The sequence below is a fragment of the Herpetosiphon sp. genome, from assembly GCF_003512625.1.
Taxonomy (GTDB): Bacteria; Chloroflexota; Chloroflexia; order Chloroflexales; family Herpetosiphonaceae; genus Herpetosiphon; species Herpetosiphon aurantiacus.
In genome coordinates, this window is record NZ_DOPT01000100.1 from 1 (window position 1) to 115,343 (window position 115,343).

The following is a 115,343-nucleotide window of genomic DNA, read 5'->3' on the forward strand; positions in this document are numbered from 1 at the left end:
CAGGGGGATTAAAGCCCCCTGCACCCCCTCAAGGGCAATTGTTGGTAGTCATAGATCTACCGATGAACCAGCCTATCCGTGGTTCGCAGCAGAAACCTACCCTTGTAAGCGAAGGGTGAGGGAACTAAACAAAAATCTAAAACAAAAAACCCCGAACCCATGTCAGGGACGGAGCAAAACCCCGTGGTACCACCCTGCTTATGAGCCGAAGCACATCACTCGTAGGCGCAATAACGGGCGCACCCGCCACCAACTACTAGGCCGAAGCTGTTCCCTGATGGGGCATAAACGGGCGAGTTGGGCACTGGGTGTAGCTTTGCACCAGCCAGCTACTCTCTGTAAAAACGCGCTTAATACTCCCGCGAACCAGATTCTGATTTAGGGCGATTATACCACGGCTTGATTTGTAGACATCAATCCAAAGATTGAGTTAGTTGCAAAAAATAAAATTTTTAGTAAAATGAGACCGATCCCAATAATCAATCACGATTATTGCTCAGCCCCACGATGAAGTGCCTCATACTTCGCGTCATCTAGGCTCGCTGTTGCTCCTACACCACGCACCGTCCGAGGAAGGCTGCTCGCTTAATTCGTCCATTGGCGGACATAGTACCAAGCATTCTTAAACGCAATACCTTTGGATCGCAGTCTCTGGAACCGGTCTCTTTAGCGAACACGTTCGAGTACGAATGCTGGTTTGGCTACATTCCCTGCAATGCTGCAACAACTGAATAATCGAGGCTTGACTACAACTACAACCTTCCTAGGTTGGCTTTGCTGTGCTCAAGTCAAGGGGGCAGTCGGTTCAATCACGCTGGTCTGGTCGATTGAATCGGCTGTGGTTGGCACTTGTTGCCGTGATCTCGCTGTGTGGAGGAAATAGCATGGCTCGATTTTCTTTGGTGCGCCAACTGGTTTTGGCGTTGATGCTGGTGGGTTTGGCATTGCCAGCTGGGCAACCAAGCGCCGCCCAAACTTCGGCAAACCCGCAAACATTCAGCAAACTGTTGATCGATACTGGTAGCTCAGCGAGCCGTTTCGCCCAAACTCATGGCAAATTGCTGGTTGATTATGGGGCATTTGGTTTGTGGCAAATTGCCGATAATCAACTGAACCAGGTTAAGCAATTGGCTGGTGCGACAACCAACGATCTAGATACGCTTAACTTTCGTGGGATTCGCTTCAATCCACTGAAAGCCCAACCAAGCCTCAGATTAACCCAAAGCCCAACCGCTGAGCATCAATTGTGGTTGGTACAATTTATCGGGCCAATCAAAGATACTTGGTTGGAGCAACTCACCAAGGCTGGAGCCGAATTGGTGATTTATGTGCCGAGCAATAGCTATTTGGTGTGGGCTGATGGCGCGAGCCTCAACAAGCTCAATCAATTACAACAAACCAGCCACGCTATTCAATGGATGGGTGTCTATCAGCCTGAATATCGTTTGGCTCCAGAACTACGCACTAAGGCAAGTAGCCCCAAGCGGACTGAATTGGTTGATGTCAGCGTGCAAATCTACAATGCTGGCGATATACAAGCCTCGGTTGATGCAGTCATTGCGGCGAGTAGCAAACTGCATGCCCGACCATGGCAGGTGCTCAATTTCACCACACTTTCGGTCCAACTGCCTGAAACTGAATTGGCAGCGTTGGCACAACGAGCGAATATCTACAATATTGAGCCTTGGAGTGAGCCAGAGCTGTTTGATGAACGCCAAGGCCAGATTATCGCGGGCAATGTGACGACGCTGAATGGCAAAACTGTGCCAAGTGGGCCTGGCTATTTAAGCTGGTTGCAAAGCCAAGGCTTGCCCAACAACCCTGCCGAGTATCCAATTGTTGACGTGGTCGATGATGGCTTCGATGATGGCACGATCAATCCATTGCATCCTGATTTTTATCTAAACGGCGTGCGACCTGGAACTTCGCGCATCACCGCCACATCCAACTGTACTCTTGACCCGCGCGGCAATAGTTTGGCGGGTCACGGCCAAATCAACGCGGGAATTATCGGCGGCTACAACAATCTCACAGGCTTTCCCTATATCGATGAAGCTAGCTCTGGGATTGCTGGCGGCTATAATATTGGGCTTGGAATTGCGCCCTATACCCGTATGTCCAGCACCAAAATCTTTCGTAATAGTGGCTCGTTTAGCATTAGCAATTGTGATGGTGGCGATAGCTACGCCGATATTGTGACTGCTGGTTATGAGCATCAAGCGGCGATTACCTCGAATAGTTGGGGCCAGCCAGGCTCAATGGGCGCGTACAACATTTATTCACAGCTTTACGACCAACTAACCCGTGACGCGAGCAGCGACGATGCGGGCAACCAAGCCATGTTGCATATTTTTGCCGCAGGCAATATGGGTGAATTTGGGGCAAATACGGTTAGCGCACCGAGCACTGCCAAAAACGTGATTTCGGTCGGTGCAACCGAAAATGTGCGCGATGAAGGCGTTTTGGATGGCAACGGTTGTGAGATTTCGCAAGCCGATAATGCTGATGATTTGGCGGTTTTTTCGGGCAAAGGCCCAACCGATGATAGCCGAATCAAGCCCGACATTATGGCTCCTGGCACACACGTAATTGGCCCAGCCCCCCAAGAATCGGGCTTTCTGGGCGCTGGGGTTTGTGGTGGCCTAACTAATCCATATTATCCTGATAATCAAACCCTTTACACCTGGTCAAGCGGTACCAGCCACTCAGCTCCCGCTGTGTCAGGCGCAGCTTCATTGCTCTACACCAAATATCGTACAAGCTTTGGCAATGGAGCAACCCCAAGCCCAGCTATGCTTAAGGCCTATTTGTTGGCTTCGAGCCGCTATTTGGATGGGGTGAATACTGGCGGCAATTTGCCAACCAATCAGCAAGGTTGGGGCGATGTCTACCTGAAAACTGCACTCGATAGCACCCCTAGAATTGTGGTTGATCAAAGCCATGTGTTTGGGGCGAGCGGCGAAAGTTTCAGCCAAGTTGGCCAAATTGCCGATAGCAACAAAGCGTTGCGGGTCGCCCTCACATGGACAGATGCAGCGGGCGGTACTACTGGCGATGCCTTTGTCAATGACCTTGATCTGGAAGTGACGGTTGGCGGCCAAGTTTATAAAGGAAATGTGTTTAATGAAACACTCTCAACGACTGGCGGCGTGGCCGATGCCAAAAACAATGTCGAATCGGTTTATCTGCCAGCAGGGGCAAGTGGCGCGATTCAGGTGCGGGTGATTGCCCGCAATATTGCTGGCGATGCCATTCCTGGTAATGCTGATACTACCGACCAAGATTTTGCCCTGTATGTCTACAATGCTAGCCAAGGCGCGATTGGCACAGTTACGGGGCGGGTGAGCAACGCCAGCAATGCTCCCGTTGCTAATGTGCGAATTGCCACCAGCAATAATTTAAGCACCGTGAGCGATGCCAATGGGAACTATCGTTTGGTTCTACCTGTTGGCACCTATGCTCTGACCGCAAGCATAAATGGCGTATTTCAAAGTGTGCCAGCGCTCACCATTGGCCAAAATGCCCAAATTAGCCAAAACTTTACCTTGGTGTATGGCAGCATTAGCGGGGTGGTGCGCGATAGCTTCACGCCCAGTTTGCCAATTGGTGGAGCCTTGGTTTCGACCGCTGGCTTCAGTACCTTTACTGATAGTTCAGGTGCCTATCAAATTCCGGTGGCCGCGCCGGGCACGGTGGCGCTGAATGTTCAGGCCGATCGTTACACGCCGCAGCAGCAAAATCTGAATGTAGTTGCCAATACCACCACCACAGGCAATTTCAATTTGGCAGCGGGTGCGGTTGAAGGGATGATTAGCGATGCCAGCAGCGGCCTAGGAGTCAAGGATGCTGTGGTCACGCTTGACAGTTACACGGTCAAAACCAATGCGGCGGGTTACTACAGTTTACGTTTGCCCTTGGGCAGCTACAGCGTTGGGGCTAGCAAAGTTGGCCTAATCGCCGAAACGCAGAATTTGACCCTTAGCAATGGCCTGACCAGCACATTAAACCTCAGTTTGATTCCATTGCTCAGCTATACACCGAGCAGCCTTAGCCAAAGCTTTGAGTTTGGGGCGGCTCCGATTAGCGATAGTTTGAGCTTGGAATTAACCAACAATACGACTCAGCCAATTAGCTATAGCCTGCGCGAATTGAGCGATGCTGGCTTTACACCTGCGCGTAACCAACAACGGATTTTGGTGGTGCTGCGCACGGGTAGTGATGATGCTAACGCCGTAACCATCCCGCTGAGCCAACTAGGCTATGCATACGACCAGATTGAATTTGGCGAATTTGCCACAATGAGTTTGGCCGATATTCAAGCCTACGATGCAGTGATGTATCTTGGGACAACCGATACTGCTGCCAACAACCCGCAAGAAGCCAAATTGGCCGAATATCTCGATGCTGGCGGGCGGTTGTTGATTGCTGATAACGATTTGGGTTTCTTCACGCGCACAGGCAGTTTTTATCAGCAATATCTTGATGCGAGCTTTGGCAGCGACGATCCTAACACTGCCAATTACAACTTGATTGGGCTAGATTTCATGGCCGGAATCAATCCCATGGTGGTTGATTTCTCCCCTGATTATTTCGCGCCTGGCAGTTCATCACGCGCGATCTTCCGTTATAGCGATGGCTCGGTTGGTGGCTCGTATATTGAGCGTAACGGCTATAAAGCAATTTATTTGGCAGTTGATTTCCGTAACTTTGGCACAGGTGCCTTTGGTGAGCGCATTGAACGCGATATTGTTGAAGTCAGTCTTGCTCAATTGCTGGGAACCACCGATCAAATTAATTGGGTGGAGCTTGCGCCATTGCGCGGCGAAGTGGCAGCAGGACAAAACAGTTCGGTGGCAGTTAGCTGGTTCCCTGATCGATTAACTCAACCTGGAACTTACACTGGCACGGTGGTTTTGGCCCAAACAGCGGTCTACACCCAAACTGCCGAAATTCCAATCAGCATTACGATCACGCCCAACACCAGCCAGGCCCGACTGAGCGGCGTTGTGACTGGCTCGGGCGTTTGTAGCAATACCCCAGCGCCATTAGCTAATGTATTGGTGACGATCAATGATCAACAAGGCTTGGTTACCAGCGTGCGCACCAATAGCGCAGGCGAGTATGTGGTGTTTGTGCCAACAGGCGACGAGTATAGCCTTGAATTTAGCGCAACCGACCACGTTGCCAGCAGCCAAAGTATTACGGTTGCTGATGGTGAGCCAAGTGTCAATAATGTGCAATTGCGGCTAGATAAAGGTTGTCTGATTGTTGGGCCACATGCGATCAATACCAATGTGGTGTTTGGCGAAAGCAAAACCGAGCAACTATTTGTGATCAGCACCGGAGCGCAAGCGCTGGATGTAGCAATTAGTGAGACCCGTGCTAAAACCGTCAACAGCGGCGATCTAACGCTGACCGAAGTTGATTACAACTGGATCGAAGCCAGCGATGGCACGAATTTGAATATGGGTGCTTACGATTTGGTCAATATCGTCACGCCATTTCCGATTAATTTGTATGGCGTGAGCACCACCGATTTGCGCATCTCGAATAACGGCGTGATGATTCTCAACAATCTGACTGGCTTGATCGAAATCTTCAATCCCAGCCTAGAGAACGCCATCCATAACTACGTAATTGCACCTTACTGGGACGATTTGGATGATGAAACAGGCGGCGTGTATTGGAAAGTCGTCGGCGAAGCGCCCAATCGCGCGGTGGTGGTGCAATGGGAAAATCGCCCGCACTACAACTTTTGGGATAACACCACTTTCCAAGCGGTGCTCTCAGAACAAGGCGATATTTTGTTCCAATACAAGGATGTTGATTTCAACGAACCATTCTTGGATTTTGGGGCTAGTGCTACGATTGGGGTACGCGGCACACGCAGCGAGATTGCCCAATATAGCGTTGATCAGCCAGTGCTGCGTGATCGCATGGCCTTGTGTATCTCACAAACCTGCGATAGTTTGAATTGGCTGAGCGTTAGCCCGAATAAACTTAGCAACTTGACTGGCACACCATCGAGTTTCCAAACGGTTGATCTCGCGATTGATACCAGCAACTTTGAGACGGTTGGCGTGTACACCACCAATTTGGTGCTAAACCACACCACGCCACAGCCGCCAGTAGTTGTTCCTGTAACCGTCAATGTAACCTTGCCCGAAGGCTATGGCGTGCTGAATGGTTTGGTTGAAACAACCTTGGTTTGTGATGTTAATCCAATGCCTTTGGCCAACGTCAAAATTACGATTGACACTGAGCCGCCAACGGTTTTATATACCAATAATGTGGGCAACTACAGCCGCCCAATTCCGGCAGGCAGCTACAACGTATTGGTTGAAGGCTACCCGGGGGCATTTACCAGTGTCAGCTATCAACTAACAGTTGAGGCAGGCCAGACCTATCAGCAAGATTCGCTGTTACGTTTGAAAGCGCCATGTTTGGATACCAGCAGTACGCCAGCGATTACCACCACAACCGAATTGAATATGCCAATCACCGCTAGCTTTAGCTTGAGCAATATCGGCGCAGGTGTGCTCGATTGGCAAATTGAAGAACGTTTGCCACAACAAAAAGCCTTGGCAGCCAATGCCCAACGAGTAACGACCAGCCAAACAGAGGCTCAACCGCAACTGGTTCCAGCCAGCGAACGTTTGCTTGATGGCGGCTTCGAGGCCACTACGATTAGCGATAATGTGGCGACCAACCCCTATTGGAGCCAAGATTCGCGCAACTTTGCCAGCTTGCTCTGCACTGTGGAGTGTGATGATATTATGCCGCATACTGGTGATTGGTTTATCTGGATGGGTGGGATTGGGTCAAACTTTGGCACTGAAACCAGCTATTTCAGCCAAGACTTCAGCCAAACCAGCTTTAGCGCAGGTACATTGAGTTTCTGGTTATCGGTTACTGCGCCGATGGATCGGCCTGATGATTACATGCGAGTGCTGATCAACAACAATGAAGTATTTCGGGTGACCAATGCCGATCGGGCCAATTACGGCAGCTACACCCTTGTAACTGTGCCGATTAATGAGCAAGTGCTCGGTGGCCGCGAGTTGCATAGCATTCGCTTTGAAGCCCAAATTGTCCAAGGCGGCAACACCAACTTCTTTATTGACGATCTGAGCCTTGATTTAATCCAAAGCTGTGCTGGCGATGCAGTGGATTGGTTGCACGTTGAGCCGACTCGGGGCAGTATAGCCGCCGATAGCGAGCAAACAATTGATGTTGCGTTTGACCCAACGGGCTTGGCAGTAGGCACGCATACTGCAAGTTTATGCTTGATTACTAACAACCCCAATCGCCAAAATGTACGAATTCCCGTTAGCTTGACCGTTGAGCCAGCGGCGATCCCGAACTATCCACTCTATCTACCTATGATTATGCGCAACTAAGTACATAGCCTGATTTTAAAACTCATCAAGCAAAACCCCCTGTGATCCTCTAATCACAGGGGGTTTTCGTTAAGCAAATATTAGATTTTGCTGATTAGAATGGGCAATTAGGTTAAATTTGCATAAAAAAATGCTTGCTAGTACAATAGTCCCATCCCCAACGGGATAATGGATATAAGAGATTGTTGCCCCATAGCGCCTCAAACTGAAGCGTTAGAATACGCCCATAGCCAGTGAACGGGCTTTTTTAAGCTATTACTCTCACCAACCTGCGACAATCCCCTTTTGTAGAAAGGAGGGATACAGCTTAATATTTTTATTTTGATATTTTAGCCACATGCTCACGATTGTACCTCTTGGAATTGACTGGTATTACATACACACTTGTGTGTGGAGGATGGCATGGCCAAATTCCCCTTCATTCGGCAAGCAGCCCTCATTGCAATGACGCTCTCATTGGGACTTCAGGGTGCGGCGCAACCAGCCCGTGCCGAAGTAATGCGTGCTCCGACTGCGACGACCAAGTTCCTCGTTGAACCAAACAGCCCAGCCAACAAATTTGTCCGCACGAATGGCACATTGATTGCCGATTATGGTTCTTTTTCAGTCTGGCAAGTTGCCAATAACAACACCAGCAGTCTTAGTCAATTGGCTGGTGCACAAGCCGCCGATTTGGATACGATTGGCTTACGGGGAATCAGCTTCAATCCTTTAAAGAGCGTTCCCACGCCGCAACCAAGCCTGAGCCAAAGCCCAACTGCCGACCAACAATTGTGGTTGGTGCAATTTGCGGGGCCGCTCAAGGATGCTTGGTTGGATGAACTAACCAAAGCTGGCGCGGAACGCGTCATATATATGCCCAACAACGCTTACCTCGTTTGGGCAAATGGCCAAACTGTGGCCAAACTTGATGCACTCAGCAAGAGCAATGGGGCGATTCAATGGGCTGGTGCCTACCACCCCGAATATCGCTTAGCTCCTGAGTTCCGCCAAAAAGCCAGCAACCCTGATGCGAAGGGGCTGGTCGATGTTACGATTCAGTTCTACAACAGTGCTACGGTTGAACGTGATGTGCGCGAAGTGCTTGATGCCAGCGCCCAAGTGTACGCGACCCCATGGCAGGTGCTCAATTTCACTACAATTTCGGTGCAAGTCAGCGAAGCCGCTTTGGCTCCAATTGCTCGCCGCGCCAATGTCTACAACATTGAAGCGTGGGAAGCTCCTCAAAAAATGGATGAGCGCCAAGGCCAAATTATTGCTGGTAACGTAACCACCGCTGGTGGCAAAGTGGTGCCGAACGGCCCAGGCTACTTAAGCTGGTTGCAAAGCCAAGGCGTGCCAACCGACCCCAACCAATATCCAATTGTCGATGTTGTCGATGATGGTCTGGATAATGGGACAACCTCACCATTGCATCCTGACTTCTATGTCAATGGGGTTCGGCCTGGTACTTCACGGATTACAGCTGTTGGTAACTGTACTGCCGATGCCACTGGTAATGGTCAGGCAGGCCACGGTAACCTGAATATTGGGATCGTTGGTAGCTACAACAACCTGACTGGCTCGCCCCACGTTGACGGTGCTAGCTCAGGGATTGCTGGCGGCTATCGCGTTGGCTTAGGCATTTCGCCATTCAGCCGAATTGCCAGCACCAAGATCTTCAACAATGCTGGGAGCTTTGATCTGACCAATTGTGGTGGCGGTAGCAACTACATTGGAATTATTGCAATGGCCTACAGCCATGGCGCTGCCATCTCGTCCAACAGTTGGGGTTCAAACAGTGGTGGTGCCTATACCGCTTCATCACAAGCCTTCGACCAAGGAACCCGCGATGCAAGCAGCACCACTGCTGGCAACCAAGAAATGACTCACATCATTGCCGCTGGTAACGCTGGTTCAGGTACGAACACAGTTGGCTCACCTGGTACAGCCAAAAACGTTATTACCGTAGGTGCAACCGAAAACGTGCGCGACGAAGGCGTGCTCGACGGCTGTAACGAAGGCAATGCTGATAGTGCTGATGATATTGCCAGTTTCTCCAGCCGTGGTCCAACCGATGATGCACGGGTAAAACCTGACATCATGGCTCCCGGGACGCACGTGATGGGGCCAGCTTCACAAATCGCCACCTTTGATGGGACTGGCCTTTGTGGGCCAAGCAGTGGCACTCACTACCCCAATGGTCAAACCCTCTATAGCTGGTCGAGTGGTACGAGCCACTCAACCCCAGCAGTTGCAGGCTCGGCTTCATTGCTCTACACCAAATATCGCACCAGCTTCGGCGGTGGGGTTGCTCCAAGCCCAGCAATGTTGAAAGCCTATATGTTGGCCTCAACACGCTACCTCAACGGGAATGGGACTGGCGGCACCTTGCCATCAAATAACCAAGGCTGGGGCGATGTAAACTTGGCTCCGGCCTTGGACAGCACCCCACGGATCGTGGTTGACCAAACCCGCACCTTCGGCGCAACGGGTGAAGAATTTACCCAAGTTGGTCAGATTGCCGATTCAGCCAAACCAATTCGGATTACCTTGGCTTGGACTGACGCAGTTGGCAGCACCACTGGCAACAGCTATGTCAACGACCTTGATCTCGAAGTGACGGTTGGTGGCCAAACCTACAAAGGTAACGTCTTCAACGGCGCACTTTCAACCACTGGCGGCACTGCTGATAACAAGAACAACATTGAAGGTGTGTACTTGCCAGCAGGCACAAGTGGCTCGATCCAAGTCAAAGTCATTGCCCGCAACATCGCTGGCGATGCCATCCCAGGCAATGCTGATACCACCGACCAAGACTTTGCCTTGTATGTCTACAACGGCTCGGTTGGCCCAACCGGTACCTTGACTGGCCGCGTTGCCCAAAGCAACAACAACCCAGTTGTTGGCGCAACGGTTCGCACCAGCGGTGGCTCAAGCGCTTTGACCAACGCCAGTGGTAACTACAGCATGATCGTACCAGTTGGTACCTATGCGGTAACCGCTAGCTTGCAAGGTGCTTTCCAAACTGTTCCAAGCGTATCGATTACCGAAAATGTCACCACGACCCAAAACTTTGTATTGAGCTACGGCTCAATTACAGGGACGGTACGTGATGCCTTTACCCCCAGCCGCCCAATTGTGGGAGCAAATGTTTCGGTCATTGGCTATAGCACCACAACCAATGCTGCTGGTCAATACACCATTCCAGTAGCCAATGTTGGCTCAACCTTGGTAACGGTCAGTGCACCAAAATACGCCACCCAATCACAATCGGTAACGGTGGTTGATGCAGGCACGGCGACCCAAGACTTTACCTTGGCTGCTGGCGCGGTCGCAGGGATTGTGACCAACAGCGCTAACGGTGCACCAGTTGGCGATGCAACGGTCGCCATCAGCAACCAATACGTCAAGACCAAAGCTGACGGTAGCTTTGCCATTCGCTTGGAGCCAGGCAGTCATACCCTGACCGCTTCAAAGATTGGTTTCGCTGCTGATAGCGCCAGCTTGACGATTAGCAATGGGGTTACGACAACCCAAGATCTGGAAATTACACCAGCTTTTGGTTATACCCCAGCCAGCTTGACCCGCACCTTTACCTTTGGTGATGCGCCATTCACCGATACGGTTGGCTTAGAATTAACCAATAATGGCACTCAGCCATTCACCTACACCATTCGCGAAAATGGTGCGACTGGCTTTACCCCAGCGGTCAACCGCGCTGGTGGCAACGTCTTGGTGGTTCAACGCAACTCAGCAACCTCGGCAACAGCTGCAACTACGGCTTTGACCGCGCTTGGCTATACCTTTGAATCAATCGATAACATTGCATTCGAAGCCCGTAGCTTGGCCAATTTGCAAACTTTTGATGCAGTACTCTTCCTTGGTTCAACTAACGCAACCGCCAATAATGCCAGCGAAACCAAACTTACTGAATACCTCAACGCAGGTGGTAAGCTGTTTATCGCTGACAACGACCTTGGTTTCTTCACCAATGCAGGCACGTTCTACCGAACCATGCTTGACTCAACCTATGGTGGTGATGATCCAGGTGCTGCGAATCGGGCCTTGACTGGCTTCGATTTCATGGCTGGCGTAAATGCTGCCTCAGTGGATGCATACCCTGACTTCTATACTCCAGGTAGCTCATCGACGGTAATCTTCCGCTATGGCAATAACGCAGTTGGCGGTAGTTTCATCCAACGTAATGGCTACAAAGCTGTCTACCTCGCAACCGACTTCATTAACTTGGGCACTGGTGCCAGTGGCGAAGCGATCGAGCGCACCGTGCTTGAGCGTGTGTTGCAAGCAATTGTTGGTAGTGGCGATAGCATTGCCTGGTTGCAGGAAGCTCCTGCGACTGGCGTAATTGCTGGTGGTGATAGCACCAACGTAGCAATTGGCTGGAATCCCGGTGTGATTACCCAACCTGGCACCTACACTGGCAGCCTGAACCTTGGCTACTCCTCAGTGATTAGCCAAACCTTCAATATTCCAGTGACGATGGTGGTCAACCCAGCCGCAACTCAAGCACGAATTAGTGGTACGGTTACCTCATCAGGGGTCTGTGACACTGTTCCAGCTCCAGCTGCTGGCGCTACAATTTTGATCACCTATACCAGCGGGATGACTGCAACAGTTACCACCAATGCCAATGGTGAATATGCCTTCTTCGTGCCTCAAGGTGGCACCTATACTGTTGCCGCTAGCGCCGTTGACCACCTTGGTCAATCGCAAAGCGTCACAGTTGCTGATGGTGCTGAAGTTACCCAAAACTTCACCTTACGCTTGAATAAGCCTTGTGTCACGGTTAGCCCAGGCTCATTGAGCGCTTCGCTCCAATTGGGCGCTGCTCCGGTTAACCAAACCTTGGTTGTCACCAGCAAGGGTGCTGCCCCGCTCAATGCAACCATTAGTGAGCAAAGCCGCAGCGCAATCAGCCAAGCTGGCTATACCATCTCGGAAGTTCCCTATAGCTGGCTCGAAGCCAACGATGGGACGAACTTGAACTTAACCGATGATGCTGAAGCCAACATTACTAGCCCATTCACTGTAACCATCTTCAACACCAGCAGCCGTAACTTGCGGGTTGCTAACAATGGGGTTGTCTTGGTCGGTGCAACCACTGGTGATGTAGCCGCAACTAACGAATCCTTGCTAACTGGCGCAACCAACAATGTTATCTCGCCATTCTGGGATGATGTTGATGATGAATCAGGGGCAACCTACTGGAAAGTTGTTGGTACTGCGCCAAACCGCTCATTGATCGTTCAGTGGGAAAATCGCCCGCACTATAACGGTATTGGTAATGCAACCTTCCAAGTTGTAATCAACGAACAAGGTGGCATGATCTACCAATATAAAGATCTCGATTACGGCGATCCGTTGTACAACAATGGTTTGAGTGCAACCGTTGGTGTGCGTGGAGCAAGCACGGCTCAAGCTGCTCAATTCAGCTTCAACCAAGCTCGCTTGCGCAGCGAAATGGCCTTGTGTGTTGGCGCTACCTGTGATGCCATTTCATGGTTGACTGAAACGCCAAACACGATTACTGGTTTGGCTGGTACGCCAGTCAGCACCCAAGTCGTCAATGTGAGCTTCTCGACCAACGGTCTGACCCAAGCTGGGGTTTATACCGGTAACTTGGTCTTGAACCACAACGCTCCTCAACCAGTGGTAACTATCCCTGTTACTTTGACGGTTACTGCTCCACCGAACTTCGGTACGATCAGTGGTACGATTCAAGGCTTAGCTGCATGTGATGTCTCACCTGCTCCATTAAGTGGCGCAACCGTGACGATCAACACCACGCCAGCAACTGTCTTGACCACCAGTGGTTCGGGGACATATAGCTATAGTTTGGCTGCTGGTAGCTACACGGTTACCGTTGCCAAGGCTGGCTATGTCACCCAAATCTACAACGTGACGGTTCCTACCGCTGGCACAGTGACCCAAAATGGTCAACTGCGCTTGAATGCGCCATGTTTGGATGTTGATACCACTCCAATTAGCGAAACGGTTGCCATCAACAGCATTACCACCCAAACCCTCACCTTGGATAACAACGGTGCAGCGGCCTTGACGTGGACAATCGCTGAATTGGCTGCAAGTGGTCGCCAAGCCCCAAGTGGCGAAGCAGCACCAACCCGCAAGCCAGTTCCAGCCAACTTACGCTCTGCTGGTAGCAAGCAAACTGTTCCAGCCGATGAAGTTGTTCAAGATGGCAGCTTCGAGGAAACCAATGCTGGCGATAGTTCGAATCCAAACTGGAGCCAAACCTCAACCAACTTCGGGGTTGTGCTCTGTACCACCGGATGTTCAACTGGCACCGCCGACGTTCCACACACTGGAACTTGGTACGCTTGGTTTGGTGGTCTGACCCCATCACAAAGCCCACCAGATGAGTTGGGCACGATCTCGCAAACCTTTACCGCTGCTGGCAATGCCTCAGGTACCTTATCGTTCTGGTTGTTTATGAACGAACAAAGCGGTGTTGATAGCGACTATCTCAAGGTTAAGATCGACGGTACTACGGTCTTCACGGTTACCAACGCAGAAGTTGCCGACTTCCCAACCTACACGTTGGTCGAAGTTCCAATCAGCGCAGCCGTTTTGGCCGATACCACCAACCATACCTTGTTGTTTGAATCGTTTGTTGATGGCAGTGGTAACACCAACTTCTTCCTCGACGATGTTTCACTCGATATTGGTGGCGGTGCATCATGTGTTGCTGATGCTGCTCCATGGGTTCGCGCAGTACCAAATAGCGGTACGATTGCAGCCGATGGCTCAGCCAATGTGGCACTTGAATTCAACACCAATGGCTTGGCCGCTGGTCTCCACACAGTCAACCTGTGTATCCAAACCAACGACACAACCCGACCAAATGTTCAAATTCCAGTCACTATCAACGTGACTGAGAATGTTGACCCAACCCGTAAGCTCTACTTACCAATGGTCAGCAAGAACTAAAACAAGTTGGCAGTTACTGAGATTTTTCAGTAACTGCCATTTAATTGGTTAAAGCAAAGGCCGCCTTGGAGCATTTCCAAGGCGGCCTTTGCTTGTAGTAGTTAAACTTCCATCACCACCGGAATAACCATTGGGCGGCGGCGGGTACGTTCGTAGAGGAAACGCCCAACCACTTCTTTGATTTTACGAGCTGCTGGCGAGGAAACTGCTGGCGAGTTGCCTTCGGCGGTTTCTTCACCATCGCTAAATGCCCGTGCTGGCACCACATAGCTTTCGCTGAACGAGGCTCGCACCGCTTCTTTGGCTCCCTCGATCAAATCGGTTGAATCGCGGGTCGAAACAAAGCCGCGGCTCACAATATCTGGCCCAGCCACCAAGTTGCCAGTTTGAAGATCGACCGAAACGACAACCATCAGGATGCCATCTTTGGAAAGCATTTGGCGGTCGCGCACCACAGCCCCACCAATATCGCCCACCGAAACGCCATCAACAAAGACATGGCCGACGGGAGCGCGGCTAACCAGTTTGCCGTAATTTTGGCTGAATTCCATAATCGAGCCGCCCTCGGCAATTAGCACGTTATCGCCGTTAAAGCCCATTCCCTCGGCCAATTGCTTATAGCGGGCCAAGTGACGATAATCGCCGTGGAAGGGAATAACATACTGTGGTTGCACCAAGTTGAGCAACATTTTCAGCTCTTCTTGAGCGGCGTGCCCAGAAACATGCACTGGCAAATCTGAACCATAGATCACATTTGCCCCAAGTTTGTACAAATTATCGATCACTTTATAGACCGATACTTCGTTGCCTGGAATTGGCGAGGCTGAGATAACCACGGTATCGCCGCGTTGAATTGAAATTTGGCGATGGTCGCGATTGGCCATGCGTGAGAGCGCCGCCATTGGCTCGCCTTGGCTGCCCGTACAGACAATCGCAATTTGATCATCAGGCAAGTTCTTCATATCGCCTGCTCGAATCAACGTACCATCAGGCACTTCAAGGTAGCCCAATTCACGGGCGATCGAGGTGTTGTTTTCCATCGAGCGACCAACTGGCACAACTTTGCGACCATAATCAATCGCTGCATTAATTGCCATTTGCACCCGTGAGATATTTGAGGCAAAGGTGGCCATAATGACTCGCCCAGGAGCTGTGGCAAAAATTTGATCAAAGGCATCACCCACCACTCGCTCCGATGGGGTATAGCCTTTCGATTCAACCCGCACGCAGTCGGTAACCAACACGATTGGGTTGCGGCGGCCAAAATCAACCAACCGATCAATTTCGGTTGGCCAATTGTCAACGGGGGTATGGTCAAGCTTCCAGTCGGTGATGTACAAGGCCAAACCAGCAGGCGAGGTCAAGCCAAAGCCGACTGAATCAGGGATGGAGTGGGCAATGTGAAATGGCTCAATCGTGAAGCACCCAAGCTGGAATTTATCGCCTGGCGCAATGACTTTGGTTGCAACTTTATCTGTTAGCCGATGTTCTTTGAGTTTATTCGAGAGCAAGCCAAGGGTTAATGTTGTGCCATACACTGTTGGAAAGCCTAGATCGCCAATCAACCAAGGCACGGCTCCGATGTGGTCTTCGTGGCCGTGGGTCAGCAAAATACCGCGAATATTCGCAACTTTATCGCGCAAATAGGTGATGTCGGGCAACACCAAATCAACGCCCATCATCTCGCTTTCGGGAAACATCACGCCCATGTCGCAGATGACAATATCTTCTTCATACTCAAAAACCCACATGTTGCGGCCAACTTCCGATGCGCCCCCAAGTGGGATAACCCGTAATTTGTTTTTAGTCATACGAATACAAACCACAGTGCAAGTAGGCCTGCACTGTCGTCATGGCTCCTTTCTGAATAATCCCAACCCCGTTTGGCTGAGATAGTTGTTAAATAGAATTTTCTTGTACCACTCCACATAACGATGAGTAGCAGTTCTTCAGATCAAGCCTTTGCGCAATTGCCCAAAAGCCCATGTTAGCCACAATGCCGTTTAATTTGGCTTAGCAAGCTCACGAGTTGCCCCGATGTGGCATATAACGGCACTTTGTTGTAGTAATGGCGATAAAACCAGCGCCGATACCAACGAGTTTGGCTAAATTCTGGCGCAATCAGCACATCAATTCGCTGCACATAATCGTCATAGCTATAATTTGGCCGTAATTGGGCCAACGCCTGCCATGGATAATATTGCAGCAAGCCCAGCGTGCGAATTGTCAGCCCATCAGCCTCAACTTGATAGCTGGTGTTCCACTCCAAGAGTAATTGCCAGAGCATGCGTGGCAGGGTTAAACCCAAACTTAGCAAGAAAAACGCCGTAACTTTTTGGCCATCAGTCCAGCTTGGGGCTTGTTGCCGCCATGAGCTAGGCAATGCCGTTAGTTCTAAACCCAAAAGCCGCCATAAAAGCCACCATGTTGTGAGTAATAAGCCGATGTTCAGCAAGCTCAGCACAATTAATGATCTACGTTGCCGAAAAAAGCTCATTCAGCATCCTTCTAGGTCTAGCAATCAATCGGATGTTCTGGGGTTTCGGCGGTGAGACCTTAAAACATTGACATTTGTTGTGGTGGCGTTGTTGGCTCGTCGGTTTCGGGCAAATTTGGCTCAGTTGTTTCGTTAGTTTCTTCTTGCAAACGCTGGTTGAGCCGCGCAATCAGCCGTGGTATCAACTTGATATCGGCAATTGCATCGGGCATGGCGTTCATGTTACGCAGCACATAGGCTGGGTGAAATAAGGGCAGAAATACCGTTTGGCCTTGGCGTTTAACCCCACGAATGCCATGAATTTTGGTAATTTTGCCACCAGGAAAAAATTTGTTCATCGAATGCCGCCCAAGCGTCGCTATCAACTTGGGAGCCAAAGCCGCAATCTGGCGATCCAAAAAATGGGCACAAGCAGCGATTTCGCTTGGCTCAGGGTCGCGGTTGCCAGGTGGCCGACATTTCACCACATTGGCGATAAAGACTTGTTCGCGGGTTAGGCCAATTTCGGCCAACCATTGTTCCAACAAATCGCCCGAAGGCCCGACGAAAGGCCGACCAAGTGCATCTTCACGTTGGCCTGGCCCTTCTCCAATTAATAAAATCTCGGCATTGGCTGGGCCTTCGCCTGGCACTGCATTGGTTCGGGTGCGACAGAGCGGGCAGGCAGTGCATTGGGCGACTTCTTCAGCAATGGCCGCAAGTGTTGCTGCTGCATGCGTCATAAGCGCAAATTAAACTCAGGATTCAACAACCTAAGAATCATGTGTTGATATTGTACACGAATTTAGGCTTGTCTGATTCTCGATAGGCTAGCTATTCGACGCTGACCCGCTGACCAAACTTGCTCTCGGTACCATTGCGCAACCGCGTAATGTTATCACGATGCGAAACCACCACGGCTAAGGCGATCAAGGCACAGTAGGTCACAATCGCAATATGGCTTTGATCAAGCATAAAAAACACGCCAGCGGTAATCGCGGCGGCAATGCTGGCCAAAATTGAGGCCAACGAAACGTAGCGAGTCAACAACACAACCGCCCACCAAACCAAGGCCGCTGCCAAAAAACCCCACGGAAAGAGGCCTAAAACACCGCCCAAGCCAGTTGCCACCCCACGGCCACCATGAAAACCAGCAAAAATCGGGTAAATATGGCCAACCACGGCAATTGTGGCAGCCATAACCATAGCCCAAGCATTATCAGGCATAAGCCAACGCGCGGCCCAAATTGCCGCAATGCCTTTAAGCGCATCGAGCACAAACACCAAGCCGCCATAGCGTGGCCCAAGTGTGCGCAACACATTGGTTGCCCCAGTGCGCTTCGAGCCATACGAACGCACATCAATTCCGCCAACCATGCGCCCAATCAACAACCCAAAAGGAATCGACCCAAGCAAATAACTGATCACTGCAATCAGCAAATAGTTCACAGAGCCTCCTTAGTCTTGTTTTTGGCGTGGTGGTTGGCGGAAAATAGCCCGAGCACCCCAGATGTATTCGACTCCCGACATAATCGTGAGCAATACTGCAAGCCACAGCACAATCGATGATAAATGGCTCAGCCAGGTTAAACCGCCAGCAAAATCGATCAACTTAAACCAGCCGTCACGGTCGAGGTTGGCGCGAACCATAATCCAGCCGAGTGCTACGATTGTGATGATCATTTTTAGCTTGCCCCAACGCCCCGATGGAATAACCACGCCTTCGGAAGCGGCGAGTGATCGCAAGCCAGTCACCACAAATTCACGCACCAAAATAATAATCGCCGCCCATGGGTCAAGCAGGTTGGTGGCAACCAAACAGACCAAAATGCCAGCAGTGTAAATTTTATCGGCAGTCAGGTCGAGGAAGATGCCCAAATTGCTGACCCAGCCATATTTTCGGGCCAATTGGCCATCGAGCATATCGGTGAGCGCGACCACCACATAAAACCAAAATGCCCAGAAATAACTGATGGCAGTGTCGTTAAGCAACAACATCAACAACGGAATCGTTGCGATGATGCGGATCGAACTTAAAATGTTGGCCAAATTCCATGGGTTCACCCAAGGCTTACGACCCGCCCGCTCCTTCCGACGAAGCAGCGGGGGGCGTTTACTGCGTTGAAAACGCGGTGCAGGTGATTGCCCTGATGAAGGTGCATTACTCATTGATTACTCAGCAAACACGGTTGCGGCATCGGGCACTTGTTGCCAATCGACTAAGAAGGTTTCGATGCCTTTGTCAGTTAACGGGTGCTTGACCAGTTGTTGTAGCACTTTGAATGGCATGGTAGCAACATGCGAGCCAGCCAATGCCGATTGCAAAACGTGAACTGGGTGGCGAATTGAGGCCGCCAAGACTTCGGTTTGGATATTGTAGTTTTTGAAAATCTGGACAATATCGCGAATCAAGATCATGCCATCTTGGCCGATATCATCGAGCCGCCCCAAGAACGGACTAACGAAGGTGGCCCCAGCTTTGGCGGCCAACAAGGCTTGGGAAGCTGAGAAAATCAAGGTTACATTAGTTTTGATGCCTTCGCTGGTCAATTGCTTAACAGCTTTCAAGCCTTCAGCCATCAACGGCACTTTGACCACAATGTTTGGTGCCCATTTGGCCAAAATTCGGCCTTCGCGGACTATTTCATCGGCTTGCAATGCCACGGTTTCGGCACTGACTGGGCCGGGACAAATTTCAACAATCTCTAAAACCACATCACGGAAGTTGCGGCCTGCTTTTGCTGCTAATGAAGGGTTGGTGGTCACACCATCAACCACACCCATCGCCACCCCTTGGCGAATCTCTTCGACATCAGCAGTATCCAAAAAGATTTTCATCCAGTTGCTCCTTTGATTGCCCTGGTTAGAACCTATGCCTCTCAGACTTCCAGCATGCATTATAGCAGCATAATGCGCTGCATCATAACAATGCTGATCGTTGTGACTGGCTCGGGATCAAGGAGTAGAGATTAGACTCAATACAGCGTTGTGGGCTAAAAAGAGCAACTGCGCCATGGGTTTGTCGCCATAGCGCAGTTTGCAAGCATTGGGGCAATTTAGCGATAAGTAATGCTTGAATCGATCATCACGACTTGGATTATGTCACCTGTGATACGGCTGCCAAGTTGCCAGCGAATGTTGATTGTATTGATGACTTTACCATCTTGCTCTGTTTTAATGTAGCGATGATGCTGATCACTCATCACAATTTTCTGCCAGCCTTGGCCGAGTAAGATTGGGTCGTAGAAATTGGGTGCAAGCGTTAAGTCACTTGAATCGATGACCAAGGCTTGTACGCCATCAATATAGGTGATTTCCTTGCAATCGTTACTGGAGCGTTGGTAATTCAAACTTCTAAGCCAGCCGTAAGCATAGCCATTAAAGCGTTCGTGAGAGACAGAGTTAAACACCATCGCATCGGGTAGTAATGGCAAGCTATGGGTAATTGGCTCAACGAGCCATGCTACTCCGATATAAGAAGGATATTCTTGCCCTCGAAAGCTAATCTGTGGAACACTATTTGGGGTCGATTCGCTGATAATCCCAATACTGCCGCTTAACTGAAGGTTGTAGCGACTTCGTTCAATCAAACTAAGCGTACCACCATGATAGCCTTGCTCAGTTCTGACTCCATAAAATGCAAAGGTTGTATCGTCTTCGAGGTTATTCCAGTTGTTTGGTTCAGTTAATGTTTGTTTATATGTTGCTGATATTTGGCTTGGGTTGCTGTCGCTGCTGAAAACACTATAGCGAATGTTGCTGTTTGGGTTGGTTGTGCTTGGGCTACATGCGGATTCAGGTGGATAGTTGGTGTTGATGTAGGCCTGAAGCTTGGTTTTGGTGATCTGATTATGCTGCCAGCCATAGAGCAAGCTATCAACTAATCGATCTGTACCAAGCTGATAATCCTGCTGATCTGGTTGGGTTGGGATTTCTAATGCTTCAATTGGGCTGAAAAAGCTGGGGTCTAACGTGAAATTTGGCTGCTCGGAGGATCGCAGAGTTAACAGATGCATCCCCAACAGCCAATCGTTTGGGCTTGATTGGGCCAGATATTCGTGCTCGCTGAGCTGGTTCATTAGCAGCACTTGAATTGTATTATCAACAAAACGCAACAATGGAGGGCCGATATAACTATCACTTCCCAATAACGTATTGCTTGCTTGCCAGCCACCAAGTTCAGATATAGCTTTAGCTAAATCGTAGGTAATCTGCTGAGAACCGAAAGTCTCAGCTACGAGGCTCGCTTCGAGCGTGATCTCGCCCGGCCAAAAGCTTTGTAGTTGGCGAATTGGCATCAGCAGATCGCGTTTAAGCAATTCGCCCCTGGCTGGGTCATTCAACAGTTCATTATTGATGGTGGTATCTGATGGGAAGCGCACATCGTGCGTTGTAAAGATATCTGAAGTATTTACTAACGGCAGTTCGAGGTTTGGCCGTGAATGATTCGTTTGCAGCAATTTAATCGAAACAAACAATTGATCAGTATTCATCGGCGTAAAGATAAAAATGTAAAGCTGGGTTTGCTCATGCTCAAATATCAAGGTTGTATCTTGGGGATTTATGTGCTGAATCGGCTGAGCAATCCAATTTGTGGCGGCCAAGCTGGTTCGATAATGCTCAATCAGCTTATCGATTGGCGTATCAGTGAAATAATCGTCAATTGCTTTAATTGGTAAATCGTTGGGATTACTGTTTGAATCGAGATCAAGTGTCATAAGCTGATCGAGCATAACCTTCGGCATAAGTATCCTCAACCAATCATTAATGTTAGCACTCATTGGGTTTGGTGCAAACTCGTAGGGTTGGCTTTGGGCTGGTCGTTGCAATTGCTCGATTATGGCAAGATCGCTACTCTGACCACCGTTGATCGGCGTGCTGGTTGGGTTGGCTTGGTCGGCCATTGTTACTGTTGGACTTGTTGAAAGCAAGCTATCTGGTTGACCACAAGCAGCTAAAACGAAGCTTATGAGCAAAAACCAATAGTTCGATCGACGTTGCATACATCATTCTCCAGTTCAAAATCCACCAACTTAAATCGCTGATCTCACTGCTTACTCTAGCTGGATAATTGGGCCAAACAATTGGTTTTTACTGCCAATAGTTGGGCTAAACAGTAATTGGCAGTAAACTTCTGCGCTCAATTTCGGTATCAAGGCTGAGTTTTGATATCGACTGCTTTGTTATAGTTCCTAAAAGCGTTAAATGTAGGAGGTGGGTGATGAGCCGTTTTGGTGCAGAACCGCTAGAATTTTTTCAAAATGTCTATAACGATGTGCCGCCGTGGGATGTTGCCGCACCCCAACCAGCCTTGATTGAGTTAATCAACGCCTTTCCACCGCAAAATCCTATTCTTGATGTTGGTTGTGGTTCGGGCGATTTGGCAATTGGCCTCGCGCAACTTGGTTATACGGCGGTTGGAGTCGATTTTGTGCCAACTGCGATTGAACAAGCCCAAGCCAAAGCGGCAGCCTTGCCCAGCGAGGTTGCCCAACGCCTGCGTTTTCTAGTTGGTGATGGCCTTAAGCCCTCCTTGCTTGAAACCAAATTTGGGGCAATCGTCGATACTGGCTTTTATCATTTGTTTAATCAAGCTGATACCGAAGGCTTTATTGACGAATTGGCTCAAGCCTTACAACCTCAAGGCCGCTATTATTTGTTGGCGTTTGGCATCGAGTTTGCCAGCGTTAATGTGCCTCGTGCCATTACCGAGGAGGAAATTCGCGGTCGATTTACTGCTGAGCGTGGTTGGCGTGTGCTCGATCTGCAACCAGCCCAATTTCTCAATCGAGTTGGGCCGCCAGTCGCCGCACTTGCCGCTTGTATCGAGCGAATCTAGCCCTCAGCAGGTTCGGTTATTCGTCAGAAAACGTTCAGAGGCGGCCCTGAAATGCTAAATCCAACTTGCACAATCACCTAAAATCAGCTATACTCAACAACGTTGCATGCGCAACAATCCCTTAGCCGATGTGGCGGAATTGGCAGACGCGCTACGTTCAGGGCGTAGTTCTCGCAAGGGAGTGTGGGTTCGACTCCCACCATCGGCACCACTCAACAATCGCGAATATTCGCGGTTGTTTTGTTTTAAACCTGCTACCTCAGCCATAAACGGCTGTGATAAGATTATGGCTAGTGTTGTTTAATATCGAGGTATAAGGATGAAACCGCTTAACCTCATTCTTTTTGGCCCCCCAGGTGCGGGGAAATCGACCCAAGCTGCCTATTTGGATAAATTGGCAGCGATTGATTCAATCTCCACCGGCCAACGCCTACGCCAAACTGTCGAAACTGGCTCTGAATTGGGTCAAGAGGTCGCTCAGGTCATGGCTGAAGGTCGTTTGGTTGACGATACATTAATGAACAAATTACTGAACGAATGGTTGCTAGGCATTCCTAGCGAGGTTGGGGTGCTGCTCGATGGTTATCCACGCACGCTGAGCCAAGCCCAAAGCCTTGATCAATTGATGCAGACCATTAGCCGTCCGCTTGATGTGGTGATTGCCCTAACCCTCTCTGATGAAGAGGCCATTCGGCGCTTAAGTGGCCGCCGCATCTGCCGAATCAAAGGCCAGCCCGACCAAATTTTGCATATTAATGATCAAGCAGCTTTAGATGCTTGTCGAGCTAATGGCGGCATGTTAATCGAGCGTGATGACGATAAGCCGGAGACGATCAAACGCCGTTTAGCTGAATACAATGCCAAAACTGAGCCACTGCTACAATTCTATGGCGAACGCGATTTGCTGATTTTGATCGATGCTGATGGTACACCTGATCAAGTTTCTAAGGCGATTGAACAAGCTTTGCAACAACGTTTTAATGGCGCTTAGGAGCAGCAAAAGATTAATATAACGCTTATTAGCTTTTGCCAAAAACGTGCTACACTACATGCAGGTGCAGCAATGCACAAGCTATCAAGGAGGACTTTCAATGGCCAAGCCATTAGCAGTTAGCGATGCCGAATTCGAATCAGCAGTGATTAATTCCGATATTCCCGTTTTGGTTGATTTTTGGGCACCATGGTGTGGGCCTTGCCGCTCAATCGCCCCTGTGCTCGAAGAGTTGGCTGACGAATACCAAGGCAAATTGTTGATTGCCAAGGTTAACACCGATGAAGATAGTGGCAACGCTATGAAGTTTGGGGTCCAAGGTATCCCAACCTTGATCTTCTTCCAAGGCGGTCAAGAAGTTGATCGGATTGTCGGCGCTGGCCCTAAGAAGATCTATCAAGAACGAATCGAAGCGATTCTTAACCCAGTTACCGAAGCATAATCGACTTTAATCGTAAGTAACCACAGCACCGATCGTTATGATTGGTGCTGTTTTTTATTGCCCAACATTCCTTAGCATGCTAAACTGCTTGAAGCAGGTTTGATCATGGAGTTTTTGGCCATGCGGCGAACATTCAATCAACTTGGGGCGTGGTTGTATCGCGCAATGCCTGGGCTTGGCCAACGTTGGGCCAAACGCTTTCAGGTGCAGGCGGTTGCAGCCCAAATTCCATGGACTCCGCTGCATGGCACGTTAGCTCAACAGCGAATCAGTTTAATTACCACTGGCGGCGTGCATCTACGCACCGATCCAGTGTTTGATATGCACGACCCGCACGGCGACCCCAATTTTCGTTTGATTCCCGCCACCGCTAGCCCCAACGATTTGATGATTACCCACGATTATTATGATCATCGTGACGCTGATCGTGATATTAATATTGTCTTGCCGATCAGCCATTTTCAGCAACTCGCCGCCCGTGGCACAATTCAAAGCCTTGGGCCATGCTATAGTTTCATGGGCCATATCACCGATGAACATATTGAGACATTAATCAAGCAAACTGCCCCAACCATTGCCCGCAATTTGCGCGAAGCTGGCGTGACAGCAGCAGTGCTTACTCCGGCCTGAGGCATCTGTAATCAGTCCGTGGGACTGATCGCACGAGTTTTAGAAGCGGCTGGGATTAGCACCGTCAGCTTTTTTCTGCTGGCTGAAATTGCCCAACAGCTGGGTATTCCACGAGGGCTAAGCGTGAAGTTTCCGTTCGGCCATGTATTGGGCGAGCCAGATAATCTTGCACAACAGCAACTATTAATTAACCATGGATTGAATCTATTGATCAACGCAGCGCAAGCAGGCACATTCATTCAATTGCCCTATCGCTGGAAGCGTGAGGATTGGCCGCGTTTACTTGAGGCTCAGCAGGCCGATTTAGCGCAATCTGATGCACAATAATTGCAAAAACATGGTATGATTTTGAGCCATAATCAATCAATTGTTCAGCAAGCATATTAATTCAACTGAATGGTGGCCCCACCATGGAAGAACACGATCAAATCGATGCCAGCCTTCAGGAAAATCTCTTATCGTTTCGGATCGACACCCTCACGATTTTAGTGTATTTGTGCTTGGGGTTTGGCGTGCTTTGGTTCGCTATGCTGCTAACCCAAGTTACCAGCAATGCAGGCGATTATACCCGTAGCGGCCCGCCGTGGGTGCTCTTTGCTGTTGGCACAGGCATGGCTTTTATGGGCCTGCGCTACAACAAAATTCGCTTGGCACGAAGTGCTTTCTTCTTTTCAATTGTCGGCACACCAACGATTAGCCTCTTTTTGCTGCCTGGCACAACTCAATTTATGAGCTACTCGCTAGTGTTGGCGGTGATTATCGCGGGGATTTTGTATTCGCCTCGCGCCCCATTCACCGTTGTTGCACTTGTAGTGGTTATCTTCTTAATGGTTGGAATGGCCTCGGCAACCAATTTTACCAATCACTATGGCTCAATTACTCAATTTATCACTACCTTTACGCCGCCTTCAGTCACGTTGCTGTTGGCAGCGCTTACCAGTTGGCTAGCAACCCGCGACTTGGTAGCAACCGTCGAATGGGCCATGGAAAGCCATCGTTTAGCCGAACGCCGCGCCGAACGCCTGCGGGTCAGTGAAGCACGGGTTGCCCGTACCTTGCTTGAGCTTGAGGGCGCTTATGAAATGCAATCGCGCTTGAATAGCCAGTTACAAGTTCTTAACAAAGAGCTAGAGGTAGCACGGACTGCCGCCGATGAGGCTAATACATTAAAAACTCGCTTCTTAGCCAATATGTCGCACGAGCTGCGCACGCCACTCAATGCGATCATCAACTTTACCCAGTTTTTGGGCAAACCCCGCTATGGCGATTTGACTGCCCGCCAAATTGAGCTGCAAGAACGGGTCTTAGTCAATAGCGAGCATCTGCTTGGCCTAATCAACGATATCTTAGATCTCTCGAAGATCGAAGCCGGACGCATGGAATTGCACCTTGAGCTGCTTGATTTGCAGCCAATTTTCAATGGGGTTATGGCAACAGCGGTTGGCTTGACCAAGAGCAAAGGCTTAAACCTCGAATCAGATGTTGAGGAAGAAATTCCGCCTGTACGTGGCGATAAAGTGCGGGTACGCCAGATTTTGCTCAATTTGCTTTCCAACGCTGCCAAATTTACCGACAGCGGCGGCATTACGCTCCGCGCCTTCGAGAGCGATGGGATGGTACAAATTTCAGTCATCGATACTGGCGCAGGTATTCCGGCTCACGAATTGCCCTTGGTTTTTGAAGAATTTCACCAAGTTGAGCAAGCCGCCTCAGCCCAACGCCAACAAGGCACCGGCTTGGGCTTGCCAATTAGCCGCCACTTGGTAGAATTACAGGGCGGCACCATGTGGGCCGAAAGTCAATTTGGCAGTGGCTCAAGTTTTAGTTTCACCCTGCCAATTGCTGAAAATCTTACGCCCGAAGTCGTTATTTTCGACCCACAAACGAAACAGACAGCGCTATGATTGACCCAAACTTTGCCCATGTGCTGGTTGTTGAAGACCGTGATGATACCTTTTTCGTGGTGCAAGATCTGCTGATCACTGAAATTGGGGTTCGCTCGTGCGTGCGCTGCCGCGATGGACGTTCGTTAATCACCATGCTCGATGCACCAACATCAGGGCTATTTGACTTAATTTTGTATGATATTAAGCGACCCTTGCGTGATGCCTTTGCCCAATTACCAATGTTGCGCGTGCATCCAAAATTGATTGGCACACGCATTATAGCCTTAACCGCCAATATCATGCCCGATGACGTAGAACGAACGCGGAATGCTGGCTTCGATGGCTTTATTGGCATTCCAGTCAAACAAGATCGTTTTCCCAACCAAATTTGGCGCATTCTACATGATGAATGGGTTTGGGAACCACGTTAGCCAACCCAAAGGTCGAGAGGCGCTTTTTATGCAAACAATGTGGATGCTCGCAGCAGGCGATTTGCTGACATTTTCCTTGACTACCGCTGCTCTGTGGTGGCTTACCAGTATGATTGGCTTGATGGATGCCGAAAGTGGCTACTTGGCTGGCCTCGGCGCATTAATGATCAGTTTCGGTGGTGCGTTATCATCACTCAATCGGTTTAGTCGTTTGGCCATGGGGCAAAGTTTGTTTGGTTGGTCGATCGATCTGTTTCAATTTTTAACCCCAGGCTTTGTCTGTTTGGCCTATGGCCTGTGGTATGGCCAACAAGCCCTGCGCCTACGCCGCACAACCCAGATTTGGCTGGCCCCAATGCTCACAATTTTCGCGATTCAGAGCTTTGCTGCCTTGATGATTGGTCGCCAAAATGGCCCAAGTCAGTTTATTGTGCTGTTAAGTTTTACCAGCATCGCCAGTTTTACCATGATTGGTCTGTGTATTCGCCAAGCCCGTTGGCAAGGCTTGCGCACGGTAATCATCTTTTCGGCAGCCTATCTCACGATGATCAGCAGCATGAATATCATTGCTCATAGTTTTAACGAACAAAACGACTTAATGATTTCGATGGTGTTGACGACCAATATGTTGGCGGCGCTCTGTTTTGCTGGGGCGGGCTGGATTTTGTATCAGAGCACCAAGCGACGGCAGCAGATTCAACGAATTATGGCGATGCTTGATGATAGTTTGGCCCAACCCAAACTAAATGGGCGGGCTGGGCCAATTCATTAATTACAATACGCTACGTTCAATAAATTCGCCCATTACGCGATTAAATTCTTGCGGTTTTTCCAAGCTGACCATATGTGCCACATCGGGGAAGGCCACATATTGGGTGTTGACAACATGCTCAGCTAAATATTTGGCTGCTTCAACACAATCAGATTCATCAAGCAAGCCAATCAAAATCAACATTGGCACTTTAATTTCGGCTAAACGACCAACCGCTGGTGGCTCCAAGGGTTGGGCTTGGGCTTCGACAGGCTGATTAATAAAATTCTCGTAGGTCATCGAGCGCACAGCTTCGTAGACTGCTGAATCAGCTCGCCCTGCTGGTTGATTGGGGCCATCAGTCCAAAAACGCGCCTCTAGTTCGGCCAATAAAGCCCAATCTTTGGCTTCTTGCGCTGCTTGCATCTTGCCGATTGGCTCAACTAATTCGGGGGGAATTTCTTCCGAGCCAAAGCCACCCAAGCCTGAGCCAAGCACCACCAAGCCGTTAACCCGTTCGGGAAAACTTAAGGCTGAATCAATTGCAATGCTGCCGCCACGCGAGTTGCCAATCAACACCGCCTGATCCACCTTGCAATGATCAAGCACAGCCAAAAGATCTTGGCGATTGGAGAAACTCACCGCTTCGGTCTTGGAGCGCCCAAAGCCGCGGGTATCATAGCGAATGACGCGATAGTTGGGCGAAAAATGGGCAACTTGGGCATCCCACATGCGCAAATCGGCCACCCCAGCGTGAATAAACACCAACGGCAAGCCACTGCCCACCGCTTCATAATACAATTCACCACCATCAACAGCGACGTAGCCTGTTTCAAGCGCTTGACTCATTCAGCATTCTCCTGATGAACATTTGTTGTTGTTAGTATAAACGCACAGTTGTGCGTGATCGAGCGACTAAAGACCGAGATTTGAGCCATGCCCGTTAGTTTATGGTACGATCAAGCTAGAACGTTTTAGAACAGAAAGCATTATGAGCGAATTAAGTACCTTACAAATCGATCTGCTAGCGTGGTTTCAAGCCAATGGCCGCGATTTACCATGGCGACGCACCCGTAATCCTTACTATATTTTGGTGTCGGAAACCATGCTGCAACAAACCCAAGTTGATCGGGTGATTCCCAAATATGAGGCATTTTTGGCCCTATTTCCGACGGTCGAGGCCTTGGCTAGTGCTTCAACCGCCGATGTCATTCGTTCGTGGCAAGGCTTGGGCTACAATCGTCGCGCGGTCAATCTGCAACGGGCGGCCCAAGCAATTGTCGCAGCAGGCTATCCCGCCGATCCTGCTGGTTTCCCCGCTACACCCGAGGGTTTGCGCAATTTGCCAGGGATTGGAGCTTACACCTCGGGGGCGGTCGCATGTTTTGCCTTCGAGCGTGATGTGGCCTTTCTTGATACTAATATTCGGCGTGTGGTACGACGTTTGTTGGTCGGCCCCGAAGATGCTCCGCCTGAAACCAATGAACAAACGTTGATCGATTATGCCCAACAATTAATTCCCCAAGGCCAAGGCTGGGCATGGAACCAAGCAATTATGGAATTGGGAGCGTTAATTTGTAGTGCCGCCAAACCTCAATGCTGGCGTTGCCCAGTCAATCAACATTGCCGAGCCTACGCGATTTGGCGCGAAGCCAACACGCAGCTTGATATGTGGCAACCACCAGTGATCAAACCACGCAAAAAGGCTGCCGAACAACCATTTCATACATCAAACCGCTATTTTCGTGGGCGCATTATCGATGCCCTGCGAGCACTCGAAACCCAGCAAAGCCTTGATCTGGCTAGTTTGGGGCCACAAGTCAAGCCAGATTGGGTCGGCAATGAGCATGATCTCACATGGCTAGCCAAGTTGGTCAATGGTTTGGCCCAAGATGGCTTGCTGATTTGGCAGCAGCAACCAGAGCAGCAATTAGCCGAGTGGAGTGTGCGACTACCAGCTTAACCAAGGTGAAGGACTCGCTACGAGACGTTGCGAAACTATTTCGTTGCTGCTGGGTAAATACCTGTATTCTAAACCCATAAACAAACGAGGCCAAGTGAACCATCATCACTGCTGGACACAATCGTTTGAGGAATTCTTCTCAACGAACGATGATGAATTCGCCAACTAGCTTCAGCAAATTCCTTCATTACGAAGGCAAGCACATTAAAAGCATCGCATCTGAGTTTATTCAGCAAAGTAGTCAATGCTAGGCCGTTGCTGCCCTGAATAACCAGAAAAGCTCGAACAGCGTACCGTCGCAATGCCTGAACAAGAGTATTCGCCATGTCTTCAACTGGTTCGCAAACCTGAAGTTGGTTCATTACTCATTCGGTTCGCTCTGAGGCTTGATGCTTTGATCGCGATTGATACCAATTTTGGTAGTTTACGAAGCTAGCCTGTTATAACCACCGGTACGAGGCCAATGCCCTCCTTTTCACGATTGCTATCGTGTTGATATTGGCTGAAACGTCGCCGGATGCGCTGGCCTTGCTCGTTGGCTGTTGCCGCGCCTTGGCACCCCATGGACGGGCGCAACAAATCCACCGCGCCTCCTGCTAAGCCAGCAACGGCGTAGACACCTCCTTCCGCCGCACCTTTGCCCAGCGTCCCCCTCGCTGGGCAAAGGATTTTTAGTGCCCCAAAAGATCAAGTTGCTCTTGCTCAAGTTTGATATTCTGTTCCAGCATTGCCCCGATCAAGGCTTGGCAATCATAAAGCAATGGGTGTTGTTGGAGTTCAGTGAGGCTTTGGCGTTCTTTAGAATTCAAGCTTTGGGTAGCTTTGCCAGCCCGCTGAAAAATCGCTGGATCAGGCTGCCACAGGCGAATCTTGGCAACATGCTGGCGTAGATGCGCCAAAATTCGCAAACCACCTACATCGTAATCGCCCCAGTGATACCACGTTAAATTGGGCAAAGCCATGGCTAGTTTGCTCAAAAATTGGCAGAGGCTGGGGCTAGCAAAGCCACCGGTATAGATCAACAACGCCTGTGGTTGGCGGGCAAGCATACTGTGGAAGCTGGTCAAGTTTTCAATCGTAATAATTTCAGTACAGGCTGAATCCAGCACCTGAGCTTGACGCAACATCGAGCTAGGCAAGCCCAAACTTGGCCGAAACGCGCCTAATTCCAGCCGATTCCCATGCAATTCCAGTTGTAAATCGCCAGCAAGTAGCACATATTCTGGCACTTTTTCGAGATTAAAGGCTTGCAGCAAAGCCCGATCATTGTCGCCAAATTGCTTGGCTTGCGGGGCAAATTGGCGCAAAACCCGCAAAACTGCGCCTTCTAGCTCGCTAAATCGTTTGCTCTGACCCAGCCAACCTACGCTAAATAAACGCTCTAAAATTGGCGTTTCTAGCTGAGTCAGGCCATAAATCGCCCGTAGTACATCGCGATTCCAAGCAGGGTCGGTTAAATCAAGCGGTTGGATCGAGCGCTGTTGGATTAATTGCTGTTCGAGCCACGCCAGCCAATCAGCCAGCCAGCCTTGAACTGGCACATATTCAGCCAATAATGTACGCAAGGCCTGCTGTTGCTCGGCCAAGGGTTGGCGTTTCAGCAAACGATATAGCGCCGCCGCATCAAGCAAATCAACCGCTTCAAGCCAATTGCCTTCTTCCCATTTACGCCAATACAACTTGATTATCTGATTTTTTGCTAGCTCAACCAAGTAGTTATTGGTTTGTTGGCGTTCGTCAATCTGTTTATCATCAAAATAACGCGAAAATTTGGCCGCTTTAATCTGCACCCGATTGACTCGCTGACGCTCTGGCTGCTCGTGTTGATCAAGTAATTGCTGCAAAATTGCATTGCTAGTTTTGTTCAGATTCAGCATTCAGCGCCTCTAGACGAGCTGCATAATTACGATATGGCTCGACCAAAACCCGCTGCTGGCGATCTTTCAAGCCAGTCAAAACCAAGGTTGTACACATTTTGGGCACTAAATATTCGCAACGCTCAATCGGCGTGGCCGTGATAATTTGTAAACCAAAATGGTGAAATAGATCAAGCGTCGAGCCAATCCGATCTTGATCCATTTTGGAAAAGGCTTCATCGAAGGCCACAATCCGAATGGTTGAGCGTTTGCTACGTTCATTAATTTTATAAAGCTGCACAAACGAGGCCGCAATCGTCACATAAAACGGAGTTTGAGTTTCGCCGCCAGATGTTTGACCCATAATTTTGCTCAAGCGTGAACGAGTACCATCACGCTCAATCACATCAATATCATAGCTCAAGTAGCGCCGATAATCGGTAATTTGAGCCTGCTCAAGCTTTTCTTGGTCGGTTAGGCCAGGCTGAATTAACAATTGGAAGAAACGATCAAACGTGGCTTTGTGCTGCTGATAAAATTCACTATCCTGAATCATCTCGCTAGTAACATTGGCTGATTGCTCAATCAATTGATAAAAATCACGCAATGAATCGGCAATTTCATAGCGAAAATGATAACGCTGGCCATTGAAATCTAAGCCTTGCAAAGCATCATTAATCCGATCAAGCTCTGCTTTGGCGCGACCAATATTTTCACGCAATTTATGCAGAACATGTTCGCGTAGCTCGGTTTCAGTTTCATGTTTGGCTTCAGCAATTTTCTGTACAAAATGCGGTAAATCAGTAGCCTCAAGCTCAGCGCGTTTCTCTTGGAAGCTCGTTTGCTCGATATTGGCTAGTTCACGCGCTCGAAAATCGCGATTATAGAGTATAACTTGTTCGCGTAATTGTTCTTGGGTATTGTTAAAACGGGTATTATAGCCACGACCTTGTTGCTCGGCGGTTTCTTGCAAACGGCTAAATTGCGCTTGCTCATTGTTCTCGCGCTGAAAATCGTTGAGTGCATCGTCAATTTGGTCGGGATAGCGTTGCTGCGTATGCTCAAACAGGCTTTGAGCATTCAACAATTGATGTTGGTTTTCTTGAAGTTGTTGTTCAATCTGAGTAATTTGATTATTCAGTGTGCCAATAATCCGCTCTAAACGGCGAATATTCAAGGCATATTCTTCATGAATTATGTGTAAACGTTTAACTTCGGCCTCAAGTGCCGCCACGCCGCTAGTATCAATGCTATCGTGTTCGCGTTGCAATTCAGCAAGTGTCGTTTGTAATTCGCTTGAATCAAGTTCTTCCTCGAAATACGAATCTAAGCCTAATAAAAGTTGTTGTAATTTTTCCAATTGATCATAATATTGGCGCTGGCGTTGTTGTTCTGGGCGTAATATCGCCAATTCGGCTTGGATTTCGGTTAATTGCTGGCGGCGGCTTTCAATTTGCGAGCGTTGGGCGCGTTCACCGATAAACCAAGGCTGAAATTTCCGTGGATCAATCGAACGCGCTGTCCATTCTTGATAAACCATCACTTCAGCGGTAATCGCACGGCGATGTTGACGCAAATCTTGCACATGCTGACAAGTAATAATATCACCTAAAATTGCCGCAATATATTTATCAATCAAGCCAGTTTTGGCTTTGACTTTGGTCGCCAATGATAATGGTCGTGCTGGGCGAGCTTCTGCACTAGCTTGTTGTAAATCAACCAAACCAACATCATAGATCCGCTCTTTTTCGCGTAACTGATCAAGCAAATCAAGGGCTTGGCTATAATATTTAGGTTCGACAATAATATTGAAACGGCGTTGACCAAGCATTGCCTCAACCGCATTTTGCCAATGTTCATCAGGAATTTCTAACAGCTCACAAAGCAAAAAGAGTTCAATATTTAATGCTGATTTTAAGTACTTACGCACATTTTCCACATTTTGGGGATAATGATTTTGGCGATTCGATTGCTCAAGCTGGGTAATTTCTTGTTTTAGGCGGCTTTCTTGTTCAAATAAGCGCGAGATTTTATCGTCGGTTCTGGTCATCGCCTGGAGTTGCAATTTCAAAGCAGAGCCAGCCGCCGTGCTCTGTTGTTGTAATAAAGGCACAATTTGCTGTGATTGGGGAATGTGCTCAGGCTGCTGCAATAAATTAACCAAATCTTGCTCAGCAATTGGCTGTAATTTATTCAATAATGCCGCAATTTGGATTAATTTGGCTTGTAGTTGTCGCCAACGTTGGTTAATTTTTTGAATGTGTTGCTGCAATTGCTGAATTTCAGCGGCAAGTTGGTTTTTACGCCGCACAACATCAGATTGGCTTAATTGAACTTGGGCTTCAACTAAGGCAGCTTGGGCATTTTGCTGTAAGCCAAGTTGTTGTTCCAAATCAGTCTGATTCAATTCGTAATCGCGGCGAGTATCGATTAATCGTTGTTGCTGTTGATTAATTTGTTGCTGAATTGCCGCCACGCTATAGTGAGCCGCCAGAATCTCAAATTTCCCATGCAGGCCACGCAAGCGCTTGGCTTCTTCTTGGGTTTTGATAATAGCACCGAGGCTTTTTAATTGTTCTTCAACATCTTTAGCTTTTCGCTCCAAATCGCGTAAGCGTTCAACCACATTTTGCAAGGTGTGAACATCCAACGAATTTGGCTCCAGCAGCCATTGCTCAACAAACTCACGAATATTACGAATTGGCTGGAAGGTCAAGGCACGCAGAAATAAATCGAAAAAGCGTTGATTCAAGCCGCCCAACCGATTGAGCAACGCCGCTTGATATTCGCCAGTTTGATCGAAACTTTCGGCAGTTGAGCGATTACGCGCCATCGCTTTGATTTCGCGGCGGGTGCGTGGTTTGCCTTGCTCAATAAATACATCAGGATTTAAGTGGCCATCAAAGATAAAAAAGGTTTTTTCAACGCTTTGGGTCGCGGCACGAGCTTCCAAGCAAACCCCGCTAACAAAGGCTTGATGCTTCAGATCTTCAGTCCACTCCAGCACCACATAACCAATCGTGTCGCCAGGCCGCAGCCAATGTTGCTCGCCAATTTTGCCGCGCACATAGCTATCCAACGAGCGTTGCGAGCGATCTTGGGCCGCGCTGTTGAAACGCACGCGACCCAAATCGGCCACCAGCACCAATTGCAAGGCATCAAGAATCGACGATTTGCCTGAACCGTTGTGGCCCGCCAAATACAAACTATCCTGCACATCCAACACATGCCAATCGAAGCGATGCCAATGATACAGAAAAATGCGACTAAGCTTGATCATTCTTGCTCCTCGTCAGCACTGTTGGGGCGTTGATATTCGGCTAGGCGTTCGGCCAAGGCGGCGATGCCACTAGCTGGCACTATTACCTCAAGCGCTGGCAATAATTCGATCACCGCATCGGGGTCGTTGGCACGCAGTGCTTTGCTATTGGGAGCGCGCACGAGTTTTAGCCCATTGAATAGGCGTAAAGCCTCATCGAACGCGCCTTTTTTGCGAATCGTTTGGCCAGGAAAAAACTCTCCATAACGGCTATAGACATCGCTCACGGTGGTGGTTGGATAGCGCGTCAAGCTTGGATTGAGCGACTCATATTGTTCAGCGTAGATTAAACGCAGCAATAACAGCCATAAGGTGGTTTCACGGTTGAAGCGGCGGCGATGGCTGCCATCACGATGAAATACATGGAAAATATGTAAATTTTCGGCGTAATGCAATTCCCAGCCAGCGACCGCCAAATAATCGCGTACCAAATCGATCCGTCGCACTAACCAAGCAAAAATCCGCCGATCCTGCTCATCTTCGCGCCAAATCAGGCCATCGCTGAGCAAACGCCGCACACTATCGGCAAATAATTGCTGCTCGGTTGATGAAAGTTGGCTATATTCTTCAGCAAAATTGACTAAGCTCATGCTGGTTGCTCCGTTGAAACCCGCCGCACCAAGAAATCGCGAAAGCCCACACCATCGCGCTCGACCCAAACGCCATCGTCGATTGACTCAACCGTGTAGCCCAACGATCCATCGCCATACGAACGCAAATAGATAATTAATGATAAATCGTCAACACCTTCAAGTTCAATCTCCGAGCCACGGCGTTGTTCGGCATCGCCCAACAATTGCAAAGCATAACGCCGCACGCGATCACGGCTGATTGAGCGGCGCAATTGGCGCAAGGTGTCGGCCTGTGCTTGGGCAATTTCGGCCTCGCTGAGCGGAGCATAGCTCTCAGCTTGAATTTCAAATGGCACGGCAGCGCGAGTTGGAGCACTCAGTGATTGCTGATCGGTCAATTGAAATTCGTAGATGCTGAGCATTTCGCTAATTTCAGGGCTGGCTTGCTCGAAGGCTTGTTGATTGGGCAAAATTTGGCTCAAAATGCGGTGGAGTTGGCCGCTGGTGCTGGTGCTCGCACTCAAAAATAATTCAATATTGCGCACCGCCGAATCGACAAATTGGCTATGGCGCAAATCGATCACGCCAATTAATTGATCAAGTTGGTCGAAATGGCTGCGAATTGTATCAATTTGGTCAGTTAATCGGTTATACGCCACTTCAAAACTAGCAGCCTCGCCGCGACTAACCAAATGTTGTGCCGATAACTCCAACAAATTGGTGCGCTCTATTTTCTGCAAAAACTGCAAAATCGCAGGCCGATAGCGCGAAAGATGGTCGGATGTACGCAGTTGATGATAGGCTTGATCGACAATATCTTTGCGATAGGTACCAAACACATGCTCCAACACATCTTTGGTTTTGAGGGTTTGCAGCACTTTTTGAATATGCAAGCCAATGTTGTGTTGCAATTCTTTCAACGCCTGCGTTAGAAAAAGTGTTTGTTCATAGGCATTCGAGAGCCGATCGTGGGGTGCATCGCCAGTACAGGCTTTTTCGAGCACATCGTGAATGCCACAAATCATGCCGCGCAAATGTTGGCGCTGTTTGGTTGCAAGGTCTTCAAAGAGTTGCAACAGCCGAAACGCATAATCGGGCAAAATGATCGCCGAGGAATAATCGCTTTGTTGCTCGAAGCGCAGCCAGCCCCAAGCCCGCAGCGAACGCAAAATCGCCGAAGCATGGTTATTTTGCTCAAGCTCTGATTCTTCCTCGTGAGCATCGCTGGTAAGAGCCTCGGCATTGGGTAACTCTAATTGTTGCTCGACGAGGCTTAATGCCCGTTCGCGGCTGAGTGGTTGCGATTGTTGCTTGGTGGCAGCAAACAGCGCTAGCAAAACCTGGGTGTAAATTGCAGCGCCAGGGCTAGCTAATGGGCGAAAAAGGGTGGTAGGAACGGTCTCGAACAAACTCATGGTAGCACGCATTTCTCCGGCGGATGCCATGACCAAGTGAGGATTGCCTAATCATACCAAGCTTTCCCCACTCTCACAAGCAGCGACTTCGTAGCAAAAATCGCAATCTTGACAAAGCATAACGCAGTGCGTATAGTTAGTTTGTGTACGGACTATTTGTATACGAGAGACTGAAGATCATAGAGCAAAGAACATAGAACATAGGAATTTGGGGATCGGTTGTTGGGGGTCGGGGATTGGAGTGTAGAAACCAAAAGAAGATTCGGTTTTAACGCAGAGGCGCAGAGCAGGTGAGGCTATTGGATCGTTTGAAATTCTAGAAAATATTCCGATAGCCTCATAGCCTAGAGCCATACTCCCTTCGTGCTCTTCGTGCCCTTCGTGGTTAAATTAATCGATTCGCTGTTCTTCATCAAGCTTACAAGGACGTAGCATTGTGGAAGCGCACTATCATTTGTGTTTTCAAGTTGGGCGGGTAGCCCGCCAATTGATCAGCCACTACAATCGAGTGCTGGCTCCATTGGGGCTGACCACCGCTCAATACTTCGTCCTCGTTGCGATCAAGCCCGATGAAGCCCCAACCATGGGCGAACTTTCCAACCGCACCTATCTCGATAATTCAACTCTAACGCCAATCGTCGATCGCCTTGAGCGTGATGGCTGGCTCGAACGAATGTCCGACCCCACTGATCGGCGCACAACCCGCATCCAATTAACTAGCAGTGGTCTCGAACGCTTGCCCGATGCTCGCCAACGTGGCGATGCGGTCGAAAACGCTATGCGTGAGCAATTGGGCGATCCATTGGTCGATTTATTGACCGATGGTTTACGCAAAGTCGCCCGCATCGAACTCTAAATCTGTTTCCTAACCTGTAATCAGCCACTAATCGCTGCAAAACCCTCGCTGATTACAACCGATTGTTGATAAAAATCGCTTCCAACCAGAAAGAAAGGTGGTTCAATGACGTACCGCATTCAACGTGCAGTGGTAATTGGCTCAGGCACAATGGGTGGTGGCATCGCCGCTCATCTAGCCAATGCTGGCGTGCGCACCGTGTTGTTGGATATTGTGCCAAGCACGCTCACGCCTGAGGAAGAGGCCAAAGGGCTTTCGTTGCAAAGCAAAGCCGTGCGCAATCGAATTGTGCAAACTGGCTGGGATCGCGTGGTCAAGAGCAGCCCCGCCGCGCTCATGAACAAAAAAGCTGGCGAATTGGTGCAGCTTGGCAATCTCGAAGACGATTTCACAGTTGTCAGCGAAGCTGATTGGGTAATTGAAGTTATCGTTGAAAAACTCGAACCCAAGCAACAACTTATGGCGCGAATCGATGAAATTCGCAAAGCTGGCAGCATTATTTCATCGAACACCAGCGGGATTCCAATTCACAAAATTGCTGAAGGTCGCTCCGACGATTTCAAAAAGCACTTCCTTGGAACCCACTTCTTCAACCCACCCCGCTACCTCAAATTACTCGAAGTGATTCCAACGCCAGATACCGATCAGGCGATTATTGACTATATTCGCAGTTTTGGTCAAGAACGCTTGGGTAAAGGCGTGGTGATTGCCAAAGATACGCCGAACTTTATCGCCAACCGCATCGGCACCTTTGGCGGCGCATACGCCATGAAATATATCGTCGATAACGGCTACACGATTGAAGAAGTCGATGCCTTGACCGGAACCTTAATTGGCAATCCCAAATCGGGAACCTTCCGGCTTGGCGATTTGGTGGGGATTGATGTGATGGTTGGGGTGGCCCACAACCTCTACAATCTCGTGCCCAACGACGAATCACGCGACGCGCTGCTGGCTCCAGCTCCCGTGCAAGGCTTGCTAGAACGGGGCTGGCTCGGCCAAAAATCAGGCCAAGGTTTCTACAAAACCGTCAAAGGCGCAAATGGCAAGGAATTTTGGGTGCTCGATTGGGAAACTGGCGAACATCGCGCCCCACGAGAAGTTGATTTGCCGATCATCAAGCAAGCCAAAAAGCAGGGCAACTTGGCGGCTCGCCTGCGTTTCTTGGTCAACCAAAGCCAAGATCGTGGCGGCAAACTGATCGCCGATACCTTGTTGCCATCGTTGGCCTATGCTGCTCGCCGCGTGCCAGAAATTAGCGACCATCTGTACGATGTTGATAATGCTTTGCGCTGGGGCTTTGCCAAGGAGATGGGGCCATTTGAAATGTGGGATGCGATTGGCCTCGCCGATGGCGTGAAGCTAATGCAAGATCGCGATATTCAGGTGGCCGATTGGGTTTTGGCATTACTCGAAAAAGGCCATAACTCGTTCTATCAAACGGTCGATGGCGCGAAACAAGCCTATAGCCCAGTCACTGGCGAATACGAAGCCGTGCCAAGCTCCGACCTGAAAATCGACCTTGACGAGTTGCGCAGCACAGGCAAAGAAGTTGCCCGCAACGATTCAGCCAGCCTGCTCGATTTAGGCGATGGCGTATTGTGCTTCGAATTCCATTCCAAGATGAATGCGCTGGATAGCGAAATCACCGAAATGGGCTTCAAAGCCTTGGAATTGCTCAAAGACGATCGCTGGACAGGTATGGTCGTTGGCAACCAAGGCTCAGATTTCTGCATCGGTGCCAATATCTTTATGTTGATGATGGCTGCTCAAAACGATCAATTCGACCAGCTTGAGCAGATGTTGAAAACTTCGCACGACTTGATGCAAGGTATGCGCTTCTCACCCAAACCAATTGTCACCGCACCATTCGGGCGCGTGCTCGGTGGTGGCGCTGAAGTTTCAATGCACGGCTCGCGCATGTGTATCGCCGCTGAAACCTATATGGGCTTGGTCGAAGTTGGGGTTGGCTTGATTCCTGGGGCTGGTGGGGTCAAAGAATTTGTGCGCCGGATCATTACTCCAGCCATCAAACTGGCTCCCGAAAGCGATCCAACGCCATACTTGCAACGAGTATTTGAGCAAATTGGGATGGCCAAAGTTGGCACCAGCGCCTTTGAAGCTCGCGATCAAGGCTTTGTCACCGAAGCTGATCGGATTGTGATGAATGCTGATGAGTTGCTAGGCCGTGCCAAGCAGTTTGTGCTTGATCTGGCAGCGGCTGGCTTTACGCCGCCCGCCCGCGAAAAACTCTACGCTGCTGGCCGCGATGGCTTGGCTGCAATGCGGGTTGGCGTGTGGATGATGCAACAAGGCGGCTATATCTCCGAATACGATGCGTTTATCGGCAACAAACTGGCTTATGCGATCGCTGGCGGCGACCTCAGCAGCCCACAATGGGTCGATGAAGAGCATTTCTTGGCGATGGAGCGCGAAGTATTCTTGGCACTTTGCCGCGAACCAAAGACCATGGAACGCATTATGTTTATGTTGCAAAACAACAAGCCATTGCGGAATTAGAAGGATGATGGGTCAGGGCAAGAAAGCGCATTCCCTCACCCCCTAGCCCCCTCTCCCGCCCAGCAGGCGAGGGGGAATACCTCCAGCATGAACCGTGGAACGCCCCTCGCCCGCCGCAGTGGGCGAGGGGTTGGGGTGAGGGAATGTAACTCAACCTGAATCCTGAACCCTATTTACTCATTCAACAATCGATCCCCATATCCATACCCATAAAGGAGTATTCAACGATGAATGAAGCTGTGATTGTAGCTGGTGCGCGAACCGCCGTCGGCAAATCCAAGCGTGGAATGTTTCGCAATAGCCGGCCTGATGATTTGGCAGCAGCAGCGATTAAAGCTGTGGTTGAACAAGCGCCAGGCCTCGACCCTCGCGAAATCGAAGATTTGATTTTGGGTTGTGCTATGCCCGAGGGCGAGCAAGGCCTGAATATGGCACGGATCGCATCGCTCCGCGCTGGTTTACCAATCGATGTGCCCGCTCAAACCGTCAATCGTTTTTGCGCTTCAGGTTTGCAAACAATTGCCTTGGGTGCTGAACGAATTATGGCTGGCGGCGCTGATGTGATCATCGCTGGTGGCGCTGAATCGATGAGCATGGTTCCAATGTCGGGCAATAAATTTGCACCAAACCCATGGATGGCTGAACACTACCCCGAAATTTACATCAACATGGGCTTGACCGCCGAAAATGTTGCTCGACAGTTCAATATCAGCCGCGAAGATGCCGATGCCTTCTCGTATCGCTCGCATATGAAGGCGATCGAAGCAATTCAAGCAGGTCGCTTTGCTGACGAAATTGTACCAGTCGATGTTGAGTTTGCCGAGGCCGAAGCTGGCGGTGCAATCAAGCGCAGCACCGCAACCGTCAAGGTCGATGAAGGCCCACGCCGTGACACGACCTTAGAAGGCTTGGCCAAATTGCGCCCAGTGTTTCATGCCAAAGGCACAGTCACTGCTGGCAATTCATCGCAAACCAGCGATGGCGCTGCCGCTGTGCTCTTGATGAACCGCCAAAAAGCCGATGAACTTGGGCTAAAACCGTTGGCTCGCTTTATTGGCTTTGCAGTTGGTGGCGTTGGGCCTGAAGTCATGGGCATTGGCCCAGTCGTGGCGATTCCAAAAGTTTTGAAGAAAACTGGCTTGAATCTCAGCGACATTGATTTGATTGAATTGAACGAGGCTTTTGGTGCGCAAGCTTTGGCGGTTATTCGCGAGCTTGGCATCGACGAAAGCAAAACCAACGTCAATGGTGGCGCAATCGCCTTGGGTCACCCACTTGGCTGTACTGGCGCGAAACTGACCGTCCAAATCATTAATGAACTTCGTCGCCGCAATGGCCGCTACGGCATGGTAACGATGTGTATCGGCGGTGGTATGGGCGCTGCGGGCATTTTCGAGTTGTTGTAAAGCTGAAACCACGAAGGACACGAAGCGCACTAAGAACCATAAACTAAATCTTCGTGAAACTTCGTGTCCTTCGTGGTTGAAAAAATTTAAAATTCTAACTCTCGATAGCCAACGTGGCAGGGTGCGCCAAAACTATAGGCCACCCGTTGCTGGGTCAATTCGTACAAACCCGACCAAAGTGTGCTTGAAAATTCTTTATGACAACAAACTGGCACCTGATGATCGCTCATGGCTTGGGCGGTTTGTAACCAAGGGTCGCCCTGTTCATGGCTCACAGCAGCACATAAAAAGGCTTCGCGAGCTTTGGAATCGTCACGTTGGCGGCGACCTTGCAAGCGTACCAAATCAGGGTGATCAAAATGGTTGGTAGTTGCGAACAATCCATCCGCTTCCAAAACGCCGATCGGTTGGCCAGGATAGCACTCTAAACGAGCGAAATGGCCATGACGATCAGCGACGGTGTAATTAAAGGATGAAAGCTGGGGCAATTGGCGAAATAAGCTAATCACTTCGGCGGTGCTGGTACATAAATCTAAAGCTAAACGTGGCAGCAGATGAAACGGCACACCTGGTAGCAAGTGCTCCTGACGATCAGCCATCACTTTATGCAGCCCAACAAACAAGCCATGTTCGTTGATACCATCGTAGCGCCCGCCAACCAAGCCACCATTCATGCCAATGTGCTGATAGCCATAACTGCTGCTGGTGGAGAGCAAATCGCGGGTTGGCATATTGATGTAAAAATCGTAGTTACGCCCAACGAATACTTGGCCGCTGGAATGTTGCCAAGCCACAGCGGAACAGGCTTGAGGCAAGGCAGCCGCTCGCAGAAACAAACTACGTTCAGCAGGTGCATCGAAGGCATCAGCGAAGGCCACCAATTCATCCCACAAGGCTGAATGGGTATGCCGAATAATCGCCGCACATTCGGCCAAAAAAGCCAAATCGTGCTCCCACGCGCTTGAGCGAAACGGCGAGACAACTCGTTGTAGCACACTCGCCAAATAGCGCCCAATCTCGCTTGGCGAGCCAATTAATTGCAAAAAACGATACATAGAAAATCAGAAATCAAAAGGCAAAAGGCAAAATATTCAACTCAAGAATTCTTGCTTAAATGATACACCCTAATTTAAGCACTGAAAACTTTCATCAAAACCTGCTATTTTGCCTTCTGCCTTTTGCCCTTATTTAGGAGGTTTTCCCGATGGAACTCAACGAAGAGCTACGCATGTTGCGTGAAACCGTGCGCGATTTTGCCGTCAAAGAAATTAAGCCAATTGCCCGCGAAGTTGATGAAGCAGAACGCGTACCATTCGAGACAATTCGCAAGGCTGGTAATTTGGGCTTGCTCGGCATTCCCTTCCCCGAGGAATACGGCGGCGCTGATGCAGGGATCGTCGGCTATTGTATTTTGCAAGAGGAAATCAACCGTTATTGTGCCTCAACTGGCACGATTATTGGCGCACATGCCCAGCTTTGTGGCATGTCGATTTTTCTATCGGGCAATGATGAGCAAAAATCACGCTATCTTAGCAAACTCAACGAAGGCAAATTATTGGGTGCTTGGGCACTCACCGAGCCAAATGCCGGCTCCGATGCGGCCAGCATTACCACCACCGCAACCCAAGATGGCGACGATTGGATCATCAACGGCGGCAAGATGTGGATCACCAATGGCTCGTTTGCCGATGTGATTGTGGTGTTTGCCTCGACCAATCGCGAGCGCGGCGCACGCGGCGGCATCAGCGCATTTATCGTCGAAAAAGATTTCGCGGGCTTCAAAGTTGGCAAAGTCGAGGAAAAAATGGGCTTGCGAGCCTCGCATACCGCCTCGATCTTTTTTGAAAATTGCCGTGTGCCCGCTAAAAATGTATTGGGCGAAATTGGAGCAGGCTTTGGCGTTGCCATGAAAACCCTCGATATTGGGCGCTGTGGTTTGGGCGCAAGTGCGCTTGGCTCAGCCAAAGAAGCCTACGATTTGGCCTTGCACTACAGCGTTGAACGCCAACAATTTGGCCGCCCAATCGCCGATTTCCAAGCAATTCAGATCAAATTGGCCGAAATGCGCACTAAAATCTATGCTATGGAGCAAATGGTTTATCACTGCGCAGCCTTGGTTGATGCCAAAAAGCCAGCCACGCTTGAATCATCGATGGTCAAGTTGTTCTGCACCGAGGCTGCTTCGCAAATTATCGACGAAGCGATTCAAATTTATGGTGGAATGGGCTTTAGCCGCGAAGTACCACTCGAACGGATGTATCGCGATGCTCGGGTCACGCGGATTTTTGAAGGCACAAACGAAATTCAAAAATATGTGATTGCTGGCGAAGAACTCAAAAAACTGGGCCATAAAATCAAAATGTAGTGTCATTGATTGACGCGAGTTTCAGCATAATGGCATTATGAGCACTGCTCATGATGCCATTGTTCATTTAAACAAGCGCGGGCGATTGTGCGTCAAAGTTGGAAGAGGCATTAGTGCCAGAAAATTATAGCGAGGAGACCGTTGTTGTTCACGATGATGCAGAAGCGGTCGTCAAGTTAGGTTAAAAAGTTCAGCTTGAAGGCAACATGGTGATCGGCGAATCGTGCTTGATCACTATTGAAACCATTACTCGCTTACCATAATCGTCGAACCACAGCCCAAATTAACCTAGTTTTTGCAATCGTAGCTTGAAAAGTTACGATCTTTTGAGTTTGCTGCAACATTTGCTAACAACTGCCGTACATATATCCGAGCAGAAGCGAGTTCAGCAATGAATTCTCGTACTTACCCGCGCCAAGCTTTGATGGCGCGGTGGTATTTTAAAGCACTTGATGATTAACCAATGCCGCAACCACCGCCAACACCAGCATTTCGGCAATTTCACAGAGCGCCCCATAGGTATCACCAGTTAAGCCACCCAACGAGCGCACCATCCAGCGGGCAATAATGATCGTAGCCACAATCACGACGGCAAAAATTAACCCAGCCCACCACCAGAGCAACCCCGCCGCAACCAAACCAGCACAGCTCGTCGCCCACCAAAAATCGCTGCGCCGCGTATGGTCGTGAAATGTGCGCCCAAGCCCACCTTCAGCCGCAGGCGGAAACCAGAAAATTCCGATAATATCGACCCAACGGCCAAGCGTTGGAGCCACAATCAATGCTCGCCAAGCAAGATCGCCGCAACCAAGCACAAACAGCCATTTCAGCAGCAAAATACTGATTAATGCGATTGCGCCCATCGTGCCAATTCGGCTATCTTTCATAATTTCGAGCTTGCGCTCACGCGAACGCCAGCTAAACAGCGCATCGGCACTATCTGCAATTCCATCCAAATGCAAGCCGCTGGTAATTGCCCCCCAGGTGAGAATTGCACATAAACTGCCGGTAGTCGTGCCCCACAGCCAGGTTGCCCCAAACCATGTCGCCGCAACCAAACCGCCAATCAGCGTTCCAGCTAGCGGAAAAGCCACCATCGAACGGACTAAGGCTTGTTCGCTGAGCGCAGGTTTGCCTGGAATTGGCAAGATTGTGAGAAAACGCAACGCCTCAGCCAGATGCTTGATCACCATCAGCTCCTTTAAACAGCAACGCAAGGTTTTATCGAAATACGATAAAACCTTGCGTCAAGCAAAAAACTTAGGCTACTTCTTCGGAAACCGCCACAGGTAAGGCGTTACTCGCATACGTACAATCGGGGTAGCGTGTGCAAGAGAAGAAGGTACGGCCACCACGCGCACGTTTGGCGACAACTTTACCCTCACCACATTGAGGGCAGGTTGGGGCATCGTTGGGCGTTAATCGTACAATCGAGCGGCATTCAGGGTAGCCGGTGCATGATAAGAATGGCCCAAATTTGCCCTCTTTTTGCACCATTGGGCGGTTACATTTGGGGCATTTTTCCTCGGTTGGCTTAGGCGGCGGAATCACCACAAAATCTTTGCCTTGCGCCCGTACTTTGCGAATACCCTTACAAGTTGGGTAGTTGTTACAGGCGAGAAACGGCCCAAAACGACCTTTTTTGAGGCTCATTGGGTTGTCGCATTCAGGGCAATTGGTGTTGCCAAAAATTTCAGGCTGCGAGGCGATATGAATCCCGCCATCGCCATCACGCTCTAAATCACCCGTCCAGCTACACTCAGGGTAACGCGAACAAGCCAAGAATTCGCCATTACGCCCCCATTTGATCACCAGATGCGTGCCACATTGCGGGCAGGGCAATTCAGTTTTGATTTCTTCGCGCTTGACGTTGCGCATTTCGGTTTCGGCAGCATGCAAGCGTACAGCAAACGGATCGTAAAATTCGCGCAGCACTGGCACCCAACGACGTTGGCCTTCAGCGATATCATCAAGCCGCTGTTCCATATCCGAAGTAAAGTTGTAATCGACAATATCTTTGAAGTGCTCAACTAGCAAGTCGGTCACAACCCGGCCTAAGGTGGTGGGCATCAATTTCTTTTCGACCAACTCAACATATTCGCGGGCAACGATGGTTGAGATCGTCGGCGCATAGGTTGATGGGCGACCAATCCCTTCACTTTCCATCTGCTTAACCAAGGTTGCTTCGGTATAGCGTGGTGGTGGCGTAGTGAAATGTTGCTCGCCAAAGAGATCATGCAAATCGAGGGCTTGGCCTTCGTTGAGCGGCGGCAACAAGGCCTCTTTGTCTTCATCTTCGTCGCCTTCATCGAGGCTGACGTTGTAGACTGCCAAAAAGCCATTGAATTTGAGCACTGAGCCAGTTGCGCGGAAGGTAAATGGCGCTCCAGCAGCAGTTTTGATTCCGGCCCCAGCACCAATATCGACGCTCGTACTATCAAAAATTGCCGCCGCCATCTGCGAAGCCATAAAGCGCTTCCAGATCAAGTCGTAAAGCCGAAACTCATCGCGGCCAAGCGCTGTTTTTAATTGATCAGGGCGGCGGACTACGCTGGTTGGGCGGATCGCCTCGTGAGCTTCCTGCGCACCTTTAGCCTTGGTTTTGTAGATATTGGGCTTAGCTGGAACGTACTCTTTGCCATAGAGTTCAGTAATCAGTGTACGAGCCTCGGTTTGGGCATCGACTGAAACGTTGGTTGAATCGGTACGCATATAGGTAATCAGACCAACTGTACCATCTTTGCCACCAATATCGACCCCTTCATACAGTTTTTGGGCCACTTGCATAGTGCGTTTGGAGCTAAACCCAAGCTTGCGGCTAGCTTCTTGTTGCAGGGTACTGGTGATAAATGGCGGGGCTGGCGAGCGCCGTTTATCCTTGCGGGTTACAGTGCCAACAAGATAATTTGCCCCTTCCAAGGCAGCCAAAACTGCATCAGCAGCATCTTTGCTAGGAATCGCAAATTTATCGAGCTTTTTGCCATTGCGAGCATGCAAGATTGCGCGAAAAATATCGTGCTTGCCAAGTTTCTTCAGCCCAGCTGGCGATAAATCGGCCTCGATCGTCCAATATTCTTTGGGCACGAAGCTTTCGATTTCGCGTTCACGCTCAACCACCATACGCACAGCAACCGATTGCACCCGCCCAGCCGAAAGCCCGCGCCGCACCTTGGCCCACAAAATTGGTGAAATTTTATAGCCAACCAAGCGATCAAGCACCCGTCGTGCCTGTTGGGCATCAACTAGGTTTGCGTCGATTTCGCGCGGATTGCGAATGGCGTGCTGAATCGAATCCTTGGTAATTTCGTTAAAGGTAATGCGATAGACTGGCTTACGTTTGCCAATATTAGCTGCTTGTAAAATATGCCAAGCGATCGCCTCGCCTTCGCGGTCGTGGTCGGTTGCGAGGTAAATAGCATCAGCAGTCTTGATTTCGCGCTTCAATTCGGCAATGAGCTTATCTTTGCCCTCGCTAATTTCATAGACAGGGCTAAAATCATTGTCAATATCAATGCCAATTTTACTCTTGGGCAAATCACGCACATGGCCCATACTCGCCATAACGCGATAGCCAGCACCCAGATATTTTTGAATAGTTTTTGCTTTGGCTGGCGACTCAACAATCACCAATTTATGATCCATAGGGTTTTCCTTAAAAGTTCACACTATACCACCAACCGACGCATTCAAAACGCGGCGAATCAGTTCAAAGTTGACGTGTACTGGGGCAGCGTCGCTTTAGGTGGCCTCGTTGAGGCACGATCTGGAATTCGTGCGGCGTGAAGTACAGTGCCACAACTATCCACTTCTGTCAACACTCATGGATATAACTTTTGACCGAAGAGTTTGAAAGCGCATATTCTATTCTGATAATCACAATACTTAAATCATCAACCAAATACCAGAGAACTAAGAAATTGATCTTCGTGCTCTTCGTGTCCTTCGTGGTTAAAAACCTTCTTCTCTGCTCCCTATGTTCTTTGCTCTATGCTCTATGTTCTCCAAATCTGCTATACTCGCGCATAACACAGGTGGTCAGTAGCTCCAAGGAGGTAGCCTCATGGCTGAAGCAGTGTTAATTGATGCCGTTCGCACGCCGATTGGTCGCCAACAAGGCAGCCTACGCGATGTGCGCCCCGATGTTTTATATGCCCATGTGCTCAACACTTTAATCGAACGCACTGGGATTGATCCAAACCTGATTGAAGATGTGGTTACTGGTTGCGTAACCAATACTGGTGAGCAAGGCGCAAATATTGGTCGTTTGGGCGTGATGCTCTCCAATTTGCCAATTACGGTTCCGGCGGTAACCCTCAACCGCATGTGTGGCTCGGCTCAGCAGGCGATTCATTTCGCGGCGCAGGCAATTGCCGCAGGCGACGTGAGCTATGCAATCGCTGGCGGGGTTGAATCGATGAGCCGCGTGCCGATGTTTAGCGATGTGACAGGCAATTTTGCCACCTTCAATCCTGCGATCAACGAAAAATATCAACTGGTGCACCAAGGCGAATCAGCCGAACTCATTGCCGAGAAATATCAATTATCGCGCACCGAGCTTGATGATTGGAGCTTTGAGAGCCATCAACGCGCCGCTGCCGCGACCAAGGCTGGTTGGTTTAGCAGCCAACTCGCGCCAATCGTTGGCAGCGATAAAACTGGTAATCCCCACGAATTAATCTACGATGAAGGCATTCGCTTCGAGGCTGATCGCGCCAAGATGGGCACGCTCAAAACGGTGTTCCGTGCCGATGGCGTGGTGACTGCCGCCAACGCCAGCCAAATTTCCGATGGTGCAGCGGTTGTATTAATTGGTGAGCGCGAGCAAGCTCTCGCCGATGGTTTCAAGCCCCGTGCTAAATTCCGTGCTCGCGTGGTTGCCGCTGGTGATCCACGCATGCAGTTGCTCGAAGTAATTCCTGCGACGCATAAAGCCTTAGCCAAGGCTGGCTTGAGCATCAACGATATTGATCTGGTCGAAATCAACGAGGCTTTTGCTTCAGTGGTGTTGGCATGGTTGCGTGAATTCAAGCTTGATCCTAGCCGCGTAAATCCCAACGGCGGCGCGATTGCTCATGGTCACCCATTGGGCGCAACTGGCGCAGTCTTGATGAGCAAAATGATCAACGAACTGGAACGCCGCGATGCTCAATTTGGCTTGCAAGTGATGTGCATCGGTCACGGTCAAGCGACCGCCACCATTATTGAGCGGGTATAACTTGGGGATTGGTTGTTAGGGATCGGGGGCTGGTAGAACATAGAACATAGAGCAATAGTGATTATGGGCTATATGTAATGGTTTATCGCATTAACAACCCCCAGCGTTCCCTCACCCCCTGACCCCCTCTCCCGCCCGCGAGGCGAGGGGGAAACGCTCCAGGAGTACTCCCCTCGCCCGCCGCCGTGGGCGAGGGGATGGGGGTGAGGGAATGAACCATGGTTGCCAACCTCATGAACCATTACAGCTATAGGCTAGAGACTAGGGGAATGTTTTGTTATGTTCCAATAGCCAATAGCCAAAAGTCTATAGCCTGTCTTCGTGTTCTTCGTGGTTAAAAAACTGATCCCCAATAACCAACAACCGATCCCCATTTAGATAAGGACCAACAATGGAAATACAAAGTTTGAGTGTAGTGGTAACTGGTGGAGCTTCTGGTTTGGGCGGGGCAACCGTGCGACGCTTGTATAGCGCTGGAGCCAAGGTCGTAATTGCCGATCGTAACATTGAGGTTGGTGAGGCGCTTGCCAAGGAATTAGGCTCAAATGCCCAATTTGTGGCTTGTGATGTAACCGATGAAACATCGCTGGCCGCCGCATTTGATCAAGCGATTGCCACCAATGGGCGTTTGCAAGCGGTGATTAGCTGTGCCGGTGTTGGCAGCGCCGAGAAAATTCTGGGCCGCAATGGCGTGCATAGCCTTGAACTTTTCAATCGGGTAATCCAGGTTAACTTAAATGGGGTGTTTAATGCCTTGCGCTTGGGTGCTGAACGCATGAGCCAAAATGAGCCAAATGCGGCTGGCGAACGCGGGGTCATTATTAACACTGCCTCGATTGCCGCCTTCGATGGCCAAATTGGTCAAGTCGCCTATAGCGCCTCGAAAGGTGCAATTGTTGGGCTAACCCTGCCTGCTGCCCGCGAATTGGCGCGGCATGGCATTCGGGTGATGACGATTGCGCCAGGTACATTTGATACGCCGTTGTTGGCAGGTTTGCCCGAACCAGCCCGCCAAACCTTGGCCGCGCAAGTGCCCTTCCCGCCACGCTTGGGCGATCCGGCGGAGTTTGCCATGCTGGCCCAGCATATTCTCGAAAACCCGATGTTAAATGGTGAGACCATTCGCTTGGATGGCGCATTACGCATGGGCTATAAGTAAGTATTAGGCTGGGGCAGTGGTACAATCAGCCACTGCCTTAGTTTTTTAGGAGCATGGCGATGAGCGGGATGCAATTATTTTTAACTGCCTTGATTTTGGCAGGCAATGTGTTGTGGTGGTTGCGCGGCGTGCGTTTAACCGAAGATTGGTTTTTTGGTCAATGGTTGAGCCAGCGCTGGCAGGTTGAAATTCGGCGCAGCGAACGTTTCAAAGGCAAGACATGGGAAATTCATCCGAATGATCTGAGCAAAATTAGTACAGGCAAACGCGCAAGTTTTCAAATTATCCAAAGCGTCTTTCCATTAATTAGTGCAATTCCCACGATTTTCTCGATCTTTTTAATTACGTGGGTGGCGGCGATGTTTGGCCAATAACCGTGGCTGGCTTGAGCACTGGTATAATGCAGCCTGATTGGGCACAGTAATGGGAGTAGCTATCGTGCGGATTGGGATTAGTGGCACATTTTGGGCTGAACCAATGGTGGGCAGCGGTCAGTATTTACATCATTTAATTGAACATTTGCCGCATGTTGGTCCTCAGCACGAATATGTGTTGTTTTTGCCAGCCTATACCCAAGCCGAAATTCCTCAAATTCCGCATATTGCGGTTGATCGTGTGCCAACGCCGTTTGATAAACTACACCCTAAATTGGCCAAGCTTTGGTATGAGCAAATTGAGTTGCCCCGCGCCGCCTTGCGCTTAGCCGTTGATCTGTTGCATGTGCCCTATTATGCGCCGCCACGTCGCCAATTAGTGCCGACTGTGGTAACAGTCCACGACATTATTCCATTAATTTTGCCTGAATACCGTGGCTCGTTGGCGATGCGAGCCTATACTGCCCTGGCAACGAGTGCTGTGCGCCGTTGTCGTCAATTGGTGGCAGTCTCCGACCATACCCGCGATGATATTATTGATGTATTGAATATTAATGCATTACACGTGCATACAATTTACGAAGGCGTTGCACCTGATTATCAACCGCAGACAGATGAACAGATTAGCCAAACCTTGCAACGTTTTAATCTTAATCAGCCTTATTTTTATTATATCGGCGGCTTTGATGTGCGCAAAAATCTCACGACATTGCTGCGGGCATTTGGGCGGGTGCGTCGCCGAATTGAGCAACCAATTAAATTAGTGATTGCTGGCAGCCGTCCTAAGGCTAATTCGCCATTTTTTCCTGCTTTAGAAACCACAATTCTTGATGAAGATTTGGCTGCTGATATTATTTTTACTGGGCGCGTCACGAATGCTGAAAACGCCGCGCTATTTGCTGGAGCCAGTGCATTTGTTTGGCCCTCGACCTATGAAGGTTTTGGCTTGCCCCCATTAGAAGCGATGAGTTGTGGTACGCCCGTGATTTCTTCGAATACCAGCAGCATGCCCGAAATTGTCGGCGAGGCTGGTATTTTGCTGCCGCCACACGATACCGAGGCTTGGGCGATGGCAATGTTGCGCATGTTGAATGATGCTGAATTAAATAACGAATATCGCCAACGTGGTTTACAACGAGCCAGCCAATTTAATTGGCAACACTTTACCGCCCAGATGCTTAAGGTTTATGAGAAAGCCTAGGGTTTGATCAGATTTGGATGATTCAGATGCGCTAAATCCTTTAAATTAGCGCATTTTAAACCTGAATCATTGCCAAAAAGCTTAATTTCTTAGTTAATTAAAATTAATAAATATCTGAAAAATGGTAAAAAAGTGCTTAAATTTTTAGCTTAATTATGGTCAACTTTGTGCCTAACATCACATAATGATTAGAGTTTTCTCATCCACTTTCAAGAAAATATGTGCTGATTTGACGATGAAAACGCTGATTTAAGGCTTTACTATGGCCTAAAAGTACTATCTGATAAATATCTGAAAAGCTTAAGCCAGTAGTCTGAAAAATAGCTGAGATTTGCAAACATGGCACAAATATGTTAACTTCGCTCTCGGCATTGCACGATGCATAAACGTTAATTATTTAATTGTCGGTGCGATATCATTAAGCCGCATTCGATAATAGGGAGGTTACAGCTGCATGCAAGATGCTAAGTCCTCGAATGATCTGATCCAAGAAGATCATGATCTGCAAGACTTCCAGCAGCGGGCTGTGAACAACGAAAATTCGCTTTTACGAACGACCAGTTTACGCCAGCGCGTTAACGCCCGTTCGGTTTCTGCACTTCGTGCGGTTCCATCGTACCTGCGCAAAGCTCCACGGCGCTACCTACTTCATCTTATGGTGCTTTCGCTCTTACCAGTTGGTTTAGTTGTCAACAAAGATGCCACTAAGCCTCAGGTAGATACTGCACTCTTGGTCAGCGCATCGCCAACTGCTGAACGCCAAGTTCGGCCAGCACTCGGCTTGATGACCATGACCCACCGCAACGAACCAGCTCCGTTGACTGCTCTCAATGATTCAGAAGCTACGCCTGACCCAGGTGTTGGCGATGGGCCAATTAGCAGCCCCGATTTTGATGATTCGTTGGTGATTCCAGTAGGCCGCCCAGTTAATAACAACCCGACCTATCCCGAATCAGTAGTGAGCGCCGATATTGCCAACTTGCGCAATGGCCCAAGCACTGAATTCGATCGTCTCGATAAATTAGAACCAGGCACCAAGGTAACCGTTGTGGCTCGCCACGCCGATTGGGTGCAAGTGCGCACCGAAGGCGGCCAAGAAGGTTGGCTCGCCGCTGATTTGCTTGATTTAGAGCAATCGGTGATCGATGCTTTGCCTGATGCCCAAAATATTCCAACCCCACCACCAGCCAAAGTGGGCAAGATCACCCAAGATAATTTGAACTTGCGTGATGGCCCTGGTACTGACTACATCAGCATGAAAAAGCTGGGAATTGATAGCCAAGTTTCATTGTTGGCCCGCTATCAAGGCTGGTATCAAATTGAAACTGGTGAAGGTAATGTGGGTTGGGTTTCAGCCGAATTCTTGAATCTTGAAGCTGGCGTTGCCGAACGGATCGCCGAAGCTGAATCGATTCCATCAGCTAACCCCGATTTGGTCGGTTGGGCAACTGATGAAGGCATCAACTTGCGCTCTGGCCCAAGCACCAAATTCGATTCATTGGGCAAACTGAGCAAAGGCGCTGAATTAACCTTATTAGCTCGTTACAAAGAATGGGTCAAGGTTCAAACCGCCAAAGGTACCAAAGGCTGGATCTCACAAGATTTAGTTGATGTCAGCAACTTTGTGTTCCGCCGTGTACCATTCACAACCAATGTGCCCTCATTACCAGTTGCTCCAGCTGCCCCCAAAAAGAGCACTCCTAGCCAACCTGCTGGTGGCGGTGGCGGCGGTGGTGGTACTGCTAGCGGCGACGTTGCTTCGATGGCTTGGGCCTATGTTGGCTACAACTATCGCTGGGGCGGCGAAAGCCCAAGCAGCGGCTTCGATTGCAGCGGCTTGACCAAGTATTTGTATCGCCAAGTTGGGGTCAGCTTGCCCCACAGTGCCGCTGGCCAATATAGCAGCGCTTATGGCACCTTCATCGGAAGCATGAGCAACTTGCAACCAGGCGATTTGCTGTTCTATGCTGGCACTGCTGGCCCGGGCATCACCCACGTAGGCATCTACGTTGGCGGTGGTGTGATGGTCAATGCGATGACTCCCGCTTCGGGGGTTGGTGCAGTCAGCATCTATAGCAGCTACTGGCTCAATCACTATTACGGCGCGTTGCGGCCTTATCGCTAGTTGCTGTTTCATACACCTGTTCAATGCAAGAAGCGTTCCACAAATTGTGGGACGCTTCTTTTGTTTTTTGGCTTAATCTCGGCTACTATAATCGCGCGTAAGGCTATTTCATAGTTGTAATAGTTTATAGAATTTGGCAAACCTCAGCCCTCACCCCCTAGCCCCCTATCCCTCCTAGCGAGTGAGGGGGAATCACTAAATCAAACTCCCTTCTCCCGCCATGTGGGAGAAGGGTTGGGGATGAGGGAATATAGGCAAATGCTAAAATCATAAGCGATTACACATAGTGGGGAGGATAACCCTATGCGAATTCGAACGATGCTTATGCTGGTGTTGGTGTTGGCGCTGATCGGGACGGTTGGCTATGCGTTTTTATCACCATCGCTCGGCTTTGATGGATTGATGGCCCAACCAACCTCGACGATCAAGCCAGGTATGACGGTACTCCAAGCGATCAAGCGCCAAGCCAAGCTTTCAACCCTCGCGATGAGTTTCACCAAAGATACAACGATTATTCGCGAACATGGCTTGCTAGGGGCTTGCACCGAAGAAATTACCTATTTGGGCTATTTCAATGTCCAAGCGGGCATTGATTTGAGCAAAATTAGCGAAGAACGTTTGATTGTGAGCAATGATGGCTACCCCGACCAAGCCACAGTTGAAATTGTGTTGCCCGATGCTGAATTGCTGAGCAACGAGCTTGATACTCAAAATAGCCGAATTATTGCCCAAGATACGCCCAAATGGCTGCCAGGCTGTTCGCATGAAATTGCCGACATGACGGTCGAAGCTCAAAACACCTTGCGCGAACAAGTGCGCCAAGATGCGCTTGAAAAAGGCATTCTTTCGCAATCACAGCAACAAGCTAGCGAGGAGCTTGGGCGTTTGTTAACTGATGTTGGCTATAAAAATATTACGATTCGCGCCTCGAATGGCTCCGTGCTCTATTCAACAAAATCGCAATAAGCCAAGTATGAGGGTTATGGTATGGATTGGAATCTGTGGTCGGAACAAGCGCAGGATTTTGCGATTCGGGTGCTGCCACGAATTTTAGCGGCAATTGTGGTTTTGCTCACCTTACGCTATGGCATTCGATTAGCCAATGGCGCAACCAATCGGGTATTAAAGCGGGTGGAATTACCCAGCGAAGCTGAAAACTTGATTCTGCGCTTGGTGCGAATTTTGGTGATAGTGGCTGGTTTGGTGATTGTGTTGCTAGTGATGGGCTGGGGCCAACTGGCGCTTTCGTTTGTGGCAGGCTTGGGGGTAAGCGGCTTGATCATCGGTTTTGCCTTACAAGACATCACAAAAAACTTGGCCGCTGGGATTTTGTTGCTGTTTCAGCGCCCGTTTCGGGTGGGTGACCGCATTTTAGTTGGCAACGACGAGGGCACAGTCACCGATATTGCAGTACGTGCCACTACTATGCGCACTGCCGATGGTCGCGAAGTGATGGTGCCGAATGCCACGATTTACACTGGCACAATTACCAATCTGACCCGCTATGTGCAGCGTCGCCATAGCGTTGAACTGACCCTCAAACGCGATGTGGATTCCGCCCCAGTTGTCCAGGGCTTAGCTGAAATAGCTCGGACAACCGAGCATGTGCTCGAAAAACCTGCTGCCGAGGTGCTGATTACCGCCGTTAAAGCTGATGGTTTGATTGTCGAAACCCGTTTTTGGTTGCCATCCAAAGGTATAGATAGCAACGTAGTACGCTCGAATTTAGCTGGCCGCTTGCGAGCCAAAGCCCTAGCCGAGGATTGGCTGGCATGATCATCGATCTCAATGCCGATTTGGGCGAAGGCAGCGATTTTGATGCTGAATTAATGTCGCTGCTTTCGTCGTGCAATATTGCTTGTGGCGGCCATGCTGGCGATCAAGCAAGCATGCGAACGGCCTTGCAATTGGCTCAGCAACACAACCTTTGTGTCGGCGCACACCCCAGCTACCCTGATCGGGCGCATTTTGGGCGGGTGGTGCTTGAACTTGAGCCAAGCCAATTGCAAGCTAGCTTAACCGCGCAGATTACACAGTTACAACGTTTGGCGACTGAGCAAGGGACTAAGGTACACTATGTTAAACCCCATGGCGCTTTATATAATCAGGCTGCGATTGATTCTGATTTAGCGCAACTGCTGATTACAACAATCCAAACCATCGATCCAAGCCTTGCGCTGATGGGGTTGGCGGGTAGCTCGTTGCTCGAACAAGCGGCAACGGCGGGCTTGCAAACAATCGCCGAAGGCTTTATCGACCGAGCTTACGAAATTGATGGTTGCTTGCGGTCGCGCAGCTTGGCTGGAGCTGTGCATCATGAACCGAATGTGGCACTCCAACAGGCTTTAGCGCTTGCCAAAGGCATGCCATTTCCAAGTTATACTAAGCTACCAATTAGGTTAACCGTGCAAAGTTTGTGTTTGCATAGCGATACCCCGCAAGCACTGGCTTTTGCCCAAGCCGTTCGTACTGCGCTAGTAGCTGAAGCTATTACGATTCAAGCGGCCTGCTGACGCGCCATGGTCGCTAACTTGCGATGGCGAGTTGGCTATGCTAGACTCGATATAGCACAATCCAGACAGGAGTAGCCTATGACAATCACTGATCGCATGTTGATTGGGGCAATTGCCAGCAATCCCGGCGATTATGAGAAGGCAGGTCAGGCACGCTATTGTTTTACCACCCAAACAATTTACTTTTCGAGCGCCAAAAGCCCTGCGCCGGAAGATGCCAATAACAACTATTTCGACTTGCCCGCACTCAACGCTGATGGCTCCAAAAAATTAGTGACGGCGTTTCAACGCTATATCAAACGCTGGCCCGAAGATCGTCAGGCGATTATCGAAAAATTTGCTTTGCGCCGTGGCTGGGAGCTAGCCATGGAGTTGCATTATGGGGGCGGTGCATTAACTGATCAAGAATCAGCCGAATGGCGCAAGATTGTTGATGGTCGGCTAACCCAATTAGTGGCTGCTGCTCGCCGTTATATTGAAGCTGGGCCAGGTGCGGCCAAGGAAATTATTGAATGAGCCTCGATTTAACCCAGTTTGTTCGCAATATCCCCGATTTTCCAATTCCTGGGGTTCAGTTTAAAGATATTACGCCGTTGTTGGGCAATGCTCAAGCTTTCGATGCAGCGATTGAGCACTTTGCTCAGCGCTATGCCAACCAACAATTACAAGCGATTGTCGGGATTGAATCACGTGGTTTTATTTTTGGTGCGCCTTTGGCATTACGGTTGGGGATTGGCTTTGTGCCAATTCGTAAACCTGGCAAATTGCCAGCCCAAACCATTGGCGTAGATTATAGCTTGGAATATGGCACTAATCGCTTGGAAATTCATAACGATGCCTTGCAAGCTGGCGATCGGGTTGTGGTTGTCGATGATCTCTTGGCAACTGGGGGAACCGTGGTCGCGGCCTGCGATTTGCTCAACCAACTCGGGGCTGAGGTGGTTGAGGCAGCTTTTTTAATTGAATTGACCTTTTTAGGTGGGCGCGAAAAACTTGGCAATCGGCCATTTTACGCCCAAATTCAATACTAAACCGACAATGAGGCCAGCAAGCCCCTACCGCATGCTGGTCTCAGGTTGTCCAATGGCGGGAGGTTGGTGCGATGGGTTACGCTGCCGATCTTTGTAATCAAGCAACTCAGCTTTTTCGGCAAGGTCAGTTTCGCAGCGCTGCGAGTTTGTTGGAGCAGGGAATTGTCGCCGCACGCCAAGAATCCGACGGCGATAACGAATTGCTGTGCTACCAAAAGCTCACCGCAGCCCTGATGAACTTGGATCAGAGCCAGCAGGCGCTTGAGGTGGCAACCACGATGTTGGCGCGGGCACGCCAATTGCGCGAACCACACTATGAATTAGTTGCCACAATTCGGCTGTGCAGTGCGCTGATCGACCTTGATTTGAAAGGACGTTGGGGCGAAATTAAAACCTTGTTGCTCGATTGTTTGCAACAAGCTCAAGCCCGCAATACCACTGCTTGGCAACTCGATTGTCTACGCTTGTTGGCCAGCAATGCCATGACCATGCAAGAGTATGATGATGCGTTGCAATACGCTCAACAAGGCTTAGGCCTGATTCGCCACGATACCTACTCCGCTGATTTCTACCGCTACGTCTTTTATCGGGTGCTGCAACGCTTGCATTCACATCGCGAGGAGCCTGCCGAAGCCTTGCGCTATGGGTTGCTGTCTTTTGAATATGCGCAGCGCGAAGGCAACCCAGCGTGGATGATCACCGCTCGTCGTTATTTGGCCCATCTTCATTATCAACAAGGCAATCTTCAGGCAGCATTTGATTTGTTTTGCGAAAATGTTGCTAGTGCCTTGGCCTACGATTCTGCCAGCGATCACCAAGACGCGACGATGTGGCGAGCCGAAATCGCCTTACAATTAAAGCTGGGCGAACGAGCGCTCGATTTTTCACGCGAAGCCCTCGAATTAGCTCGCAAGCGGCTCCATTCCCGCGATGAGGCTTGGGCTTTGTTGGCGAATGTGCGAGCTTTGCACGCATTAAATCGCGCTGATGAAGCTTGGTATTTTGCCAATGAGGCCTACCAGTTTGCCCAAACCCAACAGCTTGAGCACCGCCAAAAAGAGGCCCGCGAGTGGATTGAAACCCTAACCAAGCAACAGCAGCCACCAAAATCGGCAACCAAACAAGGTTCATGGTTTGATCGTCTAATCGGAAAGCGCTGAGTGATGAGTACTGGAACATTTCAAGTTGATTTTGAACATCTGATTCGTTTGTTGGCCGAAAATTTGTATAGCGACCCACACGTTGCGATTCGTGAGTTAATTCAAAATGCCAGCGATTCGTGTGTGCGGCGTTTGGCTCAGCAAGGCGTTTTTCAGCCAGCAATTCATGTGCGAATCGACCCAACCAAACGGTTGTTGGTGGTGGAAGATAATGGCACTGGCATGGCTCGCGAAGATGTCGTGCGTTATTTGGCGACAATTGGTGCTAGCCAAACTCGTCAAGTCAAATTTTCAACTGCCGATCAAAACGCCGCGCAGATGTTGATTGGTCAATTTGGGATTGGCTTTCTCTCCACCTTTGTGATTGGCCATCAAGTAATCGTCGATACCTTGGCCGAAGGCAGCGAGCAAGCGGTTTTGTGGCGTTCGCAGGGTAGCGCCGATTATAGCCTTGAATTGGGTACACGCCAGCAGATTGGCACAACCGTTACAATTGAGTTAGAGCCAGCTTTCTATAATTTGCTCGATGAAACGACGCTCCGCGCCACGATTATTCGCTATGCCGATTTCATTCAATTTCCGGTTTACCTCGGCGACGACGCTCGTCCGATCAATCGCATGCATGCTCCTTGGCATTTAGATGCTTCGGAGCATGAATATATCGACTATGTGAAGCATCGCTATGGGGTCGTGCCTTTGGCGGTCGAGCCAATCGCGATCAAACAGCAGCAAGCCGAATGCGTCGGGATTTTGGCGATTATGCCCTTGCAGGCCAATTTAGCCATTCGCCCGCGCAGCCTTGATGTGTTTCAGCGGCGGATGTATGTTTGCCAAGATTTGCAATTGCTGCCCGATTGGGCGACGTTTATCTGTGGGATTATCGATGCACCATTGCTAGAGCTAGTTGCCAGCCGCGAAGGCTTTATGATCGAGCGCCCCAATTATCGCGCTTTGCGTGAAGCCTTGGTCGAGGCGGTGCGCTCGTTCTTAATTCGCTTGGCTCAGCGCGAACCTGCTACCTTTGTGCAAGTAGTCAAACAATATAATAGCGGCATCAAACAGGCGGCAGTCAATGATAGTCAATTTTTTGCTGCGGTCGCCGATTTGCTCAGCTTCGAGAGCGATATTGGCCCGATTACACTAACGCGCTATCTTGAGCGAATTCCGGTGCGCGGGGCGGATGAGCGCACAATTTTTTATGTGCTGAATGATTTGCCGGCAAGTGCTCAGCAACGGGCAATTGTGGGGGCGCGTGGTGTGCCAGTCCTACATATTAATTCAATCGAAGAAAAATTCTTGAAAAAATATTGTAGCCTGCGCCATGGCGTGAGCTTTCAACCACTTACCGCTGGGATTGCCGAGTTGATCGAAGCCGAAAACGACCAGCAATGGCGAAAATTAGAACAACACTGCGAACAATTGGGCATGCAAGTCTATGCAGTACGCTTTGAACCAAGCCATTTGACCGCTTTAGCCATGCGATCCAGCGATTATAAACGTGAACAAGTTGTGGATAGCCTGTTGAAAGGTAGTGGAAGTTTGCTCAGTTTTGTGCAATCGGTCGGGCGAAATCGTAGCGATGATTATGTATTATGCGTCAATACGCTCAATCCATTAATTCAACAATTACGCGATGGCCAACCCAACGACCCAACTTGGGCGACGGTTGTCCGAGCCTTGTGGGGCTATGCCTTGCTTTCCAGCGGGGTCGAACTCACGCCCGAACTGGGTGAGGCGGTGCAAAAAGCCCAAACTTCGCTGCTCGAACTGGCACTGGCTCAACGCTAAGGAGTTGTTATGCAACGACCACATGGAATCCGCCAAGGTCAAATGACGATTAATGTGCCTGGAGTGATTCGGACGCTTGGCGAAAGTTTATATGCCGACCCGCATGTGGCGATTCGCGAATTGCTGCAAAATGCCCACGATACCTGCCTTGTGCGCCAAGCAGATGATCCAAATGCGCCATTGCCTGAAATTCATGTGCGCTATGATCCTTTTGGCCGTAGCTTGACGATCGAAGATAACGGCGCAGGTATGACCGAGGCTGAAGTTGAGCAATTTCTCTCGGTGATTGGGGCTAGCAACACCGATGCTGTGCGTTCGCGGCTTGAGGCGATCGGCGAGCGTAGTTTGGCCGAACGCTTGATCGGGCGCTTTGGCTTGGGCATGCTGGCAGCCTTTATCATCGGCGAACGGATTGAGTTTGTTACCCGTTCGTTTCGCAGCGAAGGCGAAGCGGCAGTTTGGTGGGAATGTAGCGGCGAGCAATCCTATCGGATGGGCCAAACCACCCGCCCGACTGCTGGTACAACCGTCACCGTGGCGATCAAGCCAAGCCAAGTCCATTTGCTACGTGAAGATGAGCTGAGTCGTTTGATTCGGCTGTTTGCTGATTTGCTGAGTGTGCCGATTTACCTTGACCCTTCGCCACGCCCAGTCAATGTGATGCAAGCGCCATGGCATAGCGAAGCCAGTGAAAGCGAGTATATTCGCTATTTGAACGAGCTATATCCTAGTGAATCAGTATTGGCGGTGATTCCGCTGAATATTGAGGAAGATGATGGCGCGTTTAAACTCGGTGGCGTGCTGTTTATTCCCAAGCAGTTGTATTTGAATGTCCGTGAACATGGCGATTTAATTATCTATGTGCGGCGGATGTTTGTCTGTCGTGGTGAGCGCAGCCTACTGCCAGAGTGGGCTAAATTCGTCAAAGGTGTGGTTGAAAGCCCAAATCTGCGCGAAACAACCTCACGCGAGGCTTTGCGTCGCGATGAATATTTCGAGCGAGTGCAACGTACTTTGGGCCAAGTAATTTTAAATTATCTTGAACAACTGGCGCTCAATGATCAGCGTTTATTCCGCGAGGTTGTTACCCAACACAACCGCGTAATCAAATCGTGGGCGTTAATTTCCGATGAATTATTTATTCGGATCAAAGATATTGTGTTGTTTGATACGGATGCAGGGCGCATGAATTTGCCACGCTATTTTGAGCAATCGCAGCTTTCGCGTAGTGGCATCAACAACGACGACCCACATCAACACTTGTTATTCTATTTCACTACGCCAGGCGGGATTGGCCAACATGCGGTGTTGTTTGCGGCCAAGGGCTTGCGGGTGATTGACGGCCAATATTTTCCCGATGAGCCATTTTTGCGCCGTTACGCTGAATTAACGCCCAATATTGGCCTACGCCGTTTGGATGTTGGTGGCGATTTCATTTTCGAAGCCATGCCCAACAAAGATCAACGTTGGTTGGAGCTTGAGGAGCGCTACGCCGAAATGGGTGTTGAAGCCCAAGTTGCCCAATATTTGCCCGAATCGATTCCAGCGGTCTTGATCTTTTCTGAGAATTCCGAAACGAACGAGCAAGTTGACACCCTGCTGGCTGACCCAAATTTGAGCCCATCGATTAAGCAACTGCTGCGGGCGATGCTCGATGAGCGCAAAGCTGAGCGCAAACATACCGCCAGCAAAGGCATGCTCTATTTAAATGCTCGTAACGCGGTGATTAACCAAGTGGCGCAATTAAACCATTATGCCGACCCGCAAATGCGCGATGTGCTGATTTTTCTCTACAACAATGCGCTGATGTTGAGTGCCCAAGGTGCGCAGCGGATCGTCAAGCCTGAGCATGCCAAGCAAATTTTCGATGCCAACAACCGCGTTGCTAGCGCCCTGATGAATGCAATCACGGGCACAACCAATGCTGTTGATGTGCCGCAAGCCACCGTTGCACCCTACGCTGTGTTGATCAACACCTTGGGTAATAACCAAGTTAACCAAGAATTGCGCTATGTGCTGGAAAGTGCCCCCTTCTTTTTGCGAATCGTTGGCATCGATGCAGCAATCTCGTTGACTGAACATAGTTTGCAGAGCTTGCAGCAGGCCGCCTGTATTGTGATTGATGCCAGCGAGCCAGCCCAAACTAGTTTGTTGGCGTTGGGGGCAGTTTGGGCGATCGCGCCGCATGTGCCGATTATCGCTTTGCGTTCAGCTGAAACCGAGCCATTGGCGATTCCCATAATTGATGTAGTTTATGATTTGGGGGTGCGAGGCGAGGCATTGCAGCGGGCGTTGCAGGAATTAAATCTTGCTCAAGCCGCCAGTCGCCTAACTGCTGCCGATTTTCTGCGCTATGAATTTGTGAGCGAACGCTTAGCTCAAGCCTTGGCCGAGCAATTTAACAGCATCGATCAATTGCTGCGTGCCGATCCAGCTGAGGTCAGCAATTTGCTGGGAGTTCGTTTAGCACCTTTGGGCTTGATTGAGGAATTACAACGAGCTTTAGAAGAAGATCGCGGACATTAGATCCGACGGAGTACCACGACGGTCATATCATCTTGGTATTGGCCGTCGCTCCAGCGATTGGCGGCGTTCATAATTTCGCTCACCAACTGCGAGGCCGGACGCTGGCTCAGCATACTAATCAAGTTGCGCAGTCGATTCAAGCCAAATAATTCGCGATCATGGTTGGCGGCTTCAACCACACCATCGCTGATAAAAATCAAACTTTCACCAGCCTGAAGCTCTAGCACCGATTCGCTATATTCAGCCTGAGCAACCGCACCTAAGGGAAAGCCGGTCAAATCGAGATAATCGCATTCGCCATTTTTGCGCACATGCAACGGCGCAATCAAGCCAGCGTTGCCTAACTGCATATGGCCAGTTTTAGCATCAAGCAAGGCATAGGCCAAACCTGTATTGATTTTTTGCTGGGCCATCCGCCGATAAAACAACGGATTAAGCCGATTGGCCAGGCTTAGTTGGGTGGTTGATTGGCCCTCTTGCAAATGTAAATCGATGACGCTCATGGCGATGGCCATGAAAAATGCGCCAACCACGCCCTTGCCCGACACATCGCCAACCGCGATATACCAACGGCCATCGGGCAAACTCAGCACATTGAAAAAATCGCCGCCAACCTCACGGGCGGGCTGAGTAAAACCAGCAATTTCATAGCCGCTGATCGCTGGTAATTGCTGGGGCAAAAAGCGTTGCTGCACCTCAGCCGCCAAATCAAACTCGCGCTGCAAGCGGGCGCGTTCAGAGCGCTCCTCGACTTGGCGAAAATTCTCTAGCACAACTTCGACTTTGCTGCCCATAGCCTCGACTGTGGCTTGCTCTTGTTTGCTAAACCCGCCAGGCCGATTATAAAACGCCAACAGGCCAATCGGCTTACCTTCTAAGCGTAATGGCACAGCTAGGGCAGCGTCAATCCGTTGACCAAAACCGACACGCTGAAAATCGCTGTTATTTTCGAGGCTGGTGGCTGACCATGGCTCATTGCGTTTTAAAATATAGGCGGCGAGGCTGGTTTGGTAGGCGGCAGTAGCTTGGGCTTCAATTCCCCAGCTAGCGGCAATTCGCGCTTGGCCTTGCTCAAGCAAAATAATTTCGCCGCCCTGAGCATCGATCAGCAGGCCACCCTCTTGCAAAATCTCGGCGAGCAGTTGATCGCGGGGTAGCGAACGGCCAAATAAATCGCCCATGCGGCTCAAAAATTGATAAAGCTCGCGCTGGCGACTAAGCCGACCCCAACCGCTGCCCGCAAAATAGGCCAAGACCGGCATCAAAACGAGGGTCACAATAATTTCAACTGTAGGAGCACCAAACATCCCATATTTGGCCAAGGCCGTGGCAACCAAGGGCGCAAACAGCAGATCAGCCAAAATCGCCACGGCCATGCTGCCCATCAAGCCAAAGCCCATCGCAGCTTGGGCGATTGGAATCAAATAGAGGTAGCGTAACGCAGGCGCAGCCGCCCAACGCCCCTCACCAAGGTACATCACAATCGTAATGACCGAGAGCAACAGGCTGATGCTAATCACATCGCGATGGCGGCGAGCACGATTCATGCGCGTAAAATTGCACTAAAACTAAACACAATATTGCAAAGGTAACCTGGCACGACGCTTTGATAACGCCGAAACAGCAGCGAAGCTGCAATCGAAATCATCGACAAATAAATTACTACCCCAGCCAATTGAATCGGATTTTGCCATTGGCTGCGGATGAGGTAAATGCTCAAATTGGCGATGGTGGTGATGGCGGTTGCTTGCCAGAAGTTGAGTTTATACACATTTTGCAGCGAACGCAAGAGCACGCCGCGAAAAAATAATTCTTCGCCTAACGATTGAAATACCTCGTAGCCCAACGACCAAAACATATATTGCCACGACTTAATACTGAGTCCGACAATCCCGCTAAATCGAATCGTCGAGAAAAAGTGCAGCGAAATGAAAATGCCTGCAAGCAAGCCAATTAACACTTGATCGGGCCATTTACGTAGGTGCAAGCCATGATTTTGTAATTGCTGATCGCGCTGAGCATGCCAAAATAGCAGGATTGGGGGAATAAAAAAGAGGCCTGCCCAATATAAACGGGGCGAATTGGCCAAGCCTAGCGCCAAAAAATGCTGATTTAGCCCATGCTTGGCTGCCAGATTAACCGTAATTGCCACTGCCGCCCACAATCCAAAGGTTAATATTGCGCGGCGTTTGGCATGCGGCTGGCGAAACCATGCCAACCAACAGAAAACCCCAGTAAACACAACCCACGAACCAACCTCAGTTACCACTCCTTGGGTTGCTTGGCTGGTAAACGTCGTGCCCCACAAAATCATGGCCAAAGCACAAAGCATCGTTAATCCAATTGCCAAGCCATAACGCCATGGTGGGCGTTGCAACAACGGGCGTTCTGGCGATTCTAGTTGATGAAAAGCAAGCAGCGACATCGTGCCTCCGTTGGTCGTGAGCGCTATTGTAGCATAGGAATTTGGGGATCGGGGGTTGGTTATTGGGGATCGAATTTAACGCAGCGGCGCAGAGAAGCTTTGGCTCTAGGCTGATGGCTATAGGCTAGCGAAACATGGTGTGGATTTGCAATGATTCCCATAGTCAAACGCCAATAGCCAATAGCCTTACTTAGTGTCCTTCGTGCCTTTCGTGGATCAAGAACGAAACCCTAAATTATATGTTCTACGCTCTTTGTTCTATGTTCTAAATATCGAAAATTTGTGCTAAAATATTATGTTATAATAGGGCTTTTGTGGTATAATAGAGCCATGAATAGACGTTTACAACCACAAGCCCAAGAGCCACAACGGCGGAATCTTCCGGAACGTCTAAGCCAAGGATTTCGCGTCGTTCGTCGAGCACCTTGGGTTATTTTAATGCCAATTTTGCTGGATCTATGGCTCACGCTGTTGCCAGCTTTAGCGCCCAATCGCTGGCTTGCAAGCATGGGCAGTGTGATCAACCGTTTTAGCCAAGCCCAAGGCCAACAGCTTTGGTCGCAGGCCAATGAGTTGTTGCAAACCATCGATTTGCGTTCGAGCGCCGTTGGTACGTATCTCGTGCCCAGTTTGTTCAGCGGCGATGGCACACCCTCGATCTATGCTGGCGCACCATGGTTGTTCAACGGTTGGCTAACATTATTGTTGGTGCTTGGGCTGAACATTGCTGGTTTAGGGCTAAGTGCGTTGGTCTTGTTCTGGCTCGGCCAGCAACTCGCTACAACAAAACCAGCATTATCGGCGTTGCCCAAACAACTTTGGGCTTTGACTAAGATGTGTTTGATTATTGTTGGGCTTGGTTTACTATTTGGCATTCCAGCGTTTGTGGCTGCTAGCTTTTTGCTTTCGGCCAGCGCATTTGGGGCACAATTGGTATTGGCAGCGTTTGGCGTGCTGCTGATCGCGCTGTGGCTTTATGCCAGCCTTGCACCAGCAGCAATCATTATTGGCCAACAATCAGCCTTAGTGGCCCTCTACCAAAGCTATAATCTCGTTCGTCAACAGCCCCGCGAAGCCTTTCCGCTGATCCTCGCGAGTGGCGTTTTGATCCATGGCACGGCCTTTTTACTGCGGCCATTAGCCAACGATCTGATCAGCATTATTGCCGCTAGCGCCCTATTTGGGTTGCTCAGCTGTAGTTTACAAGCAGCAAAATTAGCCTTTTATAGCGAACGTGTTGGCTCACTTGCCCACCGTTTTCCTGTTGCCCTAACACAAAAGTGAGGTTCGATTCGATGGCGACAAATTCCAATCAGAGTACATACGATGCCGCCCAGATTCAAATGTTGCGCGGCTTGGAAGCAGTACGCGAAAACATGGGGATGTATCTCGGTGGCCAAGACACGTCAGCATTACATCACTTGGTCTATGAAGTTGTCGATAACTCGGTTGACGAGGCCTTGGCTGGCTTCTGCGATACGATCATCGTCGAGATGCGGACTGATGGGTCAATCGCTGTCGTCGATAATGGGCGCGGGATTCCCACCGATATTCACCCAGTCGAGGGGCGTTCGGCCTTGGAAATTGTGCTGACCGAGCTGCACGCTGGTGGTAAGTTCAAAGGCTCACAGGGCTACAAGGTTTCTGGTGGTTTGCACGGGGTCGGGGTTTCGGCAGTTAACGCAGTTTCCGAATTTTTGCGGGCTGAAGTTAAACGCGATGGCAAGCTGTGGGCGCAAGATTTTCGCCTTGGCATGCCTCAGGCTCCAGTCAAAGCGGTTGGCGATGCTGAAGGCACGGGCACAACGATTATCTTCAAGCCCGATGCCCAATTATTTACCACGGTTGATTTCAACTATCGCACCTTGGCTAACCGTTTACGCGATATGGCCTACCTCAACAAGAGCCTGCGCTTCAAGCTCGTCGATTATAACAACGACCGCGAAGTAACCTATTATTTTGATGGTGGGATTGTCTCGTTTGTGCGCCATCTGACGCGCGAAAAAGGCCCAGTGCTGGCTCAGCCGTTCTACGTCGAAAAACCTTATGAAAACGTCAATGTTGAAATTGCAATGCAATACACTGGCGATTTCAACGAAAATCTTTTAGCCTTCACCAATAACATTGCCAACCCCGATGGTGGTACGCACGTCACTGGCTTCCGCGCGGCCTTGACCCGCACGATCAATGCCTATGGTCGTAACAAAGGCTTGCTCAAAGAAGGCGATGCACTTTCGGGCGAAGATGTGCGCGAGGGCTTGACCGCGATCATCAGCATCAAGCTGTTCCGCCCACAATTCGAAAGCCAAACCAAATCGAAGCTGGCAACGCCTGAAGCTAAAACCGCCGTCGAAACCGTGCTCAACGAAGCACTTTCAGCCTTCTTGGATGAAAATCCTAACGAGGCCCGCCGGATTATCGAAAAATCGCTGTTGGCTTCACGCGCCCGCGATGCCGCCCGTAAAGCCCGCGATTTGGTGCAACGCAAAGGTGCACTCGAAGGCTTTGCGCTGCCAGGCAAGCTCGCCGACTGCTCAGATAAAGAGCCTGCCCACTGCGAAATCTTCATCGTCGAAGGCGATAGTGCCGGGGGAAGCGCAAAACAAGGCCGTGATCGTCGTTTCCAAGCGATTTTGCCGCTGCGCGGTAAAATTCTGAACGTAGAAAAATCACGTTTGGATAAAATGCTGGCAAATAACGAAGTTCGAGCATTAATCACCGCACTTGGCACAGGTATTGGCGAAACATTTGATATTTCGCGTTTGCGCTACCACCGCATTTTGATTATGAGCGTTGCTGGCGATGAGCCAACCTTGATTCGCAATGCGCAAGGTCATACCGAGTTTGTGCGCATCGGCGAGTTTATCGATCAATGTATTGCAGGCCAACGTAGTGCTAGTGAATACGAAGTGATCAGCTTCGATCAAAAGCGGCATGTTGCGCGTTTCCGCCCACTCAAAGCCGTGATGCGCCACGCCAACCATGAGCCAATGTACAAACTGACCACACGCTATGGCCGCTCGGTCAAAGTAACTGCCTCGCATAGCGTCTTTGTGCTCGAAAATGGTCAGCCTGTGCTGAAAAAGGGCGATCAAATTCGACTTGGCGATCAGTTGGTTGCCAGCCGTCGGATTCCACGCCCAGCCAGCCAACCTCGCGAAATCGACCTTATGAAGTTGTTTGCTGAAGCAGGCTTGATTGATAACCTGTATTTGCGCGGCGAAAGCGTGCGCACGATCGCAGCCCAACGGGTGCTCAACCACGTTTCTCAGCCTGAACAATGGAACGAAGCACGGATCAACTTGCATACTGCTGCATGGGAACGCTTGGTCGAATATCGCCAAGCCAATGGCCTCAGCCAAAAAGCAGTTGCCCAACGCCTTGGTGTGAAGCAAGCGATTACGATTAGCCAATGGGAACGCGGCATGCTGCGGCCTATTCAATCACAATTTGACAACTATCTGGCAACGATTGGCTGGGAAGAACCAATCAGTTACGAACTTGTGCCATCGAAGATCGAGCGCTTGTTGTTACAAGATGATAGCAGCGCCAACGCTCGCTGGCGCGAAGTGAGCAACTACAAAGCCTTTGATAGTTTCAGCAACGATGAGCTAGATTTGCTTGATCGTGACGTTGAGCTTGTACCGCAAGCCCACGACGATCGAGCTTTCCCACGCATGTTGAGCATCACCCCAGAATTGCTGTGGTTCTTGGGCTGGTTTACTGCTGAAGGCTCCTTGAGCAAGCATCAAGTCAGTTTGTCGTTAGGTCAAAAAGATGCAGCCTTCTTCGACGAGCTAAAAACCACGATCGAGCAACTCTTTGGCGAAACGCCACGCTTCTATCAATCGCCTGATAATGGCGGGATCAAATGCTATTTCCATAGCGTGTTGGCGGCGCGACTGATTCGAGCCTTAGGCTTGGGCGCGGTTGCTCATCAAAAACGTGTGCCAAACATGCTGTTCAGCCTGAGCAACGATTTGCAACGCAGCTATCTCGAAGGCTATTTCCTTGGCGATGGCACACTCAGCGATAGCACAATCAGCATGACCACCAACTCGACTGAACTCAAAGATGGCTTACTCTATTTGCTTGGTCAGCTTGGTGTTTTTGCTGGCGTGAGCAAGATCAAGCCCAACTTACCAGCCGATGCACCAATTCAAACCGTGCACGACTACTACAATATTGCAATTAGCGGCAAGCAACAGCTAGAGCAATTGAGTGGGGTTTGGCAGCGCCATCATTTGGCTGCCAAAGTCGAGGCACATTTGGCCAAACCAGCGACCAAAGCTCAAGCATTCACGCCATTAAGCGACGATATGGTTGGCTTAGAAGTGTTGGCAGTTGAAGAATTGGCTCCAACTGGCGAGTTCGTCTACGACTTCTCGGTCGAAGAAGACGAAAACTTCCTGTGTGGCACTGGCGGTTTATACGCTCACAATACCGACGCAGACGTTGACGGCAGCCACATCCGCACCTTGTTGCTGACCTTCTTCTTCCGCCATATGCGCGATTTGATCACCAATGGGCACTTGTATGTAGCTCAGCCGCCATTGTTCCGCGTACAACATGGCAAGGCCTACAAATATGTCTACGATGAAGCCACCCGCGATGAGTACATTCGCTCATTGCCAGCTGGCACCAAAGTCACCGTTCAGCGCTTCAAAGGGCTAGGCGAAATGAATCCCGACCAACTGTGGGACACCACGCTCAACCCGGGCAATCGCATGATTTTACAAGTGACAGTTGAAGATGCAATGGAAGCCGATGAAACCTTCTCGATGTTGATGGGTGAAATCGTGTTACCGCGCAAGCGCTTTATCCAAACTCACGCCGCCGACGTGAAGAACTTGGATGTGTAGGTAGAGCTAGCAAGTTAATACCGAGCAAAGCAGGGCTGGCGATTGCTAGTCCTGCTGCGTTTTTAGCGCGAAACCTTACGATAAATAAAAGCACCTCTGATACAGCCGTTGAAATAGCTGCCATGCGAAGCTGCTTGCATCAACTCGTTGTAGACATTCTCGGGCACATCAACATACTGATAGATCGATCGATTTTTAAATTCAATCTCTAAGGTCTGGGTGGTGGGGTCATAACCAACCGAGGCTAAATTTGATGAAGTAACTGGGGTTCGTTTCATGCGAGACCTCCGCTAACCACTAGATGATGCTTGATTGTATAAGGTTTCTGCTGGCTCGGCTAGCGATCTCTGAGGCTTAGCCATTGGATGCGAGAGTATGGATAGAATAGGGATTGTTTCGATAGTCTAGCGCCCAACGTTTATAGCCATATATTGGCTGCGCCTCTACAATAAATGCCCGATTCCCGACCCCCAACCGCCGATCTCCAAATATCCATCTTGACCAAACCTCGATTCATGCGTATAATGACTCGCGTTAAGCCGCATTAGCTCAGTGGTAGAGCAACCGCCTTGTAAGTGGTAGGTCATCGGTTCAAGTCCGATATGCGGCTCCAAACATCAAAGCCCTCAGCAGTTTTGCTGAGGGCTTTGGCTTGCTTAGGGGCTATTCGTCGTTGCCATAGGCATCGAGGAACAACACTTCATCGGCACGGACAACGGTTTTGGAGCGACGCTGACCGCTTTCTTTGTCTTCCCACGAGCGGGTGTGCAAGCTACCAACGACCCGCACCCGGCTGCCTTTGTGCAAACGATCTTGGCAAATATCGCCTAAACCATTCCAAGCTTCGATGGTTGTCCATTCGGTGTCGTAGGTTTGCTCGCCTTGTTCGTCTTTACTGCCAAAGCGCTTGGTTGCCACGCTGAAATCACAGACCCCAACTCCCGATGGTAAAAAGCGTTGGGTTGGTTCGCCACCCAGCCAGCCGATTAGTTCAACTCGATTTACGGTTCCTTTAACGTTCATTGGTGTTCCTCCGGTTTAATGTACTTACTCAGTTGCCCATATCTAGATGCTACGTTGGCGAATTTTTCGGCTAGCCATTGGTCATTGTTTCACTATCCATTTAAGCTAGCCAGCCATAGGACTTTTAGCGGCGCACGCTGCGTTGTTGCAGTTCTTGTAACAGTGCTCCTGCCTCGTTGACCGAGAGATCATCAAGCTGTTGTGCGCCGAAGCGTTGGCGAATTTCAGCGCTCAGATCAACGCCTTGTTGGCCTGCGACCCGTTGCAATGCTGCCAATTGGCGCGTGCTGGCTGGTGGCTCGCTAGCAGTCGAATCGAGCATGTTGCTCGTGGTGCTGCTACTGGCACTAGCGCTGGCCGAAGCACTCGCTTGGCTGGCTGCGGGCTTTTGATCTAATTGCTGCTTCAAGCCATCGATAATTTCTGAAGCTTGGCCCTTGGTCAGGGTTTCGTAGGTTGCGTTGTGTTCTTGCAAGGTTGCTTGCATCTGACCATCGTTAATCGCCAAGGTATTGATCAAATACTCAAGGTAGGAGCGTTGTTTGTCGCTCGCAGGCGAATCGGGGTCGGCGATGCGTGGCGTAGTTGTCGCAGGGTGAGCATCACGCAAGGCGCTAATTTGCGCCTCAACTGCTGCTTGCTGCGCCCGAAAAATCCGCCAGCCAGTTTCAACCGCTTGACTGATTGCTGCATCATCAGCCGTTGGAGGGAGTGCAATTGTTTCTTCAATCGTTATATAATCATCTCCAGAGCGAATTGCAGCGCGGTAGGTGCGGGTAACTAAAGCTTCCTGTTCCATCGTTTGTACTCCAGTTCATCGTTTAATACTCATCCCAGCGTTTTCTATCACGACCCGCTTGGTTTTGAGCTGAGTATAGTTGACGGTTGTGTCAAATAACGTCACAAATCGATCTTGCTGGCCGCGAAACATCATTAAACTATGGAGGATGCTATGTCGAGCTTTCTTGCCGATGATCAAAACCCGATTTTTTATAGCGACACTGGCGGCCAAAAACCCGCAATCATTTTTATTCATGGTTGGACGAGCGCTGGCTCACATTGGGTTGGCATTACCACAGCCTTGCGCCGTTGGTATCGTTGTATCGCAATCGACTTGCGCGGCCACGGACGCACCCCAGGCCAAGGAGAATTGACAATCAGTCGTTTAGCCAAAGATTTGCATCAGTTGATCGAACACCTCAAACTTGAGCAACCAACGATCGTTGGCTGGTCGATGGGTGGCCTAACAACCTTTGAATATGCGCGTCAATTTGGGGTTTCTCAGCTCAAAAGCATTGTTCTGGTCGATCAAACTCCATGTATGCAAACCAGCACAGAATGGACCATGGGTTTGTTCGGAGCCTACACGCCCGACCATATCACCAGCATGCGCCAACTGTTTGAGAGCCAACAACGCCGCGTATTGCGCCGCTTTGCCATGGGTGTTGTGCACCCTAATCGTACATTGTTGCGCTTTGCAACCTGGCTGACCTCGCCCTATCGCCGCAACTATGATCGCAAAGCGCTCTTGCCATTAGCCGAAGATATGGCCGACCGCGATTATCGTGATTTGTTGGCAAGTATGGATGTACCAATTTTGTTGTGCTATGGTTCGCAAAGCTGGCTTTACCCAGGCAAAGTTGGCGAATATTTACATGAGCACTTGCCACAATCAACCTTGATTCACTTTGAACGCAGCGGCCATTGCCCACCATTCGAGGAGCCAGTTAAATTCGTTCGGACACTCTATCAATTTATGCACCAACAACTGCCAACTAGCGCTTAGCAGTTGTAATGAGAGGAGACAAAATGCTTTTTCAACGTTGGTCACGTTATTTTAGCGTGGCAATTTGCCTAATCCTAATCGCTGCCTGTGCCAATCAAAATGCGACAGCGATTCCTGCGACGGCAACAATCAACAACAATGCTGGCGAGCAAGCTCGCTCTGATAAAGATGGCGTGAATCAAAGACCAACCAAAACGCCGCGACTCGCTGCCACGGCGACTCCAACCATCACAGGGCCGCATTTCGAGCAAGTTGGCAGCTTGCGACTTAAGCCACCAACCAGCGGTCGCCATGCTGATCTCACGTTGTATAACGACTTGGTGTTGCTTGGTACGCAGCCTGGCTCATGCCCCGCCGAAAATCAAATTACATTAATTGATGTGAGCGATCCGGCTAATCCAGAGTTGGCGGGCTATTCACCAAGCGTCAAAAATGCCTCACTTGAAGATATGGATGTGGTGAGGATTGGCGAGCAAGATATTGCAGTTTTGGGGATTCAGCCCTGCCGTGCAGCAACCAAACCTGGCATTCAAATTGTGGATATCACAGATCCAACTGAGCCGCTCGAATTGGCTCGGTTTGAAACCAACCTTGGCGTACATGAACTCGATGTAACAATTACGGCTAGTGGACAAGCCTTGGCTTTGCTTGCTGCGCCCACCAATAACGCTTTTGGTACAACGCCCAAGCCCGAAGATCGTGGCGAATTGTGGATTGTTGATATTAGCGACCCTAGCCAACCAACCATGCTCAGCCGTTGGGGCATCGATCAAAAGCCCGATTGGCAAGCACTTGATTATGCAGATCGGACTCGTGGCAATTTCCCAGGGATCTTTTTGCATAGCGTGCGGGCCAGCAGCAACAGCCAACGCGCCTATCTCTCGTACTGGGATGGCGGCGTGATTATCTTGGATATTCAAGACCCCAATCAACCAATCTACCTTGGCCAAACGCCCTATCCCGCGCTAGCCGAGGGCGATGCACACTCTGTCGTCGATTGGAATGATGGGCAAATGTTGGCCTTGAACAACGAAGATTTTAGCAACGATCAGGCAAAAATTAGTCACCCAGCCTTGGCCGAGCCAGATTACGCCCACGAATTACCATTTGGCGGCAAACTTGATGCCCCGCTGAGTGCCAAGGTTTTAGCGCTTGGGCAGGCTTGCGATGCTGAAGCTGAATATCCTGATTTCAAAGGTTTTTTTGTGTTGGCCGAGATGGCGGGCTGTTCGATTGAGCAAAAGCTGCAAATTGCCCAAAACGGCGAGGCCGCAGCATTATTGATTTATGCTAATACACCATTTGAGGAGCTGCAATTTGGCGATGATGTTGATTTGATCGATGATTTTGATCTGCCGATGTTTACCATTAGCAGCACAACCGCCGCTGCCTTGCTCAGCCAACCTGAGGCTGAAGCAACGATCGAAAGCTATTTTGATGGTGGCGGCGCAATTCAATTCTTCGATCTGAGCAATCCCAGCCAGCCAGTTGAAGTTGGGCGCTACAATACGCCAAATTCGATTAATGAGACGTTGCGATCCAACCCAACTGTGCATAATTCTGAGGTGCAAGGCCAATATTTGTATGCCTCGTGGTATCAAGATGGCCTGCGCATGCTCGATATCAGCGATCCCAGCCAGCCCAAATCAGTGGCAAGCTGGCCGCTGAACAATTCGCCAAAAGTGGCCTTGTGGGGCGTACAAGTGCGCGATCAATTTGTCTATGTCAGCGATTTCAGTTATGGCTTGTATATTTTGGAGTTTAAGGCCGAGTAACTAAAATATGCTCGCATGGAAAAACCATGCGAGCATATTGATTAACGAGCAACGAACGCAGCCAAAACCGCTTGCAATTGATAAATATTGATCCGACTGTTGAATTGTTTTTGAATTGGCACAGGATTGCCTGAAATCCAAATTTTCAACTCAGCATCGAGATCAAAATGGCCAGCGGTTTCAATGCTAAAGTGGGTAATGCTGCGATAAGGAATCGAATGATATTCGACTTTGCTGCCAGTAATTCCCTGTTTATCCACCAAAATCAAGCGTTTATCGGTAAAAATAAAGAAATCGCGAATCAGCTGGTAGGCACGTTGCACTTGCTCGCCCCATGCCAATAGTTGGGCAAAATCACGCTGGGCTGCTTGCGGATCAACTTCCGAAGCATTGCCCATTAATCCATCAAATAACCCCATAGTTGTTCCTCCTGTTATGGTTCGCTATGGGGTTATACGCCGCTAGCAGGCGATTGTTGCGCCATCAATTAACTACCAATGTGCGGCAAGGCCAACTCGGCATAGCCACAATAACCACAGCCATGCAACTCCAAAATTTGAAAATCTTGGCGAAACGAGCCAAAACGGCCTTGCAAAATATCCAGCGAAGTTGAGCTTTCACGAAATTGCTTGAAGCCCAAAAATGTCATCTGCGCTTGGCAACGCAAGCAAATTCGTTGGTGCACAGTAGCTGGCGGCGGGGCGGGCTGGGGAATTCCCAATGAGCCATCGCGCAACCAGCCACAGCTCGGACACTCTTCCCAATCATCGGCCACATCATCACCACAATATGGGCATTTGAGTGGCTCAAGTGGCAAGGCCAACGAGCCATCACGCAACCAGCCACAGGTCGCACATTCTTCCCAATCGTCGGGGACATCGCCACCACAATAGCTACAGGCTAGCATAAATACTCTCTCGCTAGGAATTAATTTTAAGCAAGAACAATACGCTGAGGGGAATAAGGCGTTGCAGAGGCAAAAGCAACGGCGCAAGCAGCAAACTCACGCCGTTGGATTGATTTAGTTGGAGCCACCGACTTCCAGCGGCATTTCGCTAGTAAGGGTTTCGCTTTCGGTGGTCACTGGCAAGCCCAGCTCGTGCCGACGATGATCGGCCAATCGGCGCTTTTCGGCGACCATTTCGGGGGTTACATATTGGTCGAAGGTGCGCAGGCCAGCCAATTTGAGGCCATGCTTTTTGAACAAGCGATACATCTCCTTGACCCGATCCATTTCGATATTACGGCCAAGCGTGTAATCTTCAAACTTGCCATCAAGCGCCAACAAAGCCGTCTCCGAGAGACATGCATAGGCTGTACCTGGCGGCAAACCAATATCAAAGCCAAAATCAACCTCGCCTGGCAAGGTGATTTCGCCCGATTCAATCACCAACACATCAGGGCGTTTGGCGGCTTCATCTTCTTTGATATCGGGTGGCCGTGCCACATCACACACCACCGCACCTGGCTTCAAGCGCTCAATATCGACAATTTTGGTGTTGAGGGCGGTGGTGGTGGTAACAATTAAGTCGGCACTGCCAACATAATCATCAGCTTTGGTGGCAATTGTTACTTTGGCGTTGGGCGTTTCAGCCTCGATTTGCTTTTTCAAGGCGATCAAACGCTCAGGTCGTGGCGCAATCAAAACCACATCGCCAATCGCTTGGGCTAGCAGGCGCGAACAAACTGCGCCAATCGAACCAGTTGCCCCAATCACCACTGCCGTGCCTTGATCAACTCGACCACCCATAAGAATGACCGCTTGTTTGGCGGCTTCAAGGGTGGCGGCCACAGTCAACGAGTTGCCTGAGGTGATGCCAATATCGGATTTTTGGGCAACCGTGATGCCAGCATCACCAACCACCGAAGTGAATGCCCCCAAGCCCATCAGCTTCGCGCCCATGCGCTCGGCCATACGGGCAGCCTTGATCAAACGGCGATAGGTAAAGGCAGTTGGGCGGCGCATCAATTCGCGGGGCGTAGCGCCCAAGGTCAGCAAAATGCCTTCGATTTCTTTGCCTGTACCAGTTGATTTAATACCCTTCATACGCGAGAGATACAGCGGTGGCAAGTGGGCCATGGCGCGTTCAACCCAACGTTGGGGCACAAATTTGAAGACTTTGAAGCGGGGATCTTTATAAATAAATTTGGTTGAGAGCGGGTGAATCACAAAGGCAAATTTTTCTAATTCTTCGTCGTTGGTCAAACGCTGGATGTGCGGCTCCCAATTAGCATCGGCGGTAATTTGCAATACCGTGGCTTCATCAAGCGTGCGCTTGCCTGTAACGGCCAAAATCATAGCTTCGAGCACATCTGCCGAAACAAACGGATGTTCTTCGCTAATTTTGGGCGTGAGCGTAATTAAGGTATGTGCTCCACGCTGGCGCAAATCTTCAATTTCAGCAGGCGATGGATCGTCGGTCAAAATCGTGCGACCTCGCAGATCTTGCGGGGCGTAGCGCCGAATAAAGGCAAAATCACCAGCTAACACATCGGCCCAAGCACAATCTTTTTCGAGACGGCTATCGTGGGTCGCGCCCTTGCCAATCGGGTGAATCCGCCGATAGGGCTTTTTGGCCAAATCGGGCATGGCAAATTTGGCGTAGCGCTCCAGTTGGCTCAGCGAACTCAACGTGAAGGGCAAACCATAATGCACCTTGGGGTCGGCAAAACGCAAATCAACGTTATAACCGCTGAGCGATTCAGCTAAAGAATAGCGCTCAATCCCCGAAAAGACCAAAACCCGACGATAGTTGAAGCGGCCTGGTTCACGCGAAACCGCCTGCGCCACCGTCCAACGTTCGAGGGTTGCCTTGAGCAACACTCCATCGGCGGTTGGCGTAACTCGTGCTTGATTGACGATGGTGTACGCTTGGTTATGTTGATAGCTGGCCTTGCCAACCCGAAAGTTGGCAATTACACCACCAAGCGCAATCGCATCAACCTTGCCATCGTGCTCACGAATCAACTGCTTGACCCGTTCGACATCGCCATCGGCTCCAATGCGGCGCACCCGTAGCTCTTCGCCCAACAGCGTTGTTGTAAAGCTAAAGTCACGCCGCGAACGTCCGAGCGTGATACAGACTACTTCTTTCATACCTGAATCCTCATTGCAAGCCCAGCGAACCGGAGGTTGATTAATCGCGCTTGAATTTATGTAGTAAAAATAGTGAAGTGCGGCAATGTGTAGCGCTGATTATAGCCGATGATCGCCTGCAAAGGCAATGGATACGAGGGATGAGGAGAACATAGAGCAAAGAACATAGAACATAGGGATTCGGGGAAGAAGATTTTAACCACGAAGGACACGAAGAGCACGAAAGCTGATGTAATGGTTCTCTGACATTTGTTTATAATGCAAGCATCCCAACAACAAAATATTCGTGCCCTTCGCGTTCTTAGCGGTTAAATTTAATCTCCTACCTTAGCCCCTGCTTTTGAATTTTGCCTTCTGCCCTTTGCCTTTAATTGCGGCGCACAACCAAACCTAAAGCGAGTAAGGCCATGGCGACAGCCGCCCAAACCCAGGCATAGCTTGGTTGGTTACCACTGGTATCAGGCAAGGTAATTGGCACACCTGGCGCTGGAGTGGCAGTTGGTTGGGCTGGCACTGGCGTAGCAGTCGGCTGGCTGGCAGCACCAAAATAGTGGGCATATAAATCTGGCACAAGGGTAAAATTAACCTTATTCACCACCGTCGGATCAATTGTGCCAGCATTTTTGACTGACTCAGCGATCAAATCGCGAATTTCGCTGGTCGATTGATAGACAATTTTGCCTTCACGGAACATGGCAAAGCCACCGCCGCCGCCAGCTCGGTAATTGTTGATCGCGATGCGCAGGGTTTGTTCAGGTGTAATATCAACCCCATTCAATTGCAATTTGGTCACACGCTGGCCGGCTGGCTTGGTCAAATCGTAGCTATAGTCGATATCGGTGTATAAATCCCAGTTGTAATCGCGGGCATTATCGTTGACTACCGCTTTGGGATCGCTGGGCAAGGCATTGGGATCAAGCTGGCGGAAATATTCGGCGTTACGCTCCAAAGCACGGCGCAGAATATCACCATTAATTTCCATCACATACAGCGTATTATCGTAAATATAGATGCTGTAGGCATCGCGCAGGGTAATTTGGCCCGCCGGAATCATGCCGCCATCGGTGAAAATCGCTGCCAACGAGAGATCAACGGGGTAGCCAGCATCAGCAGCGGCTTGCTTTTGCACATTGTTGATCAAATCGGCCAAAGCGCTATCACGATAACGCGCCTTGGGGCCGCCAGCAAATTCGGCGCTAGCCGTACCAACTGGTTGGCTAATATAGCTCAAGGTTTGGTCGTGATATGGTTGTACCAGTGCTTTAATCTCTTGATCTTCGGCAACATTGGTGACTGAAATGTTGGTTGAATCTTTGTTAACCACATTCCAGCTATCGCCATTTTTCTCAACCGTAATCGTCACTTTGCCCAAAGCGCGGCCCCAATACGATGGCTCGATCAATAACACATTGTTGATAATCGCCTTGGGCACGCTCAAGTGTGAGTGACCAGTCAAAATCACGTCAACGCCAGGCACTTCTTGGGCAAGTTTGATCGACACATTTTCGCCTGGCAACGAGCCAGTATCGCGCCAAGTGCTGGGGTCGGTTAGCCATGCTTCGGGTTTGGTCGCTTCGGCAGGCTGTTTTTCCCAGCCCGTGTGTTGCAGCAAAACCACAATATGCGCACCTTCAGCCCGAATTTGCGGTACATATTGCTTGGCAACTTCTACCGGATCGGCAAATTGCAGGCCCGCGATGTTGGCGGGTTTTTCCCAGGTTGGCACAGTTGGCGTGGTCAAGGCCAAAAAGCCTACTTTCACGCCATTCACATCTTTAATAATGTAGGGCTTGAAGGCTTCGCTACCATCGCTTTTGCGCACATTGGCGCTCATAACTGGGTATTGAGCTTGGCTGATATAGCGATTCAGCACATCCATCCCATAATTAAATTCGTGGTTGCCCAACGATGAAACATCATATTTGAGCGCATTAAATACCGCTGCCATTGGATGCGCGGCATTTTGGTCGATCACGTTGTAGTAGTAGGTCAAGGGCGTACCTTGAATCGTATCACCATTATCGACCAACAAGAGATTGGGATCGATCGCCCGTTCTTGTTTGATCAAGCTTGCAACCTTGGTCATACCCCATTCGGCAGGCTTGTTGGCGTAATAATCCCAAGCCATCAAATTGCCGTGGATATCGCTCGTTTCCAAAATAGTGACCGTGCGTTGCTCATTTTGGGCACTTACAACCCCACTCTGCAAGCCGAGTGGAGCCAAAACTGCCAGCAATAGCAGCAACGCGAACGCACGTAGCAAACGCATAAACTCTATCCTCCTAAAACACTAATATGCTGGATGTTCGATCCGAGCATATAGTGCTATAATACGCCGCTCCGTAGATTCGGTCAAAAATATTAAGTTCTGTTCAAATAAATTTCAGCATTTAATTAAGTCATAGTCAATGTCAGAATTAGGTTTCTGAATATAAGTGCTCACCATTAATTAAACAAAAATTGTGCAACAAAACTGTTACACAATCATCGTCATAGGGCTATGCTAGCAATCAGCTAAACATCAAGATCAAGCATTTTGCGCAGTTGTTCGCGGCGTTTGGGCTTGCGGCGGGGGCGATAGAAGGGATCGCTGGCTTGCAGTTCGCGTTTGGTTTGTTGCGAGCGGCCATTAACCAAGCCTCGCACGTAGGCGGTCAGATCCGCCAACGAGGCCGCTTTATCGGCCAGCGATAAAATCCAGCCTTCGCGGGTCATCGGGGCGGGGCCGATTGGGTACATATGGCCAATAATTGCTTGGCAGACTGCAAAATCTTCGCCCTGTTCTTCGGCCCAGCGAGCAGCCACCGCCCCATGATTTTCTAGCGTGCCATAGCGTGAATCGATATCGTGAAGCAAGGCAGCACGAGTACAAACCCGTACATCCGCCTTGAGCAAACGAGCAATTCGGTAGGAATAGCGCGTAACCCGCATCAAATGTTCATATTTAGCAATCCCGTGGTGCAAATGGCTGCGGGTTTCTAGCACCTTGGGATGGGCAAGTAAATCCTCAATCAAATCATCCATCGTTCTTTCCTCCTGGTCGATTCAATTGATTTGGTCAATCGTGATCACCATATCACAAACTGTACCATGCCCAACTTTTTATTGTCAACCTATTTTTAGGGTTTAGGTTTGATCCACGAAGGACACGAAGAGCACGAAGCACAGAAACCGCGAAGGACACGAAGAGCATGAAGGCTAGATTTCTAGCCCCAAATTTTTGACTATCACCCTAATGCTCATTCGCCAGATCGCTAACCTCTAACCTCAACAAACAATCTCTATGCTCTATGCTCTTATTTTCATTCCTCAGCGCAATTCCACCCCAACCAGCGGCAAGAAGAGATCGGGCACGTCAAGCGTTTGGGTCGCGGTTGGCGTATTGGTTGGAGTATGGGTTGGTGAACCCGTCGCCGTTACTGTTGGCGTATTGGTCGGCGTGTTGGTAACCGTCGCTGTTGATGTGTTGGTCGGCGTTAACGTAACGGTTGGGGTATTGGTTGGCGTATTCGTCGCTGTATTGGTTGGCGTGTTGGTGGCCGTTGCGGTCGGTGTAGCGGTAGCGGTGTTGGTTGGCGTGTTGGTAGCCGTTGCGGTCGATGTGGCGGTAGCCGTTGGCGTTGGCGTGGCGGTGGTGAGTACAAATCGACAGATTTGGAATGATTCGTTGCGGCTGCTCATAGTAAAGACATTGTTAGCAAACTGACGACCGCCAACCACAAACACCGTGTCGTTGATGCTATCGGCCTCGGCTCCATAACGCGAGCTATTCAACAATACTTCTGACCATTGATTAGTCTGTTGATCAAAGATCAGGCTTGAGTTCGAGGCGACAACTGGCATTGAATAGCCCGTGGTAATGACGAAGAAGCGGTCAAGAATTTGAGCATCGCCACCTTGCATTTGACGGCGTGGCAAGTTGGGCGCAGGCATCCAAAATCCAAGATTTGGATCAAAAATTTCCATGGTATCCATGGCAGTTTGATTGCTGATTGTAGCTGTGCCGCCGGCAACATAGATTTTATTGCCTATCACGCCAGCCGAAGCAAATGCCCGAGCCCTCATCAGCGCTGAGCCAGCATTCCATACTTGAGCAATAGGATCGAAAATCCAGACGCTGGTTAAGGCATTGCTGCCATTCGAGCCACCAATAATATACAGTTTGCCATTAACAACTGCCGATTGATAATAGGCCAATGCGATTGGCAAACTTGGGCCGCTGCGCCAAGTATCGAGCGTTGGCGAATAAATTTGTAAACTGCTAATCAACCCTGTCGTGGTCGAGCCACCAGTGGTATAGCCCCCAGCGACATAAATTTCGCCGTTGAGGGTAGCGGCATCAGCACCAAATACTGGCGTAAGCATGGCCGCCCGTTGTTGCCAACTCCCCGTGATTGGCTGGTAGCGCAGAGTGTTCGCCAAGGCAGGCGAATTATTATTTGGCCCTTGACCGCCAATTTGGAAGAGCGCTCCATCAGCACTCACAACCGAGGAATAACGCGCAGCCACCAGCGAATCCTCGCGATCAATCCACTGCCCAAGGGCACAATTCGTCACAATTGCTTGATTCAGTTCAACTAAGCCATTGCTCAATTGCAAGGTCGTTTGATCGCTGGTATGCGGCTGGGCGGTTGCTGGAATCTGCACATTAACCGTGATTGGGCGGCTGCTTTGGGCAGGAATAGCAAGCTGATTAAACGGCAAACTGCTGGGCCAGGCACTTACAGCCAAATTCAGGTCGAGCGTTTGCGCATTAGGGTAATTATTGCGGACACTTAAAGGATAGAGCAAGGTATCGCCAGCACAACCTTGATTGCTGGTTGTGCCAAAAATTTCAATCGGCGGCGTATCTTGAATCAGCACATCATCGAGCAAAAGATTGGCCCCAAAATCGCTGATGCCTAAAAATCCAAGGTAAAATGGCTGGCCGGCGCTAGCAAATGGCAAATCAAGCTGATACTGCGTCCAACCATCGGTTGCTCGATAGCGTGGATAGCTAGCACGAGTTATGTAGTTTTGGTTATCGCTGCTGGTTTGCAACAGCAACGTATCGGCAGAAGTTGGAAAAATCGCGCTATGGTAATACCAAAAACTTACCCGCAACACGCTGGTTGTGGGGGTAAGCACGACTGATAATCGCGCTGCATTGCCATTGATTGTGGAGTAGCTATTGAAATGCGCCATACCCGCGCCCGTATGAGGCTGGGCCGTCGGTCGGGTTGCACTCGTCACATACGTCCATTCAGGATCAGGCGTGTCGGTCGAGGTAATAATTGTTGTTGACCAATTGAGCGGCGGAAAACTAATGCTATCGAAGCTTTCGTTGATGTAGGTTGTTGGTACAAGCACGGTTTGCGAGCGTGGCATGGGCTGTTGTAGCTCACGCGCTTGGGTATACGAGCCACCAAAAAAGAGCAGCACCAACCCCAGCAGGAGCACAATCCGAAGGGTACGCGTAGTCATGGGCTTGCCTCCAACAAGTACAACCGCAATCAACGATAGCCAATAGTAGTTAATTCGCAGCCAGAAAAAGTGGTTAGCCCCATTATACGCGCATTCGCCAACCAAAGGCTAGAAAGCGTTCGACGAGGGCGCTAGGCTATAGGCTGTTGGCTTTTGGCATTTAGGCTGTTATGCTCTTTAGGATGCCACGAATCATCCGATATCCTAGCGCCTTCAGCCTATAGCCCCTCTCCACTCTGCGCCTCTGCGTTAAAACCTCATTCACAAAATTTGTTTTTAGCCACAGATGGACACAGATTGATTTGATTATCATCCTATGCCGATTCCCTGACCTCTCGCCCCTGACCACGGGCCTCTACGTTCTATGTTCTATGCTCTTTGCTCTATGTTCTTTTTGCCCTTTGCCTTTGCCCTTTGCCTTCTGATTTTGCCTTTTGCCTTCTGCCTTTCGCCCTTTGCCTTCTGATTTTTGCCTTTTACCTTTTAACTTGGCGTATACTTAGGCCTATGTTGACGATTCGCCAAACCAGCATGTTGATAACGTTGCAGGATGCGGGGCGCACTGGCCTACGCCATTGGGGTATGCCCGCCAGCGGAGCGCTTGATTGGCTAGCGCATGGCTTAGCAAGCCGCTTGGTTGGCAATACTACAGATCGTGCCAGCCTCGAAATTACCGCAGCTGGTGCGTGTTTGCACTTCAGCCAAGTAACCATCATCAGTTTGGTTGGGGCAGATTTAGGCGCAGAATTAAACGATCAGCCAATCAGCCTTGGCCGAGCATGGCTGGTGCGGCCTAATAGCGAATTGCGTTTTACCCAACGCCGGGTTGGCGCACGTTGTTATTTGGCAATTGCAGGCGGCTTCAATCTTGCGCCCCAACTTGGCTCACAAAGCACATTGCTTGGTGCACCATGGCACGGCTACTTGGCGCGGCCCTTGCACATTGGCGATCAATTGACCTACACCGAGCCAAATTTGAGCCTTGCTGGGCGTAGTTTGGACACAGCATCCAGCATTTCAAGCCAAGCCCCAATTCGCTATCTGCCCAATCGCCAACTTGCCAACAAACTTCAACGCCAATTTCAAGCCCAAACCTGGCAAATTAGCAGCAAAAGCAATCGTATGGGCTATCGTTGCGAAGGGCCAGCTTTGGCCGCACCGACTCAAGCAGTTCGCTCGTTTGGGGTTGTACCGGGCACAATTCAGCTCCCACCTGATGGTCAGCCGATTGTGCTGTTGTCCGATGCCCAAACCACCGGCGGCTACCCAGTGCTTGGCGTGGTGATTCGCGCTGACTTGCCAAAACTGGCTCAGCGCTTGCCTTTGGAGTATTTGCAATTTCAGCCAATCGGGGTTACACTAGCCGAACGCGCTTTTGCTGAACAACTAAACATCCTCAGAGCCAACTTCGAGCTAGAACCACTCATTCTTGGGACACCAATTTAAGTTTAACCCCATGATACTAACTCCTTATCCCCCAAAAAGATTGTGCAAAAATAAACAATACCTCAAAAATGTGGGTAAGTGTGGGATAATGTGGGATAACTTTTTGAAACTTGTCAAATTAATTGTTTTCCCACAGCCATAATAACACAAACGTTCGTTATAATTTCAAAACCCGCTTGTTAATAAAAACACATGTTCGTAATTCTATCCCCAAATGCTTAAAGTTACCCCCAAAAATGTGGATAACCATGTGGGATATGTGGGAAACTTGGGATATGTGGGAAACTTGGGATATGTGGGAAACTTGGGATATGTGGGATATGTGGGATATTTCATGGCCCGCAAATGATTGTGTATAATCGCCAAGGCCAACGATAGTCGCGGCCAAAATCATAGATTTGAGGCTTTGTATGCGCAGCTATCAGCTTGCAAAAGCACTTTTGTTTCGTTTACCACCAGAAAAAGCTCATCGGTTAACCACTTTAGGCCTAGATTTGGCCACTCGTTTACCATTTACCTCAGCTTTATTCCGTTCCTTCCATCACAATGACCCATTGCTTAAAACCAATTTATGTGGGTTAACGTTTAATAATCCGGTTGGTTTAGCAGCAGGTTTCGATAAAGATGGCACGCATATCCGTGGAATGAGTCAATTGGGTTTTGGTTTTTTGGAATTGGGCACAGTTACGCCCAAGCCTCAAGCTGGCAATGAACAGCCGCGTTTATTTCGTTTAATCGAGGATCATGCATTAATCAATCGAATGGGATTTAATAATGCAGGAATTGCAGCGCTTGCTCAACGTTTAGCCAAACAGCCACGCATCATTCCACTTGGGATTAATTTGGGCAAGAATAAAATTACGCCAAACGAACAAGCTGCTGATGATTATCGCCAAGGTATTAATTTGCTTGGTGAATATGCCGATTACATTGTGATCAATATTTCTTCGCCGAATACGCCTGGTTTGCGCGAACTCAGCCGCCGCGAGCCATTGACTGAACTATTGCAGGTTGTCAAAACTGCCCGCCAACAATTACGCCATCAAGCCCCGTTGTTCGTTAAACTCTCGCCCGATGAAGATCGCGAAGGCTTGGAGGCAGCGCTTGGCGCAGCCCTCGACGCTGGAGTTGATGGGATTATCGCCACCAATACAACCGTCAGTCGCGAAAATTTACGTTCTGCTCAGCAAACCGAAACTGGCGGCTTAAGTGGCGCTCCGCTCAAAACCAAGGCCTTGGCAACCCTCAAATATATCTATCAAACAACCAACGGCAAATTGCCCTTGATTGGCGTTGGCGGAATTGCCAACGGCCAAGATGCTTACGAACGGATTTTGGCTGGCGCGAGTGCCGTGCAACTCTATACCAGCCTGATCTATGCCGGGCCACAATTGGTTGGCACAATCAACCGCGAGCTAGCAGCATTACTACGGCGCGATGGCTTTGATTCAATTCAAACAGCCGTTGGGTCAGCAGTTTAGCGCTAGAGAGGGGACGCAAAGTCACCCGTATGGCAAAATCAAGATGACACCAGAGCATGACATAACTGGTTGCGCTGCCCTAGGTGGCGTGGTAAGATGCATCGCATGGAGCGGCAATTAACTAAGTATGCACCACGATGATGCATAGAAAGGTTTCAGCGTTATGGTTCGCGTCCAGGTTGATAGCATACGCTTTAGTCTACTCACACAACAACGGATTGTTGTCCTGCGGGAACTTAACAGCCGTCGCTATGTGACAATCTGGATCGGCCCGTTTGAAGCCGATGCAATTGCACTAGCAGTCCAAGGCCACGAGCCACCACGCCCAATGACCCACGATCTGCTCTTGGCAACTGTCAAAGCACTGGGCGGCACGATTCGCGAAGTTGTGGTTAGCGATTTTCGCGATAGCACCTTCTTTGCTCGCTTAGTTGTCGATAACAATGGCCAAGCCATTGAGCTTGATTCACGTTCGAGCGATGCAATTGCCTTGGCAGTTCGCGCTGAAGCTCCCATTTTCGTGGCCGATCATGTGATGGATGAATTGGGCCATATGATGGACGACCAAGACGAAAGCGAAGATATTCCGACAACATCGGTTTCGCAGGCTGAGCCAGAGGCCGCCCCGACCACCGATGAGGAAGAGCTTTCGATCTTCCGTAAATTCATCGACTCAATTGATCCTGAATCGGATCAATAGCTCGCCCGTAGCCCGCTCCTTTGGCCTCAACTGATGCTTCAGTTGGGGCTTTTTTGTGCCCAAATTTTGGGATCGGATTGTCCACATGTTTCCACAGCTATCCACAGGCTCATGAGCCGATCATGCTATCCAGAGGTTTTCCACCGAGTTATCAGCAGCTTTTCCACATATCGTCCACGCGGCAGGCCTACTATATCTAGGGCCATGTAACTAAAACCTGTCCTAGATTTAGCGTTATCCCCGTTTATTCGCCAGTTATCCCCAAAGTTATCCACAAAATGGGGATAACTAGCCCTTCGGTGTGGAAAACTCGCCGTCATGTGGACAATCATGGGGAAAGCATGTGCGCCGATCGTGCATAACAATCCACATCATGCACTAATCCCCAAACCCATGGGGAACATGGGGAAACTCTTCCACGATCTATCCCGATCAATCATGGGCCACTACAACAGCATGAAACGTGATCTTTCCACAAATCCACATGCTCTACTGTTAACGTCTATTTCATGATCCTAATTAAATAATATATTGGGGATATCCCCAATGCTGCGCATTGGATTTAAACCAATTGGGAAAAGTTGAAACTGAACATGCATATAAACTAAATCTTACGAGCCTAAAATTTAAATTTATTGAATTTATCTACATATTTAGGTGTTTATTTGCCTGTTTATTCTCTGTGTAAATGCTTTTTAAAGTATGCTAGGATGTAGGCAGCCATTTCTAGTGAAGACGGAGCCTTGTTATGTCTGATGAGCAGCGAGCCACAATTCGGATTTTGTTAGCCGAAGACAACGAGCTAGTGGCCTTGACCATGGAAGAATATTTGACCGATTTGGGCTTTCAGGTGGTGGGCGTTGCCCGCACCGGAACCCAAGCCTTGGAGTTGGCACGCCAATTAGAGCCAGATATGGCGATTCTTGATGTTAAGTTGCCCGAATTGGAAGGCACCGAGGTTGCCGCACGGCTTTATGCTGAGCGCCCGATGCCAATTGTGATGGTAACCGCTTTTACCGACCGCGACACCATTCGCAAGGCTGAACGGGCTGGGGCACTGGGCTATTTGGTCAAACCAGTCACGATGGAAGCATTAACCCCAGCGATTGATATTGCCTTAGCTCGCTTTGCCGAAATTCGTGCGTTGCGCCAAGAAGTTGATGCTTTGCACGAATCGCTGGAAGCTCGCAAATTGATCGAGCGAGCCAAAGGGATTTTGATGCAGCGCTTGAATATTAGCGAACACGATGCCTATGAACGGTTGCGCCATCGGGCACGCGAAAAACGGGTCAAGCTCAAAGATATTGCCCAGACGATCATCGATGCTGAAGCTTTGCTCTCATAATTGCCTCAGCAGCCTCGTTTGTTTGCTTTTGGTCTTTTTGGCTTATTGCCGAGCTAAACGAAGCGCCCTTGTTGGATTGCCGACAAGAGCGCTTCAAGCTTAAGCGAGCACAATGACGTTGGGATTATCGGGGTGAATTTTGACTTGCACCATATCACCTGCATCAGGTGCTTTGAGCAGTTCGAGGAATGGATAGATTTTAAGCGCGGTTTGTTCGAGGCGTAACTCCAGCTCAAACTCAAAAATTCGCCGACCATACGTGCCGCGTAGCCAGCCAGTTGGGGTGGCACTCACAACCAGCGCCTGCTGAAGCTGACCGTTGAGTTTGGCTTCGCGTTCGGCTGGCGGGCTATATAAATGCATTCCATGGCGAATTGCCTTCGCGATCAAGCCGCCAATGAGCAACAGCAAGAGTGCGATCGTTAATTCCAGCGAAAATCCAGCTACTTGAGCCGCCCCAATCGCTGGAATAAACAATGAAATGGCTAGCCCCAACAACACTGCATCGATCCATAAGCCGCGTAGGCGTTTGGCAACAGGCATGAATGGTATCCCTCGATGTTTCAAACTTGTTTCATTGAGTATAGTTTAGTTGATTTTGGTTTGTTGGTTCGCGATGGTCTTTTCACATGCATAGTTCACCAAATTAAGATTCATGTATTTTCAGAATCAGCGTTATCACCACCCTTCCGTCCCGCCTCAAGGCGGGAAACGCAGGTGGTTTTCATCCCCCCTGTACCCCCTAAATGGCAATTTGTACGATATCTAAAACCATCGTCCTGACGCATAACCTAATCAATGAAATTCACTTATTGGCATTGGTTATTGAGTGACTGATCGAGCGCTCTAGGGTTTGCTTGCAATGTTTGTAACGTCAGGTTCTGCATTTTCCACGGCTGATCTGGCTCGGTGTTGTTGCGATGCAAGGTGACACAGCCTGCTTGCACTTGCAATTGACCAGCTTGATCGTTGGTTAGCCACACCAGATTGGTCGAATAATACAGATTGCCAGCGCCAGCATCAATCAAGCCTTGTGGGTTGATAACCACTTGGATAAATTGATTTGACTCGAATTGCTGGCTCCAGGCTGCTACATCGCTGGCTGGTTGTTCGTGCCAATAATTCCAAGCTTGAGCATAATTGGCTTGGTTCAACGTGGAGATATACAGGGCTAACGTTTGTTCAGGCGTTTGAACTCTGGCTGGTGGCTCGATCGCTGGGCAAATTTGGCCAAGCTGTTGGCTCATAGCTTGTAAATCGTTGGTCAGCTCAAATTGGCTGTTGCGAATTTGCCAAGGCTCAGTTGGGCCGTTGATATTGACCCGATGCAATTCATAGCAACCTACAAAATATTGCCAACCTGCTTGACGATCATAAGCAATCAAGCCAGCGGCAACTCGCGTGTTTTGGTTGCCAGCACCAACATCAATTACAAAATGCGGATCGATCAACACCTTGACGCTGAGTGTTTGCTCATAGCCTTGCTCAAATTGATCAAACGGCATTGGCGCGACTTCAAAATAGCCATAGGCACGTTGATAGTCGGCACGATTGATCGCATTATAAAAGCTCGCCAATAAGCTCAGCGGATCTTGACGATCATCGAATGCTGGTAGATTGGGTGGGCTGGGTGGAGCGGAATTATCCTCACTGACTGCGGTTTGACTGACTGCCGGAGTTGAGGTTGGTTGATCGGGGTTGGCTGCCGGAATACTTGCGGTAGGTTGTTCGGGCAATGGTTGTATCGTAGCTGGGCTGCTATTGCTGCAAGCGCTGAGCAATGCAAGGCCCAAAATAAGCATGAGACGTGAATAACGGTGCACGATGGCCTCCTTTCATCGTGCAGTATACGCCGCCTATGATCGGTTTGGGGTGACACCGCTCTGATGGGTTGCTGATAATCGAATTAGGCCTCGTTCAAGCGCATAATAATTTCGCCATCTTCGACCTCGCCAGTTGCTTCAAAGCCCACTTTTTGATAAAGCTTTTCGGCTACCTCATTGCCTGGCACATAACTCAGCCGAATTTCAGTGCGATAGGCTTTATGCTTGAGATGATCGATGATGGCCAAAAGTGCTGGTTTGGAATACCCCTTGCCTTGGTGTTCAGCCCCAATCATAAAGCGAATAATCCAATCGTGGCCAGTTTCAGTGTCGCGGCCCATCATCACAAAGCCAACCAAATCGCTATCGGCATAAATCGCGCGTGGCTCCCAATCGGGGTGCACATAGGCCTCGGCCACCGAAAACATATTTTGCGCCACAAATTGGGTTTGATCATCGCGAACTTTGAGTTTGAGTACAGGCCGTAAGTTTTCCTCAGTAATTGGTTCTAAACGAATCGTTGCCATGGTAAAACCTCTGTTTAGAAAATCAAAAGGCAGAAGTCAAAGGTCAAAGGAGGGATTAGGGACACGTTGTTGGGGATTAGGTTTTAACTCAGAGGCGCAGAGAACCTAAGGCTATCGGCTATCGGGACAATTTGTGGTCTGTTCATGATTCTGCATCCAAAAGCCCATAGCCATCTTTCGTTCGTGCGCTTCGGGTTCTGCATCGTTTCAAAATCCGATCCCCGATCCCCAACAACCAATCCCCGAGATAAAACAAACCAGCGATGAAGGTGTTGCTGCCCTCATCGCTGGAATAGTGCTAGCGCTTAGTCGCCGCCGAGAATGCTGCCGATGATGTTACCGCCAGCGCTGCCGCCGCCACCACTGGCTGGCATGTATTCGGCCAATTTCTTGGCAACGTTCATGACAGGCATGGTTTGCAGCCAAACTTTACCAGGGCCGCGCAAGGTTGCCAGGAACAAGCCTTCGCCGCCGAAGAGAATATTCTTGAAACCGCGAACCATTTCAATATCGAACTGGACGCTTGGCTCATACATCGCCACGTGACCAGTATCGACCTTCATCACCTGGCCTGGTTGCAAGTAATATTCGACGACTTCGCCATCAAGCTCGGCAAAAACCACGCCTGGGCCAGTCGCGCGTTGCATGATAAAGCCTTCGCCGCCAAACAGGCCTGCGCCCAATTTACGGCGGAAGTGAATATCAAGCTGAACCGACTTTTCGGCACACATAAACGAATCTTTTTGCATGATGATTTCTTGGCCGGGGGCGAGGTGCAATGGCACAATCTTGCCGGGCATTTCGCTGGCAAAACCAATCAAACCAGTGCCGCCTGCAACCGTGAAATCGACAATGAACAACGATTCGCCTGAGAAAGCCCGTTTGAACATCTTGCCGATACCGCCGCCAGAATTCGTGTTCATCTGAACGTTGCCGCTCATCCACGACATCCCGCCGCTTTCCGAGAAGATCATCTGGCCTGGATCAAGCTCGATGATCGCTGCTTGGAGCACAGTTCCAATAATTTTGTAGCGCAAGCCAGTGGTCATGCCCCGGCCACTCAAAGCAACTGGTGGTTCGGGCAAATCGAGCGGGCGGCCTGGCTCGCTGGCCATGGTGTAGCCACCTGCTGCTGGAGCACCATAGTTTGGTTGGGGCGGTGGTGGTGGATAGCCACCTTGAGGCGGTGGTGGTGGATAACCGCCTTGGGGTTGGTTCGGGATGGGCTGGCCAGTTTGGGGATCAAATTTAGGTCGATAATCGTTATCAGACATCACACGCTCCTCAAATGCTAGCACAAAGATGTGCAACATACTTGGTAATTGCATTGTACAACTGTCGTCTAGTACGCCCGTGCTTGGCCAAATGTTGCTAGGGCTGGTGGTTGCGCTTAATGATGCTATGCGTTATGATGGTAGCGCGTTTCTACCGTTGGGGATGGGCCAAACTGGCTATCCCAATGGTCTCCACCGACACACAAGGAGTTTCCAGCATGCGGCGTTTTGGAGCGATTCTGGCCTTTTTAATTGGCGCAGTTGTGGGTTTAGTTGGCGGCGCGGCCTTGCTAGCCTATGCCTATCAAGTGGCGGGTTTGTATCCCCCCGACGATGCCACGATTAAATTCATTGCCCAAGAACGGGGCTGGTTCGACCCGAACACCGAGGAAACACCTGCATCCTAAGACCCACCCTGTTCGCCCTGTTGCCTCTCCGAATGTTTTGCTTGTCCGCTGTTGAGGAGGTATCATCGTGGATACGCCATGGACAACACACTACGAGCCAACGGTCAAGCCCTCATTGCAGTACTCCACTGAGCCGTTGATTTCGTTATTGGATAGCGCCGTTGCCAATTATCCCAATCAGGTGGCTACAAACTTTGTACTGAAATATGTACTTGGTGGTCGGGTGGCAATTGGCGGTTCGCTCACTTATCGGCAATTGAAGGAAGCGGTTGATCGGTTTGCCACAGCCTTGCATGGCTTGGGTGTTCGCAAGGGCGATCGCTTTGCGATTATGTTGCCCAACACGCCTCAGTTTGTAATTGGTTTTTTCGCGGCGCTGCGTTTGGGAGCCACGGTTGTCAACATCAACCCAACCTACTCGCCACGCGAACTCAAGCATCAATTGGCCGACTCTGGCGCTGAGACAATTTTTGTGCTTAGCCCGTTCTACCCTAAAGTTCAAGAAATTTTGGCCGAAACCCCGCTCAAACGCGTGATCGTCACCTACGTTCACGATGTTTTATCCTTCCCCCAAAGTATACTTGTGCGGCGCACCCAGCAAAAAGACCCCAGTTGGGTTGAGATTACCCCCGATCGCACGACCTTGATGTTTAGCACCTTGCTGGCTGAATATCCACCCGCCCCGCCTAAAGTGGTGATGGATGGCCATGATGTGGCGCTGTTTCAATATACTGGCGGTACAACTGGCGCTCCCAAGGCAGCGATGCTGACCCACTACAACATTATGGCCAACACCAGCCAATTGTTGAATTGGATGAACGACCTTAAAGCTGGCCAAGAGCGTGTCATGTGTGCTATTCCGTTTTTCCATGTCTATGGGATGACGGTCGGCATGTGCTTTGCGGTGGCAATTGGCGCAGAAATGGTGATCATTCCTAATCCACGGCCAGTTGATGGTGTGTTGGAAGCCTTACACAACGAACGCGCAACGATCTTCCCAGGTGTGCCAGCGCTCTACATTGGGATTATCAATCACAAAGATATTGATAAATACAATTTGCGCTCGATCAAGGCCTGTATCAGTGGCTCAGCGGCCTTGCCAATGGAAGTTCAAGAGAAATTTGGTGAATTGACTGGCGGGCGTTTGGTCGAAGGCTACGGCCTGACCGAAGCGGCTCCAGTTACTCACTGTAACCCAGTTTTTGGCACGCGCAAATCTGGCTCAATTGGCGTACCAATGCCCGATGTTGAAGTGCAAATTTTGGATCTTGAGACCGAAGCACCGTTGCCAATTGGCTCAGAGCGTGAAGGCGAATTGCTGATTCGTGCGCCGCAAATTATGAAGGGCTATTGGGGTCGCGATGATGAAACCGCCAAAGTACTGACCGAAGATGGTTGGCTGCGCACTGGCGATATTGTCAAAACCGATAGCGATGGTTATTTCTATGTGGTCGATCGCAAGAAAGACTTAATTATCGCTTCGGGCTATAATATTGTGCCACGTGAAGTCGAGGAAGTGCTGTTTATGCACCCAGCCGTGCTTGAAGCGGCGGTGGCTGGCATTCCTGATACCTACCGTGGTGAAACAGTTAAAGCCTTTGTGGTGCTCAAGCCCGATGCAGCTGCCACCGCCAAAGAAATTCGCGATTTTTGCAAAGAAAATCTCGCACCTTATAAAGTTCCAACTCAAGTGGAATTTATTGAGGAACTGCCCAAAACCCAAGTTGGCAAAGTGCTACGGCGGGTATTGGTCGAGATGGAAAAGCAAAAACAAGCTGAGCAAATCCAGCAGGAGGCAAGTTAGGCCAAACCTAACGTTGGAATATGCGTTCTCGCCATGAAGTTGCCGTGGTGCAATGCCCTGCTTGTGGGGCGCAATTCGATGCGCCCCTGTGGCTGATTCTCGATGCCGAGGAGCAGCCTGGTTTAGTGCAACAGTTATTTGATGGTCGTTTGCGCGAAACCCAATGCCCCTATTGCGATGCGCTTGGCTCGTTAACTGCACCATTGTTGTATCATGATGCTCGCTATGAGCAATTGATTTTAGCCTTGCCCTTATCGGTTGCCAGTGCTAGCGAGGCTGAGGCTTTGGCCCAGCAATTGGTTGGCTTGTTGCATAGCCGCTTGGAACTCGAAAAGCTGGATCAAGCTGAATATTTGGCTCATGTCCAGCTGGCGGCAGATCTTGACGATTTGCAGTTGATGCTGATCCATGCCAGTTATCGCCGCGAGTTAATTGCGCTGATGGCGACGATCGAATGGCCAATTCACCAGCTGGCAACAATCGATCAATTTGAAACCTTGCTGCAAAGCCATGATCGCGACCATCATCAAGCGTTTTGGCAAAGCCTAAATGCTGACCAACAATCTGACTTAACGTTGCTGTTTGATCGCTTAGCCGCCGTTGTGCCAATAGACAGTGGGCTTAGCGATTTTTTGCGTCGATTAATACCCTAGCGAGAGCCATGCATGCCAATTTCGTATAGCCAACCATATGAGCTTGTTTGCCCGACCTGCCAAACTCCGTTTGTGGCCGAGGCTTGGTTGATTGTTGATGCCGAGGAACGCCCTGATTTGGTGCAGGCGATTCGTGAGGTAAGTTTGCACGACACCCGTTGTCCAGGTTGTGGCCAAACTGGGGTTGTGCCCGCGCCAATTCTGCTACATGATCGGCGAGCCAAAGCGGTGCTATTTGGGGTTCCTTATGGCATGCCCGAAGCCGAATGGAATGAATTGGCGCAAGGTTTGTTGTGGATGTTGATCGGCGCATTGCCACGCGAGAATCAATTGCCCTACCTTGGTAATGTGCAAGCTGAGGCTGGCGTAGCGGGTGTGGCTGAGGCTTTAGATCAACTCAATTACACGCCGCAATCAGCGATTGAAGCAATTGGCGATGCGCTTGGCTCGGAAGATTCGGATAGTTTGCCGCCCTTGGCTGAAGCGATTATGCGCATGCTTGCTGCCGATACTCCCGAAGAATTGCAAGCGGTGTTGCATGAATATCCCTTTTTGCTTGATGAGGCGATGGATGAGGGATTGGCGGGCTTAGCTGAAGCAGCAGTTGATGCAGGCGAATTTGAAATTAGCCAAGCTTTTGAGCGAGCCAGAATTACCCTGATTCAACTGCGCCAAACGCTCGATCAATCGAGCCAAACCCTGGCTAGCAGCAAGCCAGCGGTGGCGGCTCAAGCGAGTGCTCCGCCGCCAGCCAATTGGCACAGCATTCGGCGGGCGGTTTTGACATGTGAAGATGCTGGCGAACTGCTGGCTTTACGGGCCGAGTATCCCATTTTAGCAAGCGCTGATGCCGATGCTTGGCTCGCGGAAGAGCAACAAGCCTTGCGCGATGTTGGCGATTTAGGCGCAGCTCAATTGATTGGTGAGGCGCGGGCCGTCTTGCGCGGTGAACGCTAAATTTAGAACATAGAACATAGGGGTCAGCGACTGGGGACTAGGGTTCAGGGGTAGCGGTTGATAGCATTAACTATATCCCTCACCCCCTCGCCCACTGTGGCGGGCGAGGGGCGTTCTAAGCTTCATGATCGAAGGATTCCCCCTCTCCTGCTGTGCGGGAGAGGGGGCTAGGGGGTGAGGGCATGCCATAGACGGTGAAGCCCTCCCAATCATTGTTAAAAACCTACTCTTGGAAGGAGGGGATAAAAGTCGTCATTTGGGTACTTTGTGGTTTCAACTTCTGATCCCTAGCCCCTGACGACTGATCCCTCGAAAAAAGGAGCCAATTATGCAAGAATTTTTTGAGTTTCGTTTACTGCCACGGGTGTTGTATAAATCAGGGTTGGTTGCCGAAATGGGAGCTGAATTAAGCTCGCTGGGCGCAACCAAGGCCTTCATTGTGACCGATGCTGGTTTGGTCAAGTCAGGCTTGGTCGAGCAAGTTCAACAAGCGTTGGCCGAGACGGTCGAAGTCGTCGGCGTTTATAGCGATGTTCCGCCAAATTCCTCGGTGACCGTGGTTGAAGCAGCTGCGGCTCAAGCCCGCGAATCGGGCGCTGATCTGTTGGTGGCGCTTGGCGGTGGTTCACCAATTGATACCGCCAAAGCCATGCGTATTTTGATCACCGAGGGCGGCAATTTACTCGATTATGAAGGGATTAATGTGCTGGAACGGCGCTTAATTCCGATGGTGGCAATTCCTACGACCGCTGGCACTGGCTCGGAAGCTAGCAACTTTGCCGTAATCAAGGATGAAGCCAATAACGTTAAGCTTTCATTTACCAGCCCTTACCTTGCGCCTGAGTTGGCGATTCTTGACCCGCAAGTAACCCAAAGTTTGCCAGCACATTTGGCTGCCGCAACGGGCATGGATACGCTGACGCATGCCTTTGAAACCTATGTCTCAACCGAATCTGAGCCAATGAGTGATGCCTTGGCCTTGGGCGCGGTCGAGATTGTTTCAAATTATCTGCGTGACGCAACCCACCATGGCTCGACCAATGAAGAAGCTCGCGGCCAGATGTTGATTGCCTCGTGTATGGCGGGGATTGCCTTTACCAACTCATATTTGGGTGCGGTGCATGCCTTGGCTCACGCTACTGGCGGCCATTTCCCCTTGCACCATGGCTTGCTCAATTCGATTTTCTTGCCGCATGTAGTTGCCTTTAATGCCAGCACCGTGCCCGATCGCTATGCGCGGTTGGCACGAGCCTTTGGGATCAACACTGGTGGTCGGCCACGCGAGGAAGTGATCGACGATTTGATTGCAGGTTTGCGTCAGTTGGCCAGCGACTGCGGCCTGATCACCCAACTGCGCGATTTGGGCATTCCTGAAGATTCCTTGCCAATGTTGGCTGAACAAGCCTTTGGCGATGGAGCGGTTTACCATAACCCTGTTGCGCCAACTGTTGATGATTTACTGGGGATTTTGCAAGCAGCATGGTAGTTGATACGATGACGATCTTCAGCCAGCGTCGCCAGTGGTTGACGCTGGTTACGTTATTAATTGGGCTTTTAATTGGTTTGGGCTTTGTATCCAATCGCCAATGGCAAGTGCCGCTGAATCTGGGCTTGGAAGAGGGCATCAACAACGATGCTCCATTTGTGGTTGGCTTTAATGCTGGCGAACAATTGCCCGATCGTTCAGCTCGTTACCGTTGGTCAACCCTGAATGCCCAATTGCGCTTTCCGCATGTGCCGCAACGCCACTACTGGCTCGATTTGCCACAACTTACGGGCAACCCAGCCAGCCTCATCATGGGAACCAGCCAATTTACCAGTACTGCCGGACGGGTATTGCATGTGTTGTTGCCTGCCGATGCCGCTGGTAAAGTGGCAATTACGGTTGCTCAACCAGTGGTGAGTGATGATCCACGCGAGCTCGGGGCGGCGTTTAGTGGTGGGCAATTAAGCAGCAGTGGTTGGGCTTGGCCTGGGCTCTATCCGACCTTAGCTTGGTTGTTTTTGCTGACGACACTTGGTTTGAGCATAATCTGGCTTGGTGGTTCGAGCCTTGAAGTTGGCTTGGCAGTTGGCCTAACAGGCTTGGGGATTGTGGCGGCAACTTGGTTTGCGCCATTACGGGCAAGCTATGCCGCACCAGCGGTTGCCCAAACAACGCTCTATGGTTTGGCTGCATTGCTGTTGTTGGGCTGGGCCTTGCCGCCAATCTTGCAGCGCCTAGGCTTAACGATCAGCCGCGATGTCTTGCGTTGGCTGATTTTGGCGACGGTGCTGGTCTGGTCGCTCAAATTGGGTGGACGCTTGCTGCTCGAGCATATGCCAGGCGATATTGGCTTTCATCGCAACCGAATTCATGCAACCAACCTTGGCGATTTATTCCGACCATCGCGCCATCGCGGCATCGATTTTCCCTATCCGCCAGTGTTGTATGCCTTGTTGCAGCCACTGACCTTGACTGGAATTTCAGCCGATTGGTTGTTGCAATTAACCGCCGCAGCCTGTGAAGCCCTGGCGATTCCGGTGCTATTTTGTTTGGGCTTGCGCACAACTGGCTCAAGCCGTGGAGCGCTGGTTGGCGCGATTATGTATGGGCTTGTGCCAGCAGGCTTTATGACCAACGCATGGTCGTTTGATTCGCACATTTTTAGCCAATTTGTGGCCTTGCTACTGGCAACATTTATGGTTTGGACGTGGCAACACTGGCATGAACGACGTAACTGGCTTTGGATAACTTTGGGTTTGAGCACGATTGCGCTCGGACACTTTGGCTTTTATCTTAATACTGGCTTGATGGGCGGCTTGCTGATGCTATGGCTGTGGTGGCGCGGCCCACGTTCGCAAGGCTGGGCCTTATTCACCAGCTTGGTAGCAACCCAAGTGATTGTTTGGGCTTTGTATTACTCAAGTTTTATTGGGCTATTTTTGCAGCAAGGCCAATCGTTTGCCGAAGGCGGCATGAACGCAGTCAATCAGCGCGAAGCTGTACCACGCCTGCAACTCCTGTGGGATATGATTGATCTTGGGTTTTGGCGGCATTATGGTTTACTGCCTGTCTTAATCGCGCCATTTGGTTGGTGGCTCAGTCGCAAACATCGCGGCTTGCAATTGGTCATGGGGGCGACGTTCGTCGTTAGTTTGATCTTGGCGGCCTTTCCAATTATCAATGGATCGACCATCACCACCCGTTGGCTAATGTTTAGCGCTTGGGCGATTGCCTTGGCCACTGGCATTGCCCTCGATTGGTTGTGGCAACGCACGCGTTGGGGTCGCTGGCCTGCGATTCTGATTACTAGTGGTTGTGCGATTTTTGGCATGATCGTCTGGTTTGCTGCGATGGTCTATAAAATTCGCCCACCGGAACCGTTTTAAGCAGGTCAAAAGTCAAAAGTCAAAGGTCAAAGGTCAAAAAGAGCATAAGGAAATTTATGGGGCTGAAGCATGAATTATGAATGTATTTGTGAAATTCGTGCAATTCGTGGCTCAAAACGGTTTTTCGTGCTCTTTGTGCTCTTCGTGGTTACAAGCTCTATCTCTTTGCTCTGTTTAAACTATGCTGAAGATTGAACTATTTGGCGATAGTGCCTTGTTAATTACTACTCCGCAGCCAGCTCAATTGGCGTTGGCGCTGCGTCATGCTCGTTTGCGCGGGGTAATTGATGTGGTTACTGGTTTGGCAACAGTTACGGTCTTGTTTGATTTGCAGTTGACGAATGCTCGCCAGGTGCGGCGGCAAATTCAGCGACTGCAATCAGGCCAATCAAATTTGCCAACACCGACCATCCATCGAATTCCAATTTGTTACGATGGAATTGATTTGGCTGAGGTTGCCGAACGCTGCCAATTAACTATCGATCAAGTGATAGGCTTCCATTCCAGCGCCGAATATCGGGTGGCGATGGTTGGATTTTTGCCAGGCTTTCCCTACCTTGATGGCTTGCCTGCGGCCTTGCATTTGCCAAGGCGGGCGACTCCCCGCGCTAAAGTTGCGGCTGGCTCAGTGGCAATTGCCAACGATCAGACGAGTATTTATCCTCAAAGTTCGCCTGGTGGCTGGCATATACTTGGCACTACTCCACTGCGTTTATTTGATCCACAAGCCGATCCGCCAGCATTGTTGAATGCCGGTGATTTAGTTTATTTTGCGCCAATTGATTAAGTGATGGCGTTTTGGCTAGCAGCTAAAACCATTGGCTTTCGTGGTATAATAGCGCCACTGATGTTGACGAAATCCGTGGATTGGGCCTATTTGTTCTTCAGAGAGCCGCAGCTGCTGGAATTGCGGCGAACACTGCCAATCTATCCAATTTCTGAGTCGTAACGCCCCGCGTTCGGGTTGCTTCCGTTAGCAAGCTTTTCGAGGTTGTTGCATGCAACGACGAACGAAGGTGGCACCACGAGAGCTTTGAAGCTCTTCGTCCTTCTCTAGGGACGAAGAGCTTTTTTTAATGTCGAATTTTTACCCAGCCAACGTTTGAGGTTTGTGATGTCGTGGGAAATCGGCTTAGTTACATTTGGGAGTGTTGTTGGGTTGGTGATTGTGCTATGGGTGTTTAGTCGCTTAGCTTGGGGTGGTGGTATGCGCAATCCATCGTATGAGTTGTTGAATCCAAGCAAAGAACACCCAATTCATACCCATTTTGCCCAACCCGACCAAGAATCGATCGTTGTTCGTTGTAAACAGTGTCACTTTAGTCATACGCTGCCTGAGATTAGTAAAATGCCAGCATTTTTAACCTCAGTGGCCCGCTCCAGCAGCGAAAGTGGCGAGCTTAAGTCAATTTGTCCACATTGCGAGGGTGTGCTCCAAAGCTGGATTCGCCAAGCAATTCAGCATCATGGCAGCCAGCAAACTCTCGATTTTGCAGTATTACGGCGTGGTCAACGCCGCTTGTACGAAATTGAAACAACCATCTATGCCTCATTGGGCGAGATTCCCCAACCATACCGCAGTTTGGTGGCGGAAGCGCTGAATGAGCCAGAGCCAGAGGAAACTGCATGATTATTCGAGGCGATCAAGCCGATTTAATTCATAATCACGAGGGTCGTCTAGCACCCAATCAACAACGTCAACTTCAGGCGATGCGAGCGTTTCGCGTGCCATTTTTGCCGATGCTGCTCATCGGTTTGGCGCTGATTAGTTATGGCACATTGCGCTTCGATACCTTGGGCTGGGTGGTTGCGGGCTTAGGCGGTGTGTTAATTATCAATGCTTGGGTTCGTCGCCAAAGTCAAGCCGCGCTCAAGGCTGGCGTGGTGCAAGCGATTACCGGCGAACTCGAAAAAATTCAGCCAGTGCCATTTGCCATGTTTGAGTCCGAGCTGGTGATCAATAAGCGTTCGTATGCACTCTTAGCCAAATTGGGCAACCAACCACTCCAGGTTGGCCAACCTTACACAATTTATGTAGCCAAGGGTGTTTCACGCATGGGCATTATCGTGGCGGTTGAAACAGCATGAGCAAGCGTCAATCCAAGCGCCCAACTGGCGAGGAATTAGCTAAAATTCGCGAACATAATGCCCAAGTAGCGCAAACCCAAGCGCTTGATCTGGTTTGGGGCATCAAAGCCGAGTTGCCAAGCAATCAACATGGCGAGTTGCACCCTGATCAAATTAAACGCATTTTGAAAATTTCAATTTTTGATATTTGGATTCGCTTAGCCTTTGGGGGATTCTTCCTGGTGTTTGCGCTGACCCAGCGTACCGATTCTTGGCAATTTTGGGTTCCTTTGGCAATTGCCTTGTTTCCCTTGGTTAGCGCGATCAACGGAGCACTTGCCCGTCAGCGACTCAATAAAGCCAAAGTTGAAACGCTCGAAGGCAGTGTAAACGAAGTCAAAGTGCATCGTTCCGAGGCAGTTTCGGCCACCTTGCACCGCGATAGCTTATATATGTTTTTGCTGAACGACCAACACAGTAAAACCTTGCCTAAGGCCAACCAAGCCTACCGTTTTTATGTGGCATTTGGGGTGATTCGCCCAGGAATTGTTGTCGCAATCGAGGAATTAGATCATCTTGCTGCGTCAGCCGACGCATAATGTGAAGGAGTATTGCAATGCTTGATATTCGTTTATTTCGTGAACAACCCGAGTTGGTACGCGAAGGCTTTGCCAAAGTTGGTCGTGATCCAGGTTTAGTCGATCAGGTGATTGGCTTGGATCTTAAACGGCGCGAGGCGATTACCGAAGTTGAGCGGCTCAAGGCCGAGCGCAATGCTGGCTCGAAAGATGTGGCCCGCACTAAAGATAAGGCTGAACGCGACGTGAAAATTGCCGCCATGAAGCTGGTTGGCGATCAAATTACTGAACTCGATGCACAGGCAAATGCAATCGATTTGGAATTGCACAATCTTCTGCTCGATTTACCTAACTTGCCGTTGCCCGAAGTGCCTGTTGGCAAGGATGAACACGATAATGTTGTGGTGCGGGTCGAAGGTACAATCCAAGAGCCTGATTTTGCGGTTAAGCCACACTGGGAGCTAGGCGAAGCCCTCGGGATTCTCGATTTTGAGCGAGGCGTGCGCATGAGTGGTACACGCTTTTTCGTGATGAAAGGCTTGGGCGTGCGCTTGCAACGGGCCTTGATTAGCTGGATGATCGATATGCATGTTGATCAGCATGGTTACACCGAATTGGCCGTGCCCTACTTGGTTAAGGCCGATGCCATGGTTGGCACTGGCAACTTGCCCAAATTTGCCGACACGATTTTTCATATCGAAGATACCGATTTATGGCTGATTCCGACCGCTGAAGTGCCAGTTACCAACTTGCATCGCGAAGAAATTTTAGATAAAGCTCAATTGCCATTACGCTATGTGGCGCATACCCCATGTTTCCGCAACGAGCAAATGAGCGCTGGACGTGATGTCCGTGGCATCAAGCGGCTGTATCAATTCGATAAAGTCGAGATGGTCAAAATGGTTGAGCCAGCTACCAGCTACGATGAATTATTCTCGCTGATTAGCAATGCTGAGGATGTTTGCAAAGGCTTGAAAATTCCTTATCGCTTGTTGCAATTGTGCACCGCCGATTTGGGCATTGCCACGGTCAAGTACGATTTGGAAATGTGGGCACCTGGCATGAACGAATGGCTGGAAGTTTCGTCGTGTGGCTTGTTTGGTGATTATCAAGCTCGTCGTGCCAATATTCGCTATCGCCCCGAAGCTGGGGCAAAACCTGAGTTTGTGCATACATTGAATGGTTCGGGCTTGGCTTTGCCACGGGTGATCATCGCGATTCTCGAAAATTATCAAAATGCTGATGGCAGCGTGACGGTTCCCGAAGTGCTGCGACCGTACATGGGCGGCATCGAACGGATTGGGTAATATTAGGGGGCAGGGGTTGGGGGTCAGGGGTCAGGAAACGCTGTGGTGAAACAGAAAGCAGCAGAATAATCAAAATAATCTGTGCTCATCTGTGGCTAAAAACCTTCTTTGTGTTCTTCGTGTCCTTCGTGGATCACAATCCTGACCCCTAGCCCCCGACAACTGACCCCTCACTCACACATCTTCCAACAACAAGCGCAGCGCCGCCGCATCAAGGTCTTTTTTATCGAGCAAGGCAACTGCCCCGACCGCCAAACCGCGCCGATGAAACTCGCGGTCGGGGTAGGCGCTGACCAGCAGCACGCGGGTCTTGGGCGATTGTTGCTTAATTTGGGCGGCGCAACTAATGCCATCTTCATCGCCTAAAACCACATCAACCAAGGCCAAATCAGGCGAGCGTTGGCTAATTGCTGCCATAGCTTCAGTTTGGTGAGCGGCTTCAACCACAGCACAATTGGGCTGCATTTTGCTAATCATGCGACTAACGTGTTGACGATAGCGCAAATTATCATCAACAATCAACACGCTTAGCGCTTGGCTGGGGGCAATCACTTGGTTGCTGGTTGGCATCATCGGCAATTGTGGGTGTTGGGCCGCATAATGTACCGCTTCAAGCCGACTTTGCACCCCAATTTGGCGATACAGCCGCGTAAGATGATTTTCAACGGTTTTGACGCTTAGGCCAATGCGGCGGGCAATTGCATGGTTATCATCGCCCTGCTGCAAACACCACAACAATTCACGTTGGCGCGGGGTCAGGCCAGTTTCAACCACGGGCACGCCACGCATCAACTTCGAAAGCAAGGGTGTGCAAACCCAGCGTTCGCCAGCTAGCACCCGTTGCAGGGCCAAACGAATATCAGCCAAAGGTTGATCTTTGAGTTGGTAGCCATCGACTCCTGCTTGCAACAACCCTTGCACATACACATCATCATCATAGGCGCTGACTACGAGAATTTTGAGCTGTGGATAATGCATGCGAATTTGGCGAATTGTTTGCAACGGCTCGAATTGCGGCATGCTCACATCAATCACCAAGGCATCTGGCCGTAGATCGAGCGCGGCTAAAACCCCAGGCCCATCGCCGACCTCGGCCACAATTTCAACATTGGGCAAATCGCTTAGTGCGGTTGAAATGCCAGCTCGCACTACCGCATGATCATCGGCTACCACAATTCGAATCTGACGCTCGCCATTGAGTTGCATGCAAATCCTCGCTTTAGGGGGAAATCCCCCCATTCAACTAGGGGAAAGACCCTAGGAAGATTGGGGGATTGGGGGTTGGGTTGACCAACAGCTTTGGCGTACACTAGCCTTACATCAGTCAGCACATACTATCGTGCCATAAGCGGCGCATTTACGCAACTTAGGCAACCCACCAACCAACTACCCATCATGGCAAATCTACACCTACAGAAAAAAGCAATGGTTCGCTCAACGTAGCTTTGATGATGGCCTAGGGCATTGGTGCGCTGCTCACCGGGAGCAGGTTCGTTCGATTTGGTTGGCTTTTTGTTCGCACAATTCGGTATCAATGACGATTGTAGGTCTTAACAGACGAAGGAGTCCATTCTATGAACGTGCGGCGTAGCGCATTCACTTCCCTCTTGTTGATCCTCATCTCTAGCGTGATTGCAGCCTGTGGTAGCGAAAGCGCTACAACTGCTCCAACCACAGGCACTGGTGGCACAACCAGCAGTGGCGGCAAAGTAGTCGCTTTGTTCTTGCCCGATGCCAAAACTGCCCGCTATGAAACTGCCGACCGCCCCTACTTCGAAGCCAAAATGAAAGAGCTTTGCCCAGATTGTCAGGTGATTTACAACAACGCCAACCAAGATGCCAGCTTGCAATTGCAACAAGCTGAAGCAGCGTTGACCAACGGCGCAAAGGTTTTGGTGCTTGACCCAGTTGATTCTGCTGCTGCTGCTTCGATTGCCGACAAAGCCAAAGCCCAAAATGTGCCAGTCATCGCCTACGACCGCTTGATCCTTAACTCGGATGGCGTGAGCTACTACATTTCATTCGACAACGAATCAGTTGGCAAGTTGCAAGCCGAAAGCTTGGTTGCGCAATTAGACAAGCAAGGGATTGCCAACCCAACTATCGTCATGATCAACGGCTCACCAACCGACAACAATGCTAAATTGTTCAAAGCTGGCGCTCACAGCGTGTTTGATCCATTGGTTAGCGCTGGCAAATTGACCATCGCCAACGAATATGACACTCCCGACTGGAGCCCCGACAAAGCCCAAGACCAAATGCAACAAGCCTTGACCAGCATGGGTAACAAAGTTGATGGCGTATATGCTGCCAACGACGGTACTGGTGGCGGGGCGATTGCCGCTATGAAGGCTGGTGGTCTCTCACCATTGCCTCCAGTCACAGGCCAAGATGCTGAATTGGCGGCGATTCAACGGATTTTGGCTGGCGATCAATACATGACCGTGTACAAAGCGATCAAGCCACAAGCCGAAGCTGCTGCTGAATTGGCCTTTGCCTTGCTCGAAGGCAAAACCAGCGACAAAGCTACCAGCAAAGTCAACAATGGCAAAATTGATGTTCCTTCAATCTTGCTGACCCCAATTGCTGTGACCAAAGAAAACGTCAAAGACACGATTGTCAAAGACCAATTCCACAAAGTTGATCAGATCTGTGCTGGCGACTTCGCCAAAGCCTGTGCTGATGCCGGTATTCAATAACTAACCTCTGCGCCGCTGGGTTGGCACGGCTCACACAGCCAACTCAGCGGCTCCTCCACTGACCCACAGCAAAAGGAATATGTCATGACAGCAACAGAAGCAGCGATGCCTGTTTTGCAATTGCGCCAAATTAGCAAACGCTTTGGTGCGGTTCAAGCCCTCTCCAACGTCGATTTCGAGGTCTACTCGAATGAAGTGGTGGCATTGGTTGGCGATAATGGCGCAGGCAAATCGACGCTGATTAAAACCATCGCCGGAGCCTACAAACCTGACGAGGGCGATTATGTCTTTGAAGGCAAGGTCGTTTCAATCAATAGCCCACGCGATGCCACCGACCTCGGCGTTGAAACCGTCTACCAAGATTTGGCCTTGTGCGATAATCTCGATGTGGTTTCTAATCTCTATCTTGGCCGCGAAAATGTGCGCCGCAGTGGGCTTAAATCCTTCGATCTGCTGAATGAAACCGAGATGGAACGCCGAGCGACTGAAGTGCTGCGCGATCTGAGCGTCAAAATTCCGAGTGTGCGGGTGCAAATTGCCAATCTTTCGGGCGGTCAACGCCAATCGGTGGCGGTTGCCCGTTCAGTCATGTGGAACTCCAAAGTTGTGCTGCTTGATGAGCCAACGGCGGCGCTGGGCGTTGAGCAAACCCGCCAAGTCAAAGATTTGATTATGCGTTTGCGCGATCGTGGTTTGGCTGTGGTGGTAATTAGCCATAATGTTGCCGATGTGTTTGAAGTATCTGATCGAATTATTGTGATGCGGTTGGGGCGGCGGGTCGCTACCTTCCACACCGCTCGCAGCACCAACGAACAAGTGATTGGCGCGATTACTGGGGCAATGCTGCCCAGCAATGCCTATGGAGAGGCCGAATGATGAAAACGCAACCGACGAATCTTGCTGCTGCGCCCAACAATTGGCGCGAAGCATTAGCCGAACGCTTTCGCCAAGGCAACCTAGGCTCGCTGCCAGTGATTATTGGCTTGATTATTATTGCATTGGTGTTTCAAAGTATCAATAAAAACTTTCTTACGCCGCTCAACCTGACCAACTTGATGGTGCAAATCGCCGCGATGGGCACAATTTCAACGGGAGTTGTGCTAATTTTGCTGCTAGGTGAGGTTGATCTTTCGGCAGGCCAGGTTAGTGGCTTGGCGGCGGCGGTGATGGCGGTGTTGGTTTCGCGCCATAATTTGCCTGCTGCCGTGGCGATTATTGGGGCAATTGTGGTTGGAGCCTTGGTTGGCTTGTTGCAAGGTTGGTGGATTTCAACCTTCCGCGTGCCCTCGTTTGTGGTTACGCTTGCAGGTTTGCTAGCTTGGCAAGGCTCGCGATTACGAGTGCTTGGTGACACAGGCAGCATCAACATCACCAATAAATTTATTAATGATATTGCCAACTATAAACTGCCAATTTGGCTTGGCTGGGTTTTGGGGATTGTCAGTGTTGTCGTTTATACCTTGATTGTGTTCAACGAATATCGCAGCCGCCGCGCTGCTGAATTGCCAACTGGCTCGTTGAACGGCGTATTTTGGCGGGTTGGGGTGGTTGGCGCGAGTGTCTTGGCGGGTGTTGCGATGATGAGCGTCAACCGCAATGCCAACGCTGCGGGTAACCCAATCCAAGGCGTGCCTAGCGCAGTCATTATCTTCCTAACGTTTTTGATTATCTTTGATTTTATTACCCAGCGCACCCGTTTTGGCCGCTATGTTTATGCGGTTGGCGGCAATACCGAAGCTGCTCGCCGCGCAGGAATCAATGTTAATCGGATTCGGATTACGATTTTTATGCTGGCTTCGGCACTCGCCGCCTGTGGCGGGATTTTGGCCGCCTCACGTTTGAACGCGGCCAATCAATCATCAGGCGATGGCGACGTGCTTTTGAACGCAATCGCCGCAGCGGTGATCGGTGGCACCAGCCTGTTTGGTGGGCGTGGCCGAATTTGGTCGGCTTTGCTGGGCGCACTAGTGATTGGGGCAATTGCCAATGGCATGGATTTACTGGCGCTCAAGTCATCGATCAAATTTATCGTAACTGGCTCAGTGCTTTTGTTGGCAGTCACGATTGATGCCGCCTCACGCGCCCGCCGCGAAAACAGTGGACGTTAGATCCAAAATTATTTATTAGAAGTAAATTTGTTTCGCCACCCTTCCGTCCCTCCGCTGGAGGGAAACGCCGGGGGTTTTCATCCCCCGGCACCCCCTAAATGGCAATTAGTGGTCAACAGTAATTCCTTTATGAACTTAAGTATTCTCGTTCGCCCTGCTATATTGACCTTCGTGTGCTTCGTGTCCTTCGTGGATCAATCTTAACCCTGACCCTTCGTTCGTGCTATTTTGTGCTAAAGTGCTGATAGCAGATCTATCAGTGAGCAGGTCGATGAGCAACGAATTTTTGACGGCGATTTATCAAACACTCAAGCAAGTGCCAGCAGGCCGGATTGTAAATTACGGGCGGTTGGCTTTGGCAGCGGGCTACCCTGGCTATGCACGAGCAGTGGGCAAAGCTTTGCATGCCTTAGATGAGCAATATCCTGATGTGGCTTGGTGGCGGGGGGTCAATCGCGAGGGCCGAATTTCGACCAATTGTCCAGTACATACGGCAATCGAACAACGCCAACGCTTAGAAGCCGAGGGGATTGAGTTTGATCAGCGTGGCTATATTAGCTGGCAACGCTTTGGTTGGCTCGAAACTAGCGAACTGGAGTTTTGAATTCCCTCGTTCCCTTTCTTTCAAGGGTAGACTTTTAACGATGATTGGTTGGGATTTGGTATCGATTGGCATGCCCTCACCCCCTAGCCCCCTCTCCCGCAGAGCGAGGCGAGGGGGAACCATTATATCAAAGCCCCTCGCCCACCGCAGTGGGAGAGGGGTGGGGGTGAGGGAACAATTACTTCACCAGCACCACGCCCGATTGGGCTGCGACTGGCAAGGTCAATTGGCCGTTGCTAACGGTGTAGCTGCCACCATTCAAGACATCGGTCAAGACTGTGCCATTGGCTAAATGGCTCACATTAACTGTCGCAGTTTGGTTGGCCGTGCCGTTATTGAGCACTACAACTGCCTCTTGCGTGCCTTTCCAGCGGCGATAGCCATAAAGTTTGCTGGCATCGTTGACCAACAAGGTTGCAACATCACCACTGCTGAGCGCTGGATAGGTACGGCGTAGCGCGATCAATTTCTTGAAATGAGCATACATCACCGTATCGGGGCTACCACCTTTATCGGCCCAAGGATAGGTGCGGCGGTTGTCGGGATCGCCGCCACCAGTTACCCCAACTTCGTCGCCATAATACACCGATGGCGCACCTGGTAGGGTCATTTGCAACAACACCATCAATTTCATGCGGGCTTTGTCGTCGTTGAGCAAGCGCAAGGCGCGAGTTGAGTCGTGCGAACTGACTAAGTTCATCATGCCAAACCATGGGCTAGCAGGCATTTGCGCACGGAAGGCATTGTAGCTACTGTCGAATGAGCTAGGTGCATTGCCATTGGCGAAGCTCACTGCCCAATCACGGAAACAATAGTTCATCACCGAATCAAGCTCGTTTTGGTTGAGATAGGCACGATATAAGCCCCAATCACAGCCGCCCGTAACTTCGCCCAGCAATAAACTTTCGCTATCGCCATAACCATTTTTAACATAAGGCCGCATATCGCTCCACCAAGCGTGGGTGATATCTTGGGCTACATCGAAGCGCCAGCCAGCGATACCCCGTTCGAGCCAGAAGCGGGTTACTGATTTGCCATTGGGGCTTTGAGCGCTGCCATCGCGATAGAAAAATTGCTTCACTGGGTCGTTTTCGATAAATTCAGGGATGGTTTCATAGCCATACCAACCCTTCCAGCCCCAACCGCCAACACATGGGTACGAGCCGCTGGTGCCAGCTGAGCCTTGGGTGAACCAACTGCGGTAGGGCGATGAATCCGATTCACAAGCGCCGTTGATGCCTGTCCAGCGGTCGGTTTTATAGCCTGGATAACCTTGAAGATAAATGCTATCCATGCCAGCGTGGTTGAACACACCATCAAGAATCACTTTGAGGCCTTTGGCATCGGCGGCGGCAATCATCTCGTCGAATTTTGCCAAATTGCCAAAGCGTGGGTTGATACCATAATAATCGTTGGTATCGTAGCCATGGTTCGATGAAGCATCAAAAATCGGGTTGAGATACAGCACATTAACGCCAAGGTCGTTAAAATAACCAGCATTGATTTTATCGACAATGCCTTGCAAATCGCCACCATAAAAATCGATGCCATAGCCTGGGGTGGTTGGCGTTTCATTCCAATTGCTGTGGATCGAGGCCAAACAGTTGGGTGCACCTGCACCGCTGTAGCCGTTGCAGGTGTTTGGGCCGTAGACCCGCACATTATTGAAATTGTTGCTGCTATCGCCATCACGGAAGCGATCAGGGAAAATTTGATAGATCACTGCATCTTGCAGCCATGTTGGTACGGCATAATCTTGCGGTGGCGCGGGAACTGTACCCAGCTTCCACGAACGATCAAGCGCGGTGGCGCTCCACACGCCTGGACCTGTGTTGCTGGTGTTGGCAACCACATAATAGCCAATTGTCGAGCCATCGGTCAGCTTAAATTGATACCACTGATCGGTTGAGCTGCTGGGGGCTGGTACGCTGGCTTGCCACATGGCGTAGGTTCCATCATTGCTTACCACAGTTAATGGATAGCTGAACGATGGTTGGCTGAATGGTGCGCCAGTTAACCAAACCGATAAACTCACAGCGCTAACATCATTACTACAAGTGCGCAAACGAATGCTGGCCGATTGGCCTGCTTGCAGCGAACCAAGCGGGTCGCGATACACGCTGTTGGTGCTATCGTGGTACACCGCACTGCTGATAATTGTATTGTTGCCAACCGCTGCGCCGCTGCAAGCCCCCGATGGTGTTGCTGAAACTGTGGGAGTTGAGGTGTTGGTGGCAGTCGCAGTTGGGGTGCGCGATGGCGTGGGCGTAGCGCTGATAGTGCCAACCGGGGTTGGCGTGCGCGTGGCTGTAGCGCTGGGAGTGGCGGTGCGGGTGGCGGTTGGGGCAATTGTTGGAGTAGCTGTGGGCATACCGCCGCTTTGCACCGTAAAACTATAATCATCGGGATCATAGTTTGCGCCACGTACATGCTGGCCGCGTGGATTGGTGTAGCTGCCATTTTGGGCTTTGAGTAAGGCTAAAACGCTGCCATCATACACCCGAACCCGATAATACACGGTTGAGCCAGCAGCATGCGCTGGAATTGTGCCACGCCACAGATCGTAGCTGGTGCTAGCGGTGTTGCGGAAACTGGCAGTCAGCGTTTTGACTTTGCTCATCGCTACGATCTGCTCGGTTCCGTTCCAGTAGCGAATTTGGGCGCTGGTTAGGTCGCCAGCCAGCGCTAAGATTGAAATTTGGACATTGGTGGTTGAAACAATTGTGCCATTGACTTCGGCTTGTTGAAAGCTGAAACTTTCGCCTGGCACAAGCTCAGTGCGAGGGTTGGCGCTGGGAGCAGCATGATACAGCTCATCCCAGTGCACATTATTATCGCCAGCGGCAACCGACTTCGGGTTTGGCAACAAGGCCAAGGCCAACAGTACCAACGCGAGCAATCCGCCAAATCGTTTGTTTCGCATTAATGACTCCGTTTACAGCGTTGTTAGAGTATTTGTCGTGAAACACCAACGTTTCAGATAGGAGCCGTGCGCCAAATTTTAGGCACACCAAACCTAGCGTCGAACGCTCGGCTACCTATGTTCTCTGTTGGTGCTCGCAACGATGGTGGCCTAGACCATCCTCACAACGACCAACAGAGCCTCATGCGGGGCGGTGCAAAACGGGGTATCGCGATGGCTAGGCCATCAACAATACCCCGACACCATTATCGGTATTCAATTAGCGGGCAAGCATGAAATTAGTTTGAACGTCCAACGATTGGTAGGAAGATCTTGAGAATGTCCCTGCCAACAGTGAAGCGCACAACGTAGCGTTGTTGCATTGGCGATGGATCACCAATCACCCGCCGTACATTGAATGCGGTTAGCGTGTAGGTTCCATTTGGCAGTGGTGCTGCGGGGATGAAGCTGAAGGTTGTTGGGCTGGTAGCGACCACTGTTCCGGCTACGGACTGATTTTGGGCATTGGTCAAGACCAATACTTGGCTGATTGGGGTTGTTGTTGTAACAACTTGCGACCATGTAATTGCTGGTTGCACTGTTGGCGCAACTTCAACGGCATTGTTGGCAATTGAACTACTGCTGACCAAGGGGTCTCGCCAGGCTTGGACGGCTTTGCGGTTATCGTCGCCAGTGCCCCAATTGGTGTCAGTATCATCAACGATGAAATGGCCGTTGTTGCCATATTCAATGGTTACGCGACGATTGGTGAAGGCCTCGATTGTGCCCCACGATTCGACTCGCTCCCACGCGCCACGAGTGTATTTATACTCCAAGGCTGTGCCTTCGAGAATTTGTTTATTGAATTCCCATGTATCGGTCAGCACGCGTTGCATGATTTGACCATTAGCCGTCCATGCGCCGTTGAAGACTGTGCCATCGTTGCCAGCGATATAAACACTTTCGTTGGTTGGGGTTTCAACTGGCACTTTGACGCGGAAGGTTACGTCAATCACTCGTTGCTCAGCGCGAATCGAAACGCTATTCGAGAATTCTGATTGATTGAACGAACCGTCAAGCGCCTTCAATTGATAGGTATAGGTAATGCCTGCGGTTACTTCGGTATCAGTAAAGATCGTTGTTGGGTGCAATACCGAGGCAATCGCGTTGCCATCGCGATACACATCGTAGCGATAGGTATCGTTAGCGCTTGAAACATCCCAGCCAATCACAATTTGCGAGGCTGAGCGTCGCACTTCGCGAAGATTCAGCGGCGCGGTCGGTGCTGTCGTATCGCTGCTCGCCGCAACAACCAAACTGGCTGCCTGCGCTGGCGAATAGCCATTATCCGAACCATCAAGATCGGCGTAAATCCAGCTTGTGCCGCCGTCGGTGCTATAGCGATAGGCTACATCGAAGGTTCCGACGCTGCTTGGCAATAGATTGCCCACATATTCATCGTTATTGCCATTTTGTACGTTGAAATTGGCATCAAACCATGTCCAGCTAGCAGTGTTGGGCTGCGAGCCATCAGGGCCATAGCCAACTTCGGCCAAAACGCTTGGCGTTGCTCCAACTTCGCTGGTTACACCTGCGATATACACCTGACCATAAATATTAGTGGTTGGGTTGGTAATGCTGATTGTATGGTTGATTGTGGCGGGGAATTGCAGGTTCGACCAGTTGATTACATAAGCTGGCAAGCCCGAAACTTCGTTGCTCGCGGTGCTTTCCAAGCCATTGCGTACTGCTTTGACAATGTAGTAGTAGCGTTGACCTGGCGTGAGATCTGCGCTGCTGAAACTGGTGCTGGTGGTATTGCCGACCAACTCGTAGCCACCGCCGCTCACGATTGAGCGATAAATGTTGTAGCTTTCGGCGGTTGCAACGCTGTTCCAGCCAAGCTCGATGCTTTGTGACAGTTGGTTGGTCACTTGCAAGTTAGTTGGCGCAGCAGGAGCACTCATATCAACGCTATCAGGTGTTAGCCAAATGCCAACGCTTTGTGGTGCAACGCTGAAGGTATAGGTTGTAACATCGGTCGCTGGCAATAGGCCAGTTTGGGTCAATGGCATGGTGCGAGTCAGCACTGTGCCCGTTGGCACGTAGCCAGCCAAGTTTAGTTCGATGCTATGGGCTTGGCTATCGCGGTTGAACACCACAATTGCCGCACCGTTTTCATCTTTACGGCCATAAGCCAAAACTTTGTTGGCATCGTTGGCGGTCATCACATCGAACGAGCCTGTGCGCAAGTAGCTATAATCGCGGCGCAATTGGCCGAGCCGTTGATAGGTTGCCAACAAATTAGTGTCGGCTTTGCGCCATTCGGGCAAGCTGTTGTAGCCTGCTTGGTCAGTCCATGGGTAGGGCTGGCGGTTGTAGGGGTCGTCGCGTGGTACATCGAAACCATAGCCAGTTAAGCCAACTTCATCGCCATAATAGATGGTTGGCGCACCTGGCAAGGTCATTTGCAAGGCAGCAACCAACGACAAACGATGCCGAGCATCAACAAAATTATCGACTGGTTGGCGATCGTAGCCAGTGCCAGTAAAGCCCAACTCGTTGAGCACATGCACCGCCCGATTGGTATCGTGGCTATCGATCAAGTTCATAGCCGCGTTGTAGGCTGGCTCTGGATAATCCTCGCGGATAGTTTCAAAACTGTTGACAAATTGGCTAGGCAAGAGCGGATCGATCTCTTGGCCGCCGTCGTTATCGACCCAGCGGGTATCGCGTAAGAAGCCCAAAACTGCGCGGCGATAGCGATAGTTCATGGTGCTATCGAATTCATCGCCAAGCACCCGATCACGCACATCGCCTTCGCTCCAGGTTTCGGAGTAGAGCACAGCATCGGGATTGGCGGCTTTCATCACGTCGCGCCAGGTTTCAAAGAAGGTTGGGTTGACCCCAATCACATCGGGCACAACGTCGATGCGCCAGCCATCGGCTTTGTTGGTGCCATCGACCCAGTAGCTAGCGGTGTTGGTTGGTAAGTTGGGGTTGCCGCCAGCCGTACCAAACCAATAGGCCATCACTTCGGGATGATTGGTGTTGATTTGGGGCAAGGTGGCTACGCCAAACCACCCACGATAGTTGGTATCGCCAGCACAAACGCCTGTGCCTGGCTCGGCGGCTGGCTCAAAGAAGAACCATGTGCGATATGGGCTGCTGGTGCTTTCGCATGCGCCAACTTCAGCGTGGCGACCAAAGCGATCGAAGAAGGGGCTATCGCTGCTGACGTGATTGGGCACGCCGTCGAGCACCACCGTCATGCCACGGCCATGGGCATCGGCAACCAAATCGTCAAAGGCTTGTTGCCCACCAAAGGCTGGGTCAACTGTGCGATAGTTGCGGCCATCATATTTGTGGTTGGATGGGCTATCGAAAATCGGGTTCAGATAGAGCGTAGTTACACCCAAATCTTGTAAATAATCGAGTTTATCTTGGACTCCATTCAAGTCGCCGCCATACATGGTGCTGCTGTAGGTTGACCACCATGGGTTATTTTGGTCGGTGAATGGTTCTGGATCGGGCACGATCGAGTTCCACGGGGTAACTGGGAAGCGATGGCCGCGCTCAGTTGGGTAGAACCAACCACGCCCTGGATAGGTGGTATCGGTTGCCACCCCAGTTGGGTCGTTGCTTGTATCGCCGTTGCGGAAGCGCTCGACAAAAATTTGATAAATTGTGGCGTTTT

85 protein-coding genes and 2 tRNA genes (1 of these 87 running past the window's edge) are annotated in these 115,343 nt (G+C 50.2%); 53 read left to right on the forward strand and 34 right to left on the reverse strand.

Translation table 11 applies throughout. The annotated features are described in order from the left end of the window. Nucleotides 1-884: 884 nt before the first annotated feature. A complete protein-coding gene (locus DEF47_RS22475; RefSeq protein WP_012191942.1) occupies nucleotides 885-7,400 on the forward strand; it encodes a carboxypeptidase regulatory-like domain-containing protein in 6,516 nt (2,171 codons plus the stop codon). A 402-nt stretch (nucleotides 7,401-7,802) separates the two neighbouring features. After that, nucleotides 7,803-14,351, forward strand: a complete 6,549-nt coding sequence (locus DEF47_RS22480; RefSeq protein WP_012191941.1) for a carboxypeptidase regulatory-like domain-containing protein — start codon at nucleotides 7,803-7,805, stop codon at nucleotides 14,349-14,351. Between the two features lie 101 nt (nucleotides 14,352-14,452). On the opposite strand, the gene DEF47_RS22485 is transcribed toward DEF47_RS22480, so the two are convergent. The 7 genes from DEF47_RS22485 to DEF47_RS22515 form a co-directional block, all read right to left on the reverse strand. After that, nucleotides 14,453-16,162 carry a ribonuclease J gene (locus DEF47_RS22485; RefSeq protein WP_012191940.1) on the reverse strand — a complete coding sequence of 570 codons (1,710 nt, stop codon included), beginning with the start codon at nucleotides 16,160-16,162 and terminating at the stop codon, nucleotides 14,453-14,455. 176 nt (nucleotides 16,163-16,338) lie between these two features. Beyond that, a complete protein-coding gene (locus DEF47_RS22490) occupies nucleotides 16,339-16,848 on the reverse strand; it encodes a hypothetical protein (RefSeq protein ID WP_012191939.1) in 510 nt (169 codons plus the stop codon). 59 nt (nucleotides 16,849-16,907) lie between these two features. Then, nucleotides 16,908-17,570 (reverse strand): uracil-DNA glycosylase, encoded by a 663-nt coding sequence (locus tag DEF47_RS22495; protein ID WP_012191938.1) that lies wholly within the window; start codon nucleotides 17,568-17,570, stop codon nucleotides 16,908-16,910. A 91-nt stretch (nucleotides 17,571-17,661) separates the two neighbouring features. Further along, nucleotides 17,662-18,276: a glycerol-3-phosphate 1-O-acyltransferase PlsY gene (plsY, locus tag DEF47_RS22500; protein ID WP_012191937.1), complete on the reverse strand. Its 615-nt coding sequence runs from the start codon at nucleotides 18,274-18,276 to the stop codon at nucleotides 17,662-17,664. A gap of 9 nt (nucleotides 18,277-18,285) precedes the next feature. Further along, the gene (gene pgsA / locus DEF47_RS22505) at nucleotides 18,286-18,876 is read right to left on the reverse strand and encodes a CDP-diacylglycerol--glycerol-3-phosphate 3-phosphatidyltransferase (RefSeq protein ID WP_287045355.1); all 591 of its coding nucleotides are present in this window, start codon (nucleotides 18,874-18,876) and stop codon (nucleotides 18,286-18,288) included. 123 nt (nucleotides 18,877-18,999) lie between these two features. Continuing rightward, nucleotides 19,000-19,665: a fructose-6-phosphate aldolase gene (fsa, locus tag DEF47_RS22510; protein WP_012191935.1), complete on the reverse strand. Its 666-nt coding sequence runs from the start codon at nucleotides 19,663-19,665 to the stop codon at nucleotides 19,000-19,002. A gap of 218 nt (nucleotides 19,666-19,883) precedes the next feature. Further along, nucleotides 19,884-21,830 carry a hypothetical protein gene (locus tag DEF47_RS22515; RefSeq protein ID WP_012191934.1) on the reverse strand — a complete coding sequence of 649 codons (1,947 nt, stop codon included), beginning with the start codon at nucleotides 21,828-21,830 and terminating at the stop codon, nucleotides 19,884-19,886. Between the two features lie 218 nt (nucleotides 21,831-22,048). Here DEF47_RS22515 and DEF47_RS22520 point away from each other — a divergent pair, with 218 nt between their 5' ends. The 9 genes from DEF47_RS22520 to DEF47_RS22560 all read left to right on the forward strand — a co-directional run bounded on the left by DEF47_RS22520 (nucleotide 22,049) and on the right by DEF47_RS22560 (nucleotide 27,818). Further along, the gene (locus DEF47_RS22520) at nucleotides 22,049-22,666 is read left to right on the forward strand and encodes a class I SAM-dependent methyltransferase (protein WP_012191933.1); all 618 of its coding nucleotides are present in this window, start codon (nucleotides 22,049-22,051) and stop codon (nucleotides 22,664-22,666) included. Nucleotides 22,667-22,790: 124 nt separating this feature from the next. After that, nucleotides 22,791-22,877 (forward strand) — tRNA-Leu (locus tag DEF47_RS22525). 108 nt (nucleotides 22,878-22,985) lie between these two features. Next, a complete protein-coding gene (locus DEF47_RS22530) occupies nucleotides 22,986-23,657 on the forward strand; it encodes an adenylate kinase family protein (protein ID WP_012191932.1) in 672 nt (223 codons plus the stop codon). Nucleotides 23,658-23,757: 100 nt separating this feature from the next. Beyond that, the gene (trxA, locus tag DEF47_RS22535) at nucleotides 23,758-24,099 is read left to right on the forward strand and encodes a thioredoxin (protein ID WP_012191931.1); all 342 of its coding nucleotides are present in this window, start codon (nucleotides 23,758-23,760) and stop codon (nucleotides 24,097-24,099) included. Nucleotides 24,100-24,219: 120 nt separating this feature from the next. Beyond that, nucleotides 24,220-24,729 (forward strand): glycine/sarcosine/betaine reductase selenoprotein B family protein, encoded by a 510-nt coding sequence (locus DEF47_RS22540; RefSeq protein ID WP_012191930.1) that lies wholly within the window; start codon nucleotides 24,220-24,222, stop codon nucleotides 24,727-24,729. Nucleotides 24,730-24,747: 18 nt separating this feature from the next. Further along, nucleotides 24,748-25,056 carry a reductase gene (locus tag DEF47_RS22545; protein ID WP_012191929.1) on the forward strand — a complete coding sequence of 103 codons (309 nt, stop codon included), beginning with the start codon at nucleotides 24,748-24,750 and terminating at the stop codon, nucleotides 25,054-25,056. A gap of 83 nt (nucleotides 25,057-25,139) precedes the next feature. Beyond that, nucleotides 25,140-26,633, forward strand: a complete 1,494-nt coding sequence (locus DEF47_RS22550) for a sensor histidine kinase (RefSeq protein ID WP_012191928.1) — start codon at nucleotides 25,140-25,142, stop codon at nucleotides 26,631-26,633. Then, nucleotides 26,630-27,046, forward strand: coding sequence for a response regulator (locus DEF47_RS22555; protein ID WP_012191927.1), 417 nt, complete (start codon nucleotides 26,630-26,632; stop codon nucleotides 27,044-27,046). Before DEF47_RS22550 ends, DEF47_RS22555 begins: the two co-directional genes overlap by 4 nt. Before the next feature lie 28 nt (nucleotides 27,047-27,074). Beyond that, a complete protein-coding gene (locus DEF47_RS22560; RefSeq protein WP_012191926.1) occupies nucleotides 27,075-27,818 on the forward strand; it encodes a hypothetical protein in 744 nt (247 codons plus the stop codon). On the opposite strand, the gene DEF47_RS22565 is transcribed toward DEF47_RS22560, so the two are convergent. Then, nucleotides 27,819-28,646 (reverse strand): alpha/beta fold hydrolase, encoded by an 828-nt coding sequence (locus DEF47_RS22565; RefSeq protein ID WP_012191925.1) that lies wholly within the window; start codon nucleotides 28,644-28,646, stop codon nucleotides 27,819-27,821. It abuts the gene before it with no gap. 142 nt (nucleotides 28,647-28,788) lie between these two features. Between DEF47_RS22565 and DEF47_RS22570 the strand changes: the two genes are divergently transcribed. Further along, on the forward strand, nucleotides 28,789-29,760 hold the full coding sequence (locus DEF47_RS22570) for an A/G-specific adenine glycosylase (protein ID WP_012191924.1): 972 nt from the start codon (nucleotides 28,789-28,791) through the stop codon (nucleotides 29,758-29,760). A gap of 68 nt (nucleotides 29,761-29,828) precedes the next feature. Here the strand turns inward: DEF47_RS22570 and DEF47_RS22575 are convergent, their stop codons facing one another. The 5 genes from DEF47_RS22575 to DEF47_RS22595 form a co-directional block, all read right to left on the reverse strand. Further along, nucleotides 29,829-30,122: a hypothetical protein gene (locus tag DEF47_RS22575; RefSeq protein WP_041304868.1), complete on the reverse strand. Its 294-nt coding sequence runs from the start codon at nucleotides 30,120-30,122 to the stop codon at nucleotides 29,829-29,831. Between the two features lie 309 nt (nucleotides 30,123-30,431). Continuing rightward, the gene (locus DEF47_RS22580) at nucleotides 30,432-31,637 is read right to left on the reverse strand and encodes a Wadjet anti-phage system protein JetD domain-containing protein (RefSeq protein ID WP_012191923.1); all 1,206 of its coding nucleotides are present in this window, start codon (nucleotides 31,635-31,637) and stop codon (nucleotides 30,432-30,434) included. Next, entirely contained in the window at nucleotides 31,615-34,896 is a 3,282-nt protein-coding gene (locus DEF47_RS22585) for an ATP-binding protein (protein WP_012191922.1), read from the reverse strand. The genes DEF47_RS22580 and DEF47_RS22585 overlap by 23 nt, the downstream gene beginning before the upstream one ends. Then, on the reverse strand, nucleotides 34,893-35,525 hold the full coding sequence (locus DEF47_RS22590) for a DUF4194 domain-containing protein (protein ID WP_012191921.1): 633 nt from the start codon (nucleotides 35,523-35,525) through the stop codon (nucleotides 34,893-34,895). Before DEF47_RS22590 ends, DEF47_RS22585 begins: the two co-directional genes overlap by 4 nt. Next, nucleotides 35,522-36,922: a Wadjet anti-phage system protein JetA family protein gene (locus DEF47_RS22595; protein WP_041304865.1), complete on the reverse strand. Its 1,401-nt coding sequence runs from the start codon at nucleotides 36,920-36,922 to the stop codon at nucleotides 35,522-35,524. Before DEF47_RS22595 ends, DEF47_RS22590 begins: the two co-directional genes overlap by 4 nt. Before the next feature lie 436 nt (nucleotides 36,923-37,358). Here DEF47_RS22595 and DEF47_RS22600 point away from each other — a divergent pair, with 436 nt between their 5' ends. The 3 genes from DEF47_RS22600 (at nucleotide 37,359) to DEF47_RS22610 (ending at nucleotide 41,704) form a co-directional block, all read left to right on the forward strand. After that, the gene (locus DEF47_RS22600) at nucleotides 37,359-37,778 is read left to right on the forward strand and encodes a MarR family winged helix-turn-helix transcriptional regulator (RefSeq protein WP_012191919.1); all 420 of its coding nucleotides are present in this window, start codon (nucleotides 37,359-37,361) and stop codon (nucleotides 37,776-37,778) included. Nucleotides 37,779-37,883: 105 nt separating this feature from the next. Further along, entirely contained in the window at nucleotides 37,884-40,298 is a 2,415-nt protein-coding gene (locus DEF47_RS22605) for a 3-hydroxyacyl-CoA dehydrogenase/enoyl-CoA hydratase family protein (protein WP_012191918.1), read from the forward strand. Between the two features lie 227 nt (nucleotides 40,299-40,525). Then, complete coding sequence (locus DEF47_RS22610; protein ID WP_012191917.1) at nucleotides 40,526-41,704, forward strand: acetyl-CoA C-acyltransferase; 1,179 nt, start codon at nucleotides 40,526-40,528, stop codon at nucleotides 41,702-41,704. Nucleotides 41,705-41,790: 86 nt separating this feature from the next. On the opposite strand, the gene DEF47_RS22615 is transcribed toward DEF47_RS22610, so the two are convergent. Continuing rightward, nucleotides 41,791-42,759, reverse strand: coding sequence for a C45 family autoproteolytic acyltransferase/hydrolase (locus tag DEF47_RS22615; protein ID WP_012191916.1), 969 nt, complete (start codon nucleotides 42,757-42,759; stop codon nucleotides 41,791-41,793). Nucleotides 42,760-42,908: 149 nt separating this feature from the next. Here DEF47_RS22615 and DEF47_RS22620 point away from each other — a divergent pair, with 149 nt between their 5' ends. Then, on the forward strand, nucleotides 42,909-44,069 hold the full coding sequence (locus DEF47_RS22620) for an acyl-CoA dehydrogenase family protein (protein WP_012191915.1): 1,161 nt from the start codon (nucleotides 42,909-42,911) through the stop codon (nucleotides 44,067-44,069). Between the two features lie 440 nt (nucleotides 44,070-44,509). On the opposite strand, the gene cobS is transcribed toward DEF47_RS22620, so the two are convergent. Together cobS and topA are read right to left on the reverse strand one after the other, a co-directional pair. Further along, nucleotides 44,510-45,262, reverse strand: coding sequence for an adenosylcobinamide-GDP ribazoletransferase (gene cobS, locus DEF47_RS22625; RefSeq protein ID WP_041304863.1), 753 nt, complete (start codon nucleotides 45,260-45,262; stop codon nucleotides 44,510-44,512). Between the two features lie 67 nt (nucleotides 45,263-45,329). Then, on the reverse strand, nucleotides 45,330-47,711 hold the full coding sequence (gene topA, locus DEF47_RS22630; protein WP_012191913.1) for a type I DNA topoisomerase: 2,382 nt from the start codon (nucleotides 47,709-47,711) through the stop codon (nucleotides 45,330-45,332). A gap of 418 nt (nucleotides 47,712-48,129) precedes the next feature. Here topA and DEF47_RS22635 point away from each other — a divergent pair, with 418 nt between their 5' ends. From DEF47_RS22635 to DEF47_RS22695, 13 genes are all read left to right on the forward strand, one after another. Continuing rightward, nucleotides 48,130-49,284: a thiolase family protein gene (locus DEF47_RS22635; RefSeq protein WP_012191912.1), complete on the forward strand. Its 1,155-nt coding sequence runs from the start codon at nucleotides 48,130-48,132 to the stop codon at nucleotides 49,282-49,284. 391 nt (nucleotides 49,285-49,675) lie between these two features. Beyond that, nucleotides 49,676-50,443 carry a 3-hydroxyacyl-CoA dehydrogenase gene (locus DEF47_RS22640; RefSeq protein WP_012191911.1) on the forward strand — a complete coding sequence of 256 codons (768 nt, stop codon included), beginning with the start codon at nucleotides 49,676-49,678 and terminating at the stop codon, nucleotides 50,441-50,443. A 59-nt stretch (nucleotides 50,444-50,502) separates the two neighbouring features. Next, nucleotides 50,503-50,817 (forward strand): hypothetical protein, encoded by a 315-nt coding sequence (locus DEF47_RS22645; protein WP_012191910.1) that lies wholly within the window; start codon nucleotides 50,503-50,505, stop codon nucleotides 50,815-50,817. 64 nt (nucleotides 50,818-50,881) lie between these two features. Next, complete coding sequence (locus DEF47_RS22650; protein WP_012191909.1) at nucleotides 50,882-52,018, forward strand: glycosyltransferase family 4 protein; 1,137 nt, start codon at nucleotides 50,882-50,884, stop codon at nucleotides 52,016-52,018. A 454-nt stretch (nucleotides 52,019-52,472) separates the two neighbouring features. Beyond that, nucleotides 52,473-54,143 (forward strand): C40 family peptidase, encoded by a 1,671-nt coding sequence (locus tag DEF47_RS22655; protein WP_012191908.1) that lies wholly within the window; start codon nucleotides 52,473-52,475, stop codon nucleotides 54,141-54,143. Nucleotides 54,144-54,446: 303 nt separating this feature from the next. Then, the gene (locus DEF47_RS22660; protein WP_012191907.1) at nucleotides 54,447-55,109 is read left to right on the forward strand and encodes a DUF4230 domain-containing protein; all 663 of its coding nucleotides are present in this window, start codon (nucleotides 54,447-54,449) and stop codon (nucleotides 55,107-55,109) included. Nucleotides 55,110-55,130: 21 nt separating this feature from the next. Beyond that, complete coding sequence (locus tag DEF47_RS22665; protein ID WP_012191906.1) at nucleotides 55,131-55,919, forward strand: mechanosensitive ion channel family protein; 789 nt, start codon at nucleotides 55,131-55,133, stop codon at nucleotides 55,917-55,919. Next, the gene (pxpA, locus tag DEF47_RS22670; RefSeq protein ID WP_012191905.1) at nucleotides 55,916-56,656 is read left to right on the forward strand and encodes a 5-oxoprolinase subunit PxpA; all 741 of its coding nucleotides are present in this window, start codon (nucleotides 55,916-55,918) and stop codon (nucleotides 56,654-56,656) included. The genes DEF47_RS22665 and pxpA overlap by 4 nt, the downstream gene beginning before the upstream one ends. 78 nt (nucleotides 56,657-56,734) lie before the next feature. After that, nucleotides 56,735-57,172 carry a hypothetical protein gene (locus DEF47_RS22675; protein ID WP_012191904.1) on the forward strand — a complete coding sequence of 146 codons (438 nt, stop codon included), beginning with the start codon at nucleotides 56,735-56,737 and terminating at the stop codon, nucleotides 57,170-57,172. Continuing rightward, on the forward strand, nucleotides 57,169-57,687 hold the full coding sequence (locus DEF47_RS22680) for an adenine phosphoribosyltransferase (protein WP_012191903.1): 519 nt from the start codon (nucleotides 57,169-57,171) through the stop codon (nucleotides 57,685-57,687). The genes DEF47_RS22675 and DEF47_RS22680 overlap by 4 nt, the downstream gene beginning before the upstream one ends. Before the next feature lie 71 nt (nucleotides 57,688-57,758). Next, nucleotides 57,759-58,847 carry a tetratricopeptide repeat protein gene (locus DEF47_RS22685; RefSeq protein WP_012191902.1) on the forward strand — a complete coding sequence of 363 codons (1,089 nt, stop codon included), beginning with the start codon at nucleotides 57,759-57,761 and terminating at the stop codon, nucleotides 58,845-58,847. A 3-nt stretch (nucleotides 58,848-58,850) separates the two neighbouring features. Continuing rightward, nucleotides 58,851-60,635: an ATP-binding protein gene (locus DEF47_RS22690; RefSeq protein WP_012191901.1), complete on the forward strand. Its 1,785-nt coding sequence runs from the start codon at nucleotides 58,851-58,853 to the stop codon at nucleotides 60,633-60,635. Nucleotides 60,636-60,644: 9 nt separating this feature from the next. Next, complete coding sequence (locus DEF47_RS22695; RefSeq protein WP_012191900.1) at nucleotides 60,645-63,161, forward strand: ATP-binding protein; 2,517 nt, start codon at nucleotides 60,645-60,647, stop codon at nucleotides 63,159-63,161. On the opposite strand, the gene DEF47_RS22700 is transcribed toward DEF47_RS22695, so the two are convergent. Next, nucleotides 63,158-64,708, reverse strand: a complete 1,551-nt coding sequence (locus tag DEF47_RS22700; RefSeq protein ID WP_012191899.1) for a PP2C family protein-serine/threonine phosphatase — start codon at nucleotides 64,706-64,708, stop codon at nucleotides 63,158-63,160. The two genes, DEF47_RS22695 and DEF47_RS22700, sit on opposite strands and share 4 nt — an antisense overlap. Then, a complete protein-coding gene (locus DEF47_RS22705) occupies nucleotides 64,705-65,586 on the reverse strand; it encodes a CPBP family glutamic-type intramembrane protease (protein ID WP_012191898.1) in 882 nt (293 codons plus the stop codon). The genes DEF47_RS22700 and DEF47_RS22705 overlap by 4 nt, the downstream gene beginning before the upstream one ends. Nucleotides 65,587-65,916: 330 nt before the next feature. On the opposite strand from DEF47_RS22705, the gene DEF47_RS22710 reads away from it, so the two are divergent. Both DEF47_RS22710 and DEF47_RS22715 read left to right on the forward strand, forming a co-directional pair. Next, entirely contained in the window at nucleotides 65,917-66,870 is a 954-nt protein-coding gene (locus DEF47_RS22710) for a hypothetical protein (protein ID WP_287045356.1), read from the forward strand. An 11-nt stretch (nucleotides 66,871-66,881) separates the two neighbouring features. Continuing rightward, nucleotides 66,882-70,448, forward strand: a complete 3,567-nt coding sequence (locus DEF47_RS22715; protein WP_012191896.1) for an ATP-binding protein — start codon at nucleotides 66,882-66,884, stop codon at nucleotides 70,446-70,448. A 62-nt stretch (nucleotides 70,449-70,510) separates the two neighbouring features. On the opposite strand, the gene DEF47_RS22720 is transcribed toward DEF47_RS22715, so the two are convergent. Next, nucleotides 70,511-70,726 carry a KTSC domain-containing protein gene (locus DEF47_RS22720; protein WP_012191895.1) on the reverse strand — a complete coding sequence of 72 codons (216 nt, stop codon included), beginning with the start codon at nucleotides 70,724-70,726 and terminating at the stop codon, nucleotides 70,511-70,513. Between the two features lie 260 nt (nucleotides 70,727-70,986). On the opposite strand from DEF47_RS22720, the gene DEF47_RS22725 reads away from it, so the two are divergent. Next, a tRNA-Thr gene (locus tag DEF47_RS22725) sits at nucleotides 70,987-71,061 on the forward strand. Nucleotides 71,062-71,111: 50 nt separating this feature from the next. On the opposite strand, the gene DEF47_RS22730 is transcribed toward DEF47_RS22725, so the two are convergent. Beyond that, on the reverse strand, nucleotides 71,112-71,471 hold the full coding sequence (locus DEF47_RS22730; RefSeq protein ID WP_012191894.1) for a single-stranded DNA-binding protein: 360 nt from the start codon (nucleotides 71,469-71,471) through the stop codon (nucleotides 71,112-71,114). A 124-nt stretch (nucleotides 71,472-71,595) separates the two neighbouring features. After that, nucleotides 71,596-72,270, reverse strand: a complete 675-nt coding sequence (locus DEF47_RS22735; protein WP_012191893.1) for a hypothetical protein — start codon at nucleotides 72,268-72,270, stop codon at nucleotides 71,596-71,598. A 153-nt stretch (nucleotides 72,271-72,423) separates the two neighbouring features. On the opposite strand from DEF47_RS22735, the gene DEF47_RS22740 reads away from it, so the two are divergent. Together DEF47_RS22740 and DEF47_RS22745 are read left to right on the forward strand one after the other, a co-directional pair. Then, on the forward strand, nucleotides 72,424-73,257 hold the full coding sequence (locus DEF47_RS22740) for an alpha/beta fold hydrolase (protein ID WP_012191892.1): 834 nt from the start codon (nucleotides 72,424-72,426) through the stop codon (nucleotides 73,255-73,257). A gap of 23 nt (nucleotides 73,258-73,280) precedes the next feature. Then, the gene (locus tag DEF47_RS22745) at nucleotides 73,281-75,032 is read left to right on the forward strand and encodes a PA domain-containing protein (protein WP_012191891.1); all 1,752 of its coding nucleotides are present in this window, start codon (nucleotides 73,281-73,283) and stop codon (nucleotides 75,030-75,032) included. Nucleotides 75,033-75,073: 41 nt separating this feature from the next. On the opposite strand, the gene DEF47_RS22750 is transcribed toward DEF47_RS22745, so the two are convergent. From DEF47_RS22750 to DEF47_RS22775, 6 genes are all read right to left on the reverse strand, one after another. Continuing rightward, nucleotides 75,074-75,451: a PH domain-containing protein gene (locus DEF47_RS22750; RefSeq protein ID WP_012191890.1), complete on the reverse strand. Its 378-nt coding sequence runs from the start codon at nucleotides 75,449-75,451 to the stop codon at nucleotides 75,074-75,076. 68 nt (nucleotides 75,452-75,519) lie between these two features. Further along, nucleotides 75,520-75,939, reverse strand: coding sequence for a zinc ribbon domain-containing protein (locus DEF47_RS22755; RefSeq protein ID WP_012191889.1), 420 nt, complete (start codon nucleotides 75,937-75,939; stop codon nucleotides 75,520-75,522). Between the two features lie 114 nt (nucleotides 75,940-76,053). Further along, nucleotides 76,054-78,129 (reverse strand): DUF8754 domain-containing protein, encoded by a 2,076-nt coding sequence (locus tag DEF47_RS22760; RefSeq protein WP_012191888.1) that lies wholly within the window; start codon nucleotides 78,127-78,129, stop codon nucleotides 76,054-76,056. Nucleotides 78,130-78,496: 367 nt separating this feature from the next. Next, nucleotides 78,497-80,398, reverse strand: a complete 1,902-nt coding sequence (locus tag DEF47_RS22765; protein WP_012191887.1) for a bifunctional metallophosphatase/5'-nucleotidase — start codon at nucleotides 80,396-80,398, stop codon at nucleotides 78,497-78,499. Nucleotides 80,399-80,643: 245 nt separating this feature from the next. Then, on the reverse strand, nucleotides 80,644-81,153 hold the full coding sequence (locus tag DEF47_RS22770; protein ID WP_012191886.1) for an HD domain-containing protein: 510 nt from the start codon (nucleotides 81,151-81,153) through the stop codon (nucleotides 80,644-80,646). Between the two features lie 285 nt (nucleotides 81,154-81,438). Further along, nucleotides 81,439-83,592, reverse strand: coding sequence for a Kelch repeat-containing protein (locus DEF47_RS22775; RefSeq protein ID WP_012191885.1), 2,154 nt, complete (start codon nucleotides 83,590-83,592; stop codon nucleotides 81,439-81,441). Between the two features lie 507 nt (nucleotides 83,593-84,099). Here DEF47_RS22775 and DEF47_RS22780 point away from each other — a divergent pair. The 4 genes from DEF47_RS22780 to DEF47_RS22795 all read left to right on the forward strand — a co-directional run bounded on the left by DEF47_RS22780 (nucleotide 84,100) and on the right by DEF47_RS22795 (nucleotide 88,564). Further along, nucleotides 84,100-85,038 (forward strand): 5-oxoprolinase subunit C family protein, encoded by a 939-nt coding sequence (locus DEF47_RS22780; RefSeq protein ID WP_012191884.1) that lies wholly within the window; start codon nucleotides 84,100-84,102, stop codon nucleotides 85,036-85,038. Between the two features lie 410 nt (nucleotides 85,039-85,448). Then, complete coding sequence (locus DEF47_RS22785) at nucleotides 85,449-86,519, forward strand: quinone-dependent dihydroorotate dehydrogenase (RefSeq protein ID WP_012191883.1); 1,071 nt, start codon at nucleotides 85,449-85,451, stop codon at nucleotides 86,517-86,519. 163 nt (nucleotides 86,520-86,682) lie between these two features. Next, nucleotides 86,683-87,219 carry a bifunctional nuclease family protein gene (locus tag DEF47_RS22790; protein WP_012191882.1) on the forward strand — a complete coding sequence of 179 codons (537 nt, stop codon included), beginning with the start codon at nucleotides 86,683-86,685 and terminating at the stop codon, nucleotides 87,217-87,219. A 748-nt stretch (nucleotides 87,220-87,967) separates the two neighbouring features. After that, on the forward strand, nucleotides 87,968-88,564 hold the full coding sequence (locus DEF47_RS22795) for an ANTAR domain-containing response regulator (protein WP_012191881.1): 597 nt from the start codon (nucleotides 87,968-87,970) through the stop codon (nucleotides 88,562-88,564). Between the two features lie 99 nt (nucleotides 88,565-88,663). Here the strand turns inward: DEF47_RS22795 and DEF47_RS22800 are convergent, their stop codons facing one another. From DEF47_RS22800 to DEF47_RS22815, 4 genes are all read right to left on the reverse strand, one after another. Further along, the gene (locus DEF47_RS22800; RefSeq protein WP_012191880.1) at nucleotides 88,664-89,107 is read right to left on the reverse strand and encodes a hypothetical protein; all 444 of its coding nucleotides are present in this window, start codon (nucleotides 89,105-89,107) and stop codon (nucleotides 88,664-88,666) included. A gap of 266 nt (nucleotides 89,108-89,373) precedes the next feature. Then, nucleotides 89,374-90,387 (reverse strand): hypothetical protein, encoded by a 1,014-nt coding sequence (locus tag DEF47_RS22805; RefSeq protein WP_012191879.1) that lies wholly within the window; start codon nucleotides 90,385-90,387, stop codon nucleotides 89,374-89,376. An 83-nt stretch (nucleotides 90,388-90,470) separates the two neighbouring features. Continuing rightward, nucleotides 90,471-90,914 carry a GNAT family N-acetyltransferase gene (locus DEF47_RS22810; protein ID WP_012191878.1) on the reverse strand — a complete coding sequence of 148 codons (444 nt, stop codon included), beginning with the start codon at nucleotides 90,912-90,914 and terminating at the stop codon, nucleotides 90,471-90,473. Nucleotides 90,915-91,219: 305 nt separating this feature from the next. After that, a complete protein-coding gene (locus tag DEF47_RS22815) occupies nucleotides 91,220-92,029 on the reverse strand; it encodes a TIGR00266 family protein (protein WP_041306960.1) in 810 nt (269 codons plus the stop codon). A 377-nt stretch (nucleotides 92,030-92,406) separates the two neighbouring features. Between DEF47_RS22815 and DEF47_RS22820 the strand changes: the two genes are divergently transcribed. From DEF47_RS22820 to serS, 11 genes are all read left to right on the forward strand, one after another. Further along, nucleotides 92,407-92,595: a hypothetical protein gene (locus DEF47_RS22820; protein ID WP_012191876.1), complete on the forward strand. Its 189-nt coding sequence runs from the start codon at nucleotides 92,407-92,409 to the stop codon at nucleotides 92,593-92,595. Nucleotides 92,596-92,662: 67 nt separating this feature from the next. Continuing rightward, nucleotides 92,663-94,399 carry a long-chain-fatty-acid--CoA ligase gene (locus DEF47_RS22825; protein WP_012191875.1) on the forward strand — a complete coding sequence of 579 codons (1,737 nt, stop codon included), beginning with the start codon at nucleotides 92,663-92,665 and terminating at the stop codon, nucleotides 94,397-94,399. 20 nt (nucleotides 94,400-94,419) lie between these two features. Further along, on the forward strand, nucleotides 94,420-95,052 hold the full coding sequence (locus DEF47_RS22830; RefSeq protein WP_012191874.1) for a CpXC domain-containing protein: 633 nt from the start codon (nucleotides 94,420-94,422) through the stop codon (nucleotides 95,050-95,052). Between the two features lie 12 nt (nucleotides 95,053-95,064). Continuing rightward, the gene (locus DEF47_RS22835; RefSeq protein WP_012191873.1) at nucleotides 95,065-96,009 is read left to right on the forward strand and encodes a CpXC domain-containing protein; all 945 of its coding nucleotides are present in this window, start codon (nucleotides 95,065-95,067) and stop codon (nucleotides 96,007-96,009) included. Between the two features lie 328 nt (nucleotides 96,010-96,337). After that, nucleotides 96,338-97,495 carry an iron-containing alcohol dehydrogenase gene (locus DEF47_RS22840; protein WP_012191872.1) on the forward strand — a complete coding sequence of 386 codons (1,158 nt, stop codon included), beginning with the start codon at nucleotides 96,338-96,340 and terminating at the stop codon, nucleotides 97,493-97,495. Then, complete coding sequence (locus DEF47_RS22845) at nucleotides 97,489-99,381, forward strand: hypothetical protein (protein WP_012191871.1); 1,893 nt, start codon at nucleotides 97,489-97,491, stop codon at nucleotides 99,379-99,381. Before DEF47_RS22840 ends, DEF47_RS22845 begins: the two co-directional genes overlap by 7 nt. Before the next feature lie 181 nt (nucleotides 99,382-99,562). After that, nucleotides 99,563-100,168 (forward strand): 5-oxoprolinase subunit PxpB, encoded by a 606-nt coding sequence (gene pxpB, locus DEF47_RS22850; protein WP_012191870.1) that lies wholly within the window; start codon nucleotides 99,563-99,565, stop codon nucleotides 100,166-100,168. 327 nt (nucleotides 100,169-100,495) lie between these two features. After that, complete coding sequence (locus DEF47_RS22855; protein ID WP_012191869.1) at nucleotides 100,496-101,011, forward strand: hypothetical protein; 516 nt, start codon at nucleotides 100,496-100,498, stop codon at nucleotides 101,009-101,011. Beyond that, nucleotides 101,008-101,469, forward strand: a complete 462-nt coding sequence (locus DEF47_RS22860) for a hypothetical protein (RefSeq protein WP_012191868.1) — start codon at nucleotides 101,008-101,010, stop codon at nucleotides 101,467-101,469. The genes DEF47_RS22855 and DEF47_RS22860 overlap by 4 nt, the downstream gene beginning before the upstream one ends. Next, nucleotides 101,466-102,047 carry a hypothetical protein gene (locus tag DEF47_RS22865; protein ID WP_012191867.1) on the forward strand — a complete coding sequence of 194 codons (582 nt, stop codon included), beginning with the start codon at nucleotides 101,466-101,468 and terminating at the stop codon, nucleotides 102,045-102,047. Before DEF47_RS22860 ends, DEF47_RS22865 begins: the two co-directional genes overlap by 4 nt. 17 nt (nucleotides 102,048-102,064) lie before the next feature. After that, complete coding sequence (gene serS / locus DEF47_RS22870) at nucleotides 102,065-103,333, forward strand: serine--tRNA ligase (protein ID WP_012191866.1); 1,269 nt, start codon at nucleotides 102,065-102,067, stop codon at nucleotides 103,331-103,333. A 174-nt stretch (nucleotides 103,334-103,507) separates the two neighbouring features. Here serS and DEF47_RS22875 read toward each other — a convergent pair whose 3' ends face one another. Next, the gene (locus DEF47_RS22875; protein ID WP_012191865.1) at nucleotides 103,508-104,539 is read right to left on the reverse strand and encodes a response regulator transcription factor; all 1,032 of its coding nucleotides are present in this window, start codon (nucleotides 104,537-104,539) and stop codon (nucleotides 103,508-103,510) included. A gap of 368 nt (nucleotides 104,540-104,907) precedes the next feature. Here DEF47_RS22875 and DEF47_RS22880 point away from each other — a divergent pair, with 368 nt between their 5' ends. The 4 genes from DEF47_RS22880 to DEF47_RS22895 all read left to right on the forward strand — a co-directional run bounded on the left by DEF47_RS22880 (nucleotide 104,908) and on the right by DEF47_RS22895 (nucleotide 108,744). Next, nucleotides 104,908-106,032 carry a sugar ABC transporter substrate-binding protein gene (locus DEF47_RS22880; RefSeq protein ID WP_012191864.1) on the forward strand — a complete coding sequence of 375 codons (1,125 nt, stop codon included), beginning with the start codon at nucleotides 104,908-104,910 and terminating at the stop codon, nucleotides 106,030-106,032. A gap of 84 nt (nucleotides 106,033-106,116) precedes the next feature. Further along, on the forward strand, nucleotides 106,117-106,908 hold the full coding sequence (locus DEF47_RS22885; protein ID WP_012191863.1) for an ATP-binding cassette domain-containing protein: 792 nt from the start codon (nucleotides 106,117-106,119) through the stop codon (nucleotides 106,906-106,908). Further along, on the forward strand, nucleotides 106,905-108,140 hold the full coding sequence (locus DEF47_RS22890; RefSeq protein ID WP_012191862.1) for a sugar ABC transporter permease: 1,236 nt from the start codon (nucleotides 106,905-106,907) through the stop codon (nucleotides 108,138-108,140). Before DEF47_RS22885 ends, DEF47_RS22890 begins: the two co-directional genes overlap by 4 nt. Nucleotides 108,141-108,411: 271 nt before the next feature. After that, nucleotides 108,412-108,744: an MGMT family protein gene (locus DEF47_RS22895; RefSeq protein ID WP_287045358.1), complete on the forward strand. Its 333-nt coding sequence runs from the start codon at nucleotides 108,412-108,414 to the stop codon at nucleotides 108,742-108,744. A 178-nt stretch (nucleotides 108,745-108,922) separates the two neighbouring features. On the opposite strand, the gene DEF47_RS22900 is transcribed toward DEF47_RS22895, so the two are convergent. Together DEF47_RS22900 and DEF47_RS22905 are read right to left on the reverse strand one after the other, a co-directional pair. Further along, nucleotides 108,923-111,667, reverse strand: a complete 2,745-nt coding sequence (locus DEF47_RS22900; RefSeq protein WP_012191860.1) for a glycoside hydrolase family 13 protein — start codon at nucleotides 111,665-111,667, stop codon at nucleotides 108,923-108,925. Between the two features lie 278 nt (nucleotides 111,668-111,945). Continuing rightward, nucleotides 111,946-115,343, reverse strand: the 3' portion of a protein-coding gene (locus DEF47_RS22905; protein ID WP_012191859.1) for an alpha amylase N-terminal ig-like domain-containing protein. 1,864 nt of this gene lie beyond the right edge of the window; 3,398 of the gene's 5,262 nt are visible here — the last part of the coding sequence; the start codon falls outside the window, past its right edge; its stop codon occupies nucleotides 111,946-111,948.

Excerpts from the sequence above, each read along its gene's own strand:
- DEF47_RS22475 (WP_012191942.1), top strand. The coding sequence starts at position 885 with ATGGCTCGATTTTCTTTGGTGCGCCAACTGGTTTTGGCGTTGATGCTG.
- DEF47_RS22480 (WP_012191941.1), top strand. The coding sequence starts at position 7,803 with ATGGCCAAATTCCCCTTCATTCGGCAAGCAGCCCTCATTGCAATGACG.
- DEF47_RS22485 (WP_012191940.1), bottom strand. The coding sequence starts at position 16,162 with ATGACTAAAAACAAATTACGGGTTATCCCACTTGGGGGCGCATCGGAA.
- DEF47_RS22490 (WP_012191939.1), bottom strand. The coding sequence starts at position 16,848 with ATGAGCTTTTTTCGGCAACGTAGATCATTAATTGTGCTGAGCTTGCTG.
- DEF47_RS22495 (WP_012191938.1), bottom strand. The coding sequence starts at position 17,570 with ATGACGCATGCAGCAGCAACACTTGCGGCCATTGCTGAAGAAGTCGCC.
- fsa (WP_012191935.1), bottom strand. The coding sequence starts at position 19,665 with ATGAAAATCTTTTTGGATACTGCTGATGTCGAAGAGATTCGCCAAGGG.
- DEF47_RS22515 (WP_012191934.1), bottom strand. The coding sequence starts at position 21,830 with ATGCAACGTCGATCGAACTATTGGTTTTTGCTCATAAGCTTCGTTTTA.
- DEF47_RS22520 (WP_012191933.1), top strand. The coding sequence starts at position 22,049 with ATGAGCCGTTTTGGTGCAGAACCGCTAGAATTTTTTCAAAATGTCTAT.
- DEF47_RS22530 (WP_012191932.1), top strand. The coding sequence starts at position 22,986 with ATGAAACCGCTTAACCTCATTCTTTTTGGCCCCCCAGGTGCGGGGAAA.
- trxA (WP_012191931.1), top strand. The coding sequence starts at position 23,758 with ATGGCCAAGCCATTAGCAGTTAGCGATGCCGAATTCGAATCAGCAGTG.
- DEF47_RS22540 (WP_012191930.1), top strand. The coding sequence starts at position 24,220 with ATGCGGCGAACATTCAATCAACTTGGGGCGTGGTTGTATCGCGCAATG.
- DEF47_RS22550 (WP_012191928.1), top strand. The coding sequence starts at position 25,140 with ATGGAAGAACACGATCAAATCGATGCCAGCCTTCAGGAAAATCTCTTA.
- DEF47_RS22555 (WP_012191927.1), top strand. The coding sequence starts at position 26,630 with ATGATTGACCCAAACTTTGCCCATGTGCTGGTTGTTGAAGACCGTGAT.
- DEF47_RS22560 (WP_012191926.1), top strand. The coding sequence starts at position 27,075 with ATGCAAACAATGTGGATGCTCGCAGCAGGCGATTTGCTGACATTTTCC.
- DEF47_RS22565 (WP_012191925.1), bottom strand. The coding sequence starts at position 28,646 with ATGAGTCAAGCGCTTGAAACAGGCTACGTCGCTGTTGATGGTGGTGAA.
- DEF47_RS22570 (WP_012191924.1), top strand. The coding sequence starts at position 28,789 with ATGAGCGAATTAAGTACCTTACAAATCGATCTGCTAGCGTGGTTTCAA.
- DEF47_RS22575 (WP_041304868.1), bottom strand. The coding sequence starts at position 30,122 with ATGAACCAACTTCAGGTTTGCGAACCAGTTGAAGACATGGCGAATACT.
- DEF47_RS22580 (WP_012191923.1), bottom strand. The coding sequence starts at position 31,637 with ATGCTGAATCTGAACAAAACTAGCAATGCAATTTTGCAGCAATTACTT.
- DEF47_RS22585 (WP_012191922.1), bottom strand. The coding sequence starts at position 34,896 with ATGATCAAGCTTAGTCGCATTTTTCTGTATCATTGGCATCGCTTCGAT.
- DEF47_RS22590 (WP_012191921.1), bottom strand. The coding sequence starts at position 35,525 with ATGAGCTTAGTCAATTTTGCTGAAGAATATAGCCAACTTTCATCAACC.
- DEF47_RS22595 (WP_041304865.1), bottom strand. The coding sequence starts at position 36,922 with ATGAGTTTGTTCGAGACCGTTCCTACCACCCTTTTTCGCCCATTAGCT.
- DEF47_RS22605 (WP_012191918.1), top strand. The coding sequence starts at position 37,884 with ATGACGTACCGCATTCAACGTGCAGTGGTAATTGGCTCAGGCACAATG.
- DEF47_RS22610 (WP_012191917.1), top strand. The coding sequence starts at position 40,526 with ATGAATGAAGCTGTGATTGTAGCTGGTGCGCGAACCGCCGTCGGCAAA.
- DEF47_RS22615 (WP_012191916.1), bottom strand. The coding sequence starts at position 42,759 with ATGTATCGTTTTTTGCAATTAATTGGCTCGCCAAGCGAGATTGGGCGC.
- DEF47_RS22620 (WP_012191915.1), top strand. The coding sequence starts at position 42,909 with ATGGAACTCAACGAAGAGCTACGCATGTTGCGTGAAACCGTGCGCGAT.
- cobS (WP_041304863.1), bottom strand. The coding sequence starts at position 45,262 with ATGGTGATCAAGCATCTGGCTGAGGCGTTGCGTTTTCTCACAATCTTG.
- topA (WP_012191913.1), bottom strand. The coding sequence starts at position 47,711 with ATGGATCATAAATTGGTGATTGTTGAGTCGCCAGCCAAAGCAAAAACT.
- DEF47_RS22635 (WP_012191912.1), top strand. The coding sequence starts at position 48,130 with ATGGCTGAAGCAGTGTTAATTGATGCCGTTCGCACGCCGATTGGTCGC.
- DEF47_RS22640 (WP_012191911.1), top strand. The coding sequence starts at position 49,676 with ATGGAAATACAAAGTTTGAGTGTAGTGGTAACTGGTGGAGCTTCTGGT.
- DEF47_RS22645 (WP_012191910.1), top strand. The coding sequence starts at position 50,503 with ATGAGCGGGATGCAATTATTTTTAACTGCCTTGATTTTGGCAGGCAAT.
- DEF47_RS22655 (WP_012191908.1), top strand. The coding sequence starts at position 52,473 with ATGCAAGATGCTAAGTCCTCGAATGATCTGATCCAAGAAGATCATGAT.
- DEF47_RS22660 (WP_012191907.1), top strand. The coding sequence starts at position 54,447 with ATGCGAATTCGAACGATGCTTATGCTGGTGTTGGTGTTGGCGCTGATC.
- DEF47_RS22665 (WP_012191906.1), top strand. The coding sequence starts at position 55,131 with ATGGATTGGAATCTGTGGTCGGAACAAGCGCAGGATTTTGCGATTCGG.
- pxpA (WP_012191905.1), top strand. The coding sequence starts at position 55,916 with ATGATCATCGATCTCAATGCCGATTTGGGCGAAGGCAGCGATTTTGAT.
- DEF47_RS22675 (WP_012191904.1), top strand. The coding sequence starts at position 56,735 with ATGACAATCACTGATCGCATGTTGATTGGGGCAATTGCCAGCAATCCC.
- DEF47_RS22680 (WP_012191903.1), top strand. The coding sequence starts at position 57,169 with ATGAGCCTCGATTTAACCCAGTTTGTTCGCAATATCCCCGATTTTCCA.
- DEF47_RS22685 (WP_012191902.1), top strand. The coding sequence starts at position 57,759 with ATGGGTTACGCTGCCGATCTTTGTAATCAAGCAACTCAGCTTTTTCGG.
- DEF47_RS22690 (WP_012191901.1), top strand. The coding sequence starts at position 58,851 with ATGAGTACTGGAACATTTCAAGTTGATTTTGAACATCTGATTCGTTTG.
- DEF47_RS22695 (WP_012191900.1), top strand. The coding sequence starts at position 60,645 with ATGCAACGACCACATGGAATCCGCCAAGGTCAAATGACGATTAATGTG.
- DEF47_RS22700 (WP_012191899.1), bottom strand. The coding sequence starts at position 64,708 with ATGAATCGTGCTCGCCGCCATCGCGATGTGATTAGCATCAGCCTGTTG.
- DEF47_RS22705 (WP_012191898.1), bottom strand. The coding sequence starts at position 65,586 with ATGTCGCTGCTTGCTTTTCATCAACTAGAATCGCCAGAACGCCCGTTG.
- DEF47_RS22710 (WP_287045356.1), top strand. The coding sequence starts at position 65,917 with ATGAATAGACGTTTACAACCACAAGCCCAAGAGCCACAACGGCGGAAT.
- DEF47_RS22715 (WP_012191896.1), top strand. The coding sequence starts at position 66,882 with ATGGCGACAAATTCCAATCAGAGTACATACGATGCCGCCCAGATTCAA.
- DEF47_RS22720 (WP_012191895.1), bottom strand. The coding sequence starts at position 70,726 with ATGAAACGAACCCCAGTTACTTCATCAAATTTAGCCTCGGTTGGTTAT.
- DEF47_RS22730 (WP_012191894.1), bottom strand. The coding sequence starts at position 71,471 with ATGAACGTTAAAGGAACCGTAAATCGAGTTGAACTAATCGGCTGGCTG.
- DEF47_RS22735 (WP_012191893.1), bottom strand. The coding sequence starts at position 72,270 with ATGGAACAGGAAGCTTTAGTTACCCGCACCTACCGCGCTGCAATTCGC.
- DEF47_RS22740 (WP_012191892.1), top strand. The coding sequence starts at position 72,424 with ATGTCGAGCTTTCTTGCCGATGATCAAAACCCGATTTTTTATAGCGAC.
- DEF47_RS22745 (WP_012191891.1), top strand. The coding sequence starts at position 73,281 with ATGCTTTTTCAACGTTGGTCACGTTATTTTAGCGTGGCAATTTGCCTA.
- DEF47_RS22750 (WP_012191890.1), bottom strand. The coding sequence starts at position 75,451 with ATGGGGTTATTTGATGGATTAATGGGCAATGCTTCGGAAGTTGATCCG.
- DEF47_RS22755 (WP_012191889.1), bottom strand. The coding sequence starts at position 75,939 with ATGCTAGCCTGTAGCTATTGTGGTGGCGATGTCCCCGACGATTGGGAA.
- DEF47_RS22760 (WP_012191888.1), bottom strand. The coding sequence starts at position 78,129 with ATGAAAGAAGTAGTCTGTATCACGCTCGGACGTTCGCGGCGTGACTTT.
- DEF47_RS22765 (WP_012191887.1), bottom strand. The coding sequence starts at position 80,398 with ATGCGTTTGCTACGTGCGTTCGCGTTGCTGCTATTGCTGGCAGTTTTG.
- DEF47_RS22770 (WP_012191886.1), bottom strand. The coding sequence starts at position 81,153 with ATGGATGATTTGATTGAGGATTTACTTGCCCATCCCAAGGTGCTAGAA.
- DEF47_RS22775 (WP_012191885.1), bottom strand. The coding sequence starts at position 83,592 with ATGACTACGCGTACCCTTCGGATTGTGCTCCTGCTGGGGTTGGTGCTG.
- DEF47_RS22780 (WP_012191884.1), top strand. The coding sequence starts at position 84,100 with ATGTTGACGATTCGCCAAACCAGCATGTTGATAACGTTGCAGGATGCG.
- DEF47_RS22785 (WP_012191883.1), top strand. The coding sequence starts at position 85,449 with ATGCGCAGCTATCAGCTTGCAAAAGCACTTTTGTTTCGTTTACCACCA.
- DEF47_RS22790 (WP_012191882.1), top strand. The coding sequence starts at position 86,683 with ATGGTTCGCGTCCAGGTTGATAGCATACGCTTTAGTCTACTCACACAA.
- DEF47_RS22795 (WP_012191881.1), top strand. The coding sequence starts at position 87,968 with ATGTCTGATGAGCAGCGAGCCACAATTCGGATTTTGTTAGCCGAAGAC.
- DEF47_RS22800 (WP_012191880.1), bottom strand. The coding sequence starts at position 89,107 with ATGCCTGTTGCCAAACGCCTACGCGGCTTATGGATCGATGCAGTGTTG.
- DEF47_RS22810 (WP_012191878.1), bottom strand. The coding sequence starts at position 90,914 with ATGGCAACGATTCGTTTAGAACCAATTACTGAGGAAAACTTACGGCCT.
- DEF47_RS22815 (WP_041306960.1), bottom strand. The coding sequence starts at position 92,029 with ATGGCCAGCGAGCCAGGCCGCCCGCTCGATTTGCCCGAACCACCAGTT.
- DEF47_RS22820 (WP_012191876.1), top strand. The coding sequence starts at position 92,407 with ATGCGGCGTTTTGGAGCGATTCTGGCCTTTTTAATTGGCGCAGTTGTG.
- DEF47_RS22830 (WP_012191874.1), top strand. The coding sequence starts at position 94,420 with ATGCGTTCTCGCCATGAAGTTGCCGTGGTGCAATGCCCTGCTTGTGGG.
- DEF47_RS22835 (WP_012191873.1), top strand. The coding sequence starts at position 95,065 with ATGCCAATTTCGTATAGCCAACCATATGAGCTTGTTTGCCCGACCTGC.
- DEF47_RS22840 (WP_012191872.1), top strand. The coding sequence starts at position 96,338 with ATGCAAGAATTTTTTGAGTTTCGTTTACTGCCACGGGTGTTGTATAAA.
- DEF47_RS22845 (WP_012191871.1), top strand. The coding sequence starts at position 97,489 with ATGGTAGTTGATACGATGACGATCTTCAGCCAGCGTCGCCAGTGGTTG.
- pxpB (WP_012191870.1), top strand. The coding sequence starts at position 99,563 with ATGCTGAAGATTGAACTATTTGGCGATAGTGCCTTGTTAATTACTACT.
- DEF47_RS22855 (WP_012191869.1), top strand. The coding sequence starts at position 100,496 with ATGTCGTGGGAAATCGGCTTAGTTACATTTGGGAGTGTTGTTGGGTTG.
- DEF47_RS22860 (WP_012191868.1), top strand. The coding sequence starts at position 101,008 with ATGATTATTCGAGGCGATCAAGCCGATTTAATTCATAATCACGAGGGT.
- DEF47_RS22865 (WP_012191867.1), top strand. The coding sequence starts at position 101,466 with ATGAGCAAGCGTCAATCCAAGCGCCCAACTGGCGAGGAATTAGCTAAA.
- serS (WP_012191866.1), top strand. The coding sequence starts at position 102,065 with ATGCTTGATATTCGTTTATTTCGTGAACAACCCGAGTTGGTACGCGAA.
- DEF47_RS22875 (WP_012191865.1), bottom strand. The coding sequence starts at position 104,539 with ATGCAACTCAATGGCGAGCGTCAGATTCGAATTGTGGTAGCCGATGAT.
- DEF47_RS22880 (WP_012191864.1), top strand. The coding sequence starts at position 104,908 with ATGAACGTGCGGCGTAGCGCATTCACTTCCCTCTTGTTGATCCTCATC.
- DEF47_RS22885 (WP_012191863.1), top strand. The coding sequence starts at position 106,117 with ATGACAGCAACAGAAGCAGCGATGCCTGTTTTGCAATTGCGCCAAATT.
- DEF47_RS22890 (WP_012191862.1), top strand. The coding sequence starts at position 106,905 with ATGATGAAAACGCAACCGACGAATCTTGCTGCTGCGCCCAACAATTGG.
- DEF47_RS22895 (WP_287045358.1), top strand. The coding sequence starts at position 108,412 with ATGAGCAACGAATTTTTGACGGCGATTTATCAAACACTCAAGCAAGTG.
- DEF47_RS22900 (WP_012191860.1), bottom strand. The coding sequence starts at position 111,667 with ATGCGAAACAAACGATTTGGCGGATTGCTCGCGTTGGTACTGTTGGCC.